Below are 115,343 nucleotides of genomic sequence, written 5' to 3' on the forward strand. Positions count from 1 at the left end.
GGGACCAAGTCTTACGATGAAGCCGTGATCATAAGAGACCGCTTATTTGAGAGATTGGATATCTTCCAAGAGGAACGCGAGAAGGCCGAACGAGAGGCAGAAAAGAAACGCACGCCTCGTTCCGCTTATTGGGAAACCTACGACAGAGCTTCGGTAGCATCCGAGCCTGATCAGTTGGTAGCGGAAGCCGATATCATGTTGGATATCATTCTTGAGATCGCAGATGACCCATCGATACGTCCCCTAACGCCTAGAGAATCGTGGCAGATAGATAAATTACAGGCTTCCAGAGAAGCTATCTTCCGAGTGCTTCAAGAGCAAGGACCTGACAAGAAGAAATACCGCAATCAGCCGCATAAGTATGGACTGACCCTCAAGAAGGCATGTCAGCTAAGAGTTGAGCGTCTGACTGTGTTGAAGCAGCCGAAGACGACTATTTCTAAGATCTGGCTCGCCTATAACCGCTTAATTAAGTTCAACGATGGGAAAGATCTTCTCGTATCCTCAATCAAACCGTCTTTGGTATTTAGACATATCGAAGATTTGCGGCTCTCTGGATTTTCGTCTGTTACCGTATCGAATGACCTTAGCTACCTCAATCTTACTTTCAAGTATGTACACATGCTCGGTTATCTAGAAGCCGATGCAATCAATCCATTCATAGGCCACAGCTTCGAAGCGTTTGACGGCCCAGTTGTCAGACAGTCATTCACACCTTCTCAAATCGAACTTCTACTGAGAGAAGCTAAAGACGATTTGGACTTAACGCAGGCCATCTATGTTGCGTACTATACAGGTGCAAGGATTGATGAGATTTTCACCGCTCGGATTATCCAGCGTGATGATCACATGGCATTCAGTATAAAGGAGAGCGGCGGAAAGACGGCAAGCTCTACCCGTATCATTCCAGTCAGCACTCATTTAAGCACCGCTTTAACTAACCTCGGGATCGGTTTAAAGCACAATACTTACCTTAGCTGGAAATCGAAGACTAGCGCCTCCCTTGGTGCTCGATTTGCCCGACTAAAGAAACTGGTGCTAGAGCGAGAAGGCATTTTAGGTCACGCTGATAAGCTTGTGTTTCACAGCTTTCGCCATGGCTTTATCACCGATCTTTTTCAGAAACTCTATCCCGAGATTATGATTAGTGAACTAACAGGCCACTCCAAAAGCTCAAAAGCGAAGACTGAGAGCGGACGTGTCTATCTGGGAGGCTTCACGGCTAAGCAGATGATTGAGATGGTTGAGGCAATCTCTCCGATCCCTTCCCCGTCGATGTTACGGCATTCCCTTAGAAGCCTCCAGAATCGTCACTGAGAGCGTTCCGTTGATTCTGCCTAGATTGCACCTTGGACGCTAGAAACGCTCTCAGCGGGCTTCCTAGTGGCCTCTGTGGTATCGTATTGACGTATGCACCGAAGATTGCCCCATGGTTCATTCAGAACAAGCTGCTGTTGCACGATTACAATGCTCGTATCGTGCTATCACGAACCCGTGATAAGTAAGACTTACGGTAGTGAGTAGCCTGTAAGTTCTCGCACTGATTGAGTGATTTACGATTGGGGGATGGTGGAGGAGGGATCGAGGTTGAGTACGTTCCCTGCCCTCGGAAGGGGTCTCGACAAAATTGTTGGCACCCCCTCGATCATCACTGGTCCTCAGTTCCCCTTAAGGACCGGCACTGGCCGGCAACTGAGTTCGGACACGGCGTCCACCATGGCCTGCATCAAAGCGTCCTTGTGACGTTCGGCAACCAGGAATCCATCGTGCAGGGGCAGAACCGCTATCTTCTGACGGACAAGCTGAGCAATGACCTTCAAAGCGATCTGACTCTCTTCGTATTGAAGCCGTCTCCAGGCTCCAGAGCATCGGAACTCGGCAATGGGTTTATGAAATTCCCAGAACTTTCGGTCTGCTTCCTTCGCGTCCGCATAAGTCAGGATCGGCTTCTTTGACCGGGACTCTCTACGATCATTCTTTGCCTTCACCCTCAAAGCCGTCGCTGGGCGTCCATTGGCCTCGCTTCCGATCCCGATCAGAAACGCCTTCTTGAGGAGGTCTCTGTCGATGGTTGCATCGCCGATGTCGTAGAGATCGTCAGAAGGGCGTTCCAAGCCGAGCAAGGAATAGCAGATCGAGGGCTGGCAACTCTGGTAATCGATTTCTACCGTCTTCTCTCCTCCGATCGCCAGATACGGCCTCAGATTGGCTTTTAGATTCTGGTAGTGATGTCCAAATATGCGACCGCCTTGTTCATCGGCATCACTGTAGATACGATAGAACATGTCCGACTTAGGAAGCACATGAGAATACCAGCTTCCGGTCTTGGCATTCCGATAAAGGGACTGCTTCTCATAGGCCCAATAATTGGGTAGCTCCAGCTTGATATCAGCTTTACGGAGGAGCGCTGTCAGCTTCGGAATACACTCTTCCAATTGCGTAGCAGGACGACCTAGTCGACGACAATCCTTGCTGATCTCCTCCTTATCATTTTCGAGCCAGACATGTGTCTTGGGTGGCGTCTTACTGACACGGAGATAGCCAAGCTGCTTGGTTGAGTCACTGATCTTCGTGAAGGGGCTTCCGTAGAACACGAGACCGGCACGAACGAGCTTATCTCGGAACCAGTGACGACAATGAACGACGGTGACTCGACCTGTGATATTGCTGCCCTTGTAGATCGAGAAGTACGGCTCCAAGGCATCAGGATCTAGATAGCTAGTCAGCATGTCGATCAAGGTCGTGACTCGATCGTTCGATAGCTTAGCGAGAGAACCCTTTGGTCGGTACTCTTCTTGACCAAGATGGACGTGGAGCCCATTAAATCGTTTGTCTGACACCGATACCGACATGCCATTGATGACGAGCTTCAAGAGATCGAGATAGTCCGACTCCTTGCGAAGCTTCACGTCCGATTGATTGGCATGGGTCGCCTTGAGAGTTCTCCATAGTTCCCTTGAGAACGCATGGAGCCTATCGAGGTAGTCAGGGTCGCCATAGAGATCGGGAGAGAGGAAGATGAGCCTAGACGGAGTATGGAAGGCAGTATGAGAAGGATGAATCAATGGAGTGTCCCTAAAGAGATATAGATAGGCTTCTTTATTTGAGGGGAACGTAATCGAAGTGAGATGACGAGAAACAAAGGAGAGTATGCGTCAGTCGATAATAGAAATCTGTATATCAGAACTGGCTAGGAAATACCAGTCAGAAGTCGTCCGATACGAATTATATCGACTGTTTTCGAGGAACTCTAGACAGCGTACGTATCAAGATCGAAGGTCTATCAAGCCATCTAGGACCGTACCTACCGACCTCCTCTCCCATTACCGGAACTTTTACCCTCTCAATCCCGGTATCAGCACGATGCCTTGGTTCGTGTCTCCAGATCGATGATCAGTCTCGTACTGATGCCGAGGATCGGAACCGATGCTTAGAGCCGAAAATTCGGCCGCATGGTTCGTATCGATGCCGGGATCTATGCAGTGTCAGGATCGATATCAGGAGGATCGATCTATGCCGGTCTCTAATGCCGGTTCCTGATCACGATCTCTAATACGGATCATGAGAGACGGCATCGATGACGATCCTAAGGACGGATCATAGGATCATATCAGTATCGATATTGAGATCGTTCATAGCCTACGGCTATTCAGCTCGGCTAGGCAGCCTCGCTTACACTGTCTCGGGTTCAGCGTAAATCCCACCGCCATACGATTTCTGTGGAATCCGTTGAGGCAGGGCCTCAAGTACCTGGTTACTAATGCTTGTATTGATATCACAATCGCGTGACTAATTCGGGCGGGGAACGACTCGGAGTTCGTTTCAAGTAACTTCCAGATAGAATGCAGAAAACAATCTTAACGTGAACAGTATCCATATAAATACAACGTCTATTGCGTCGATAGACTAATTATTGTTTGGTATAAATACTGTATCCCTACTCCTTACCCATACTCAATTAGAGTCGGAGGAGGCCGATATTGCCGGCGTTAAAGGGACCCTGCTTCTTACTAAAAGCTACTTTATATGACTACGAAACGACTCACGATCCAGACTGCATCAGTCGGACTGAATAATCCCGGAATTATCTCCGCAGTCGCTATTGTCACGGCACATTCTCATACTGGCGGCAAGGATATCCAAGAGATCGTCCTAGTCGAGGATACAACTCTACCTAAGAGCGAACTGAAATCTGTCATTGCCGCCTTAGAGAGTATTCCTGAAGGCTTTCCCGGGCCGATCTCGATCCAAAGCAGTTCTCGCTATCTGGTCTTGGGCTATCTCCAATGGCGGGTTCGGTGGGCGCTCAAAGGCTGGAAGGGCACAGCCAATCGTCCGCTATGGGAACGGCTGTGTGAGGTCGTAGGCAATCGGGATGTGGCGTTCAATTTTGTCCGAACTCGATCCACGAAAGAGTCCAAGGCGGCAGTAACGCTGGCACGGAAGGCTCTCATTGCGTCGAGTGAAGCGGTACATGCATGAGCCGCATCCGAACGACACGACCGATCTCGTGAATTCCGATACCTGTTCTAAGGCCGCCTTAAGAGCTTGGCGCTACCGTCCTCTCAGATCACACGGATGGCACGCAAGCGAATGTTCGGCGACTTCAAAAGAGCTAAAGATGGCAACTTTCTTGTAATTGGCGCACTCACCATGGTGCCGCTGGTATTTGCGATTGGGGGCCTAATCGATCTCTCGCTTCTTTATAGGGACAAGAGACTGATACAATCCGCTGTCGATGCTGCTGCCCTGGCCGCTGCACAACAAGCTACTTTAACGAGCGATCCTACCAAAATTGAATCTATCGCGAGGACTCTTTTCGACGCTAATACGATGTCCCTCAACCGAACGACTGCTTCGATGTCTTACGAGGGAGTTGAGCTTGACGATGACCATTCTCGCAGGGTGACTATTAGCTCATGTGCTAATTACGATCCGTTCTTTCTATCCGACTTCCAAGTGAAATTTGCGGGTATGAAAGGGGCTGAATGTTACAAGTCTGAGAGCGTTGTAGTCATCAGCAACACAACGGTCGAAGTCGCTATGGTGCTGGACACGTCGGGCTCGATGAACGACTCTCCCGCTGCAGGCGGGTCTTCGAAGATCGCGACACTTCGGAAACAGGCTGGAAAGGCCGTAGAAGCCCTCTTTGGGTCAGCCAGCAAAACCGGGGATGACGATCCAGTCCAAGTAGGGGTAGTACCCTTTTCGGGAGCCGTAAACGTTGGTCCGGGCTATCTTAACGCCTGGTGGATGGATCCGAAAGGATTGTCCAGCATCCATCATGAAAACTTTGACTGGGAGTCATACAAGGTTCTTGGTGTGCCTAGAGCCATGAAATCTCCCCTCTATCCCGGCCGCGACGTCTATGTCGACACGCTCAACCCGCTGCGGTACCTCACCCGGCAGGACATCTACGCCCAACTCGCCAAGACCTATCCGAAATACGCGTTCAAGGGATGCGCCGAGGCGCGGGTCTCGCCCTACGGCCTGAACGACACCGCTCCGAGCGAAAAGGACCCCGACTCCCTTTTCGTGCCGTATTTTGCGCCCGACGAGGGCGACAATCTAAAGAAGGGCTGGGTCAACAACTACATAGCCGACTCGAACACTGGAAGCTTTGACAGTCGTACGAAAGATGTCGAAAAGTACTACTCTGCGACCATCACGCCGCTAAATCAGATAGGGGCGAATAACTCTTACAGTCCGAGCTATATCTGCGATTCGAACCCTTTACAGCCGCTGAGCGCGAGCAAGACAGCGACGCTTTCTACAGTAAACGGTTTGGTCGCAACCGGCTCCACAAACGTCGATCAAGGCGTTGGCTGGGGCTGGCGCATTCTGTCGAACCGCGAACCGTTTACAGGTGGTCGCGAGGCGGACGATGAGAACAACATCAAGGCCATGATCGTCATGACTGATGGTGAGAACACCTACTATCAAGACAATCAGAACACGACCAACAAGAACCAAACCGCTTTTGGTTCGTATGGATTCGCTGCGACAGAACGCATTTTCGATTATTCATTGGCCTCAGGGAAATCGAAGAACAACAGTAACTACACGACAGCAATAGATGCGCGCACCTCTATCGTGTGTACAAATGCCAAAAACGACGGGCGGATTGCACTCAAAGACTCCAAAGGAAAAGCTCTAGTCGATGGATCTGGGCCTGTCATGCGTGACGGCGTGATGATCTACACTATTGCATTTGACATTCCATTGACGAGTAAGGCCCGCGTCGACGCGCTTCTGAAGGGGTGCGCTTCCTACAAGCTGACCGATTTGCGCGACACCAAACTTTCCTACGCCCAGAAAGGAAAATACTTCTACAGCGCGAGCAACGAGAAAGAGCTTGAGTCTGCTTTCTCTGACATCATGGCATCGTTATCGAAAATGAGAATCGCACACTAATCTTTCAGGTCGCATCGTCCGTGAAGAGAGGTCCAACATCGTACTATGGCGGTGTGCTGACAGCCGATCGGAAAGCGGTAGAGTTCGAGCCGGACCAGACGTTTATGTCGTCAGTGAAGGCATTGTCTAAGCCTTCGACTCAGACGGCCACACAGAGCCTCACGGAAGCCCCTGACAGCTTCTCTGGCTACACGGGACCTCAACAGCCTACCAAACCCTCGTCAGCGGCCTCATATGACTCTCCTAGGGCATCCGTGGGCAGGATTGGTGAGGACACGAATGCAGTGTCGAAGTCTCCCTCTATGGGATCATTCGGGATCGGCTCTGATAGGGCAGCTACGGCGTCCAGAACGTCAGGAGGGATCGGAAGTGATCGTGCTTCGGATCGGTCGCTAGGCGAAGGCACGGGATCGTGGGGATCGTCTAAGCCGGCGTCGTCAGGATTTGGCGGCATTGGATCGGACACAGCACGCTCTAAGAGCAATTCCGGGTTTGCTGGGAGCAATAAGCCAGCATCATCAGGGATCGGCTCCGATCGTGGTTTCGCTGGAGTGTCGTCAGGTACGGCATCAAAGAGTGCTGGGATCGGCTCCGATCGAAGTGCCAGCGTGTCCAAGGGTACCGGATTTGCGGGCGGATCGTCGCCAGCCAAGTCGTCCTCGGGAGGCATTGGAAGCGACCGGAGTGCCACAAAGCCGGGTTCTGGATTTGCCGGTAGCTCGTCAGGTACGAAGTCTGCGTCGTCAGGAGGAATTGGCTCGGACAGGAGCGCGGATCAGGGGGCTTCCTCAAGTAGCTCCAAGTCGTCGTTAGGCTCGTCATCTAAGTCCGGCGGGATTGGTTCTAGGTAGCGCGACACGTTCTAACCCCTTGAGAAGACCAGTAATTGGAATGTGAATATTGTCCCTGCCGTCTCGATTAAAGGGACGGCAGGGACGATTCCGAAGATCATTTTAAATCGGCGTTCCTCGGTAGTACCTCGTTTGCGAGCGTCTATCTCGATACTCGAATCCAATATCGTCACGATGTTCGTTGATGGATAGGCTGCGCTGGCATCGAATCATATAACAAGCGTGATAAACTATGGATACTGCATTTCACGTTGTGCGTATCATTGATATTCGCTGAGTCGAGGGAATGTAACGATGAGCTTTCCGATGTTTTCTGCTTTGATCGCGAGCCTTATCTATCTGAATGTACCTCCGTCGTTGTCGAACCCGCCTTCAGGTCCTCGCGAGCAACATGATTATCTTAAGCGTGTTGACTGGTTTGGCGACAAGCAGATGTCTCTTGATCTGTGCAATCAAGATGCCAATCAGTCGATCAGCGTTACCATCGCCACTAATGGCTTTCGAGGCACGAAGGTGGAGGGCTGGTACACCGTAGATCCGGGGCGCTGCGCCAATTTATATGTATGGACGTCGGACGAGAAGGCGCACCACTTACTTTTCCGTTCTAATGGCAGCCTCGTAAAGTTCAGCCCGACTGAGTATGAGCTATTCGGATTAAGAGGCACGGGTGGATTGTCGGTGTCGGGTGAAGCTTACTGTGTCAACATGGATGGCGTCACGGATTATCAGTCCAACTTCTTGAACATGGGCCGTGAGACAAGCTGCGAGGGATCGGAAGAGTTGACACCCTTTCCCATAAAGTTAGTCGGAGGCTACGACAGCGCAACCGTCAATATTCCGACCCTTTCTGGCGAAAGCACTAGCGCGAATCGAAGCAACGAATTGTTTCGAGGGTTAATGAGCTTGTTCGGCGCAGAATAATGTGCTCATTCACGCTACAGCTATCGTACGTCCATCAGGCGGAACGAACACGATCCGAACTCGCCTTGAGCCGCATTTCGGGCAACGTAGCCGGTCTCCTAGAAGCTCTAGCGGCATGTCTCTGCCATGGGTCCAGACGACGCTAAGAAGATCGATATCGTGCCTCTCCACACAAGCACGGACGGACTTCAGGCCCTCTCTACGGCCCCATGCGCATCGAACGGTTGCCTTCCATCCCGCATCCAAAGCCTGCCCGATCGTGTTCACATCCATTGTGAATCGCCCCCTATCTCGGCGAACAAAATAGGAACATTCTCTTCACGTCCAGCGACTATCGTGAGACGATCAGGACATGAATCGAGGAGACGCAATTGAGTCAGGTCCAGCCGCACACGGGAAACGAGGCGGAGACGTTCGATGCCGTCGTTGATGAGGTCATCGAAGCCGCTGGAGGGGAATCTAAGGGCGGCCATTCTCGGCCTTGTGAGGGGACAGCACAAAATCGAGTTGGAGAAGGCTAAGACCGTAAGTGCAGTATATGTGAGGCGGAACTTACGACGTTGATGAGGGCCGCGCAGAAGATGCCTGCGTAGGCTTGTGCCTTAGATCGATCACGCCTTGGCGCTGTTCACGTGGGATGTACGACATCAGCATGGGTTGAGCCTCGTTCCTGCATTAGGAATCCGGGCAGGAGCGGAGAGGTTCCAAATCGATGTTTCAATCAGAGCAAGAGCATCAGCGCGAATGCTACCTCAATCGCAATGAGGACCGGCGTCAGTGCATAAGCGATGACCGTTCCCGGTCCGACAGCACGAACGACCTCAAGCGTGTAAATCTGCTTTCGTATGGCAGTGCGGATCCATTCCATACCGGTTGAATGCATTGCAGCGTGAATGGTTAGCGATGCCGACAATTCGAATTAAGAACCACGACGTCGTTCGCCGCAGCTGACACAGACGTTAACAATGTGTGTATCGGATCGTGAGACTTAATCTGAACCTAATCGCGTGGGGAACCGTTGGTGCCGGGCTGGGACAGCAGCTACTGCACGGTACGGAACCAACACAACATGAATGATGATATGAAGACGGCTTGGCTGTCCAGGCTTTCTGAGCAGGCTCATGTGCCAAAGCATGAAGTCGCTCTCTCACGCCAGCAAAGTTCAACACAGGGCGCTAACTTCGTACCTGAGGACGCGTCCCTTGATATTAGATCAATCAAAGACGGCGTGAGTTCTCCAATCTTGGCAAAGTCATTATTCGACTTTACTGTATCTGTTCTGCTCTTGATGTTCATGAGTCCGCTCTATCTCGTCATTGCCTTAGCGGTAAAGCTGACTGATCGTGGGTCTATCTTTTACTCGCACAAGCGGATTGGGCTGGGTGGACACGAATTTGGCTGCCTGAAGTTCAGGACTATGGTCTCGAATGGGGACGAGGTGCTTGCAGCCCACCTAAGAAACGACTCCAAAGCAAGAGCAGAATGGCTGAAAAGTCGGAAGCTTCGATACGATCCACGTGTAACTCCAATCGGGCGTATGCTCCGTAAACTTAGCCTCGATGAGCTTCCGCAGTTGATCAATGTATTACGTGGAGAGATGAGCTTAGTTGGTCCCCGACCGGTTATGAGCGAAGAGTTGGCTTATTACGGCGTTAGGAAGCATCTCTATTTCCAGGTTCGTCCAGGCATTACCGGCCTCTGGCAAGTTAGCGGACGTAGCGATCTCTCCTACAAAGAGCGTGTTGAATACGACTGCGAGTATGTTGAGAACTGGAGCTTCAAACGCGATATCGCTTTGATCCTGCGTACCATTCCGGCTGTCTGTTCGGGGAAGGGCAGCTGCTAACGCAAGGCTGAATGACAAAGCCACGATGTCCTTTACCGTGCAGGTCATCGACCTCGCTTGTGCAGATTGACAATTTCGATGACCTCAGCCGAGGTCGGTCCTGTCTACGATATCGGGACCACCCCCCCATGGCAGTAGCGGGGGGCTCCATGGCTCTGAAATCAAGCGCTGTCAGGCTCATTCAAGATGCCGATCGTGCGGCTCCCCACGGAATAATCTCCGCATAAGTCTCGACCTTGATCGCTTCATCGTAGATTGCTGCCGGGCTGATAGCCGGTAGATCCATCATCGCAAGCGAGGGAGCGTCTACGTCGTTTGGCTTCTCAGCCGACCTAAGGCCGTCGATTAGCTCGCGAAGCTCCTCATTGCGCCGAGTTGAGGCCGTGAGGGACAGGCCTTTCGCTGTTCGTTCGATATCAGCGAAGAGGTCATCATCATCCATATTCAAGCCCGCGTTCCCATCACCTTAGTGAACACTTTGCCTTGATCCGACGTCACGGCAAATGCGGGTCGGTTTTAGGAGCGGCTCATGAACCCGGCATGAATCTCCTGACTGGTTCAGTTTGGGTATGGGCCAGCTACACCAGCGGATCAGGTTCGCAATCAACATATTGAACCATTCGAAATGAACTGCTAGATGGAAACCATCTTAAACAGACCGATAGCTGAGGCTCCATGTTCGTCCGCGCTTATCTCAGGGCATCTACTGACGAACAGGACGCGAACCGGGCTCGTACGGCTCTCCACGCCTTTGCAGAGGAGCGGGGCATACGGATCGCAGCGTACTATGTCGAAAACGAAAGCGGCGCTCGCCTCGATCGTCCCGAACTGTTCCGGCTTTTGGCCGATAGTCACCCTGGCGACGTGCTCCTGATCGAGCAGGTAGACCGTCTCTCGCGTCTCTCGGAAGCGGACTGGCGCGGGCTCAAGGCGGAATTGCTCGCTCGTCAGGTGCGGGTCGTGGCGCTCGATCTCCCGACGTCCTGGGTCATGACGGCTCCCACTGACGAGTTCACGGCTCGTATGTTCGATGCTCTCAACGCCATGATGCTCGATATGCTCGCCGCAATCGCCCGGAAGGATTACGAGGACCGGCGTCGTCGGACTGCCCAGGGACGCCAGAAGGCCGTGGCAGAGGGTCGTTACAAGGGCCGTCCCGAGGACACGAAACGTAATGCAGGTATTGCCGCGATGCTCAAGGCGGGATCGAGTTGGAGCCAGATCCAGGACGCGATTGGATGCTCACGAGCGACGGTGGCAAAGATCGCTAAACGGACCTCAGAGGTGACCGCCTAAGGCGTTGAAGATGAAGCCTACGACGCTAAATCTAAGCGTCGGCGCTTATCAGCGACGTCAATGGAGAGGTCATCACGCTTTGGGAGGGTGTGGTGGCCTCTTCCTTGCGTCTCATGCAAAAAGGCCCCAGCGATGGGAGAAACCAACGCCAGGGCCGATGAGAGACGGCAGGAGTTGGGAGCAACTGCCGTAGGGATAGCTGCGCAAATTGCCTTGTCATAAGCAAGACCCTTGGATGCCTAAACGAAAGGCATAATGCGGGCGTTGCTTTTAAATCACAGAGCAATCGTTTCCGGCTTTGAGGCTAAGGGCGTAGCGCTGCGGATCGAGGTTATGGGGATCGACACGTCGACCTCTACCGGCAAGCTCATGCTCAACGTCCTGGCCTCTGTGGCTCAGTTCGAACGGGAGATGATGCTGGAGAGACAGCGTGAGGGGATCGCTAAGGCGAAGGCTGAAGGGGCGTACAAAGGCCGTAAGCCAACCGCTCGTGCCAAGTCTGATCAGGTTCTGCGGACTCGTGCTGAGAACCCATCCTAAGCATGGCCAAGATCGCTGCCGAGGTGGGCATTGGTGTCGGGTCGGTTCACCGCATCCTTGCTGACGGCTGATGGTGAGACAATCCGATTTGTATCGATTTCCGACAGCGAACCAGATCAGGCAGACGTCCGTATTGAAGGGATGACCGAGACCAATACGCGAGCGGTCTCGGCACCATGATTGTCAGGCTACGTCGGCGAAAAGCATCGCCTCTTCTTCTTCCGCAGCACCCTCATAAAGTTCGATGAGGCTGTCACAGCCGGTCAGTTCCATTGCAGACACGGCATCGATTTCGCCAGCCGCATAAGCAGCAACGGCTTCAGTAAAGCTCACTAATGGCCCCCTATTCACAACCCTATGTGTGCAGAGAGCAATCTATCATTCTTCGAAGTGAATCGTAAGCGAGCATTTGGTTCCAACGACCGTACGTAATATTCGTAGATGGCGAAAGACAGGCCGTAAGACCACCCTTTCAACCTGAGCTAGCATATGGATATTGCGTCCCACATTCATTGCGCAGTTATCTGATTTATATGAGAGCCAGTCATGCCTGCAGATGAGACAGTGAGTCCTCCTGACGCAAGGACAGCGGAAGTTGGATTGGTCCCGGTGCTTATCTCAGTTTCCAAGAGCACACGCGCCCTGACCGGGATCAAGCTGAATCAGCTCGGCTTCTACAACGGACAGGACGAATTGATATTAGCGTTGGATGAGAAAGGGCCGATCAGCGTCTCGAAGTTAGCGGCTGACCTCAGTGTCCGTCCCTCTACCGTCTCCAAGATGCTCGATCGTGTCACGGCCGCAGGATACGTCGAGAGGACCCTCGATAAGCGCGATGCACGGCGCACCATAGTGAAGATCACGCCGGCTGGCCTGGACGCCCGAAGCCGTCTTCTTCTGATGCGAGAGAAGCTGGAAAAGGAGCTGATTTCGTCATTCCCAGGCGACGTTGAGGCCGCGATCCAGGCTTTGGAGGAGGTCGCGGGGACGCTTAGAACCCGGCTCTTGAGGCTGCGTTGAGCGGGACCGATAGGGTTTTAGCCGCCAACCCTCATCGGAAGGCCGAACTTACGACACTCAGCCATCACCACCCGCTTTAGCATCAGCTTGATCAAGTCACCCTCATCATGGAATGCCTGGGCGAGATCGCTGGCCACACGGTCAATTTGAACCACCGCGTCGGCTTCTCTAGCTGCATCGATTGCCGCTCTAACATCGGCTGGCAGTGGCGCTCCCATGACCATTGCTCCTGTTTCCAGCAGTATGATCCAAGCGTGTGATTCTGTCTCCACGGATGTCCTAAGTTACCCAACCGGCAGCACTTTTCGGCTCGCCGTATGTGTCGATCAAGCCGGCACCGTTCCGAAGACCGCAACCTGAGTAGGTTCGAAGTCCTCCCCTGCAACTAGCGACAGAACTTCGACGCAAGGCACATCATGGGAGTGCATACAGGCCGTCGCCATTGCCTCCTCTTTGATCCTGAACGTGGTGTCGTAGATGGCGAACGAGGTTCCAACAGAGTGATAGCTGCGTACGATAAAGTAAGTGAGGCTCATAGCGAAGGTCGACCTACCCAAGCGCTACCATGGCCCGTTCGCTGAATACGCTTATAATCGATAAATAAATTGGTATCTTCACGACATTCTAAGCGTAAACGATCACCAGACTGAACCTCTACTTCCCTGCCATCTACTAAGACCAACGCGCAAGGCTCATCAAGCCAAGTTACCCATCTCTGCAAGCCAATTCTCGCGCGCAAATGGATGGCCCCCGCTCATCTCGATAAGCTCAGACGAGATGATTGAAAGATCTGCAGACAGTTCACAATACGTAGTTTCACGCAGCGCGGTAGCGATCGACCAGCAGCCCTCCCCTCACATACGACTTCGTGAACGCATACCGAAATCTACCATCAAATAAGGCCGGGCCTAGCCAGTCTCACAACGGTCACAGGGTCTAGATGCTGTCCTACCATGTAGCTGAAAACATTGATCTTTGCGCCCCTCTTGTCGTAGAGATTTATAAGGGCAGGTTCTACACCACGAAGTGGACCTGACATGCGGCGGCCGGCCGCAAGCGGCACGGCCTCCCTTGCGGCGCCCGGCCCGATCCGATTCCATGGGAACGAAACGCGAATCACGATGAGACGGCCGTTCCCGATGAATGCACTTGCGCGCCGCATGCGCCACGCGGACTGCGACCCGATCGCGACCGATCTCGCGGGGGCCGAGATCGTCTGCGATCCGACCGGGGTGCTGTTCGCGCCGTCCCAGGACCTTCTCGTCGTCGCCGATCTCCATCTCGAAAAGGGCGCGGCCTTCGCGCGGCGTGGCATGATGTTGCCGCCCTACGATACCGTTGCGACGCTGCAGCTTCTCGGCGCCGCGATCGGTCGCTACGATCCCGCCCGCGTCCTGTGCCTTGGCGACAGCTTCCACGACCGCAACGGCGCGGCCTTCATGCCGGCGCCCTACCGCGAGGCGCTGACGGCCTTGATGACGGGCCGCGAATGGCTCTGGATCAAGGGCAATCACGATCCCGAGCCTCCCGCCTTCGTCGGCGGCGAAACGCTGGAGGAGGCCCGGATCGGGCCCTGGATCTTCCGGCACGAGCCGACGCCGGGTTTTTGCCACGGCGAGGTCGCGGGCCATCTCCATCCCGCCGCCCGCGTCTCGGCCGCGGGACGCTCGGTGCGCGGCGCCTGCTTCGCCACCGACGGCTCGCGCATGATCATGCCCTCGTTCGGTGTGACGACGGGCGGACTGAGCGTCCTCGACCGCGCCTTTCACGGCCTCTTCCGGTTGGAGGAAGCCCATGCGCTCGTGATCGGCACGACGCGCATGTTCCCGATCCGCTTCAGCGCTCTCAGCTGAAGCGGTCCCGCACCGGCGAGCCGCGATCAGTCCCGCCGGAACATCACCCGACCGAGCCAACCGGTGAAGATGGCGAGGGCGACGGCGAAGATGCCGTAGAGAAGGCCGTAGGTCTTGGCCAGGGCGAAGACGCGGTTCTCGAAGCCCGACTTCACGACCCAGAGCGTGCCCGAGCGCTCGGCCACGAAGGCGCCGGTCCGAAACAGGAAGGCCCGCGCCTGGTGCTTGCCGACCGGAAGATTGGCCGGGAGCGACAGTTCCGCGCGAAACAGTGTCGGACTGACGAATTCGACCGTGCCGAACGTCTCATTGTAGAGGCCGCGATCCCCGCGGATGCGGCGCAGCGCGGTGGCGTATTCGTCGCGGTTCGGACCCGGCGGCGACGTCGCGCCGAGCCCGATCCGGAGATTGTCGATGCCGATCGAGATCTTCTCGAGAATGGCCTGCGGGGCGATGTCGGTCAGCCGCTTCGTCGCCGCCAGCGCGTAGGAGACGGGCACGCTGTCGAACCGCTCCGAACCGCGGTTGATCCACAGGCCGAGCACGCGCTCCTTCTCGCGGACGACGACGGGCACCTTCGGACCTTCCAGAGCGACGATGATGTCGTATCCGCCTTGGCGCCGGATGCGGCCGTCCGCGTCGTCCAGCGCGCCGAACACCACGAGCCGCGTTCCGCTGAAGCTCGACGTGATCACGACCGTGTCGGTGGAAAGGCCGATCTCGAAGGATTCCGGCATGTCGATCGGCTCGTTCGCGACCGAAACGGCGGCGGCCGTGGGCGCGACGGTCGGCACGGCGGCCGATGGCGCCTCCTGCGTCGCGCCCGGACCCGACGCGACGAGGACGAAGGCGAGTGCCGCGGCCGCGACGCCCCTCACCGCACCGCCCCGCTCGGCAGGCTGATCGAATAGAGATCGGCGGGGAAGACGATGAGCTCGACGCCGAGCCGCAGGCAGACCGACAGGACCAGCAGCGCCAGCAGCGCGCGCAGCTGCTCGCCGCGCAGCTTGCGCCCCGCCTCCGCGCCGAACTGCGCGCCGACGACGCCGCCGATCATGAGAAGAAAGGCGAGGACGACGTCGACCGTCTGGTTGGTGGCCGCCTGCATGATCGTCGTCGCGGCGGCCGTGAAGATGATCTGGAAGAGCGAGGTGCCGACGACGACGCTCGTCGGCACGCGCAGGAGATAGATCATCGCCGGCACCATGATGAAGCCGCCGCCGACCCCCATCACGGCCGACAGGATGCCGATGAAGAAGCCGAGGCCGAGCACCGGAATGGCCGAGACGTAGAGCTTGGAGCGCTGGAAGCGCACCTTCAGCGGCAGGCGGTGGACCCAGTTGTGCTGCCCGTGCTTGCGCACCTCGCCCGATCCGCCGGCCCCGACGCGCCGCATCGCCTTGATGCTTTCCACCAGCATCAGTCCGCCGATCGTCCCGAGGAAAACGACGTAGAGAAGCGAAACGACGAGATCGAGCTGACCCAGTCGGCGCAGCCATGTGAAGATCAGGACGCCGACGAGCGAGCCGGCAGCGCCGCCCGCCAGCAACATGCCGCCGAGCTTCAGATCGATCGTTCCCCGCTTGTAATGGGCGAGCGCACCGGAGAAGGAGGCTGCGATCACCTGATTGCCGCCGGTCGCCACCGCGACGGCCGGCGGGATGTTGTAGAAGATGAGAAGCGGCGTGATGAGGAAGCCGCCGCCGACGCCGAACATGCCCGACAGGAAGCCGACCGCTGCGCCCATGCCGATGAGCACCAGCATGTTCACGGAGATCTCGGCGATCGGAAGATAAAGGTTCACCGGCCAACTCGGACTGGATCGGCAGCAGGCCCGACGAGGCTTGCGCCGAAGGCGATGGGGTCACGTCACGCCACCGTGCCGGAAATCGGTTTCGAATTCCGCACCGACCGGCAGAAACGGCGCAAATGACGGCGCCGGGAAGAACAACCTCTCCGTCATACGGCAAACGGGCCCGGATCGCGCCGATCCGAGCCCGTTTCTATGTCTCGTTTGCGACGTCGGCCCGTCCGGATCAGCCGTCCTTGCGCTCGAGAAGCGCACGGATGAGGGGTTCGTCGACCGAGCCGGTCGCCTTCAGGCCGGCCTGCTTCTGGAAGGCGGCGATCGCCGTCTTGGTCTTGTCGCCGAGGACGCCGTCCGGCGAACCCGCATCGTAGCCGAGCTTGCCGAGGATCGCCTGGATGTTGCGCACCGCGCGCTTCATGTCGACCGAGGCGGTCGTGTCCGTCTTGTCGGTCCAGCCGGCCGGCAGTTCGACCGTGTTGGCGGCCTCAGGCCGAGGCTTCGGCGACCAGGCCGTCACCTGCTCCTTGGCCTCTTTCAACTGCTCGGGGCTCAGCGACTTGGCGATCTCGTCGCGCTTGGCCTCGGCATCCTTGTCGCCGGTTTGGGCGACGACCGCGAACCATTTGTAGGAGCTGAGGAGATCCTGGTCGGTCCCGGAACCACGGGCGTAGAGGATTCCGAGATTGTACTGGCTGTCGCGCATGCCGAAATCGGCAGCCTTCTCGAACCAGCGCAACGCCGTATCGGGATCGGACACGCCTTCCACGCCGGTCGCGTAGAGGACGGCGAGGTTGTGCATGGCGCGCACGTTGCCCTGATCCGCGGCCAGCAGGTACCAGTCGCGCGCAGCCCCCGTGTCGCGCGTCACGCCATTGCCCTTCTCGAAGAGCGTGCCGAGGCTGTACTGGGCCGGGGCGAAGCCGCGCTTGGCGGCCTGGGCGAACCAGACGACGGCTTCGGCCGGCTTGGGCTCGGCACCCCGGCCTTCCATGAGGCGCAGGCCGATTTCGAACAGGGCCTTGGCGTCGCCGCCTTCCGCGGCGGAGACCAGAGCGGGCGCGCCGATGCCGGCGGGGGCGGCGGGGGCCGAGCCGAGCGCGGCGGCCGGCAGCTTGCCTTCGGCGCGCGCCAGAACGGCAGAGGGCTCCGTCGTCGGCGCGCCGCGACGCGCCGGCACGGCATCGCCGTCGACCGAACCGGTCGAGGCCACGGCCGCCGCGGAGGACGTCGCCGCTTCGGGCGCGGGGCCGGCGACCGGGTCCATCGGGACCATCGGCGCCGCCGCAGCTTCCGTCGAAGCCGCCGCCTCGTCGCCCGTGGCCGTCGCTTCGGCCTCGGGCGGGGAAACGGTGGCCGACGGCTGGGCGGAGGCGGTATCGGACGTCGTTTCGATCGCGGGCACGGGGATCGCGGTGCCTTCGATCGTCAGGGGCGGCGTGGTTTCGGCGACGTCCGTCGAACCCGCCTGGATCGCCTCCTTCAAGGGCAGGGCCGCCAGAGCGGCGATCACGGCGAGGACGGCGAGAAGGATCGGCTTGCGGCGACGCTGGACGAAGGCAGCGACGCGACCTTCGCCGGTCTTGCCGGTCTCGGTCGCCGCAGCCTTGGCTTCGGTCTCGACGGCGGCGGCGGCGGCGCGGGAGGCCCGGCGCGCGGCGGCGACGAGTTCGGCATCGCCGAGCGGCTCGCGCGGGCCGTTGCCCTTGCCGCGCTGCAGCTGCAGACGCTCCAGGAGGGCCCCGATATCGGGCGCGCCCGAGCCGGGCTCAAGCGGACGATTGACCTCCTTGCGGTCGATGATGTCGGCGGCGTCGAGCGACGGCGCGGAAACCGCCTCGCGGACCGAGGGCTTTTCCGCGACCGCCGACGCGCCGACGGTCAGGAAAGCCGGAGCCGCAGCGTCGGCGCGGCCCGAGGGCGCTCCAGCGGCGCGCATCGCAGCCGCGGGCGCTGCCGAGGCCATGGCCGCGGCCTGCGGCTGACGGGCGACCTCGGCCGCGGGCGCAGCCGAGCGCTTGCCGCCGACGTCCTGTTCGATCTGCTCCAGCCGATCGACGATCTTCATCAGCGTGCCGTGCAGGCTTTCGAAGACCTGTCCGGCACGTTCGTCGTTGGCGCGGGACAAGGTTTCGAGCGCCTTCAGATTCTCGGACAGCTGCGCGACGTGCTCGCTCTGGCGGCGATCGCCGGCGGCCTGCATGCGGCGGGCGGTGTCGTCGGCGATCTCGCGCGCGGTCGAGATCAGCGCATCGCGCTGATCGTCCAGCCGCTGCTCGATCGCCGCCAGACGGCGTTCGACCTCGGGATCGGATTCGGCGATCTGCAGGCGCTCGGGACGCTCGAGACTCTCGGCCAGGCGAGCGATCTGCGCTTCGAGAGCCTTCACGACGTCGGCGTCGATCTGGGGCGTCGCGGTTTCCTCGAGACGCGCGGTCAGTCCGGACAGGCGGGCCTCGATGGCGCCCATGTCGATCCGCGGGGTCTCGAGCTCGGCGAAGACGACCTCGAGCCGTTCGGCCAGCGCCGCCATCCGTTCGGCCATGCGGGCGGGCGCCGGATCGTTGGAGATGGTTTCGAGGCGCGAGGACAGTTCCGCGACGCGCTGCGCCAGCATTTCGGTGTCGCCGTCGGTGGACACGCGATCGATGCGGGCGGTCAACATGGCGATCCGCGCTTCGATGCGCTCGATCGGCGCCATGTCGATCGCCGGCTGCTGCATCGACGTCGCCACGATGGCGCGGGAGATTTCGTCGAGACGATCCTCGATCATGACGAACTGCTCGACATCCGGACCCGGAGCCTGCAGCGCGAGCATCTCGACGCCCTGGGCCAGCGTGCGCACCCGCTCGTCGAGCGCGGAGATGCCGAGGCTCCTGGGCAGCTGCGACAGCTGCTGCTCGATATCGCCCATGCGATCGGCGAGGTGCTGGATCGTCTTTTCCATGTCCCGCTGGTCGAGCCGCTCCTCGAGCGCGTCCCAACGCTTCTCGACCGCATCCATCGGCGTCTTGTCCGACAAGGCCTCGATCTGTCCCCGCACGGCTTCGAGCTCGGTTTGCAGCAGACGGGAAATCGTGATCTCGCTCGGCGCGGCCGGCGTCTGGACGTAGCGCTCCTCGAACTCGTCCCAGCGCTTCTCGACCGCCTTGACCTGATCTTCGCTGGCGAGCGAACGCAGCGACTCGCGCAGGCGCTGCAGCTCGTCCTTGATGTCGCGCTTGACCTCGATTTCGGCCTCGGCCTGGAGGCTCGTCTCGCGCGCCATGTCGGTGAAGAGGCTGCGCATCTCCTCCAGTTCGGCCCGCAGCGTGTTCAACGTCGCGCGGTCGGCGCCGTCCTCGGTGAGCTGGGCCAGTCCGCCGGCGACCCGCGCGAGCTCGGGACCGATCCGCTCCTCGCCCTCACGCGCCTCGATCATGGCCCGCAAGCCGTCGAAAGCGAGACGCATCTCCTCGAAGCGAGGATCGACCTTCGGACGCGAATCGCGCCGGATCTCCTCGCGAAGGCGCTGGAGTTCAGCCGCGACCTCGCTGATGGCGGCAAAGCCGCTGCCTTCGGCCTTCAGCGTCTCGGCATCGGAGGCGAAGGATTGTAGAAGGTGCTCCCGCAGGCGGGCGGGAACGGCGCTCGCCGGCGTTCGCGGGGCCATGTCGAGAGGTTCGCGCAGACGCCCTGCCGCCGACCGGTCGCCGTCGTTCGAAGCCTCGCGGTCCAGCATCTGCCGCCGCATGACGATTTCGGAGACCGCATCCGTCAGGGCGGCCCGTCGGGAGATGGGAGAGGGCTCCGATGGCGTTACGATCACCGACGGCGTCGCGACCGGGCCGACCGATTCCGCGCGCATGGCGGGAAGGCGCGACAGACGGTCCTCGAGGGCCTGCAATGTGCGGCTGAGGGTGGCCAGCGGTGAGCCGTCGCGGCTCCCGGATGCCGGCGACTCCTGTGACGGCGATCTCGACTGTAGCATCGTCAAACCTCTTCGACCCCTGCGAAGCGTCCACCCCTCCCGAACAACAAATCGGAAGAAGCAACTCTGACACGAACCGCTTGTCACCACGAGTGGCAGAGCCCGGTCGGCAGCGCGTCGACCCGGTATAGAAAGGCTGGCAGGAGCGAGGCTGGATTTGCGGGCGCATCTTAAAGAGGCGTAAAGGATTGTAAGGTGGACATGCGGCACGATATATCCCGCATGTGAAAGGGCATTGACATCAGGCACTTGTCTCTAGGTCAGCCCCGATGTAATTCCAAAGTTGAGCGCAAAGATGAACCAGCAAACCCCGCCTGAAGACATCGCGGAAGCAGACGTCCCGGTGGATATCGGCTTCCTTCTCGGCACCCAGGTCGATCCGGAAAGTGATAGGGATACCTTCCGAATCGGAGATCTTTCTCGAGAATTCGGCGTGACGCTGCGAACACTTCGCTTCTATGAAGATCGCGGCCTCCTGAGCCCCGAGCGCCGCGGAACCACTCGCCTTTACTCGCGGAGGGACCGGGCGCGCCTGCGCCTCGTGCTGCTGGCAAAGACGCTCGGCTTCTCGTTGACCGAGGCCAAGCAGATCATCGAGATCTACGATCAGCCGAATGGCCCCCGCCGCCAGATGGAGGTGGCCCTCGACCGATTCGAGGAACAGCATCAGGTGCTTCAGGAACAGCGTCGGGAGATCGACGCCTCGATTCGGGCGATGGAAGTTTCGATCGAATTCGTTCGCTCGAAGCTGGCGACGCCGCGCAAGGGCTGACGCGCGCCACCGCGCCCCGACGCCGTGCGGTCATCTGGACGCACGACGGACGCTTCAACGCCCTGCGTCCGCTCGGCGGACTTGCAGACTGACGCGTTTGATCCAAGGGCCGGTGCTCTCGGTGGCGCATCGACGCGTCGCCGGTGTCCCGCGCGACGCGTCGATGCGCCACCATCGGCTCGGCTGACCGGGGACGCGACGCCGACAGCCCTCTGTCGGGCGGACTGACGCTCTCCCTCGATTTTCCCCAACGCCCTCCCCCGCCACCGCTCTCCCCTGCCGATCCCGGCATGGCCCGCTCTTGTGCCGATCCCGGCATCGGCGTATATGCCTTCCCATTGACGTAAACGTCAAAGTTATGATGCGCCACGTCGCATAGGGAGAGATGCGCATGCCGGTCTATCAGGCCCCCGTCGCCGATACGCTCTTCGTCTTGAACGATCTGCTCGGCCTGCAGCGATACGACAATCTTCCCGGATTCTCGGATGCCTCGCCCGACGTCGTCGAGGCGATCCTCGGCGAAGCCGGCCGTCTGGCGTCCGAAGTGCTCCAGCCGCTCAATCAGGTCGGCGACCGCGAAGGCTGCACGCGCCATTCCGATGGCACCGTGACGACGCCGAAGGGCTTCGACGCAGCCTATCGCCACTTCCGCGAGGGCGGTTGGGGCGGATTGTCCGTCTCGCAGGATTTCGGCGGACAGGGACTTCCGCACACGCTGTCGGCCGCGGTCAACGAATACATGTCGGCCGCCAACATGGCCTTCGCCATGTATCCCGGCCTGACCGCCGGCGCGATCGCCGCGATCGTCCAGCATGGCACGGACGAGCAGAAGCAGGCCTACCTGCCCAAGATGGTCGAAGGCGCCTGGACGGGCACCATGAACCTCACCGAGCCCCATTGCGGCACCGATCTCGGGCTTCTTCGCACCAAGGCCGTACCCGCCGAAGACGGCGCCTATCGCATTTCCGGGCAGAAGATCTTCATCTCCGCCGGCGAGCACGATCTCTCCGAGAACATCATCCACCTCGTCCTCGCGCGCATCGAAGGCTCGCCGGAGGGCGTCAAGGGCATCTCGCTCTTCATCGTGCCGAAGTTCGTGCTGACCGACGCCGGCGAACCCGGCGCGCGCAACGGCGTGTCGTGCGGATCCATCGAGGAGAAGATGGGCATCCACGGCAATGCGACCTGCGTGATGAACTACGACGGCGCGACCGGCTACCTCATCGGCGAGAAGGACAAGGGCCTGCGGGCCATGTTCACGATGATGAACGAAGCGCGCCTGGGCGTCGGCATCCAGGGCCTCGCGGTCTCGGAAGCCGCCTATCAGAACGCCGTCGTCTACGCCCGAGAGCGCATCCAGGGCCGCTCGCTCTCCGGCGCGAAGGCGAGCGATCGGGCGGCGGACCCGATCATCGTCCATCCCGACATTCGCCGGATCCTGATGACGATCCGCTCGATCAACGAAGCGGGCCGCGCGCTCGTGCTGTGGACGGCGCTGAAGGGCGACCTCGCCCACCTCGCCGAAGACGAAAAGGAGCGTCAGGCCGCCGACGACTGGATGGGCCTGATGACCCCGGTCATCAAGGGCGTCCTCACCGACAAGGGCTTCGACAACGCCGTCATGGCGCAGCAGGTCTATGGCGGGCACGGCTACATCCAGGAATGGGGCATGGAGCAGTTCGTGCGCGACGCCCGCATCGCCCAGATCTACGAGGGCGCGAACGGCATCCAGGCGCTCGACCTCGTCGGTCGCAAGCTTGCGCTGAACGGCGGTCGGGCGATCCAGGCCTTCTTCGCCGAGGTCAACGCCTTCTGCGAGGAGCATCGCGCCGACGAGGCCATGGCGCCCTTCACCAAGGGCATCCACAAGGGCTCCAAGGATCTCGGCGCGGCCACGATGTGGCTGATGCAGAACGCGATGGCCAAACCCGACAATGCCGGCGCGGGGTCCACCGACTACATGCACCTCTTCGGCCTCGTCGCGCTCGGCTACATGTGGGGCCGGATGGCGAAGGTCGCCCAGGAGAAGCTGAAGGCCGGCGCCAACGGCGATGCTGCCTTCCTCGAGAGGAAGCTCGTCACCGCCCGCTTCTTCATGGAGCGCCTGATGCCGGAGACCTCGGCCCACCTCGCCCGCATCTCGGCGGGCGCCGATTCCATGATGGCGCTGGACGCCGACGCGTTCTGAAACAGGTTCGTCCGTTCCCATGCGGGCGAACCTATGCTCCGATAACTCACTCGCGCGTTCTCGCGGACGCGACAGGCCGTTGCGAGATGGCGCGGCTTCACCATGACGGGAGATGCCTGATGACCGAAGCCTATATCTACGACCACGTCCGTACGCCCCGTGGCCGCGGCAAGAAGGACGGCGCGCTCCACGAGGTTCCCGCGGTGCGCCTCGGCGCCAAGGTTCTGGAGGCCCTGCGCGACCGCAACGGGATCGACACGGCGAAGGTCGACGACATCATCTACGGCTGCGTCGATCCCGTCGGCGAAGCCGGCGCGGTGATCCCCAAGGCGTCCGCCTTCGAGGCCGGCTACGACTTCAAGGCGCCGGGCGTCCAGATCTCGCGCTTCTGCGCGTCGGGCCTCGATGCGGTCAATCTGGGCGCCGCCAAGATCGCCTTCGGCGCCGATGATCTCGTGATCGCGGGCGGCGTGGAATCCATGTCGCGCGTCGGCATGGGCGCGGCGGGCGGCTCCTGGTTCATGGACCCCTCCGTGGGCATTCCCTCCTATTTCATGCCGCAGGGCGTCTCGGCCGATCTCATCGCGACGAAATACGGCTTCTCCCGCGACGACGTCGACGCCTACGCCGTGGAGAGCCAGAAGCGGGCCGCCCGCTCCTGGGAGGAAGGCCGCTTCGCGAGGTCGGTGGTGCCGGTTCTCGACCAGAACGGCATCGTCATCCTCGACCGCGACGAGCACATGCGTCCCTCGACCGATATGCAGTCGCTCGGCAGCCTCAACGCCTCCTTCGCCATGCCCGGCGAGATGGGCGGCTACGACGCGGTCGCCATCCAGGCCCATCCCGAACTCGAGGGCGTCAACCACGTCCACCATGCCGGCAACTCGTCCGGCATCGTCGACGGCGCGGCGGGCGTGCTCCTCGGCTCCAAGGAGGGCGGCGCGATCCTCGGCAAGGCGCCGCGCGCGCGCATCCGCGCTTTCTCCAACATCGGCTCGGATCCCGCGCTGATGCTGACCGGGCCCGTCGACGTGACCGAGAAGCTTCTGGCGCGCGCGGGAATGCAGCTGTCGGACATCGACCTCTTCGAGCTGAACGAGGCCTTCGCGGCGGTCGTCCTGCGCTACATGCAGGCCTTCGACATCCCGCACGACAAGATCAACGTGGCCGGCGGCGCCATCGCCATGGGCCATCCGCTGGGTGCGACCGGCGCGATGATCCTCGGCACGGTGCTCGACGAACTGGAGCGGCTGAACAAGACCACCGCCCTCGTCACGCTGTGCATCGGCGCCGGCATGGGCACCGCGACGATCATCGAGCGGGTCTGAGGCCGTTCGGGAATGGTCGCCCGGTTCTCCCCTGCCAGAGTGGGATCAGCCGGCGGCGCGACGCGCCGGCCGGACGGCATCCGCGCTGCCGGCGGAGATCGGCGGCAGAGCCTCGAAGGCCGGCCGGGCGAAGTAGTAACCCTGGAAGAGACGGATGCCGGCAGCCCGCAGCGTCGTGAACTCGGCCTCCGTCTCGATTCCCTCCGCGAGGATCGTGATGTCGAGTTCGCGCGCGATATGAAGGATCGCGGCGACGATCGCCTGGCGGGCGCGACTGGTGTCCACGCCACGGATCAGCTTCATGTCGATCTTGACGAGGTCCGGCTGGAAATCGGCGAGAAGGCCGAGACCCGCATAGCCGGCGCCGAAATCGTCGATCGCGGTGATGAAGCCCTGGCGGCGGTATTCCGTGATGATCTTCGTGAGATGGCCGGTATCGGCGATCTCCTCGGCCTCGGTGAACTCGAACATGATCGAGGCCTGGGGGAAGCGATGCGTCCTCGCAGCGGCGAGCGTCGCGCGAAGACAGGCGGCCGGCTCGTAAACGGCGTTGGGCATGAAGTTGATCGACAGCTGGACGTCGGAGCCGGTCGGGAACAGCAGGGCGGCCAGTTCGATCGCCTTGACGCGGCAGGCCTGATCGAAGCGGTAGCGTTGATCATCACCGACGCGGGACAGGATCTCGTAGGCGCCTTCTCCGGCCGTGCCGCGAATGAGCGCCTCGTAGCCCCAGACGCGCTCGGCGGCGGTGTCGTAGATCGGCTGGAACGCCATCGAGAAGTTGAAGTCGAGTTCGGTGCCGGAACGGCAGCCCTCGCAGCCCTGTGTCATCGTCGTCAGTCCGTCGGATACTATCGATGACGAACCATGACATCGGAGCGTTGAAATCTTTCTGAACTCTGCGGAGACGGACGCGAAATTCGGTCGACCGGATCGCGGAAAGTACAGTGCCACCTACCGTCGCCTCACGCAGACAGCCACATGACCTCGATACAGTCCGGGAGACAGATACGATGAAGAACTTCACCATCGAGACCGACAGCGACGGCTTCGCCCTCATCACCTGGGACATGCCCGACCGGTCGATGAACGTCTTCACCGAGGAGGTCATGCGCGAGTTGGACGCGCTGGTCGACCAGGTCGTCGGCGACGCCGCCATCAAGGGCGCGGTGATCACGTCGGGCAAGACGGGCAGCTTTTCCGGCGGCGCGGACCTGAAGATGCTGCGGGGGATGTTCGACGCCTACCAGGCGAAGGTCGAGACCGACCGGCCGGCCGCGGTCGCCGAACTCTTCGAGCGCGCCGGAGCCATGTCCTGGATCTACCGCAAGCTGGAGACGTGCGGAAAGCCCTTCGTCGCGGCGATCAACGGCACCTGCATGGGCGGCGCGTTCGAACTGGCCCTCGCCTGCCATGCCCGCGTCGCGGCGAGCGAGGCCAAGATGGGCCTGCCCGAGGTCAAGGTCGGCCTCTTTCCCGGCGCCGGCGGCACCCAGCGCGTTCCCCGCCTCACCGACACGCAGTCCGCGCTCCAGATGCTGCTGAAGGGCGAGACGCTGTCCGCCTCCAAGGCCAAGGCCATGCGGCTCATCGACGAGGCCGTGCCGCTGGCCGATCTCGTCGACAAGGCCAAGGCGATGCTGAGGGCCGGCGTTCCCGCCGTGAAGCCCTTCGACCAGAAGGGCTTCAAGCTGCCGAGCGGTCCCGTCTACTCGGCGCAGGGCGCGCAGCTCTGGCCGGCCGTCGCCTCGCTCTACCGCAAGGAAACCCAGGACAATTATCCCGGCGCGCGCGCCATCGTGAAATGCGTCTACGAAGGGCTTCTCCTGCCCATCGATCAGGCGCTGAAGGTCGAGCAGCGTTATTTCGCCGAGGTCCTCCAGACGACCGAGGCGGCCATGATGATCCGCTCCCTCTTCGTCTCGATGCAGGACCTCGGCAAGGGCGCCCGCCGGCCGAAATCGGTCGGCCCGAAAACGGTCGCCAAGGTCGGCATCATCGGCGCCGGCTTCATGGGCGCGGGAATCGCCTATGTCTCGGCCAAGGCGGGCCTGGAAGTCGTCCTCATCGATCGGGACCAGGCCGCTGCCGACAAGGGCAAGGCCCACAGCCAGGGCATCGTCGAGAAGCTCGTCGGCCAGGGCCGTTCCTCCAAGGAGGATGCGGCCGCCCTTCTCGGCCGCATCCAGGCGACGCCGGACTATGCCGCTCTCGCCGACGTCGATCTCGTCGTCGAGGCGGTCTTCGAGGACAAGGACGTGAAGGCGGATGTCACCAAGAAGGTGGCAGCGGTCCTGAAGCCCGGCGCGATCTATGCCTCCAACACGTCGACCATTCCGATCTCGATGCTGGCGGAGGCTTTCCCCGAGAAGACGCGCTTCATCGGCATCCACTTCTTCTCGCCCGTCGACAAGATGATGCTGACCGAGGTGATCCTCGGCAAGGAGACCGGCGACGAGGCGCTTGCCGTAGCCCTCGACTTCGTGCGCGCGATCAAGAAGACGCCGATCGTCGTCAACGACACCCGGGGCTTCTTCGCCAACCGCTGCGTGTTCCGTTACATCCACGAAGCCTACGACATGCTGATCGAAGGCGTTCCCGCCGCGATGATCGAGAACGCCGCCAAGGCCGCCGGAATGCCCGTCGGTCCCCTCGCCCTCAACGACGAGGTGGCGGTCGATCTCAGCCAGAAGATCCTGAAGGCGACGATCCGCGATCTCGGCGACGCCGCGGTCGACGCCCGGCACTTCGCGCTGGTCAACCGCATGGTGGACGACGAGGGCCGCCTCGGCCGCAAGGCCGGCAAGGGCTTCTACGACTATCCCGCCAAGCCCGCCAAGAAGCACCTCTGGCCGGGTCTGAAGGACCTCTTCGCGCAGAAGCGTCCGGAGGCGGTGAACTACGCCGAGCTGAAGCAGCGCTTCCTCGTGACCATGGCGCTGGAAGCGGCGCGCACGATGGAGGAAGGCGTCGTCACCGATCCGCGCGAGGCCGATGTCGGCTCGATCCTCGGTTTCGGCTACGCGCCCTATACCGGCGGCACGATCTCCTACATCGACGGGATGGGCACCAAGGCCTTCGTCGCGCTCTGCGAAACGCTGGCCGCGTCCTATGGCGAGCATTTCCAGCCGACCCCGCTCCTTCGCGAGATGGCGGCAAGGGGCGAGACCTTCTACGCCCGCTTCGCACCCGCCGACGCGAAGGCGGCGTAAGCGCCGGGAATGAGAACGGCGGAGGAGGCGATCGGCGCCACCTCCGCTTCGCTTAGGGTGATCGCTTCGCAAACCCATGTGAGCCAACCCGGCTGTCGGAAGGATGCGATCCTCTCCTTCGCACGATCAGACCCTGAAGCGACTGCCCTGCCGCATCGTTGATGCCGGCTTGACCGCGAGGTGCTTTCGCGCTGCACTGACCTCATGACCGGAACCACGCGATGAGCGCCCACAGCCTCGACACTCTCGCCATCGCGGGCAAGCTGAAGGCCGCCGGCTTCTCGGATCTCCAGGCCGAGGCGATGACGTTCGTGCTGCGGGATGCGCGCGAGGCAGACGCCTCGACGGCCGCAACGAAGGCCGATCTGCAGGCGATCCGAGTTGAGATCAAGGCCGATCTGCAGGAGATCCGCGCTGAGACCAAAGCCGATCTGCAGGCGATCCGAGCGGAGACCAAGGCCGATCTGCAGGCGATCCGAGCGGAGACCAAGGCCGAATTTCAAGCGGTCCGCGCCGAACTGCAAAATCTCGGAACCGAGCTGCGCGCGGAAATGCAGTCACATCGTCAAGAGACGAAAGCCGACATTCAGGCACTCGATCTGCGCTTGGAAGCCAAGATCGAGGCGGGCAAGGCCGATACGATCAAATGGGTGATTTCCGCCATCGGCTTTCAGACCATCGTCCTTGTCGGAGCGGTGGTTGCCATGTCGAGAATGTTCCAGCCTTAATGGAGAGCATCGTCCCAAGATCGGAGAGGATTTTGGGATAGACCGACGCGTTGAGTCACAGATCGAGGGCGTCGTTGGTGAATCCGAAAGGACGTACGGCGCTCTAAGCCGCGTCGACGCGACGCCATCGAGAATCGCGCGGCGACCTACAACGCTCCGTCGGCCCGCGCCTTCCTGAACTTCCCGAACAGGCCTTTCTTCTCCGGCACCGGCACGCGCCCGCGCGAGGAACTCTTGCCGATCGTGTCGGCCACGCGCGCGCCGCGCTCGCCGAGCGGCTTTTCCGGCAGGTCGGTCGTGTCCAGCGCGGTCTGGTGTTCCATCTCGGCGTTGATCTCCGCACCGATGATGAAGATGAGCGAGGACACCCAGACCCACATCATGAAGCCGATGACCGCGCCCAGAGAGCCGTAGGTCGCGCCGTAATTGGCGAAGTTCTGGAGATACCAGGAGAAGGCGATCGATCCGACCAGCCAGACGACGGAGGTCAGGATCGCACCGAAGATCACCCAGACCCAGCGGGCACGGTTGCGGCTCGGACCGTAGCGGTAGATCAGCGCGATCGAGGCGACGATGAGGACGAAGACGACCGGCCAGCGCATCGCCGCGATCAGCGAGTCCGTGAAGGTGGAGAGCCCGAACACCGCCATGACGGCGGGAACGACGCCGACCGCGACGATGAGGATGATCCCGATGAACACCGCTCCGAGCGTGAAGCAGAAGGCGACGAGGTTCAGCTTGAGGAACGAGCGCTTCTCCTGCTCGCCATAGGCGACGTTCATCGCTTCGAACAGCGTCTTGATCCCGTTGTTCGCGCTCCACAGCGAAAAGGCCAGACCGATGATGAAACCGCGCGAGAGGACCGTGATGTCCTGGGCGGCGAGACGTTCCAGTTGCGACTGGAGAAGCTCCATGCCCGCCTGGGGCAGGAACTGGCCGATAAAGGCGATGTGTTCCGCGATCGAGTTCGGATCCGCCACGAAGCCATAGAGCGAGACGAAGACGGCGAAGGCCGGGAAGAGCGCGAGCAGGAGATAGAACGTCGCCCCTGCCGCGATCAGCATGACGCGGTCTTCGAAGAACGAGAAGTAGAGGCGCTGCCCGATGTCGCGCCAGCCCTTGAAGGGAATCGAGAACGGACCCGTCGCGTCGCGCCCGCGTCCGGGCTCGGCGGCCCGGCGGCGCATTTCCTCGCTGGTGTTCTGTCCGAATCTCGGGCTCATGTCGCTCGTCGTGATCGCATCGGGACATTCATCGGGGCCGACCGTCGAGCCTCGTTCGACACCATAGCGGGCGAGAGGTCTCCTTCGCCACGGCCGGGTGCGTGTTTCTCCACGACAATGCCGCATTTCGGCCTGCGGTTCCGAAGCGCCCGTGGGCCGGTGGTTGCCGTCGACGGTCTCGGACCGGTATGGATGACCGCATTGAGCACGGGAGATCACCATGCCGGCCATCGACTACTACTTCACCTCGATTTCGCCCTTCACCTATCTCGGGCATGAGGAGATCCGCTCCGTCGCCGGTCGCCACAACGCCACGCTGCTGCCCAAGCCCATCGACCTCAAGGTCCTCTGGTCCGTGACGGGCAACCTGCCGCTCGCCCAGCGCCCGGCCCTCCGGCAGGATTACCGCATCATCGACCTGAAGCGCATCGCCGAGCGCCGCGGCCTGCCCATCAACGTTCGCCCCCGGCACTTCCCGGCGGACGGAACCTTCGCGGACCTCGCCACGGTCGCGCTCGTCCAGATGGGGCAAAATCCGCTCGATTTCATGGAAATGGTGTTTTCCGGCGTCTGGGTCCGCAACGAGGACATCGCCGATCGCGTGCAGATCGAGTCCTATCTCGAACGGCTCGGTCTTCCCGCGGCGGACGTCCTCGATCTCGCGCAAGCGCCGGAATCGGCGATCATCCGCAAGGCCAATTCCGATGCGGCTCTCGCGGCCCTCATCCCCGGCAGTCCCGGCTATGTCCTCAACGGAGAGCCCTTCTTCGGGCAGGATCGGATCGACGACCTCGAGCACGCTTTGGACAGCGGCAGGCCTCCGTTCCGCGCGGACTGATCCGGCGGAACAATCCAGCGCGGGAGAGATCCGCTCGGATGGGGAAAAACCGTCCGGGGGCTGGGGACCCCATCTGGACAATCGCCCCGTCTCGCCGTAAGACGAGGCGCTGAAGGTATTTATTCCTTCAATCATCCATTTTGGGACCCTGCGGATGTTCTCCCATGAACGGGTCTGGGCGGCGATCGACGGCTTGGCCGCCCGGCACAAGATGACCGCATCGGGCCTTGCGCGACGCGCCGGCCTCGACCCCACGACCTTCAACAAGTCGAAGCGAACGGCGACGGACGGGCGGCCGCGCTGGCCTTCGACGGAGTCGATCGCCAAGATCGTCGAGGCGACGAGCACCTCGCTCGACGAGTTCACGGCCCTCATGCGCGGCGGCCCGGAGGCCATGTCCGCGCAGCGTCCGGCGCCTCGCGCGGTGGTTCCGCTGATCGGCTTCGCCCAGGCCGGCACCGGCGGCTATTTCGACGACGGCGGCTTTCCCGTCGGGCAAGGCTGGGACGAGATCGCCCTGCCCCAGGCGGCGGGCGAAGAGCCGGTCTACGCGCTGGAGGTTTCCGGCGATTCCATGCTGCCCCTCTATCGCGACGGCGACATCGTCATCGTGGCGCCCGGCGCCTCGGTGCGGCGCGGCGACCGCGTGGTGGTGCGCACGCGCGGCGGCGAGGTGATGGCGAAGGTGCTGCAGCGCAAGACCTCCAAGACCATCGAACTCGTCTCGATCAATCCGGATTATCCCGACCGGCAGTTTCCGATCAGCGACATCGAGTGGATCGCACGCATCCTCTGGGCCAGTCAGTGAACGGGACATCTCCGGACACACACGCGAGACGGGTGAAGCTGTTTCCATGACCCCGACCGAAACCTCCGAGGAAACCCCCTCTCCGGCTCGCCGCATCACACTGATGGTGGCGGGGCTGGCACTCCTCGCGGGAAGCTTCGCCTTCGCCGTGCCGCGCCGCGCCGACATCGCCGCGTCGCTCGCGCCGCCGATGGTGCTCGACGTACCGACCGAGATGCCGGGCATGGAACCACCGGAAGCCGCCGAAACGGGGGAAGCCGCCGAGACGGGGCATGCGGCCGGCGGGATGTCCGCGCCACCCCGGCCGGAGACGGTGTCGCCGGAGGTTCCCGCCGAGACACCGGGCGACATCCCGCCCGCCGCGCCGGAAGCCGCGGCGCTCGATGGGGCGGCGTCGGGCGAGGTTCTGCAGGTCCTGACGCGGCCGATCGCCGTCGACACCTCGACCTTCCAGGTGGGCAAGGCCCGCGTGAAGCTCACCGGAATCGAGGCGCCGCCGGCGGAACGACGCTGCGAGCTGGCAGGCGGCGGAAGCTGGCCTTGCGGCGCCAAGGCGAGAACGGCCCTTCGCGGCTGGCTGCGCGCACGCTCGATCCGTTGCGAGGTGCCGACGAACTTCGCCGACAGCCAGTCGCTGACGGAGAGTTCCTGCACGCTCGACAACAAGGACATCGGCGCTTGGCTCGTCGAGAACGGCTGGGCGAAAGCGGCGGCGGGCAGCCGCTACGAGGAGGCCGAGGCCAAGGCTCGAACGGCGCGCCTCGGTCTCTGGGGCGACGGAAGCTGAGCCTGCCTCCTGCGCAGGCGCGACGTCTGCGCGAAAGATCGCGCCGGACGGCGGGGCATCCGCGGCGGCGGATCTCCCGCCATCCGCGGCCTATGCAGCCTTGTCGCCGAGCGTCCCATCGAGGGCGGACCGGATCAGGGCGCGCGTCTCGGCGATTCCGTAAAGCGAGACGAAGGAGCCGAAACGCGGACCGCGTTCCTGCCCGATCAGCGTCTGGTAGAGCATCTGGAACCAGCTTCCGGACACGCCGGGGCCGCCGTTGGGACCGGTCTTCTTGGCGTCCTGATAACGCTCGATCGGGCGAGCGACGTCGAGGATCGCATCCTGGATCGCATCGGCGTCGGCGGCGGGATCGAGCGCCGCGAGCTTGGCGTCGAGCGCTTCCAGCGCCTGGCGCTCCACCTCGTCCGGCGCGCGGAAGACCTTGGAGGGCTCCACGAAATCCTTGAAATAGCGCAGGGCATAGCCGACCAGCCGGTCGAGCTCGGGGGCCGTTTCCGGCGTCGTTCCCGGCGCATAGCGCGAGATGTAGCCCCAGAGCGTGCCCGTGTCGCCGGCATTGGAGGCGGAGACAAGGTTCAGAAGCATGGCGAAGGGCACCGGCGGTCCCGAGCGCGGCGCCTCTCCGGCATGGATGTGCCAGACCGGATTCTGAAGGAGCTGCTGCGGCGTCTGCTGCGACTGCGCGTCGAGAAAGTTGTAATACTCGTCCACGGCCTTCGGGATGACGTCGAAATGCAGCCGCTTCGCCGCCCGTGGCTTGGCATACATGTAGAAGGACAGGCTTTCCGGCGAGGCATAGGCCAGCCAGTCGTCGATCGTCAGGCCGTTGCCCTTCGACTTCGAGATCTTCTGGCCCTTTTCGTCGAGAAAGAGCTCGTAGTTGAAGCCCTCCGGCGGCGTGCCGCCGAGCGCCCGGCAGATCTTCGAGGACAAGGTGACGGAATCGATCAGGTCCTTGCCCGCCATCTCGTAGTCGACGCCGAGCGCGGTCCACCGCAGCGCCCAGTCGGCCTTCCACTGGCACTTCACCGCGCCGCCGGTGACGGGCGTCTCGATCCGCTCGCCCGTATCGGGGTCGAGATAGGCGATGGTGCCGCGCTCGGGATCGCGATCCACCATCGGCACCTGAAGCACGATCCCGGTCCTCGGATGGATCGGGAGAAACGGCGAATAGGTCGCGCGCCGCTCCGCCCCCAGCGTCGGCAGGATGATCTCCATCACCTCGTCATAGGCGCGGAGCATCTTCAGGAGCGTCTCGTCGAGCCGCCCCGACGTGTAGTAGTCGGTCGCCGAAGCGAAGTCGTAGGAGAAGCCGAAACGGTCGAGGAAGGCGCGCAGCCGCGCATTGTTCGCCGCACCGAACGAGGGATGCTCGTTCGAGAACGGGTCTGGCACGCGGCTCAGCGGCTTGCCGATGAAGCCTGCCATCATCTCCCGGTTCGGCACGTTGTCCGGCACCTTGCGAAGACCGTCGAGATCGTCCGAGAAGCACAGGAGCCGCGTCGGGACCTTGTCGGCGGTGAGGACGCGGAAGGCGTGGCGCACCATGGACGTGCGGGCCACCTCGCCGAAGGTCCCGATATGGGGCAGGCCGGACGGGCCGTAGCCCGTCTCGAACAGGACCTCGCCGTCCTTGGCCTTGGCATCGAGCCGCGCGACGAGCTTGCGGGCCTCTTCGAACGGCCAGGCATTGGAGCTCTGCGCCTCCGCGACGAGTTCGTCGCTGATGGTGATCGAACCGGGACCGGCGGCGCTCATGCAAAACCTCGAGAGATCAATCGGCCCGGATCCACCTCGATCCGGCCATGCCGTTCGTCTATGGCGGCCGTCCTACCGCGTCAACAAAGGCGCGCGGGCGGCTCGACCCGGAGCCTTGCGGCGGCTCAGTAGGCGCTCACCGGAAAATAGCGCAGGAGCAATTCGGAGAACGTGCCCTTGGCGACGATCTGCCCGAGGGCGTAGTCGAAGGCGCGTGCGAGATCGACGTCCTTGCGGGCGAACGCGATGGCGAGCCCTTCCCCGAGGAAGCGGTCGGACAGATAGGGTCCACCGGAAAAGGCGCAGCATCCGTTCGCCGCCTCGCTTTCGAGCCAGAAGGACAGATCGATCCCGTCGCCGAACACGGCATCCACGGCGCCGTTCCTGAGCGCGGTGAGCGCGGTGCTGCGATCGGCGAAGCCGACGCGCTGAACATTGGGAAAGAAGGCCCCGAGCATGGCCGCATGCGCGCTGCCGTCGACCGTCCCGATCTTGCGCCCCGACAGCGCCGGCTCCAGCGGCTCGGTCAAGGGCGCGTCCTTGCGCGTGACGAACCGGGCGGGGTAGCGCAGGTAGCTTTCCGTGAAGGCGAGACGCCGCCGGCTTTCCGGTGAGATCCCGATGCCCGCGATCACGGCCTCCGCGTCGCCCTTCTCGAGAAGGGGAACGAGTTCGGCGAAGGGACGCGCCTCGATCTGGCAGCGATCCACGATGTCGAGCTCCTCGCAGATCGCGCGGGCGAGATCCACGTTGAAGCCGCCGAGCCGACCGCGCGCATCGAGAAAATTGAACGGCGGATAATCCGTGCTGGTCAGAAACCGGATGCGCTCGCGGGGCGCAAGGACGGGCTTCGACAGCCTCTGGCGCTGATCCCAGAAATTGGGCGTCGAGACGGCCTGAGCCGCAACGGGAATCGCTCCAGTTGAAAGCAAGACATAAGATGCAATCAGAAGGTGAATCAAACGGGATCGAACTGCGCGTTTCGGTTCGTGTCTCACGGGTCGTTTCTCGTCGAGGATGTCATGGACGATCGTGCAATTCTTCGCTTCCGGTGAGCCGTGGACTTGATCGCACATCTCGGTCGGCATGCGTGACGAGGCCTCAGCCTTGGGCTACCCGTCGTTTGGCGGAGCTGGACGTCGGCTGGATGCTTCTCACGTTTCGGCGCAGGTTGAAAGCGTCGGGGAGCCGAGCGCGGCTTCCCGGATCCGGGACCTCCTTCGCGACCTCGGCATCGACGAGGCCCATCTCGACGAGGCCAGGACGGAGGCCGCGCGGAACGCGACCGATATCGCGCGGGAGCTCGTCGCCGCCCGTCGTGTCGACGAGGCCGTGCTCCTTCAGGCCATGGCCAAGACGCTCGGGATCGGCTTTCGCGACATATCCGATGCCGAGACGCTTCTCGCGACGCCGGCGCCCAACGCGGCCCAGAACATTCTGCGCACCTGCGGGCCTGAAGGAACGGTGCTGATCTACATCGCGCCGAAGCTGGAGGAACTCGATATCGTGGCACGCCTGCTGGTCCGCCGACCAGCCGCGCGCTCGGCACTGGCGATCACGACGACCGGTGAGATCCGCCGCCGCCGATCTGCCGAGACGGTCGACGAGCGCATATCCAGGGCCAGTCTCAGCCTGTCCGCCGAACGCCTGGACATCTCCGCCCGTCTGACGCTGACCGGCCAGCAGGGCGCCGCGCTCGCCAGTCTCGCCATCGCGGTCGTCCTTTCTGCCCTTCAGGATTGGGACCGACTGCTGCTTTATCTGCACGTCGCCTCGGGGATCGTCTTCTTCGCGCCGACGAGCCTTCGTCTGGCGGCGGCCCTGTCGCCGCCCAAGCGACCCCTTCCGCCGGAGCCGGAAGCCGGCGCGGTCCGCCCGATCTACAGCGTGCTCGTCGCCCTCCGGCAGGAAGACGAGGTCGTCGGCCATCTCGTGCGCTCGCTGGCATCCCTCGATTGGCCGCGATCCAAACTCCAGGTCCTCCTCGTTTGCGAAGCCGACGATCCCGACACGATCGCCGCCGCCCGCACCGCCATCGTCGACGAGCCGGGCTTCGAGATCGTGGTGACCCCGGTCTCGGCACCCCGCACGAAGCCCAAGGCTCTCAACTTCGCACTTCCCCTGGCCACCGGCGAGTTCGTCGTTCTCTACGATGCCGAGGACCGCCCCGATCCGCAGCAATTGGAGCTCGCCTGGCGCACCTTTCGAGCAGGCGACGATCGCCTCGCCTGCCTCCAGGCGGAACTTTCGATCGCGAACGGCCGGCAGGGCTGGCTCCCCGGCCTCTTCGCCCTCGAATACGCGACGCTCTTTCGCGGATTGCTCCCCTGGCTTGCAGCGCATGGTTTCCCGATCCCGCTGGGCGGCACATCCAATCACTTCCGCCGGGACCATCTCGTGGCGGCGGGAGCCTGGGACAGTCACAACGTGACCGAGGATGCCGATCTCGGCATCCGCCTCCATCGCCAGGGCTATCGGATCGGCACCCTGCGCAGCGCGACCGTCGAGGATGCGCCGCGCGACATCGGGGTCTGGTACGAGCAGCGGACGCGGTGGGTGAAGGGCTGGCTCCAGACCTATCTCGTGCACATGCGCGATCCGCGAGCGCTCTACCGCGATCTGGGCTTCAAGAGCTTCGCGATCTTCCAGATCCTCTTCATCGGGATGATCGCCTCGGCGCTCGCGCATCCGATCTTCCTCTACCTGATCGGCATGGCGATCGCGATCCTCGCCTACGGAGAGAGGGACGTTCCCTCGATCGACATTCTTCTCGCCATCGACCTCTTCAATGCCGTGGCCGGCGTGACGGCCTTCCTTCTTCTCGCCATGCGCACGATGCCGGGCCCCGAACGACGATGGCTCCTGCCGAACCTGTCCTGGATCTATGTCTACTGGATGCTCGTCGGAATCAGCACGGCTCGAGCCGTTTGCGAACTCGTTCGACGCCCGCATCACTGGGCAAAGACGCCCCATGCCCCTCCCTTCGTTCCCGACATCGCGGAAACCGACAAGGCTATCGCCCAAGACCCCTCATCGTCGGCCGGCGCCACGTCGCGAACGCTTGGCACGATCGGCGAGCGAGCGGGACGCGCGGTCCCCACGCCCCTCAGACCGACCGCTTCAGCGCCGGCAGCGGAACGTCGTTCGGAAAGGCTTCGATCGCGTCGCGCCCCCGAGCCTTCGCCTCGTAGAGCGCCTGATCGGCCTGCCGGATGAGGACGGCGGATGCCTCCTCGCGTCCGGCATCGAAGAGGCAGGCGACGCCGATGCTCACGGTCACCCGGCCATGTTCGCTGCCGCCGTGGACGATCGACATCTCCCGCACCGCGCGTCGCATCGCATCGGCCCGTTCGAGGGCGCCGGACAGGGTGGTGTTCGGCAGGATGGCCGCGAATTCCTCGCCGCCGTAGCGCGTCACGATATCGCCGGGACGTCGCGCCTCCGTGCGCAGGGCATGGGCGACGCGCTTCAGGCAGTCGTCGCCGGCCTGATGCCCGTAGCCGTCGTTATAGGCCTTGAAGCGATCCACATCGATGAGGACGAGAGCCAGGGGCGCCTGCGTGCGCGCGCAAAGGGCCAACTCGGTCGAGATGGTCTGATTGAACGTCCGGCGGTTCGGAAGCTGCGTGAGGTCGTCGGTCGAGGCCAAGCTCGCCAGCCGCTGGTTGGTGGCCTCGATGTGGTCTTCCATGGCCTTGCGATGGGTGGCGTCGCGGATGGCGAGCACCGCTTCGCCGCGCCCTTCGACGGCACGCCCCGCGACCTCCACCCACACGTCGTATCCATCACAGTGGCGGGCGCGATATCGGGCGGCCTGGAGCGTCTGACCGGCCCTGACGGCGGTCATGATGTCGTCGACGATGGGCCGGTCGTCGGGATGCACGACGTCGCGCATGAGCAAGCCGCCGAGTTCGGTCGGCTTGTAGCCGAGCAGCGGCAGGCTGGCTCCCGAAACGAACGTGTAGCGACCATCCGTGTCGACGCAGGTGATGATGTCGGTCGTGTTGTCGGCGACCAGCCGGTAGCGAGCTTCGCTGACGGCGATCGCCTGCTCGGCCTGCCGTCCCTTGTCGAGGGCGACGGCCATCGTGTCCAACTGAGAAGCCAGTTCCCGAAACTCGGGCGCCTGCCAGGTCTCGATACCGGTCAGCGCGTAGAACTGGCCGGCGCTGATGCGGGCCGCCGTCAGCGCCAGACGGCGGATCGGCCGGACCTGCATTTCGGAGCCGAGCCACGACGCCGCGCCGATCGCCGTGCTGAGCGCCAGCAAGGCGAGCAGGACAGCCGCGAAACTGCGCCAGTTCAGCGCCGACATGACGAGCGCGCGCGACTCGCCGACGAGGAGAACCAGCCCGGACTCACCGGCGGACCGAACCGGCGCGATCCCGTAGATCCGGACGGTTCCATCGACATCCGTCAGTTGCCGGACGCCGCCGGCCGCATTGTCCCGGACGAAGGACGCGGCCGGATGATCCGGCATCGCCGTGCCGAAGGCGACCGGCTTCGGCCAGCGCGCGAGGACGCGGCTGGTTTGCGATTCCAAGAGGAGGATCGATCGCTGGGACTTGCCCGACATTTCGCGGGCGATATCCTGGAGATGGCCGAGATTGAGCGAGGCGTAGATGATGCCGCTCGGCTCGTTTCGCACGCGTGGCAGCGGCATGGCCACGAAGACCGTCGGCCGCCCGGAATTGGCGCCGATGCGAAACTGTCCGACCGCGAAGTCCGTGGGCTCCATGGCGAGGACGCGGCGCCCGAAAACCGGGTCGGTGAAGGTCTCGAGCTTTCCCTCTCGACTGTGACAGGTGATCTCGCCCCGCGCATCGAGCACCCCGATCGTCAGGAACTGCGGATTGGCCGCGCGCATCGACATGAGGAAGGCATGGCAGGAGATCCCGCTTCCCCGGCGCAGTTCCGGAAGCTCGCGGAGAATCTCCAACCTGGCGCGCGCGTCGTCGAAGGCATGCGACACGCGATCCGAAGCAATTTCCGCGGTCTTGCGAACGTCCTTCTCCGCGGTCGCTGTCGCGTCTTCGTAGGAGTAGACGAGCCCGCCGATGACCAGAAGCAGAAAGGGCAGCATCGCGGCGGCGGCCAGGAGCACGAGGCGCGCCTTGATTCCGAGATCTTCGAAACGGGACATAAATCAGACCTAGGGCGCCACGCGATGGCGATGCGCAAAGGATGCCCTTCAAAGGTTGCACAAGCGTTCACCTCTCCCGAAATCGCGATCCGGACGACGTGAAGGCAGGGCAACGGTCGCCATGGGCGACGACGTCAGTCGAGGCGCGGCCCAAGGCCACCGCACTGCTCCGCCAGCCCCGCGAAGTCGCGCAGGACCACGTGCCGCGCACTCGGCAGTGCGATCAGTCCCTTGCGCTCGAACTGGGACATCGTGCGCGACACGGTCTCGATGGTGAGGGCCAGATAGTCCGCGATGTCCTGGCGGCACATGACGAGGTCGATCGCGCCGTCGGAGCGGCGCCGTGCGGCGATCTCGACCAGGAAGGAGGCGACCTTCTCCGCGGCCGTCGCCCTGCCCAAAAGAAGCGCATGGTCGCCGGCCCTGCGAAGAGACTTCAAGGCCATCGCGACGATCAGTGCCGCTCGGTCCTCGTCTGCGCCGGCCGACGCCAGTCCATGCCAGCGATAGGCGATCAGCGTGCAGTCCGACACCGCTTCGGCGGACCGCTCATAGGTCGCGCCCGACTCGAGGCCGAAGACGTCGCCCTCTTCGTGGAAGCCGTCGATCTGCCGTCGGCCGTCGCAGCGATACTTGCAGGTGCGCACGACGCCGCACACGACCTTGAAGAAGAAGCGCGTCGGATCGCCTTCGTCGTAGATTCCGCAGTCCTGCGAGAACTGAAGGACCTGGCCCGCCAGCGCCACGCCGCCGATCCGATCCTTCGTCGTCGACACGTCGAATGACGAGGACGTGGACGCGAAGAAGGTCGGCGAATGGGTCGAGGCAGAGTGCTTCGAAAGAGCGGACATCGGGCTTTCCCCTTGAGAACCGATATCCTTCGAGTAGCAAGAGCGACCGATCCGCGACATTCGGTCAGTCCACTACGGGGTCTTACGGATGGGGCTCGCCGCCATGTCGCCCGACGGATTGCCGGGATTTCGCAGAGGTCGGGACGCGACCGCTTCGCGCACGGCGCCTGCGAGCACGTCGCCGAGCAGCGGTTTTTCCAGAATGGTTCGGACATCGCGCAGCGCGGCGCGACGGCGAAGACGAGCGGAGTTCGTCTGGGTCGTCAGGATCCGCACCGCCAGGATCCCGCGCTCGGCAAGCCGGTCCGCGATGTCCAGGCCGTCGCCTCCGGGCATATGGTGGTCGACGATCAGGCAGGACGCGTGTGCGAGGTCGGGATGATCGAACAGTTCGGCGCCGTCGGCGCACGTGCCGACCAGCCATCCTTCCAGTTCGAGCGCGAACTTGATGGAATCCCGTACGGCGCGGTCGCCATCCGCAACGAGAACGATGTCTCTGGTCTGGACCATGTCCCGCTCCCCGGGGCAAGCGCCCACTGCGGCCGCCACGTCTGCAATCGGTCTACAGGTCTCCAGGCTGCACCGCCTTGATCAAACGCAAACGGACGTTGCACCGGATGGACGCAGACGCCGAAGCCGACGCCGAAGCCACGGGCGATATCGGTGCGCGGTGACGATGCCGTTTCAGAGAATGCGAAATCTCGAGCCGACGCGAGCCCGGGAGGAACGTCCCGGACTCGTCCGGAGCCTCGACGCGCGGCGCTCTACGCCGCTCCGGCCTGTCCGGCGAGCAGAGCCTTGCGCACGAGGTCGGCGAGGCTGGTCGCGCCGAGCTTCGACATGACGTTGGCGCGGTGAACCTCCACCGTGCGGTGGCTGATGCCGAGGTCGTGCGCGATCGTCTTGTTGGCATGCCCTTTCAGGAGTCCGTCGAGAACCTGCCGCTCTCGCGCGGACAATTGGCCGAGATCGCTCGAAGCCGCTTGCGCTTGCGCCGCCGGCTCCCGAACGCCGTTGCGCCGGGCGAGCGCGGCTTCGATCGCGCCGATCAAGGCCTCGTCGGAGAACGGCTTCTCGATGAAGTCCACCGCACCGGCCTTCATGGCTTCGACGGCCAGCGCGACGTCGCCATGGCCGGTGATGATCACGACGGGAAGATGCGGCGCCACGATCGTCAGCCGCCGCTGGAGATCGGTGCCGCTCATGCCAGGCATGCGAACGTCGCTGACCACGCATCCGGGCTGCAGGCCCTCGAGACGGTCGAGGAACGCGAGCGCCGACGCATAGGCGCGGACCGCGAAGCCGGCCGTGGAGAGAAGAAAGACGAGCGAGTGGCGAACGTCGTCATCGTCGTCGATCACATGGACGACCCCCTCGCTCGTCATGGACGTTCACGCGTCATGCATCGACTCCCCATCCATCCCCGTGAAGAGGATCATCCGGAACAGCGTGCCGCCCCCGGCCACGGGCTCGGCCGAAAGGCGACCGCCATGCGCCTCGACGATGGTGCGCGAGATCGACAGCCCGACCCCCAGTCCCCGCGCCTTGGACGTCACGAAGGGCTGGAACAGCCGGGCGGCGATCTCGGGCGCGATGCCGGAGCCGGTGTCGCCGACGGCGACCTCGACGGTGCCGCGATCAAGCCGCCGCGTCGACACGGTGAGGCGTCGGACGGGCGCATTCTCCATCGCCTCGACCGCGTTTCGCACGAGGTTGAGGAGCACCTGCTGGATCTGGACGCGATCGGCCAGCACGGTGTCGGCGGCGGCGTCGAAGGCGTAGGAAATCTCGATGCCGCTGACCCCGGCCCCGACGAGCCCCAGCGCGCAGGCCTCCCGGATCAGGGCCGGGAGGTCCTCCTTCTGCCGGTCCGTTTCCCCGCTCGCCACGAATTCGCGCAGGCGTCGGATGATCTCCCCGCCGCGCAGGATCTGCAGCGCGGCCTGTTCGACGGCCTCGCGCACCAGGTGCAGGCGGTCCGGACTGGCGTTCGCCAGGAGGCGCTTGGCCCCGTTCAGGTAGTTCGCCGTCGCCGTCAGGGGCTGGTTGAGCTCGTGGGCGAGCGTCGTCGCCATCTCGCCGAGGGCCGTCAGACGGGACATGTGGACGAGTTCGTCCTGCAACGCGCCGAGCCGCTTCTGGGATTCCTCGTGCTCGGTGAGGTCCCGGACGAAGCCGGTGAAGTAGCGACGTCCCCCGGCATGCAGCTCGCCGACGGTGAGCTGCAGCGGAAAGGTCGTGCCGTCCCGCCGCCGCCCCTCGACCTTGCGGCCGATCCCGATGATCCGCCGCTCGCCGGAGCTCAGATAGCGCGCGATGTAGCCGTCATGCCGGGCACCGTGCGGGTCGGGCATGAGCGTGCTCACGTTCTGGCCGACGGCCTCGTCGGCCGTGTAACCGAACAGGATCTCCGCCGTGGCACTGATGGATTCGATGACGCCCCCCTCGTCGATGAGCACCATCGCCTCCGGCACCGTATCCAGCACCGATCTCAGCCGGGCCTCGCTGGCCTCGAGACGCGCCTGCGCTCCCATGAAATCGGTCACGTCCCGCGCGACCTTGGCAGCCCCGACGAGCTGGCCGTCGGCGTCGTAGACCGGGGAATCGGTCAGGGAAACGTCGATGACGCGCCCGCTCTTTCGCCGACGCTTGGCGACGTAGAGCTCCACGCTTTTGCCGGTCCGGATGCGATCGAGGATCGTCTCCGACTGGTCCTCGGCGCCATCCGGGAACAGCATGGAGATATGACGTCCGATGGCTTCGGCCGCGGTGTAGCCGAAGATCCGCTCCGCGCCCCGGTTCCAGTCGGTCACGATGCCGTCGAGGGTCTCGCCGATGATCGCATCGCCCACCGACTGAGCGATTATCGCCCAGCGCCCGGCATCGACCTGCGCGGTCCTGCCGTCGACGTCGTCGGGCGAGCCTTGGAACGCGCTCACGCGATGCTCCCGTCCCTCGCCGGACCTCTCGGACCTGCCGTCGAGGCGACGTGGGTCGGCCCGACGCCGGCTTTGACGGACAGGACGCCGTCCGCGAGTTTCGATGATGCCGAACGATGAACCATCACGGACTGTTCGCCTCTCCGAGACATCCGAGGGCCGTCGCTGCCGGACGACGCTTTGCCATGGTCGGCTTCGCATGCCGGCCCTGGCTTACGGCAAGCACCGGACCCGTGCAAGGCGGGCAAGGAACCGGTCGGCCGGACGGACGCGACCGTCGAGAACAACGCAGAGAGCCGGCGCAGCGAAGCGGCGACGTCGGCCGGGCGTGACGCAGAGACGATCCGCGTCGCTACGCGGTTCGATGCCGGACAAGGACCGGCGCCAGGGCGCCGGCCGTCTCAGGCAAGATCCCTTGCCCCGGCCAGCTGGCGTCCTTCGACGACGCGATCCCGCCCGGCCTTCTTCGCCGCGTAGAGCGCCACATCCGCCTCGCCGATCAGATCGCTCGCGGCATGTTGCAGGGAGCCCGAAGGCCGCAGGACCGCCGTGCCGACGCTGACCGTCACGATGCCGTGCTCGCTGAGGAGATGCGGAACGGCAAGCTCGCGGACCGCCTCGACGATCCGGTTGGCACGGTTGCTGGCACCCGCGGCATTGGTGCCCGGCAGAATGACGGCGATCTCCTCTCCGCCGTAGCGTGCGGCGATGTCGGCGGGCCGCCGCATGGCGTCGCGGACGGCTTTCGAGACCCGGCGCAGGCACTCGTCTCCCGCCAGATGACCGTAGGAATCGTTGAAGAGCTTGAAGCGATCGATGTCGATGAACAGAAGGGTGAGATCGACGCCGTCGCGACGGCACCGCGCGATCTCCCGGTCGAGCGATGCATCGAAGCTTCGCCGATTGGCGAGGCCCGTCAGACCGTCCGTCGTCGCGAGTTCCGCCAGGACGCGGTTCGCCTGCTCCAGCTCCATCTCGACGCCCCGCCGGCGTGTGATGTCGCGCGCCGACAGCGTCATCCTGGCACCGTCGTCGTATGACCGGCCGCTCACCTCCACCCAGACGAAATGCCCTGCCTGATGGGCCATGCGATAGCGCACATCGGCGACGGCTCCGCCGGATCGGAGCGTGTCGAGCATCCCGTCCACCGCCGCCCCGTCGTCGGGATGTGCCGTCTCGCGGATCGGGCGCCCTATGAGCTCTTGCGGGTCCCGTCCGACAATGCACTTCGACGCCGGAGAGACGAAGGTGGGAACGCCATCGGCATCGAGGATCGCGATGAGGTCGGCGGTGTTCTCCGCCAGGAGGCGGAAGCGACTCTCGCTGGCCGCGACGGCCTCTTCGGCACGCCGCGCCGCGTCGAGTCGGACCGCCGCCGCGTTCAACGTGCGTCCGAGCGTGCGCAGCTCCGGCGGTTGCCACGCTTCCATCTCGATGCGGGCCTCGTTCTCCCGGCCTTCCAGGCGCTGCGCGAAACGGGTCAGCCGCTCGATCGGCCGGACCTGCGAGATCAGGCCGATCCACCAGACGGCGCCGAGAACCAGGGTCAGGACGGCGACGCCGATGATGCCCATCATCCAGGCGGTGCGCGTCTGAGGCCCCATGATGACGGCCCGGGGTTGCCCGATCGCCAGCATCATCCCGGTTTCGGCGCCACGCAGAGGTACGAAGGCATAGACCCGTTCGATCCCGTCGGGTCCTTCGGCCTCGACGATCCCGCCCGTCGGCTGGGCGGCCATCGCCGCGACGAGCCGACTGCCGACGAGCGTCGTTCCGAACGGCAGCAGAGTTTCGACCTCGCGCGGGATCGGGGGATCATGCGTCATCATGCGGCCGGCGCCGGGATGGACGAGGGTCATCGACAATCCGGCGGCCGACGCGCCCCCCTCGGCCACCTTGGTGAGGCGCTCGAAATTGAGCGAGACGAAGACCACGCCGCGTCGATCGGGCGCCAGCCTGATCGCGACGGCGACGGTCGGCTGGCCCGTCCTGCGATCGATCATGAAGTCGCCGACGACCATGCCCGTCGCCTGCGACGCCAGGGTACGCAGGGCAAGTCCGACGACGGACGGGTCGGTGTTCAGCGACGGACGAAGGCCGGACGAATGGCAGGAGATCGAGCCGCTTTCGTCCAAGACGCCCATCGCCAGGAATTGCGGATTGCCGGCGAGGAGCATCTGCAGCGACGCTTGGCAAGCCTCGCGGTCCGACAGGCCGACGGTGTCCTCGGCCTTTGCCGCGAGCAGCATCGATCGCGCGTTCTCGAAGAGGCCCTCGGGATCCTTGGCGGCCATCGAGGCCGTCCGCATCAGGTCGTCGCTCGCCAGGCGCAGCGTCGTCTCGTAGTTGGCGATCAGGCCATAGACGATGAGGCCGCCCAACGGCAGGACGGCGAGCACGATCAGAATGATCAGGCGCATGCGGGCGCCAACCCCCTGAAGGAAGCTTGTCACGGTCACGATCTGACATGCCTCCCCAGGCTCTGCGCCATGCGACGTGCAGAGAACTGCCCATCCGCATCGAAACTGGAATGCAACCGAGGCTGGACGCCGCTTGCAGGGTCCATCGGAGCGAATCAGCGCATCGAACGCGCTCGAACATGAGGTCACTCGATGCGCTGAGAAAGCGTACTTCTACCTAGAAACTCGCGCGGAAGGGGTCCGTGATGCACGAGTTGCACCACGGATCGCGCGTCGCTTCCGCAAAGGCCTGTGAGAATCCCGGAGAGCACGATCACTCGCTTTCCGGTTGCGTGGCACGACGGCGAGAGGGGGTCCCTCCCCGTCATCATCCCTCCTTCGTGTCACACCACGCGGCTGAAACCGGTGCCTTGTCCGTTCCGGTAGGCGTCGAAGACCTGGGCGACGAGGCGGGCGAAGGGCCGGCCGGTGCGCGAGACGGCCAGGACGCCGCGATCGAACGTGACCAGCCCGTCCGCCAGATAGGGCCGCAGCCGCGCCAGCTCCTCCGCGAAGCGACCGGCCTGCCCCGAAAGATCGACGCGGAAGTCGCACAGCAGGGCCTCGATGATCGCGCCGCGATCCCGGTCGTCGCGGGTGAGCGGCAAGCCCCGCCCGGTGGGAAGCGCGCCTCGCTCGAGCGCGCGTCGATAGGCGGCGATGTCGACCGCGTTCTGCACGAAGCCCTGGAAGAAGCGCGAGATGGAGGACGCGCCGAAGCCGAGGAGGGTCGGCCGGTCGTCGTCGGTGTAGCCCTGGAAGTTGCGGTGCAGGCGGCCGGCGCGCGACGCCACCGCCAGCGGATCGCACATTCGCGCGAAATGATCGACGCCGATCGGCTGATAGCCGCGCGCGCCGAGGCATCGCGCCACGAGCGCCGCCTGCCGCAGCCGTTCCTCGGCGCCCGGCAACGCCTCTGCATCGACGAGCCGCTGGTTCGCGCGGCGTGCCGGGAGGTGGGCATAGCCGTAGCAGGCGATCCGATCGGGCGCGAGATCGGCGACGGCCCGGCAGGTGGCCGCGATCGTCGTCTCGTCCTGGTGCGGCAGGCCGTACATGAGATCGAAATTGATGCCGGAGATGCCGGCCGCCCGCAGAACCGCGACCGCGTCGCGCACCGTCCGTTCCGGCTGAATGCGCCCGATCGCGGCCTGGACCGCCGGATCGAGATCCTGAACACCGAGGCTGACCCGGTCGATGCCGATATCGGCGAGCCCCCGCGCAAGCGAAGCGTCGACGTGCCGGGGGTCGAGTTCGATCGCGTGTTCGCGCAGGGCCCCGAGATCGAAATGCGCCTCCAACGTGGAGACGATGGACGCGATCCCGTTCGCCCCGAGGATCGACGGCGTGCCCCCGCCCCAGGCGATGCGCGCGACGGGCAGCCGCCGGGGGAGGACGGCGGCGGCGAGGCGGATCTCTTCGCGCAGGGCATCGCGATAGGCCTCGACGGGTTCCGCTCGCCGGATCGCCTTCGTGTGGCAGCCGCAATAGTGGCAGATCTCCCGGCAGTACGGGACGTGGAGATAGATCGAGACCGCCTCGCCCGGCGAAACGCGCGCGAGCCAACTCTCGTGGAGTTCGGGGTCGAGATCCCCGCGAAAATCCGCCGCGGTCGGATAAGACGTGTAGCGCGGCGCGGACAGGCCGGCGAACTGCGCCGCCGGACGAGGGCCGGAGACCCGTTCCCCGTCGCCGGGCGCCGCGTCGGATCGCGATGCCCCGATCGAGCGATCGGTGTCCTGAACCAGCCGGATGACGCGGGAGAACCCGTCCGGCGACATGGGTGTGTGAGGCATGGAACGCTCCATCGCAGCCTCCGCGAAATTCTGCGGCGCGGGCGATTGTGAAAGCGCCCGGCGCAGCCTCGCATTGATCAGGATCATCCGCGCATCGAAAAGGGCGCGTTCCTGCCGGAGGCGTGCAAGGCCGATCGATCCGTCCGGCCTCGCGGCTCCGCCGCTCCCGATCCTCGCGGATTGACCTCGATCAATGCACCGCCCCGCCGCCGCCGGCTAGGTCGACGTCACACGACAACCGGGGCGCCGCCCCCGATCGAGGACTGGCGATGGAACTCGCAAACCCGATGGTGCTGATTCCGGTCGCGCTCGCCGCGTTCATGGCGTCGGCCTATGCGCACGACAATGTCTTCGCCTTCCACATGGGGCTCGTCTCGTTCCTCGCCGCCGCCCTGTCGGTCTGGCGCCTGACGACCGCGGCGACGACCGAGACCGCCGCCGCGCCGACGGTCCGGCCGGGCGGGGCGCCCGTCTACATGGACGGGCCGATCCGGTTCGGGATCGTGGCCACCGTCTTCTGGGGCGTCGTCGGCTTTCTCGTCGGCGTCGTCATCGCGCTCCAGCTCACCTGGCCGGACCTCAACGTCGAGCCCTGGTTCAACTTCAGCCGCATGCGGCCGCTGCACACCTCCGCCGTCATCTTCGCCTTCGGCGGCAACGCCCTCATCGCGACGTCCTTCTACATCGTCCAGCGGACGACGGCCGCGCGGCTCTTCGGCGGCAACACGGCCTGGTTCGTGTTCTGGGGCTACCAGCTCTTCATCGTGCTCGCGGCGACCGGCTACCTCATGGGGTCCACGCAGTCGAAGGAGTATGCCGAGCCGGAATGGTACATCGACATCTGGCTGACCGTCGTCTGGGTCGCCTACCTCGTCGTCTTCCTCGGCACGATCGTGCGGCGCAAGGAGCCCCACATCTACGTGGCGAACTGGTTCTTCCTCGCCTTCATCGTGACGATCGCCCTCCTGCACGTCGTGAACAACCTCGCGGTGCCGGTCTCCTTCCTCGGCTCCAAATCCTACCCCGCCTTCTCCGGCGTGCAGGATGCGCTGATCCAGTGGTGGTACGGGCACAACGCGGTCGGCTTCTTCCTCACCGCCGGGTTCCTTGGAATGATGTATTACTTCATTCCCAAGCAGGTGAACCGCCCCGTCTACTCGTACCGCCTGTCGATCGTGCACTTCTGGTCGCTGATCTTCATGTATATCTGGGCCGGTCCGCATCATCTGCACTACACCGCCCTGCCCGATTGGGCGCAGACGCTCGGCATGGTCTTCTCGATCATGCTCTGGATGCCCTCCTGGGGCGGCATGATCAACGGGCTGATGACGCTGTCGGGCGCCTGGGACAAGCTGCGCACCGACCCCATCCTCCGCATGCTCGTGATCGCGGTCGCCTTCTACGGCATGGCCACGTTCGAGGGTCCGATGATGTCGATCAAGGCCGTCAACTCGCTCTCGCACTACACCGACTGGACGATCGGTCACGTCCATTCCGGGGCGCTCGGCTGGAATGGCATGATCACCTTCGGCGCGATCTACTTCCTCGTGCCGCGCCTGTGGCACACGAACGGCCTCTACTCGCTGCGTCTCGTCAACTGGCACTTCTGGCTCGCCACGATCGGCATCGTCCTCTACGCGGCCTCGATGTGGGTGTCGGGCATCATGCAGGGCCTGATGTGGCGCGAATACGATGCCGACGGCTACCTCGTCTATTCCTTCGTCGAGACGGTCGCCGCGCTCCACCCGTTCTACGCCATCCGCGCGACCGGCGGCCTTCTCTACCTCGCCGGCGCCCTTCTGATGGCATTCAACGTCTGGAAGACGATCCGCAGCGCCGCGCCGTCCGAGCAGTTCGTCGGCGTCGTCCAGCCCGCCGAATGAGACCGGCGCCGGGTCCCGAAGACCCGGCCGCCCCCGCCCCACCCCATTCAGAGGCAGGCCCATGCTCGACCCGCTTTCCAAGCTCCTCTTCCGGCACCATCACAGGGTCGAACGGAACGTCACGATCCTTCTCGTCCTGTCCTTCCTCGTCGTCGCGATCGGCGGCATCGTCGAAATCGTGCCGCTCTTCTACATCGACAACACGATCGAGAAGGTCGAGGGCGTCCGCCCCTACTCGCCCTTGGAACTCGCCGGCCGCGACATCTACGTGCGCGAAGGCTGCTACGTCTGCCATTCCCAGCAGATCCGCCCGATGCGCGACGAGGTGGAACGCTACGGACACTATTCGCTGGCGGCGGAGTCCATGTACGACCACCCGTTCCAGTGGGGCTCCAAGCGCACGGGTCCGGACCTCGCCCGGGTCGGCAACCGCTATTCCGACGAGTGGCATGTCCGGCATCTCATGGACCCACGCTCGGTGGTGCCGGAATCCATCATGCCGCGCTACGGCTTCCTGGCGGCGACCGACCTCAAGATCGACGACGTCGCGGGCAAGCTCCGCGCCAATGCGGCGGTCGGCGTGCCCTACACGCCGGAGATGGTCGAGAACGCCGTGACCGATCTCTACGCGCAGCTGGCCGTGCCCACCGCCAAGGCCGGCGATGCCGAGGCGGGCCTGAAGCTGCGCTACGACAAGGTGGCGGTCCGCGACTTCGACGGCGACGCGCAGCGGATCTCCGAGATGGATGCTCTCGTCGCCTACCTCCAGATGCTCGGCACCTCCGTGGACTTCACGAGCTACGAGCCCCTCAGCCACGAGAACCTGAGGTAGCGCCATGAGCTTCTACGACGCGATGCGACACTTCGCAGACAGCTGGGCCCTCCTCGCCCTCACGCTCATCTTCGCGGCCATTCTGGTCTGGGCCTTCCGTCCGGGATCCCAGCTCGGCTACCGCGAACAGGCGGACATTCCCTTCAAATACGACCCGGAAGGCAAGGACCGTGACTGACATCGGCAAAGACGAAGGGTTTCCTCGCGTTGCCGGCTCCGAGCCGCACCGTGGCGAGATCGATGCGGCCACCGGCACGGCGACGACGGGCCACGAATGGGACGGCATCCAGGAGCTGAACACGCCGATGCCGCGCTGGTGGCTCTGCGTGTTCTTCGCCTGCCAGGCCTTCGCGCTGGTCTACATCTTCCTGTTTCCGGCGATCCCGCTTCTGAACTCCGCGACGCCGGGACTTCTCGGCTGGCATTCCCGCTCGGAAGTGGCGGAGGAGATCGAGACCGTCGCGGCCGCGCGGGCCGGCGAGGTCGAGAAGATCCGAAGCCTTCCGATCGAAGAGGTCGCGGCCGACCCGGTCCTGCGCGATCTCGCGATCCGGGGTGGCGAATCCGCGTTCAAGGTCAACTGCGTCCAGTGCCACGGCGCGGACGCGGCCGGCAGCGTCGGCTTCGCCAATCTCAACGACGACGACTGGCTCTGGGGCGGCTCGCTCGACGCGATCGCGCAGACGGTAACGCACGGCGTGCGCTACGCCGGCGACGACGAGACGCGCATCTCCGAAATGCCGGCCTTCGGCAAGGACGGCCTTCTCGATCGCGATCAGATCGCCGCGGTGACCCGGCACGTCCTGTCCCTGTCGAAGGCGAGTCCGCCCGACGCTGCGGGCGCCCAGATCTTCACGGAGAACTGCGCAGCCTGCCACGGCGACGGCGGTGAAGGCAATCGCGAGGTCGGCGCGCCGAGGCTGAGCGACGCGGTCTGGCTCTACTCCAGCGAGCCCGCCGCCATCCGCGCCCAGATCAACGCGCCGCGGCACGGCGCGATGCCGGCCTGGGGACAGAGGCTCGACGCGGCGACGGTCAAGCAGCTGGCGATCTACGTTCACGCCCGAGGCGGCGGCGAGCCCGCGCCGGAGACGACGGCAGCCGTTCTCGATTGACGTCGATCAAGGCGCCGGCCCTGGGAGCAGCCTAGACGGTTCATCAGACGGGCTTGCACACATCGTGAAGCCCGTCCTTTTCCCGGGGAATGTCCATGGCGACCGTCGTCGACACGATCAGCAACGACCCGCGTTCCCGTCGCGAACGCACCGGTGCTGACGGCGGAGCCCCGGGCGACGTCAAGCCGGTCAACGACCGCGAACAACGCTCCGACTACGTGGCGCGGCAGAAGATCTTCCCCTCGAAGGTGCGGGGGCCGTTCCGGACGGCGAAATGGATCATCGTCGCGATCCTGCTCGGCATCTACTGGGCGACGCCCTGGATCCGCTGGGATCGCGGACCGACGGCGCCGGACCAGGCCGTGCTGCTCGATCTTGCCCGCCGCCGCTTCTACTTCTTCGGAATCGAGATCTGGCCGCAGGAATTCTACTACGTCGCCGGGCTTCTCATCATGGCCGCGCTCGGCCTGTTCCTGATCACCTCCGTCGCCGGCCGCGCCTGGTGCGGCTATGCCTGCCCGCAGACCGTCTGGACGGACCTCTTCGTCGCGGTGGAGAACTGGATCGAGGGCGATCGCAATGCGCGGCGCAAGCTCGACGCGGCGCCCTGGACGTTTTCCAAGCTGCGCAAGCGCCTCTCCGTCTGGACGGCTTGGCTTTTCATCGCGGCGGCGACGGGCGGGGCCTGGGTCTTCTACTTCGAGGATGCGCCGACGCTGGCCTTCGACATGGCGTCCGGCACCGCGGCGCCCGTCGCCTACACCACCGTCGCGCTCCTGACGGCGACGACCTTTTGGCTTGCGGGCTTCATGCGCGAGCAGGTCTGCACCTACATGTGCCCCTGGCCGCGCATCCAGGGAACCATGCTCGACGAGCAGTCCCTGATCGTCACCTACAACGAGTGGCGCGGGGAGCCCCGCTCGCGGCACGCCAAGCGGGAGATCGCCGCCGGGCACGACGTCGGCGACTGCGTCGATTGCGACGCCTGCGTGGCAGCCTGCCCGATGGGCATCGACATCCGCAACGGGCAGCAGCTCGAATGCATCACGTGCGCTCTGTGCATCGACGCCTGCGACCGCGTGATGGACAAGCTGGAAAAGCCTCGGGGCCTCGTGTCCTATTCGACGCTCGCCGACGTCCGGCGGCACGCCGAGACGGCGGCCTCGCTCGGGCGGGAGGTCGCGACGGCCGAGCAGACGGGCCCGGCGCTGTCCAAGATCCTGCGGCCGCGCGTGCTTCTCTACTTCACGCTCTGGAGCGCCATCGGCCTCGCCATGATGGTCGCGCTCGCGACGCGCGGCGACACCGCGCTGACCGTTCTTCACGATCGCGCGCCGCTCTTCACCACCCTTTCCAACGGCAGCGTGCGCAACGGCTACCAGTTGAAGCTCGTCAACAAGGCCGGCGTCGCACGGACCCTGGTCATCGGGCTCGACGGTCTCTCCGATGCCGTCCTGTGGACGCCGACCGACGAACGACGCGCCCGAGACACGATCGTCGTGGTGCCGCCGGATATGGTGCTCGACGTCCGCGTCTTCGTCGAGCGTCCCGGCCCGTCGGTCGAGCCGCAGGACTTCGCCTTCACCGTCGTCGATCGCGACGGCACCGAGGCGGCTCGCCGCCCCGCTCATTTCGAAGCCAGGGAAAGACCACGCGGATGATCCGGAAGCAGCAGCCGACCCCGCAGCCCGGCGGAACCTTCGCCTTCGCAGGCCGGCACATGGCCGGCGTCGTCGGCCTCTTCTTCGGCACCATCATCACCGTCAACCTGATCATGGCCTACCTCGCCATCTCCACCTTCCCCGGCCTCAACGCCAAGAACGGTTACGTCGCGAGCCAGACCTACGACCGCCTGCTTCAGGACGCCGCCGCACAGGATGCGAAGGGTTGGACCTCGACGCTCGAAGTGCGGGACGGACGCCTCGCTCTGACGCTCCTCGACGCCGAGAAACGGGACATCGCGGGGCTGGAGGTCAGCGCGCTCGTCGGACGCCCCGCGAGCGCTGCGACCGACCGCGAGTTGTCCCTCCACCCGGCATCCCATGGCTATGAGACCGCCGAAGCGCTTCCCCGCGGGCGCTGGCTGGCGGAGATCGAGGGCCGCCGGAACGGCGAACTCGTCTGGCGCGAGACGCGCTCGCTGACGGCCCGTTGAGGTGACGACCATGCTGTCCGCCGCCACGCTGAACCGCGACGACGTCTCCTTCGAAACGCCGGTCCGCGCCCGGCCCCTCGATCCCATCACCGTCAGGCTCGATTCCGACGGCACGCGCCACGCCGAGTTTCTCGTCTCCGACATGCACTGCGCCGGATGCCTCGCCAAGGTCGAACGCACGGCCTCCGGCGTTCCGGGCGTGCGTCATGCGCGCGCCAATCTCACGACCAAGCGCCTGACCGTCGCCCTCGAGGAAACGGGACGGCCGGAGCCCGTTCTCGACGCCCTCCTCGGTATCGGGCGCGATGCGCGCCCCTTCGATGCCGCCGCTTTCGAGGCCGGAGGCTCGAAGAGCCAGGGCGACCTCATTCGCTGCATGGCGGTGGCCGGCTTCGCCTCGGCCAATGTCATGCTCCTGTCGGTCTCGGTCTGGTCGGGCGCCGAAGGCGCGACGCGCGGTCTCTTCCACTGGCTCTCCGCCGCCATCGCCATTCCCGCCGTGATCTACGCCGGCCGTCCCTTCTTCCGCTCCGCCTGGAAGGCGCTCCGGCACGGCACGACGAACATGGACGTTCCGATCTCCATCGGCGTCGTGGTCGCCACGCTGCTCAGCCTCTACGAGACGGCGATCGACGGACCGCATGCCTGGTTCGACGGCTCGGTGACGCTCCTCTTCTTCCTCCTCGTCGGCCGCGTGCTCGACGAGCGCATGCGCGATGTCGCGAGAAGCAACGCCGCACGGCTCCTGTCGCTGTCGCCGGCCACCGCGACGCTCCTCGGCGCGGACGGCCGCACGTCGCGCCTGCCCGTCGCATCGCTGCGCATCGGCGACACGGTCCGGGTCGTGGCCGGCGAGCGCATACCGGTGGACGGAATCGTGGTCGCCGGGGCCAGCGACGTCGACCGCTCGCTCCTGACCGGCGAGCCTCTCCCCGACGCGGTCGCGGAAGGGGCCATCGTCCATGCCGGCGCCCTGAACCTCACGGGCCTCATCGACGTCGCGGCGACCGCGCCGGCCGGCGACACCCTGCTGGCCGGCATCGTCCGCCTGATGGAAGCGGCGGAACGCTCCAGCGGACGCTTCGTGCGGATCGCGGATCGCGCCGCCCGCCTTTATGCGCCGGTGGTGCACGCGACGGCCTTCCTGACGCTCTGCGGATGGCTCCTCGCCGGCGCCGGCCTCCACGCCGCCATCACGACGGCCGTCGCGGTTCTCATCATCACCTGTCCGTGTGCGCTCGGCCTTGCCGTGCCCGCCGTCCAGGTCACGGCGGCCGGGCGCCTGCTGGCACGGGGCATCCTGTTGAAGGATGGCGCGGCTCTGGAGAAATTGAGCGAGGTCGATACGGTCGTCCTCGACAAGACCGGCACGCTGACCCTTGGACGGCCCCGCCTCGTGCGCGAGCCGGAGGACCCCGATGCCCTGTCCCTCGCCGCCGCTCTGGCGGGCGCGAGCCGGCACCCGCTCTCCCTCGCGCTCGCGGCGGCGGTCCGGGCCCGGGGCATCCGGCCGGCGCCGATCGAGGGCGCGCAGGAGCGCCCCGGCTGCGGCGTCGTCGCCTTCGCCGGAGGACGCGAGGTCCGTCTCGGCCGGCCGCAATGGGTCGCGGACGGGCTGGCGAGCGAGGTGCCGGGTACGGAGGTCTGGCTGCGCCGCGAGGACGGCACGATCAGCCGCTTCGGCTTCTCCGACGATCCGCGCGCGGATGCCGCCGACACCGTGAAGGCCCTTCTCGCGCTCGGGCTCGACGTGCATCTTCTCTCCGGCGATGCCAGCGCGACCGTCGGGCGCATCGCGGGGGAGACCGGCATCGAGCGCTTCGAAGGCGATTGCCTTCCCGGAGGAAAGCTCGCCGCGCTGGAGGAACTCGCCCGCCGTGGCCGGCGCTTGCTGATGGTCGGCGACGGCATGAACGACGCGCCGGCGCTGGCGGCCGCCTTCGTCTCGATGTCGCCGGCCACGGGCGCCGACATCGCTCAGGCCGCCGCCGATCTCGTCTTCACCGGCGATCGGCTGCAGCCGGTGGTCGAGGCGCTCCTCACCGCCCGTGCGGCGCGCGGAAAGATCCTGCAGAACCTCGTTCTAGCCATCGGCTACAACGTGATCGCGGTCCCGATCGCCGTCATGGGCGCCGCGACGCCGCTGATCGCCGCCGTGTCCATGTCGGCATCCTCGATCCTCGTCGTCGGCAATGCGCTGATGCTGCCGCTCGCCCTCTCGCGATGGCGCGGGATCGTCGCCCGGGGCGGCGGCCGGCGCTCCCTCGCCGGAGCCGTGGCATGAGCGCCCTCCTCTACCTCATTCCCGTCGCTCTCGGGCTGGGGCTCGCAAGCCTTGCAGGCTTCCTCTGGTCGCTGAAATCGGGACAGTACGAGGATCTCGAGGGAGCCGGCGCCCGCATTCTCATCGAGGACCTCGATGACGCCGAAAGGCGCGAGGGAAGGACCCGGAATGCGTGAGCTCCTGAAGATCGCCCACCTCATCATGATCGCCATGGCGTCGGGACTGACCCTCTCACAGTATATCGCGTTGCGGGCGAGCGTCGGGCGGGAGACCGAAGCCGGCCTCGACCTCCTGCGCCGGACGCTCTGCGACATCGCGACCTTCACGGTGGTCTTCGTCTGGATCACCGGTGCGATGCTGTTCTGGAGCAGGCTCGGCACGAACGGCCCCGGGGTGAACGCCTGGTTCCACGCCAAGATCGCCTTCGTGCTCCTCTTCACGCTCGCGCACGTCGTGCTGCGCTCCAAGAGCCGTCTCCGGCGCGACGAGGGTGACGGCAAGGCAGTGAGACGGCAATCCGAGCGCTGGGCATCGATCGCCTGGCTGATGTCGCTCCTCGCCATCTGCTTCGCCGTCGTATCCTTCGGATGAGGGACCGGCTCCGGGCTCGTCGCGGCGTCCGACCCGCATGTACGAAGTTTTGCGAGGGTGACAGGCGCTCGGCAACGTAGTCAAAGGCAACCTGGAAGGGCATCGCACCGTCCAGGCCAGCGCGCTTGCAGGATCGGGGGGTCTTGCAGGGTCGGGTGCTCAGAAGATGCGTCGGCTGTTGGGAGCGGCCGAAGGCGTCCACCTGGAGCGGGGGATCGGCCACGAGCGCAGCGAGGGAAAGGCGGGTACATCGCGCTGGACCCTTGCTGCGCTCGGACCGGATCCGGCGGATGGGTGCGAGACAAGCGGGGCGACGATGGAACGCTCCGGCGTGGATCGACCGCGACCGAGGGGCGATCGTCCGAGACCCGACCCTGGAGTCCGAGACCCGGCCGGGGGACGCTGGCGAAGCACGTCTTCATGCCCCTGTTTGCAAGACGCCTCCATCGGTACCCGCCTCGATCGTCGATCGTCGATCGTTGCCACCTCCCCCCTTCCCCCCGCGCGGGAACGCGATGCCGGACGCATCCTGTGCGCCGACAGGATGGTTCATCGGCTTTACCCGGGCCTTCGAGGCGGTCTGCCGACCTCGATGGCCGCCAGACGATGCCGACGCGCTCCGGTTTCCCTTCGGATCGTCGATCCAAAGCGATGATGAGAGATCGTCCAGCTTCAACCCAGGTTCGCATCCTATAGGAGAAGGCGTCGCATCGGATTCACACGGACGGAGAGCATGTCGTGGGAGGTCCGCGAGCGAAGCGCGGCTCGCCCGGCTCCGGCGAGTTCGGCCCGACCAGAAAGGTCCGGCATGTCGCCCCCTCCTCTCGGTTGGGAAGACGTTGCCTCGAAGGCACTGCGATGAGGCGGCGGTCCCGGGTCTCGACGGAGCGCTGGAGACGCGCGCCCTCGGCGATCCCGTCCCTGGCAGACGACCCGCTCCGGCGCCTTGGCGGAACGCCGGGCCCCTGCCGGAACCGACGCCACCGCACCGCCCCCCTCGCTATGGCCCGAGACCGCCTCCCCGTGGCTCAGAACTCGCTCCACTGATCGCCGGCTCGTTTCTCCGCCAAGCCGACCGCGATCGAAGCGCCGCGTCTCGACGTCGACCTTCGAGACGCGTTCGCGATCGAGAGATCCGACCGCGAAATTCGGCATCATCGCACTTTGCTTCAATGGCGGGTGCGGTTGCCGTTCGACACGAGAGCCACCACCGAAGCGTCGGGGCGGTTCGCCAGGGAGAACTTTTCCAGAATGGCGTCGACATCGTCGGAGACGATCCGTCCCCGACGCTGCAGCAGCAGGCGGCCGGCAGCGATCGCGGCGACGGTTTGGCGAATGGCCAGGCCATCGAACGCGTCGTAATGCATGTCGACTTCACTCGCCAATTCCATCACGAGATTCTGGATCGTGGCGAGATCGTCGTCATCGCCGGCGTTCGAGGTCGACATGCCGTTGTCCTTGTTAAAGCCTATGAACTCATAGGCTTAATCGACCGCCGCTTCGATTGTGAAAACACTTAGATCAGTTGAAGTTATCTATAGCCGACACCCGATCCGGGCTTCTGGTGCCGGTTCGATCGAGGGTGAAACCTCGCTCTGCGGATCCGGCGGCCCCGCCGAAGATGACGACAGGGATCGGGCGGGCGGCGCCGACGTCAGGGGCGGAGAAGGCCGGGATCGACGCCGTCGCCCTCCGCCTTGCGGAGCAGGGCGATCGCGGAGGCGGCGTTCTCGACGCGCAGCTTCGCCATCAGGTTGCTGCGATGAACCTCCACGGTGCGCACGCTGAGACCGAGATCGTGGGCGATGGCCTTGCTGGCCTTGCCCTCCGAAACGGCCGTCAGGATCTCCCGTTCGCGGGCGCTGAGCACGGCGAGCCTCTGCCGGGCCTCCGAAAGGCGCTCACGTTGCGAACGCTGGCTTTCGGACAAAGCGAGGCCCTTGCGCACCATGACGAGGAGGCGCTCGTCGGCGAACGGCTTCTCGATGAAGTCCATGGCGCCCGTCTTCATCGCTTCCACCGCCATGGCGACATCGGCATGACCCGTCATGACGAGAAAGGGCAGATAGAGGTCGCGCTCGCGCAGCTGGCGCAAAAGCTCGATGCCGTCGATGCCCGGCATGCGGACATCGCAGAGAATGCACCCGGCCATGCCCGCGACGGTCGTCTCGAGGAAGTCGCGGCCCGAGGCGTAGGTGCGTGCGGGAAGACGATGAGCCCTCAGGAGAAAGCTGACCGAGCGCAGAACGGCATCGTCGTCGTCGATCACATGGACCACGGCTTCATGCGACATCTCGTTCCTCCGTGCCGGCCGGTTCCGGAAGCGTGAAGCTGAAACGGGTTCTGCCGGCCGGGGTGCGGCTGGCTTCGATGCGACCACCATGCGCCTCGACGATCGTCCTGCAGATGGAAAGACCGACCCCCATGCCGTTCGTTTTGGTCGTCACGAAGGGCTGGAAGAGGTTGGCGGCGATTTCCGGCGCGAGGCCCGGCCCGCTGTCCTCGATCGAAATCTCGATGAAACCGCTGCCGGGGGCGCACTGCGCGGCGATCGAGAGTTCACGCACCGGACGATCCGCCATGGCATCGATCGCGTTGCGGACGAGGTTCAGGATGACCTGCTGGATCTGGATGCGGTCGACGAAGACGCGCGCCGTGGGGTCCACCTCGACCCGCAGCGCCACGCCCGCCTCGCGCGATCCGATGAGCGCGAGGGCGCAGGACTCCTCCACCAGCCTTGGCAGCGCCTCTTCCGCGCGCCGTCCTTCCGTCCGCGACACGAAGCTGCGGAGCGAGCGGATGATCTCGCCGGCCCGGATCGCCTGTTCCGCCGCCCCCTGCATCGCTTCGCGCAGAAACAGGCTGTCGACCCCGCTCAGCGGATCGGGCAGATCTTCCGTCACCTTCAACGCGGCGCCCAGATAGATCGAGATGGCGGTCAGGGGCTGATTGAGCTCATGGGCCAAGGCGGACGCCATCTCGCCGAGCGCGCTGAAGCGCGACATGTGAAGAAGCTCGCCCTGGATTTCGCCGATGCGCTTCTCGGCCTCCCGCTTCTCCGTGAGGTCGCGCACGAAGCTCGTGAAGAAGCGGTCCCCTCCGGCCTGCGTCTCGCCGACGGACAGATCCATCGGGAAGGTCGAGCCGTCTCTCCGCCGGCCGAGCATCATGCGACCGACCCCGATCGCCTTGCCCTCGCCGGCGGTCCGGTAGCCGGCGAGGTGGCCGTCATGGGTGGTCCGGTGAGGCTCGGGCATCAGGATGCGCACGTTGCAGCCGATGATATCGGCCGCGCTATAGCCGAACAGGCGCTCGGCGGCAGCGCTGAAGGAATGGATCTTGCCACAACGGTCGGAAACGATCATGGCGTCGGGAACGACTTCAAGAATGGAGCGCAGATGGTCTTCCCCGACCTTGCGCTCATGGATGTCCTCCGTCGAGCCGTACCATCGGATGACGCGCCCCGCCCCGTCGCGGCGGGGATAGGCGCGCGAATGGAACCAGCGGTACTCGCCCGATCGCAGGCGAACCCGATGCTCGATATTGTAGGGGTGACAGTCGCGGACCGCGAACCGCCACGTCTCGATCGAAGGATCGAGATCGTCCGGATGGATCGCCTCCGCCCAGCTGCCGCCGAGGCCCGTCGAGCCCGTGAGGTCGAACCAGCGTTCGGAGACGCGATCGAGCTGTCCGTCGGAGGTCGCGGTCCAGGCCACCTGCGGATTGAGCTCCACGGCGTGGCGATAATTGTCCTCGCTTTCGCGCAGGCGCTCTTCGACCAGCATCCGGCTGCGCTCGGCGATGACGCCCGCCGTCGTCTCGGTGCAGACGCACAGGAGTCCCCCGACCGAGCCGTCGCAGCTGCGCACGGGACTGTGCGAGAAGGCGAAATGCGCCTCCTTCAGGCCTTCGCCGCGCTCCAGCATCAGCCGGATGTCCTGCATGTAGTTGGCGCCTCCCTCGAAGACGCGGTCGACGAGGGGCTTCAAACTGTCGGCCGCCTCGGACCAGATGTCGAGAAACGGGCGGCCGAGGGCCTCGGGATGTTTCGATCCGAGGAGCGGACCATAGGCGTCGTTGTAGACCAGCGTCCGCTCGGGACCCCAGAGGAGGAACATCGGCTGATGGGATTCCAGAATCAGCGCGACCATCGTCGCGGCCGCGTTCGGCCAAGCCTCCCGCGGCCCCAGCGAGGTCGACGTCCAGTCGTGCCGCGCGATCGCTTGGGCCATCCGGCCATGTCCTGACGCACCGGCTGGCGTCGCGGCTGGCTCCTGGCGGAAGGCCGTCAGCGGCATCGAAGGCCCACGCTTTGGTCCGTGCCGGAAACCGCGATCGGCGTTGATCGGCCGGCGGACATCGGGGCGCGGTGCCTTTGCAGGCAGGGCCGCGTCATGCCGCCACCTCGGTTGCCGGTTCGCGCCGGTCGGCGACGCGCAGGAAGGCCTCCACGCAGGACGGATCGAACTGCCGTCCGGACTGCGCCGCGATGTAGTCCGTCGCCTCCTGCACGGACCAGGCGCGCTTGTAGGGACGCGAACTGATCAGGGCGTCGTAGACGTCGGCGACGGCCGCGATCCGTCCGGCGAGAGGAATGCCGGTGCCGGAGATATGATTCGGATAACCCGTTCCGTCCCAGCGCTCGTGGTGGGTCATCGCGATGACCGACGCCAGTTGCAGCAGGTCGCACGAGGAGCCCTCGAGAATGTCGCCTCCGATGCGGGCGTGCTCACGCATGTGCTCCATTTCCGGATCTTCGAGCCGACCGCGCTTCAAAAGGACGTCGTCGCGAATGCCGACCTTTCCGATATCATGCATCGGCGCCGCGAGTTCAATATCGCGGCAGAATTCGGGCGGCTGGTTCATCTCCCGCGCGATGTCGCCGCACATCCGGGCCATTCGGATCGTGTGGGCGGCCGTATCCTCGTCCTTGTAGCCGGCGGCCAGCGTCAGGCGGTGGATGATCTCCTCCTCGCGCCGTCGCAACTCCCCGACGGCGGCATCGACCTCCGCGCGCAGCCAGGCGGCGCGATCGGCGAGCTTGCGCTGCACCTCGCAGAGCCGGGCGAGGTTGCGCACGCGTGTCGTGAACTCCACGGGGTCGATCGGCTTCGTCAGGAACTCCATCGCGCCCGCTTGGAGGGCGGCGAGGCGCAGCTCGGCATGGTGGTCGCCCGTCACGACGACGATCGGCTTGTCGATATTGCCGGGATGGCGCCGAAGTTCGGCGATGAGCTCGATCCCGCTCATGCCCGGCATCTGGTAATCGACGACCGCGAAGTCGAAGTCGATCCGCGGCAGGTCCTCGACCACGGCGAGCGGGTTCGAATAGGAGACCGGCGAACAGAGGCCGGTCTGCTCCACGAGCTTGCCCATGAGCATCAGGCTCGTGCGGTTGTCGTCCACCAAAAGAATTTTCAGCTTCTGATTCATGCCGTTTCCCCCGTGCGGGATCTTCCTGCAGACAGGCGCCGAAGTCCTGCCGAGATCGTCTCGTGCGCGCATCCGTCACGCGGTGACGTGCGCAGTCGTTCCGCGAGTTCGGCGATCGCGCCGTAGCCCACGTTGGAGGCCGCGCCCTTGATCGTGTGCAGAACCCGGTCGGTCAGCACGCCGTCGTTGCGGCGCATGGCATCGGCGAGTTCGGCCAGCAGCAGTCCCGCATCCTCCAGGAACGCGTCCTGCAGTTCGTCGAGCCCCTCCTCGCCGATCGCCGCGATGAGATCGGCGACGCGGGCCTCGTCGACATCCGCCACGTCGCGGGACACGGCCTCGGCCGGGACCTCGGGGGCCCGAGGAACGGCGGCAGCCTCCGGACCCGGGGCGGCGCTTTGCCGGGACGAGGGCCGCGCGCCTTCCTCCGCTGCGTCCGGCGCCCATTTGACGATCAGCGAGCGGAGACGAGCCATCGAAACGGGCTTCGGTTCGAAGTCGCTCATCCCGATCTCCATGCATCGACGCCGATCGGCCTCGGATGCGTTCGCCGTCAAGGCGACGATCGGCGTGGCGCCATTGGGATTGCCGGGCCTGCGGATGCGGCGGGTCGCCTCGACGCCGTCCATGACGGGCATCTGCATGTCCATGAGGACGAGATCGTAGCGCCGTTCGCCGGACATCGAGACGGCCGCCTCGCCATCCTCGGCGAAGACCACCCTCTGCCCGAGGGCCGCCAGCAACCGGCCCGCCACGGCTCGATTGAAGGCGTTGTCCTCCACCACCAGAATGTCGAGCCCAGGCAGGTTCTCCGCATCGCCGGCATCCTCCGGAGCGCCGATCGGCAGGCTCGACGTGCGGAGCGCCGGCACCTCGAACCAGAACCGGCTGCCCATGCCGGGTTCGCTGTCGACGCCGATCGTGCCGCCCATCGCCTCGACGACGCGCTTGCAGATCGCGAGGCCGAGGCCCGTTCCGCCGAAACGGCGCCCGATGGTCCCGTCCACCTGACTGAAGGCCTGGAAGAGGAGATGGCGGGACGTCTCGGGAATTCCGATCCCCGTATCGGACACGACGAAGCGAAGCCGCAGGGCATTCTCGTCGCCGACCTCGCGGATCGCCAGGCGCACGTGACCGTTCTCGGTGAACTTCACCGCGTTGCTGAGAAGGTTGAGGAGGACGCGCCGCAGGCGCGTGGGGTCGCCGAGATAGAAGCCCTCGATGCCGACATCCGTGAACTGCAGCACGTTGCCGCGCTCGCGGGCCCTTCCCTCGACGATGCCGATCGACTGGCGGGCGACGTCGATCGGATCGAAAGCGATCCGCTCGGGCGATTCATCGCCGTGCTCGATCTTGGCAAAATCGAGGATCTCGTTGATGATTTCGAGGAGCGCCGTGCCGGAGGCGCCGATCGCGCGAACGCTGTCGGCGTCCTCGCTGCCGAGATCGGACAGAGAGAGCAGCTCCGCCATGCCGAGGATGGCGTTCAGCGGCGTTCGGATCTCGTGGCCCATCGTGGCCATGAATTCCGATTTCGCCCGATTGCCGGCCTCGGCCGCTTCGAAGGCCGCCGACATCTGGCCCGCCACGATGCGGATCTGCTCGCCGGCCTCCCGTGTCGCGCGCAGCCGGCGCACGAGGCTGACGATGAGGAGAGCGGCCGACACGGCGAGAGCGAGCACGATCCAGGCGGTGATGGTCTGGAGATGCATGACCTCGGCACGCGAATCGGCGCGCGCCGCCGAAAGCGCGCTGTTGGTTCGCAGCAAGAGGTCCTCCGACACGGCCACCAGATCCGCGGTGGAACGCTCGATCGAAGCGATCTGCGACATGTCCGCAAGAGCATCCCGCAGCCGGTCGAACTCGGGTTCAAGACCCTTGATGAGGTCGCGCAACCGGGTCCGGACGACGTCGATGGACGTGTCGACGGAAAAATAGCTGCCGTATTCCGTCGTCTCGAGGATCGACATGCGCGAGTAGAGAATATCGAAGCGAAGGAGGAGGCCGTCCCGGTCGGCCTGCGTCATCCGATCCTGGCGCTCGGCCGCCGCGATCGTCTCCTTCAGCGTCCGCGCCTCCCGGCTCACCTGGTAGACCGCCCAGAGAGCGTCCTCGCGAATGCCGTCGCGCAGATCGGTCTGCCGGATCCAGAGATTGGCGTAGGCCGCGGCCAGAAGGGCGAGAAGCAGGAGCGAACAGGCGATCAGCGCCCAGGTCGCCCGAGCCGACTTGCGAACGATGTCCTCCCCTTTGGCGAGTTCCGGCGTCATGGCAGGATCACGAGCTCCTTGATCTGCCAGACCGAACGGGAGAAGTACTTCTCATTGTACAATTCGAACGACTGGTCGAAGGGATAGATCAGGAAGAGCGGGCCCTTGTCGCGGACCGACATCGGCTTCCCGTCCTTGCGGGTCGCCAGGATCGTGTCGAGATCGGTCGCGTCGCCGACGGGGATTTCGGCCGAATAGTCGTTGAGCGCGACGAGCCTGATGGTCTTGCCGCGCGCGCCGACGCTCGCAAGGACGCTGCGCAGGAACGGCCCGCTGAACGCCGTCTTGCCCTCCGTCCAAGGCGTCGCCATGCGGGCCTCCCGGCCCGCCATCGCTTCGAGGGCGGCCATGTCGAAATCGGCCTCCCGGCCGTTGTTGGTGTTCTCGATCTCGCCCGTGACCTTCAGCACCACGGCGCCCTTCGGCAGGGGAAGGTCGGCCGCGGTCGAGACGCCGGGCAGGAGGATGGCGGCGATCAGAGCCGCTGCTGCTCTATACATCTTGGGTGGATCCATATCGTTTGGCAGGGAAATCAGGTTGCCATTCCATATGCCAAAATACCCTTCTCGCTTGCATAACATCATCTTCGCGATTGTTCATATATGATGCGTATTTATACTGCTCGTATCGACGCAATGCCAAAGGTTGCTCTCGCCGCCTCCCGCCTGTGCCCCGCGAGGCGACGTCGTCCCAGCAGGCCTGCAGATGTTGGTTTTCTATCGATTGGGAACCGGAACTAGCGCTGGGGTTGCCGGCAGACGGGGATACACGCCGATTTTAAGCATTATTACTCACTGACCAATTGTTTTTTCGTTAGCGCTCCTCGCTGCACTTCGTTCAGGCGGACAGATCGTCATGACCGAACGTCGTCATTGCGACTTCGGAAAACAGCGATCCTCCGAGGATGTCCTCCGCTCGCGGCGACGGACGGCATGCCGGTTCTGGGTCGATGGCGGGAGGAAACGACGTGTTTGGATGGACAGATCGCGGAAAGCGGGGGGAAGCGGCGGCCCTTCAGGCGTCGAAACTGCGGGGAACCCTCGGAGCGATCGAACGATCGCAGGCGGTGATCGAGTTCGACGCCGACGGCACGGTGCTCTCGGCCAACGCCAATTTCCTGTCGCTGATGGGTTATCAGGAATCGGAGATCCTCGGCCGCCACCATCGCATCTTCGTGTCGCCCGAGGAGGCCGCCGACGCATCCTATGACAGGTTCTGGTGGGATCTGCGCTCGGGCTCGTCCCTGACGGGAGAGTTCCACCGGATCGGCAAGGGTGGCCGCGATGTCTGGATCCACGGCTCCTACAATCCCGTCATGACGCCGGACGGCCGCTGCGAGCGCGTCGTCAAGGTCGCCTCCGACATCAGCGCCGCCAAGCTCCAGTCCGCCGATTTCGCCGGCCAGATCCAGGCGATCTCCCTATCCCAAGCGGTGATCTCCTTCGACCTCGACGGCACGGTGCTCGACGCGAACGCGCTGTTCCTCGAAGCGCTGGGCTACGAGCGAGCGGACGTGATCGGTCGCAATCACCGGATCTTCGTCGATGCGCAGACGGCGAAAACCCCGGCATACGCGGAGTTCTGGACGCACCTGCGGGAGGGCGCTCACCAGTCCGGCGAGTTCAAGCGCCTGGGCAAGGGCGGCCGCGAGGTCTGGATCCAGGCCAGCTACAATCCGATCCTCGGCACGGACGCAAAGCCCTTCAAGGTCGTGAAGTTCGCCACCGATATCACCGCCGCGAAATTGCGCGCGGCGGATTTCGCGGGCCAGATCGGAGCGATCGGCAAATCTCAGGCGGTCATCGAATTCTCGCTCGACGGACTGGTGATCGACGCCAACGAGAACTTTCTGCACACATTGGGCTATCGTCTCGACGAGATCGTCGGACAGCATCACCGCGTCTTCGTCGCCGAGGACGAGCGGCAGACGATGGCCTACCGGACCTTCTGGCGCGACCTTCAGGCCGGAACCTTCGTCGCGGGCGAGTTCAAGCGGATCGGAAAGAACGGCCGGGAGGTCTGGATCCAGGCCAGCTACAACCCGATCCTCGGTCTCAACGGCAAGCCCTTCAAAGTCGTGAAATACGCGACCGACATCACCCAACAGGTCCAGCAGAGGGAGAAGTTCAACCTCCTCTCCCTCGTTGCGGACGAGACCGACAATTCCGTCGTGATCACCGATCGCGACCAGCGGATCATCTACGTGAACCGCGGTTTCGAGCGGCTGACCGGCTACAGCGCGGCCGAGGTCATGGGGCGCGTTCCCGGAAGCTTCCTCCAGGGACCGAAGACGGATCGCACGACGGTCGATCGCATTCGCGGCCGCCTTCGGCAGGGTGAGGCCTTTTACGAAGAGATCCTGAACTACGACAAGAAGGGCGTGCCCTACTGGATCAGTCTCGCGATCAATCCCGTGCGCGGCCGCGACGGCGCCATCGACCGCTTCATCTCGATCCAGGCCAATGTCACGCAGACGCGACAGCATTCGATGGAATTCAACGTCAAGCTCGACGCGATCGGAACCGCCAACGTCATCGCGGAATGGACGCTCGACGGCAAACCGTTGACCTCCAACCAGTCCGGGCCCGGCGGCGCCGTTTTCCGGACCGAGCTCGGCGCTCTCCTTCAGGACGGCAACGTCGCGCGGATCCTGAAGGAGGGCTCGTTCCGCCAGGAGCTGGCCTGGCCCCGGGAGGACGACGCGCCGATCTGGCTCGACGCCTTCTTCACGATCATCGACGATCTCGAAGGCAAGCCCAACCGCGTTCTCATGTGCGGCGTCGATGTGACGCCCAAGCGCGCCGCGACCGCCCACTCGACCGCCGCCATGGCGGATATGCTGCAGCGGATCACCCGGATCGTCGCCTCGATCAGCGGCTTTGCCCGGGACACGAACCTCCTCGCGCTGAACGCCGGCATCGAGGCGGCCCGCGCCCAGGAAGCCGGACGCGGCTTCGCGATCATCGCCCACGAGATCCGGAGCCTCGCGGAAAAGGCGGGGCTCTCCGTCGGAGAGATCGGAAAGCTCATCGCCGAGGGCAACGCCCATATCGCCTCGCTGTCGGAGACGCCGTCCGACAAGGCTTCGATCCGGAACCAGCCGACTCCCCCCGCCGCCGGCCCGGCTGTCGTGAAGCCCCCGCCCCTGCGCCGGGCCGCCTGAGGCCAGGGCTCGCTCGAGCATCGCGCACGCTTGAGGTCGGCGCTCGGCTGAAGGACGCGCGGGTTCGGCGGAGCGGCCGGGACAGCGTTCGCGCTCGAAGGCCGCTGTCGCCCCAACGCGTTCGTCCGAGGTGACCGCGTCAAGCCGACGCAACGCGGCAGGCGGTGACGGGGACCTCGGCGGCTCACGCCGTCCGCCTTGTTCTCGATCAATGACCGGACGGCCGGACCGGACGATCGTCCTCGATCAAGGCGCGCCCGCGCCACGGGTCGAGGCGCACGGGCGGCGGGACGGTCCGGCGACGGAGCGCCCGTCGATGCGGCCAACCGCGCGAGGACACGTCACGACGGGAGGCGGCATGGGGGATGGACTGGGCTTTATCGGCGGCTTTCTCATCGGAGCGGCCGGCTCGGTGCATTGCATCGGCATCTGCGGCGGGATCGCGGCCTCCCTGTTTCTCGCATCGGGTTATCGAGACGGACCCAAGGCCGCCGCGGTGCAGGCGCTCGGCCTCCAGATCGGGCGCGTGGCGACCTATGTCATCCTCGGCGCGGCGGCAGGCTCGGGCGCAGGCGCCACGGCGGCGCTCTTCGACCTCGCATCGGCGAACGCAGTCCTGCGGAGCCTTTCGGCGGCCAGCCTCGTCCTGTCCGGACTGTCGATCGCCGGGATCGTTCCGGCACCGGGTCGGCTCATTCTCGCAAGGGTCCGGGCGAGTTCGTCCGGCTGCGCCCGCGGCCGATATGCGCCCGTCCCCATCGTGATGGGAATGGCCTGGGGCTTGGCGCCGTGCGGCATGGTCTATTCCGCCCTGCTGACCGCGACCTTCTCCGGCTCGTCCTTCGGCGGTGCCGTCTTCATGCTGGGCTTCGGATCGGCGACGGTTCCCGCGCTGACCCTTGCGCTGTTCGGAACGGCCGCCTCGGCCGCTCGCTGGCGCAACGCGTCGCGGCTTCTCCGGCGGCCCATGGGATGGGGGCTCGTGCTGGTGGGCCTTCTCAGCCTCCTGGAGCCCGCGATGCGGATCGGCGCTCTCTGCAGCGCGTCGCCGGCCTGACCGATGTCCCACCGGCGTAAGAAAGTCGCCTCTCGCCGCTCGTTTGGCCCCTCCATCGCGCCCGCCGCCGAGCACCCGATCCCGTCCGTACGACGAAGCCGGCTCGGCTGCGTCGCTCCACCGCATGCCCGCGCCCTTTCCCGCCGCAGGTTCGACCCTCCTGCGACTTGACCTCGACACGAGGACACGCAAGGGTTGGTGATCCGGAGCAAGAGTTCGGCGGAGCCGGTCAGCGCGACCTCGGCGGCTGGCGTTGCAGGGATCGAGACATGCAGTTGGCGGCGGTGCGCCTGGCGCACGAAAGCGAAGCACGGGCATCCGCGGGTCACGGCATGGTCGAAGCCATTGCGGCCCACGACTGGTCGAAGACGGCTCTCGGACCCTACGGCGAATGGCCGATCGCGGCCGCGACGATGATCGCGATGCTCGTGGAATCGAGCCAGCCGATGTTTCTCCTCTGGGGCGCGGAACGCACGCTCGTCTACAACGACGCCTATGCGCCGCTTCTCGGATTCAAACATCCCCATGCGCTCGGCCTGCCCTTCCTGGACGTCTGGAAGGAAGCCTTGGAAAGCCTGAAGCCGCTCGTCGACGGCGTCTTCGCCGGCGGTTCCCATTACATGGATCACATCGAACTGAAGCTCGACCGCGGCGAGGGGTTGAAGGACGCGTATTTCGCCTTTTCCTATAATCCCGTGCGCAACGGCGACGGCACGGTCGGAGGGCTTCTCTGCGTCTGCACGGAAAAGACGTCGAGCGTTCTGGCGGATCGCCAGCGACTGCGCATGGAGGAACGCCTGCGCGAAAGCGAGGACAATTACCGTCACGCGGTGGAACTCAATCCCCAGGTGTCATGGACGGCCGACCACGACGGACGGATCAGCAATGTCTCGGAGCGATGGCTCGAACTGACGGGACGGACGGGACTGGGCGAGACATGGGCCGACACGCTCCATCCCGACGATTTCGGGCCGACGCTCGAAACCTGGGCCGCAGCGATCAAGACTGGCCATGCCTACGGAATCGAGCATCGCTGCCGACTGCGTTCGGGGGAGTATCGCTGGTTCCAGACGCGTGCCTTTCCCCGGCGCGACGCGGAGGGACGGATCATCCGCTGGTACGGATCGACCGAGGACATCCATGACCGGAAGGTCGGCGAGGAGCGGATCCGCGAGATCCAGGCCGAGCTCCTGCACATGTCGCGTTACACGGCGCTCGGCGAAATGGCGTCGTCTCTGGCGCACGAGCTGAACCAGCCGCTGACGGCCGTCGCGAATTACCTGAGCGGCTGCAAGGTCTTCCTCGACGACCCCGCGCCCGATCTCGGGGCCGTCGGCGAGGCCGTCGGCGAGGCCGCGAACCAGGCGCTCAGGGCGGGCGAGATCATCCGCTCGCTCCGCAGCTTCGTGTCGAGAACCGAGGGACGGCGGCAGAGCGAACGGCTCGGCGAGATCGTGCAGGAGGCCTGCGCCCTCGCCATGATCGGCTCCAAGCATGTCGGCATCGACCTCGATGTCCGCGTCGATCCCGACCTTCACGTCTTCGTCGACCGCATTCAGATCCAGCAGGTGCTTCTCAACCTGATGCGGAACGCCATGGAGGCGATGACGGGCCGCGCCGAGCGGAGGATCCTGATCACGGCGAGCGCCTCCGAATGCAACGCCTTCAAGGAGATCGTCGTCGAGGACAAGGGCGGCGGGATCGACCCGGCCATTTTCGCCAAGCTGTTCCAACCCTTCCAGACGACCAAGCCGAACGGGATGGGCGTCGGACTTTCGATCTGCCGAACCATCGTCGAAGCGCATGGCGGACGCATCACGGCGCAATCGGTCCCGGGTGTCGGCACGACGTTCCGGATCACCTTGCCGAGACTGTAATCCGTCCCCAACGGCGGCTGCGATCCCGTCGCGCGTTGACCGCCGCGCCGCGAGGCGACCGGATCCGGCACGGCGCCGACATCGGCGTCCCGTCGCCGACGGCGCCGACTTGCGCCGCACGGGCGCGGATTGCATCGAGCCGCGGCGGCTCGCTGGAGATGTTGGCGAAGGAAACGTCCGGGCCCGGCGTCTCGCCTTCGCCAGAAAGCTTCGGGAGCTTGGCGCAGTTCTGCTCGTCGTCCGCGAGAACGATCCGGATGGGCTCGGGCGATCTCAGATCGTGTTTTGGCGCTAAGAACCCTGGAGCGGGCGATGGGGATCGAACCCACGACATCCAGCTTGGGAAGCTGGCGTTCTACCGCTGAACTACGCCCGCGCTCAGGATGAGAATTGGTAGTGGAGGTCGGCGCGCCGCGCAAGGGGGAGCCGCGCGAGGGGAACGGAGTGAAGGTCCCGTTCGCCGGCCGCTCCCCTGCCCTCAGGCGAAATGCTTGGAGAGCTTCAGCCCCTGCGCCTGATAGTTCGAGGACAGATCCACGCCGTAGAGGCGCTCGGGAAGCGCGGCCATGCGCTCGTAGACGAGGCGGCCGACGATCTGCCCGTGCTCCAGAATGAAGGGCACTTCGTGGCTGCGCACCTCCAGAACGGCCCGGCTGCCCGTCCCGCCGGCCGGCGAATGGCCGAAGCCCGGGTCGAAAAACCCCGCATAATGCACGCGGAACTCGCCGACGAGCGGATCGAAGGGCGTCATCTCGGCGGCATAGGCGGGCGGTACATGGACCGCTTCGGAGGAGACGAGGATGTAGAACTCGTCGGGATCGAGCACGAGTTCGCCCGCGCCCGTTCGACGGATCGGCTCCCAGAAATCGGCGACGGCATATCCCGCGCGCTTGTCGACGTCGACGACGCCGGTGTGCCGCTTGCCACGATAGCCGACGAGGCCCTGCGCATCCCCGATGAGATCGATGGAGAGGGCGATGCCGCCGTTGGAAATGTTGGCGCCTGCCGTCGCGACGAGCGTTTCCGCCTCGTGCAGCGCGGCAAGCTCGGATTCGCCGAGCAGCGTGCCCCCCGCGCGGAAGCGGATCTGGCTGAGGCGCGAGCCGGGCCGGACCACGATCGGGAAGGTCCGCGGCGAGATTTCCAGATAGAGCGGGCCGGTATAGCCGGCCGGCACCTTGTCGAACTCCTGCGCGCCGTCGGTGATGACGCGGGTGAAGATGTCGAGCCGGCCGGTCGAGGATTTGGGATTGGCCGCGGCGGTGACGCCCGCCGGAAGCGCCAGACGCTCCATCAACGGCACGAGATAGACGCAGCCGGTCTCCAGCACCGCGCCCGGCGTGAGGTCGATCTCGTGCAGCGAGAAGCGCGCCAGCTTTTCGGCGACCGAGGAGCCCGGCCCCGGCAGGAAACTCGCCCGCGCGCGGTAGGCCGTCTGCCCCAGGCGAAGGTCGAGGCTCGCCGGCTGGATCTGGTCGGCGTCGAGCGCCTTGGCCGAGGAGATCGCTCCCGCCGTATACAGCGCCTGGATCTCGCGATCCGGCAGGATGCCCCCCGTCATGCCCGTTCGCCCCTCGACGCCTCACGCCTGCCACCCGGCAGTCCCTCCGAGATAGCCGAGCCGCGTCGAAACGCCAAGAGAGCGGGTGGGCCCGGTGAATTGACCGGCCGAGACCAAAGGCGCTATGAAGAACCTCGTCGTGGTGATTTGGCCGGCCGGCTTGCAGCCACGTTAAACAATTCGCTAAAGGGCCGTTCCCGGACGCATTGGATCGGAGACCGGCTTTGCGGCATCGCGAAGACCCGGCCGTTTTGCGTTGGCCTCCCCCGCGACGGGAGCCTTGGACCAGGAGACGTGTCATGTCGAACAGCAAGACCTCGAATCGCAAGCTGCGGCCCGCGACGCAGATGGTCCACGGCGGCACGATGCGCTCGGGCTTCGGCGAGACCTCCGAGGCGCTCTTCCTGACGCAGGGCTTCGTCTACGACAGCAGTGAAGCCGCCGAGGCGCGTTTTAAGGGCGAAGAGCCCGGCTTCATCTATTCGCGCTACGGCAACCCGACCACCCGCATGTTCGAGGAGCGGATGATCGCGCTCGAGGGCGCCGAGGATGCCCGCGCCACCGCGTCCGGCATGGCCGCCGTCACCGCCGCGCTGCAGTGCCAGGTGAAGGCGGGCGACCACATCGTCTCGTCCCGGGCCCTCTTCGGCTCTTGTCGCTACGTCGTGGAAACCGTGCTGGGCCGGGCCGGCGTCTCCTCGACCTTCGTCGACGGTCGCGACCTCCAGGCGTGGCGCGACGCGGTGCGGCCGGAGACCAAGGTCTTCTTCATGGAAACGCCGACGAACCCGACCCTGGAGGTGATCGACATCGCCGAGGTCGCCAAGATCGCCCATGCGGCCGGCGCAACCCTCGTCATCGACAACGTCTTCGCGACCCCGATGCAGCAGAAGCCGCTGACGCTGGGCGCCGACGTCGTCGTCTATTCCGCGACCAAGCACATCGACGGCCAGGGCCGCTGCCTCGGCGGCGTCATCCTCTCCAACCAGGACTGGATCGACAAGAACCTCGCCGACTTCTTTCGCCACACCGGCCCCTCGCTGTCGCCGTTCAACTCCTGGACCATGCTGAAGGGCCTGGAGACGCTGTCGCTGCGCGTCGCGCGGCAGACGGAAAGCGCCGGCCGCGTCGCGGACCGGCTGGCCGCCTCCGACAAGATCGGCCGCGTCCTTTATCCCGGCCGGGCGGACCATCCCGACGCCGCGGTGATCGCCAAGCAGATGACCGGCGGCTCGACGCTCGTCGCCTTCGATCTCGTCGGTGGCAAGGAAGCGGCCTTCCGCTTCTCCAACGCGCTGGAGGTGATCAAGATCTCCAACAATCTGGGCGACGCCAAGAGCCTCATCACCCATCCCGCGACGACGACGCACAAGAACCTCGCGCCGGAAGTCCGCGCCGAACTCGGCATAAACGACGGGTTGCTTCGTCTCTCCCTCGGCATCGAGGACGTCGAGGATCTGCTCGAGGACATCGAGACCGCGCTCGACCTCGCCTGATGCGCCGGCGCAGGGCTGGAAATGCCGCCTCGCCCCATCGCAGACGCGTCGGGGCGGCAGCGCCGCGGGGCGGGCCTTGGCAAGAGCCCGCCGACCGCCGTCGCGCTGCGTCGCACACCGACATTGACGGGCCTGCTTGCGCTGGGTAAGCCCCTCATCCTCCGGGTGCCGCGGCCTGCGGAGCTCGGAGGATAGGACGATGTACAGCGCCACCACCCGCCACATCACCGTGACCGTGACGCCGAGCTATCTCGATGCGCAGTCCTCGCCCGCGAACGGTCGCTGGGTCTTCGCCTACAAGGTGGAGATCGAGAACGGCAGTCGCGACACGGTTCAGCTGACGCATCGCCATTGGCACATCACCGACGGCCGGGGACAGGTCGAGGAGGTGGAGGGACCGGGCGTCGTCGGCGACACGCCGATCCTGTCGCCCGGGGACAGCTACACCTACACGTCGGGCTGCCCCCTGCCGACGCCCTCCGGCATCATGCAAGGCCATTATCGCATGCAGCTGCCGAACGGGAAGAGCTTCGACGTCGAGATCCCGGCCTTCTCCCTCGACGCCCCCGCCGCTCGCACCCTCAACTGATCCGGACGAGGCCGGATCGGCAAGGAAACGGCATCAATCCTTCAGGAATTCGTTCGGCGCGAAGTCGTAGTGCTCGCCGCAGAACTCGCAGGTGACCGCGATGCGGCCCTCCTCGATGCTGTCCGTGATCTCCTCGGCCGAGAAGTTCGACAGGACGTCCTTGATGCGCTCGCGCGAGCAGGAACAGTCGTCGATCACGGGCGTCGCGGGGAAGACGCGGACGCCGCGCTCGTGGAACAGGCGGAACAGCAGGCGCTCGACGCCGACGTCGGGATCGGCCAGCTCGGAATCGTGCACGGTCTCGACGAGGGCCTTGACCTCCGTCCAGGCGTCGTCGTCCTCGAACGCGGTCTCGTCCTCCGTCCCTTCCGGCGCGTCGCCGCCGGGCAGATCGGGCATGCGCATGCGCTCGGGCGATTCGGGCAGGAACTGCGCGATGAGCCCGCCCGCGCGCCACGTCTCGACGAAGCCGCCGCTGTCCGATCGCCGCGCGATCCGCGCCACGGCCAGACGCACCGTGGTCGGGATCTGCTCGGACTGGCGGAAATACCCCTCCGCGACATCCTCCAGCGAGGCCCCGCCGGTGAGCTCGACGATGCCTTGGTAGCGCTGCATGTGCCCGCCCTGGTCGACGGTCAGCGCCATGGTTCCGCTGCCCAGCAGCGTCTCGGCCGCGGTCGAGCCGGCCGAGGCCGCCGCGACCCGTGCCTCGTCGAAGCGCGCATAGGCCCGCACGCTCGACGGTGTTGTGAAGTCGACGACGAGGAGATCGACCGGGCCGTCGGTCTGCGCCTGGGCGATGAACTTGCCTTCGAACTTCAGCGACGTTCCGAGCAGCACGGTGAGGACGATCATCTCGGCGAGCAGCCGCGAGACGGGCTCGGGATAATCGTGCCGGCCGAGCACCTGGTCGAGCATGGTGCCGAGTTGTACCGCCCGCCCCCGCGCGTCGAGCGCCTCGACGTGGAAGGGAACGACGGCGTCGTCGCCGGCAAAGCCGAAGGCGCCGAGCGACTGCGAGCCGGCGTCCTGCGAAGACGTCGTGGAACTCATGATGCGGATACCTCGCCGAAGCACCAGGCCAGAATCGATTTCTGAGCGTGAAGGCGGTTTTCCGCCTCGTCGAAGACGACCGACTGCGGCCCGTCGATCACCTCGTCGGTCACCTCCTCGCCGCGATGGGCGGGAAGGCAGTGCATGAAGAGCGCCTCAGGCGCGGCTTTCGCCATCAGCCGCCCGTCGACCTGATAGGGCGCGAAGACGTTGTGTCCCCGCGCCTTGTCCTCGCGGCCCATGGAAACCCAGGTGTCGGTGACGACGAGGTCGGCGCCGCCGACGGCCTCCGCGGGATCGAAGGTCGTGAGGATCGAGCCGCCCGCCGCCCGCGCCTTGCCGATGCGCGCCGCATCCGGCTCGGAGCCTTCGGGCGTCGCGATCCGCAGCTCGAAATCGAACCGCGCCGTCGCCTCGATGAAGGAGTTCAGCACGTTGTTGCCGTCGCCGGACCAGGCGACCGTCTTTCCCGCGATCGAGCCGCGCTTCTCCTGGAAAGTCATGAGATCGGCCATGATCTGGCAGGGATGCGTTTCGTCGGTGAGGCCGTTGATCACGGGAACGCTCGCGAATTCGGCCATTTCCAGCAGACGGTCGTGGGTCGTGGTGCGGATCATGATGGCGTCGACATAGCGCGACAGGACGCGCGCGGTGTCGGCGATCGTCTCGGATCGGCCGAGCTGCATCTCGGTGCCCGACAGGAACAGCGTCTCGCCGCCGAGCTGGCGCATGGCGACGTCGAAGGACACCCGCGTTCGCGTCGAGGGCTTGTCGAAGATCATCGCCAGGACCTTGCCGGTCAGCGGCTTCGGTCCGTTGCGGCCGATCGCCTTGCGCTGGATGGCGTCGGCGACGATCGAGTGGAGATCGCCCTTGGCGACCTCGCACAGATCGATGAAGTGCCGCGGCTTGGCGGCTGAGGCTCCGTTGCCTTCCATCGCGGTCAAGCCGACTTCTTGACGGAGGCGAGCGACAGGCTGGCCACGGCCGCCTCGATGCGCGCCACCGCTTCCCGCACTTCGTCGATCGAGATGATCAGGGGCGGCAAGAGACGCACGACGTTGTCGCCGGCCGGCACCGTGAGAACGCCGTGCTCCCGGATCTCGGCGATCAGCGCGGTGTTGGCGACCTTCGCCTTCATGCCGAGGAGCAGCCCCTCGCCGCGCACGTCGGTGACGACGTCGGGATAGCGGTCGACGATCGAGGCGAGGCCCTGCTTGAAGTGCAGCGAGGCGTCGCGGACATGCTGCAGGAAATTCTCCTCCAGGATGACGTCGAGCACGGCATTGCCCACCGCCATGGCGAGCGGATTTCCGCCGAAGGTCGAGCCGTGCGTTCCCGGCGTCATGCCCTTGGCGGCTTCCTCGGTGGCAAGGCACGCGCCCATCGGAAAGCCGCCGCCGATGCCCTTGGCGATCGCCATGATGTCGGGTGCCGCGCCCGAGGCCTCGTGGGCGAAGAGATGGCCGCTGCGCCCGACGCCCGTCTGGACCTCGTCGTAGATGAGAAGGATACCCGTCTCGTCGCAAAGCTCGCGCAGTCCGCGCAGGCATTGCGGCGGCACCGAGCGGATGCCGCCCTCGCCCTGGATCGGCTCGACGAGGATCGCCGCCGTCGCCTCCGTGACCGCCGCCTTCAGGGCCGCGTGGTCGCCGAACGGGACCTGATCGAAGCCCTCCACCTTCGGGCCGAAACCTTCGAGATATTTCGCCTGCCCGCCGGCCGCGATGGTGGCGAGCGTGCGGCCGTGGAAGGCGCCCTCGAAGGTCAGGATGCGGAAGCGCTCGGGCTGGCCGTTGACGTAGTGATAGCGCCGCGCCGTCTTGACGGCGCATTCGATCGCTTCCGCGCCGGAATTGGTGAAGAAGGCCCGGTCGGCGAAGGTGACTGCGGCCAACCGCTCGGCCAGACGGGTCTGGCCGGGAATCTCGTAGAGGTTCGACGTGTGCCAGAGCTTCTCGGCCTGCTCTTTCAGGGCCGCCACGAGATGGGGATGGGCATGGCCGAGCGAGTTCACGGCGACGCCGCCGGCGAGATCGAGATATCGGCTTCCCTCTCGCGTCTCCAGCCAGACGCCCGAACCGCGCTCGAATTCGAGCGGCGCGCGGGCATAGGTGGAATAGAGGGGGGAGGACGACGGGGACTCGACTGACATGGCGACGCTCATTTCCGTGTCGGAAGGGCGGGCGAGCTGATCCTTTCTCAGCTCGCCGCGACGGCAATCGGAACGCCGCCCGCACCCTCACGGCTGCAGGCCGGACGCTCCGGCACTTTCGAACCTCCACCGAACCGAACGGACCATCGGCCGGATCCGGGCGACGATGCGATCGAGCCGACCTGCGCGAACGGCGCTCGCCGGCGGTTCTGTCATCGCCGGTACCCGGGCGTCCTGCTTTCGAGGAAGGTTCGTGCCTATACCATAGGAACGAAAGGAAATGTCAACGCACGGAGCCCCTTGGACGCGCGCCCGAACCCTCCGGGTCGCGGTTTCGTCGTCCCTTCGACCGATACTCCTGGGGAAAAGCACGAATTCGATTCCGACCCACCGGAGCGACTCTTGTCACGGAGTCTCCCGATAGGTTAAATTTTCTTCGACACTAGATTTCGTGCGGCGGACCTAGTCAACCAATAGATGTTGCGATCACTTCCCGGCACTGCGGTTGGGAAGCGATGATGGATTCCGTCTCGCCGTGCGTTCCCGGGATAGGAGCTTTGCATGGGCTGGACCGACGAGAGAGTGGAGCTGCTCAGCAAGCTCTGGAGCGAGGGGCTGAGCGCCAGCCAGATCGCGACCCAACTCGGCGGCGTGACGCGCAATGCGGTGATCGGCAAGGTCCATCGGCTGAAGCTCGAAGGCCGGGCGCGGCCGGCCGCGGGCGCGGTCCTGGGCGCCGACGAGTCGATCAACACGGTGATCGTGGAAGAAGCCGAGGAGGTTGTGGAGGTCGCGGCCGTTCCGGTGAGCCTGCGCCTCGTCGCCGGCCAGCCGGCCGCCCGTCTGTCGCCGCGCATCGAGGGCGCGACGGCCTTGCGGGCCGAGCCCGAGGGCGAGCTCGTCGTCGGCGTGACCGAACGCATGCCGGGCGAGGTCGTGCCGATCTCGCGCAACCTGACGCTCGTTCAGCTGAGCGACCGGACCTGCAAATGGCCGCTCGGCGATCCGCTCTCGGCCGACTTCCGCTTCTGCGGCAACCAGTCGAACGACGCCTCGCCCTACTGCGTGTATCACGCCCGCCTCGCCTTCCAGCCGGTCTCCGAGCGCCGTCGCGTGCGCTGACGTTTCGACGTCACGTTGTCAGAACTGCAAACGGCGCCACGATGGGCGCCGTTTTCATTCGCACGGGAGAGATTGGTCGGGTGAGAGCCGAGCCAGGCCGGCTCGACGCGGCGGCCGCCTCCGGGGAGGCGATGCGCGTCTGGCGCTTCCTCGCCCGTCAGGCGCTCAGCGCATCCGTGCGCGGCGCTGCCGTCTTGGCCGCGGTGAACTGCTCGTCCAGGGCATAGCCCGCGCCCCGCACGGTGCGGATGGGATCCCGCTGGCGGCCGCGGTTGATCGATTTGCGAAGCCGTCCGACATGGACGTCCACGGTCCGCTCGTCGACATAGATGTCCCGTCCCCAGACGCCGTCGAGGAGCTGCTCGCGGGAGAACACCCGGCCCGGCGACTGCATCAGGAATTCCAGCAGCTTGAACTCCGTCGGTCCGAGCCTGATCTCCCGACCGGACCGCCGCACCCGGTGCGTTTCCCGGTCGAGATCGATGTCGCCGGCCGACAGCAGCGTCGAGATCTTCTCGGGCTTGGAGCGGCGCAGCATGGCGCGCACGCGCGCCAGAAGCTCGGGCGTCGAAAAGGGTTTCACGACGTAGTCGTCCGCCCCGACGGAGAGACCGCGCACGCGCTCGGACTCCTCCCCGCGCGCGGTCAGCATGATGATCGGCAGCCGCTCGGTCTCCGGCCGCATGCGCAGGCGCCGGCAGAGCTCCACGCCGGACAGGCCCGGCAGCATCCAGTCGAGGATGAGAAGGTCCGGCACGACCTCCTTCAACCGGAGATCGGCCTCGTCGCCGCGTGCGATCGTGTCGACGATGTAGCCCTCCGCCTCGAGATTGTAGCGAAGGAGGACGCCGAGCGCCTCCTCGTCCTCCACCACGGCGATGCGCGCGTTCAAGGGAGCGGTCCTACTTCACCGGAGACGGCGCGCCGCCATCCCCGACGGTGAGATTCATCGAGGCCGTTCGGTCGTCCTTCGGCCGGTCCGGGTCCATCTGGCGGCCGGTCTTGATGTAGTAGATGGTCTCCGCGATGTTCGTCGCGTGGTCGCCGATACGCTCGATGTTCTTGGCCGAAAACAGGAGATGGGTGCAGGCCGAGATGTTGCGCGGGTCCTCCATCATGTAGGTCAGGAGCTCGCGGAAGATCGAGGTGTACATGGCGTCGATCTCCTCGTCGCCCTCGCGAATGTCCTCCGCGCGCACGTGGTCGCGCTGGGCATAGGCGTCGAGAACCTGCTTCAGCTGCTCCAGCGCCAGTTCCGAAAGATGCTCGATGCCGCGCACGAGCTTGATCGGCTGCTGGTGGTCGTGCACCGCGATCACGCGCTTGGCGATGTTCTTGCCGAGGTCGCCGATCCGCTCCAGATCGTTCGAGATGCGGATCGCGCCGACGATCTCCCGCAGGTCCTGCGCCATAGGCTGGCGCTTGGCGATGGTCATGATCGCCCGCTCGTCGAGTTCGCGCTGCGCGGCATCGAGGATGAGGTCGTCGGCGACCACCGACTGCGCGAGTCCCCAGTCGCTGCGCATCAGCGCCGCGACCGCGCGTTCCACGATCCGCTCGGCCTGCCCGCCCATCTCCGAGATGCGGCGCACGATGGTCTTCAGTTCTTCGTCGTAGGATGTGACGATGTGCTCGTCCATGGCGTCGTTCCTCCTCGTCCGCCCGGGATCAGCCGAAGCGACCGGTGATGTAGTCCTGGGTGCGCTTGTCGTCCGGGTTCTGGAACATCTTCTCCGTCGGCCCGACCTCGGCGATGTTGCCGAGGTGGAACATGGCGGTGATCTGACTGACGCGCGCGGCCTGCTGCATGGAATGGGTCACGATGACGATCGTGAAGTTCTGCTTCAGCTCGTCGATCAGTTCCTCGACCTTGGCGGTCGCGATCGGATCGAGCGCCGAACAGGGCTCGTCCATCAGGATCACCTCTGGCGAGACGGCGATGGCGCGGGCGATGCAGAGCCGCTGCTGCTGCCCCCCGGAAAGGCCCGTGCCGGCCTCGTGCAGGCGATCCTTGACCTCCTCGAAGAGGCCGGCCCGGCGCAGGCTGGAGACGACGATCTCTTCCAGATCGCTCTTGGATCGGGCGAGCCCGTGGATCTTCGGTCCGTAGGACACGTTCTCGAAGATCGACTTCGGAAACGGATTGGGCTTCTGGAAGACCATTCCGACGCGGGCGCGCAGTTCCACGACGTCGATGTCGGGATGGTAGATGTCTTCCCCGTCGAGCGTGATCTTGCCGCCGACGCGCGCGGATTCGACCGTGTCGTTCATGCGGTTGAGGCAGCGCAGGAAGGTCGACTTCCCGCAGCCGGACGGGCCGATCAGCGCCGTCACCTGCTTTTCCACGATGTCGAGATTGACGGCATGCAGGGCCTGCTTGGCACCATAATGCACGGTGACCTTCTCGCCGCGCATCTTGATCTGCTTCTGTGTCGGCACGGCCGGACCTTTGGTGAGTGTCGTTAGGAAGTGTTCCATCATGGTTCGGTCCGTTCTACCAGCGCCGCTCGAAGCGGCGACGCAGCAGGATCGCCGAGACGTTCATCACGGCAAGGAACACGAGGAGCACGATGATCGCGCCCGAGGTGCGTTCGACGAAGGCGCGGTCCGCTTCGATCGACCAGAGATAGATCTGGACCGGCAGCGCGCTGGAGGCATCGAGGGGCGTCGAGGGATAGTCCGCGACGAAGGCCTTCATGCCGATGAGGAGCAGCGGGGCGGTCTCGCCGAGCGCATGGGCGAGGCCGATGATCGTGCCGGTGAGGATGCCGGGCATGGCCAAGGGCAGGACATGCTGGAAGACGGTCTGCATCTTCGAGGCGCCCAGCCCGAGCGCGGCCGAGCGGATCGAGGGGGGCACCGCCTTCAGCGCCGCGCGCGTCGCGATGATGATGGTGGGCAGCGTCATCAGGGTGAGCACCAGACCGCCCACCAGCGAGGCCGAGCGCGGCATGCCGAGATAGCCGATGAAGACGGCGAGGCCGAGGATTCCGTAGACGATCGAGGGCACCGCCGCGAGATTGTTGATGTTCACCTCGATGAGGTCGGTGAACCGGTTCTTCGGCGCGAACTCCTCGAGATAGATCGAGGCGGCGACGCCGAGCGGCAGGGCGAGGACGAGCACCACCAGGATCATCGTCAGCGAGCCGACCACCGCGACGCCGACTCCCGACGTTTCCGCGCGGCTGGACGCGCCATTGGTGAAGAAGCCCCAGTTGAAGTTCTGCTGAAGATGGCCCGAGGCGCGAAGCTGCTCGATCCACTGGAGCTGCGCGTCCTTGATCGGCCGCCGGCTTTCCTCGATCGAGACGTCGAACTGTCCCTTCACGACGCTGTCGACGGCGCCCGACGTGTAGACCCAGACCTCCCGCGTCTCGTTGATCGCGGTCAGGTCGGCCTGCACGACGCGCGAGACCTGGGCCGGCGCGCCGTCGGACAGGAGGCTGCCGGCCAGACGCGTCGCGGCCTTGTCCTGCGGGTCGATGCCGAGAAGCTTGTAGAGCGATTCGCGGGCGAGCTTCTGGTAGGCCAGCGGCCGCGCCAGGATGCGCGGGTCGTCGGCGCGCTGGTTCTTCGGATCGATCACCTGCTCGGAATAGGTGATCGGCAGGCGGATCTCGGTCTGGAAGAAGGACGTGTAGCCCTTCGAGATCACGCTCCAGAGCAGGATCGCGAGAAAGATGAGGCCGATGGCGATGGCGGCGATGCCATAGGCCTGGAACCGGCGTTCGGCGGCGTAGCGCTTCTTGAGGCCGATGTCGCGCCGGGGCACGGCCCGGCCGGGGACGACGGCCCCGTCGACGGTCGCGTCGGTCATTCGTACTGCTCCCGGTATTTACGCACGATGTAGAGCGCGAAGATGTTGAGGCAGAGCGTGATCGCAAAGAGCGTCAGGCCGAGGGCGAAGGCGACGAGGGTCTGCGGCGAGTTGAATTCGAGATCGCCCGTCAGCTGGTTGACGATCTTCACCGTCACCGTCGTCATGGCCTCGAAGGGATTGGCCGTGAGGTTCGGGGCCACGCCCGCCGCCAGCACCACGATCATCGTCTCGCCGATGGCGCGCGAGGCGGTGAGGAGGAGCGCGGAGACGATTCCCGGCAGCGCGGCCGGCAGGATGACCCGCTTGATCGTCTCCGAGCGCGTCGCGCCGAGACCGAGCGAGCCGTCGCGCAGCGTGCCGGGAACCGAGGTGATGATGTCGTCGGACAAGGAGGACACGAAGGGGATCAGCATGATGCCCATGACGAGACCGGCCGTCAGCACGCTCTGGCCCTGGATGAAGCTCGCATAGTCGCCCGTGACGATGCCGTTCAGCGAAGCGGAGAGATCGCGCAGGAACGGGCCGACGGTGACGAGGGCGAAGAAGCCGTAGACGATGGTGGGGATGCCGGCCAGCACCTCCAGCATGGGCTTCACGAAGGAGCGCACGACGCCGTTCGCGTATTCGGCCATGTAGATCGCGGCGAAGAGGCCGATCGGCACGGCGACGAGCATGGCGACGAAGGCGATGTAGAGCGTGCCGGCCAGGAGCGGGATCAGGCCGAACTGTCCCTCCCCGCCCGCGCCGCCGGAGAAGCGGGGGTCCCAGACGGTGCCGAAGAAGAAGCTCGAGGCGGGAACGCGGGAGAAGAAGTCGACGGTCTCGAAGAGCATCGAGGAGACGATGCCGATCGTCGTGAGGATCGCCACCGAGGAAGCGACGACCAGCATCGTCTTGACGACGCCCTCGACACGGTTCCGGGCGCGCAGCCGCACGGCGATCTGGGACAGGCCGAAGACGGCGCCCGCGACGGACAGCGCCAGCACGACGAGGATCGTCACGAGACGGGCGAGGTCCTCCTGCCGGTTCTGCTCGACGGCGATCGCGACCATGTAGTCCTCGGTCGCCGAAGCGATCGCGACGCCCCGGCGCTGCAGGAGCGGGCGCAACTCGGCGACGGGCAAGGTGTTGGCGGCGGCCCTTTCCTCGTCGGGAAGGATGCGCAGTCCCTGGCCGATCGCCGCGATCATCGAGCGGGCGAGCACGGTCTGACCGACCTCCCCGGGATTGGGCATGGAGGCCGCGACGTTGCGCGAGATCACGATCGGCGTCGCGATAAGGCTGACCGCGAGGACGGCCAGTGCGGGAAGGACGGCCCAGGAGAAGACGTAGGAGCCGTGATAGGCGGGGCGGGAGTGCATCTTCTGGCCGGCGGGCACCGCGAGGCGGCGACTCTTGGCGGCCGCCATGTAGGCGGCGGCGAGCCCGATCAGAAGGACGATGGCGACGAGCGCGGGTATCGACACGAGAAAACCTACCAACGGCACGCGGCTCGGCGGGAGCGGCAACCGGCATCGGACGAAGACGGCGAGACCCGCACGTCAGCGGCAAAGCGAAGGCGGGCGCTGGACGCGCCCGCCCCCGTTCGGCGTTTGGCTTACATGGTCTTCCCGGCGTCGAAGTCGGAGCGGTAGGCCTCGCGCTCGGCATCGGGAGCCGGAACGAGACCGTACTGCGCGAGCGGACCCTCGGGACCGATCATATCCTCGGACAGGAAGAAGTCGACATATTCCTTGAGGCCCGGGACGACGCCGATATGGGCCTTCTTCACGTAGAAGAAGAGCGGACGCGACACCGGATACTCGCCCTTGGAGATCGTCTCGACGGTCGGCACGATGTCGTTGATGGTGGCGACCTTCAGTTTGTCCTGGTTCTGCTCGTAGAAGGCGAGGCCGAAGACGCCGACGCCCTGCTTGTTGCTGTCGATGCGGGCGAGCGTCTCGTTGTAGTCGCCGTCGATGTCGACCGCGCCGCCGTCCTTGCGGACCGCATGGCACTGCTCGGCAGCCGCCTTCTCGTCCATGCCGGACGCCTTGTAGGCGTCGAGGGCACCGGTCTCCTTGCAGCCGGCCGCGAGCAGCTTCTCCTCGAAGACTTCGCGCGTGCCGTGCTTCTCGCCCGGAATGTAGGCTTCGATCTTCCAGGCCGGCAGCGAGGCATCGACGTCGGCCCAGGTCTTGGCGGCGTTGTCGACGACCTTGCCGTCCACGACGGTCTTGGCGGCCAGCGCCTTGAAGACGAGCGCGGGCGTCATCTTGAAGTCGGGACCGGCGGCGTCCGTGGCGAAGACGATGCCGTCATAGCCGAACTTCACTTCCTGGATGTCCGACACGCCGGCCGCCTTGCAGGTCTCCTTTTCGGAGTCCTTGATGGCGCGCGACGAGTTCGCGATGTCGATCGTCTCCGGGCCGACGCCCGCGCAGAACTGCTTCAGGCCGGCGCCCGAACCGCCGGATTCCACGACCGGGGTCGGGAAGTCCGGATAGGTCTCGCCGAAGGTCTCGGCGACGATCTGCGCATAGGGCAGGACCGTCGAGGAGCCGGCGATCTGAAGCGCCTCGGCATTCTGCGCATGGGCAGGAGCGGCGACGAAGGCTGCGCCGAGCAGAAGGCCGGCGGCAAAGGAGCGAATGGTCATGACGGGACCTTCCCAAGAGGAGTGACGTTCGAACCGGAACTCTGTGGTGCCGCCCCTTGGGGCCGCCGTGGTTCACCGGGCTTCTCTAGCCCCGTTCGAAGACCGGTCTATGACAGTTCGATTGCCCTTTTATGACAATGCAAATCCTTGATTTCGTTGAGAACGCGAATCGTCACGCCGGCGTAGAGATCGCCGGAAAGCGGGCCGTGAACGTCGATCCCTCACCGACGACCGACTGAATGATCAGGCGGGCCCGGTGACGCACCAGGATGTTGCGCACGATGGAGAGGCCGAGACCCGTGCCGCGCTTGCCGCGGGAGGAGCCGACATCGACGCGGTAGAAGCGTTCGGTCAGGCGCGGCACGTGCTCGGGGGGAATGCCCGGCCCGAAGTCGCGGATCGCGACATCCCGGAAAAGCCGGTCGCGCTCCCGCGTTTCTCCCATCGTGATGACGACCCGGCCGCCGCCGTCCCCGTATTTGCAGGCGTTTTCCACGAGATTGGCGAAGACCTGCACGAGTTCGTCGCGCTCGCCGGCCACCTCGAACGGCCCGCTCGCCGTTTCGCACACGATCTCGATGCCGGTTTCCTCCGCGAGCGGGGCCAGCGCCTCGCAGACCTCCTCGAGGATCTCGCCGAGATCGACGACATGGTCGACCGGCACATGGCGCTTCATCTCGATCCGGGAAAGCGAGAGAAGATCGTCGATCAGGCGCGACATGCGCGCGGCCTGGTCGCGCATGATGTCGAGGAACCGGAGGCGGGCCGTCGCGTCGTCCCGCGCCGGCCCTTGCAAGGTCTCGATGAACCCCATCAGGGAGGCGAGCGGAGTGCGCAACTCGTGACTGGCATTGGCGATGAAGTCGGTCCGCATCTGCTCGATCCGTCGCTCCGCCGTCCGGTCGCGGAAGAGGAGAAGGAAGAAGGACGGCTCGCCGCTCTTGGGAACCGGAACCGGCAGGATGTCGACGCTCCACGACCGCTCCGCCGAGCGCCCCTCGATGAGAGCGGCGAAGCCGATCCTGCCCTCGCGCACGCTCGTCTCGATCGCCGCGATCAGTTCGGGCGAGCGAAACCGGAGCGAGATCGCATCACCGAGGGCCATCGCGCCGAAAACGCGCTCCGACACGCCGTTCTGAAAGCGCAGCAGGAGATTGCGGTCGATCATGAAGGCCGGTTCGGCCATCGCTTCCACGACCGACTTCGCGCCGCTGTCCGGCCAAAGCGGCGCCTGACGCTTGCGGGATCCGACGTCGAGGCGCGGAACGGGCGTGTTTCGCGACAGGGAGAGGCAGCCCAGCAGAAAGACCACCGTGACGACGAGGACGGGGCCGAGCGCGGATCGATGGAAGAGCACGACGGCGCTGGACACGACGAGCGCCAGCACCGCCACGCGAATCAGCGGAAGCTGGCGATGCGTCGCGCGACCCTCGGTGTCATCGTCCTGCGTCATGCGAACACCCGCTTTCGGCTTCGGGCGAAACGCCGGGCCGGCTCGGCCAGTCTCTCGTGAAGCCACGACACCGGCATGTCAGCGCCGAGCGATCAGACGTCGTCCGTCACCCGGGCCCGGACACCGTAGAGATCGAGCGGCTTGGCCTCCTCTCCGAAGCCGGGATCGAAGGCGATGCTGCCCGCATCGCGCGTGTCGGAGGGAACGCTCATCTCGAAAATGAAGGATTCGCTGGATTGCGAGGTCGTGAACCGCTGGCGACCGCAGGCGGTTTCTCCGCCGAAGGGGCAGCGCACGCCGAATTCGCGCTGACTTCCGTCGGGCGAACCCACCGTCACCTCGACCCGAACGGTCTTGCCCGCGAGTTCGCGCACGACGCCCGGCCCGACCGCGACGGCGATCTCCCCGCCTTCGCCCGCCGACGTCATCCGAACCGCCGGCATGTCGCCCGAGCCGGTCACCGCTTCGACGCGCCCGCCGGTCGGGGTCGCGATGGAGGAAAGCTGCGTGCCGTCGAAGAGGGCGATCCATTCGTCTTCGCCGGGCGGCGTTTCCAGGCTCGACGAGGCGGTTCCGGTCGCCTCCGATGCGGGCGTTCCAAAGACCATGCCGTAGACGAGGTAGAAGATGACGAGAAGCGCGGCGAAGACGAGAGCGAGGAGCAGGAGCAGGCGCAGTCGCGAGTTCGTCCGCCGACCCGCGCCGAAGCCGCCGAGCGATCCGCGCGCCGCGGTCTCGCTCCACCGCCGACGCCCTGCCGAAGCATCCGCCTGAGCGGTGGAGGAGGTCTTGAGGAAGGCCGGGCTGTCGTCGGATGCGGACGCCGCCTTGTCCGGGCGACCCCCGTCCTCGCCGTTCGGGCTCGCCTCGTCGCCACGGCGCGACGGCGCCAGATCGGCATCCGCTTCGGGATCGGCTCCGAACGAGGCCGCCTCGTCCTCGGCGAAGCGTCTGTCCTCCGGCCGCTCGAACGTCTCGTCCGTCTCGGGACCGAGATGCTCACGTTCCGCGGCCGCGGCGTAATAGTCCTGCTCCACGAGATTGATCGTTTCGGCCAGCCGGATGCGCTGGGCCTGCGCCGAGGCCTCGTCGACCGGGCGTGCCTCCAGCATGCGCTCGAGCGCCCGCTCGGATGCGGCATAGATCGTCTCGCGAAAGGCGGGGTCGGATGCGTCGCCGGCATCGAGAGCGCGCCGCAAGCTTCTTTCCATCGCGCTCGTCATCGCTTCTCCCGATCCCCCGACATCCGCGGCGACGCGGCGCTTCGGCAACACATTCGTTCCGCACTCCCTCGTTGCTTTAAAGTGTCTGGCGCGAAGGCACCACCGACAAAAAAGATGGGTTGCGGGGACATCGTCGAGCGAAATACCGCGACCGCGCAGGATTTACTTCCCGGCTATGCACCCAATGTCCACGCGACGCCGTAGTCGACCCTCTCGATGGAGACGTCATGCCCGCCGCCGAAGCCAAGCCGACAACCACCCCGATCGCCGACCACGGCGTCATCGGAGACATGCGAACCCTTGCCCTCGTGGCGGTGGACGGCACGATCGACTATTTCTGCCATCCCAACATCGACTCGCCGTCGATCTTCGCCGGCCTGCTCGATGCCGAAAAGGGCGGTTGCTTCCGATTCGGCGTCCGCGACGCGTCGATGCGGCACAAGCAGATCTATCTGCCCGACACCAACATCCTCATCACGCGGTTTCTGGGTGCCAACGGCATCGCAGAGGTCTCCGATTTCATGCCGATCGATGGTTCGGGCCGCATCGTGCGCCGCGCCAAGGCGATCGTCGGCGAGATGGTCTTCGATCTTTCGCTGGCGCCGCGTCCCGACTACGGCCGGATCGTGCCCGATCTCGCGCATATCGAGGGGGGCGTGCGCATCTCCTGGCCCGGCGCCGATCCGCTTTACTTCTACACCTCGGCGCCCGTGACGATCGAAGCCGGCACCGTCACGGCATCCGTCCGGCTGGCGGAGGGCGACACCTGCCACGCCGTGCTCTGTCCCGGCCGAAACGACCAGATCAGCGTCGACGAACGCTACGTGCAGGATGCGTTCACGCAGACGCGCACCTTCTGGCACGACTGGGTGGCGGCGGGCACCTATCCGACCTATCGCCGCGATCTCGTGATCCGCTCGGCGCTCACGCTGAAGCTGCTCACCTCGAAGGAACACGGCTCGATCGCCGCGGCCGGCACCTTCGGTCTTCCCGAGGTTCTCGGCGGAGAGCGCAACTGGGACTACCGCTTCACCTGGGTCCGCGATTCCGCCTTCACCCTCTACGCCTTCTCGCGCCTCGGCTATTTCGACGAGGCCGAGGACTTCACGCACTTTCTGATGGAGCATGCGCTGTCCGGCGGCGAGCCGCACCTCCAGATCATGTACGGAATGGACGGCAGCACCGAGCTGCCCGAGATCTCGCTCGACCATCTGGCCGGCTATGCCGATTCGCGTCCCGTGCGCATCGGCAACGGCGCCTTCGACCAGCGCCAGATGGACATCTACGGCGAGTTCATGGACGCGCTCTACATCGCCTCGCGCGCCCGGGGAAAACCCTCGCACGCCGTGTGGTCGACGATCTCGCGCATCATCGAATGGCTCGCCGACAATTGGGGCCTGCCCGACCACGGCATCTGGGAAAGCCGCGGCGAGCCGCGCGAGTACCTGTCCTCGCGCCTCATGTGCTGGGTCGCGTTCGACCGGGCGCTGCGCATGGCGATCCGCCATTCGCTGCCGGCCCCGATCGAGCGCTGGCGGACCGAACGCGACAAGATCCAGGCGACCCTCCTGGAGGAATTCTGGAACCCCGAGATCGGCGCCTTCACCCAATACAAGGGCGGACGCGGCCTCGACGCCGTCGTCCTCCTCATGCCGCTGGTGAAGTTCATCAATCCGCGCGACCCCCTTTGGATCTCGACGCTCGCCGCCGTGAAGCGGGAGCTCGTCCACGACTGTCTCGTCCACCGCTACGTCAATCTGGAGGAAAATTCCGACGGGCTGGAGGGGGAGGAAGGGTCCTTCACCATCTGCTCCTTCTGGTATGTCGAGGCTCTGGCGCGAAGCGGACAGGTGTCGGAAGCACGCTTCCTCTTCGAGAAGCTCCACTCCTATGCCAACCATCTCGGCCTCTACTCCGAGGAACTGTCGTCGACTGGCGACCATCTCGGCAATTTTCCGCAAGGCTTGACACACTTGTCGCTGATCTCGGCAGCCATTTGGCTCGACCGTGCGTTGAACGGCGACCGCAGCGACCCCGCCTTCCACCAGCATCACCAGACCGAGGACCCCGATGGCGTCTTTTGAGAAACACGACCTGACCGGACAGATCGCGATCGTGACCGGCGCCTCCTCGGGAATCGGGGCCGCCACCGCGATCGAACTCGCCCGCGCCGGCGCCGACGTCGTCGTGAACCACCGCCATTCCGAAGAGGGAGCCGCCCGGACCGTCGCGATGATCGAGGCGCTCGGCCGACGCGCGGTCGCGATCCAGGGTGACGTCTCGCTCGAGGCGGACGTCCTGAGCCTCTTCGACGAGGCCGAAGCGTCGCTGGGAGCCGTCGACATCGTCGTCTCCAATGCCGGCCGCCAGAAGGATGCCAGGATCGGCGACATGACGCTCGACGACTGGAACGCGGTCATCTCGGTCAATCTCACCGGCGGCTTCCTCGTCGGCCGCGAGGCGATCCGGCGCTTCCGGCGCAAGGGCATCCGCCCGGACATCAGCCCGGCCATGGGCAAGCTGATCTTCGATTCCTCCGTCCACCAGGTCATCCCCTGGGCGTTCCACGTCAATTACGCGGCGTCGAAGGGCGGGCTGCATCTCCTCATGCAATCCCTGGCGCAGGAGGTTTCGGCCGAGAGGATCCGTGTCAATGCCGTGGCGCCCGGCGCCATCGCCACGGCGATCAACGCCGAGGAGCGGGAGACGAATGCGGACGGGATGCTGAAGCTCATCCCCTATGGCCGCATCGGGGATCCCGCCGATATCGGTCGCGCCGTCGCGTTCCTGGCGTCCGACGCCTCCGACTACATGGTGGGACAGACGCTCTTCGTCGACGGCGGCATGACCCTCTATCCCGAGTTTCGCGGCAACGGCTGACAGGGACGGGAGGCGAACATGACGAAGGGCCGCCCGTTGCCGGACGACCCTTCGTCGAGACGCGTGCCGTGTACGGCTTAGAGCTGGTCTTCGTCCTCGTCGACCTCGGCCTGCGTCCGGCGCATCGAAGTGAGCTTGGCGAAGACGGCCGCGGCGTCGAGTTCGCCGTCCTCGGAGGCTTCGCGCCCGCGATAGTTCTGCGTCTGCGCCGCCGAGAGCAGGCGCTCCTCCTCCGCGACCTCTTCCGGGCGGGCGATGCCGCGCGAGGCCTTCTCGATCTCCATGTCGAGATCGATCTGCGAGCAGAGACCGAGCGTCACCGGATCCATCGGCGCGAGATTGGCCGAGTTCCAATGCGAGCGCTCGCGGATCTGCTGGATCGTGTTCTTGGTGGTGCCGACGAGACGCGAGATCGCGGGATCGTTGAGTTCGGGATGATTGCGCACGAGCCAGAGAATGGCGTTCGGGCGGTCCTGGCGCTTGGAGACCGGCGTGTAGCGGGGTCCCTTCCGCTTGGCCTCGGGCACGCGGACCTTCGGCAGCGAAAGCTTCAGCCGGTGCTTGTCGTCGTTCTCGCCCTTCAGGATCTCGTCGCGAGTCAGCTGACCGGTGATGATCGGATCCATGCCCTTGATGCCCTGGGCCGATTCGCCGTCCGCGATCGCCTTCACCTCCAACGGGTGAAGCGTGCAGAAGTCCGCGATCTGCTCGAAGGACAGAGACGTGTTGTCGACCAGCCAGACAGCCGTCGCCTTCGGCATCAGAAGTTGCTGGGCCATGAATACGGTCCTCCGGTGCGCCCGCTCCGGAGAGGCAGGCAGGTGAAATTTCACCACGATTTAAGGAATTGCCGAGACTTATAAGGCTTCGGCCGTTCCTTCGCAAGGAAATCGATGCGTCGACCGTTTTGCGTCGCACGGGCTGTGGATGAGACGAAGCCGGCAGGAGGCGCCGCGCCGTCCTGCCGTTCGATCCTCGCCTCGACGGGCGATGCCGTCGTGCCGCGCGCCGAGGCCATCAAGCCGCGTGATGGCGCGTCGTCAGGACGATCTTGCCGATATGGTCGTCATCCATGTGCCGATGCGCGTCGGCCGCGGCCTCGAGCGGATAGACGGTGTCGATCAGCGGCTTCACGGCCCCGGAGACGAGGAGCGGAAAGACTTCCCTCTCGATCTCGCGCGCGATGGCGGCCTTGAAGGCGACGCTGCGCGCCCGGAGCGTCGAGCCGGTCAGCGTCAGGCGCTTCTGCATGATCGGCTGGAGGTCGATCTCGACGGCCTGGCCCTTCAGGAACGCGATCTGAACGATGCGGCCGTCATCGGCCGCGACCGCGAGGTTCTTCGCCGTGTAGGGTCCGCCGACCATGTCCAGCGTGACATCGATGCCATGGCCTTGCGTCAGTTCCATCAGCCGCTCGGCGAAATCGGCGTCGCGATAGTTGATGCAGGCCGCGGCGCCGAGCCGCACCGCCGCCTCGCACTTCGCGCGGCTGCCGGCCGTCGCATAGACCGTGGCGCCCCGATGCGCGGCGAGTTGGATGGCGGTCGTCCCGATGCCGGACGTGCCGCCGTGAACGAGAAAGCGCTCGCCGGCGCGGAGCGCTCCGCGCTGGAAGACGTTGTGCCAGACGGTGAAGAAGGTCTCCGGAATGGCGGCGGCTTCCACGAAGCCGAGACCCTCCGGCACCGGCAGCGCGTTGTCTTCGGCGACGGCCGCATATTCGGCGTAGCCGCCACCGGGCAGAAGCGCCATCACGGGATCGCCGATCGCAAAGCGAGACGCACCCTCTCCCAATTGCGCCACGACGCCCGCGACCTCCAGTCCCGGCCATGCGGGTGCTCCCTTCGGCGGGGGATAGGCGCCGAGGCGCTGCAGGACGTCCGGGCGGTTCACGCCCGCAGCGTGGATCTCCACGAGGATCTGGCCGGGCCCGGCGATGGGCCGCTCGACGCTGGACGGCGTCAGGACATCCGGTCCACCCGGCGATTCGAAGGTGATCGCCGTCATCGTTTCCGTCGAAGTCATGTCGGTGTTCCACTTGATCCCGATGTTTCTCTTCGCAAGGTAGCGAAGATCTGAACGAGTCCAGCCCGCGTCGACACCTTGTTAAGGTTTACGCGCTTTACTCGGGTCATCCAGTTTTCTGGGTAGACGAAGCGGCCTGCCGCTTCCTCTGACGCTTCCCTGTTGAAACTTTCAGGAGCCGCATCGCCGGCTCCTTTTTTTTCGGCCGGAACGCCTCGCCTTGAACTCGAATGCCACCGCGCGCGTTAACCAGTTCGGTGAGACGGCCTTGCCTTCGACACCCACTCCGACGCACGGTCGGGCAACGGTCTCAGCCGTCGGCCCGCGTCGACGGCGTGCCGCGATTCCTCTCGCAAGCTGGTGCGCTCATGACGATACAGAACCTAGAGCCACGCGACGAAGACCGGACTGTCCGCCTGGCGGAGCATCTCGCCTTCTCCCGCTCGTTCCAGCCGCTGTTCAACGAGGGCATGACGCTGGTCGACGAGACCGCGATCTATCTCGACGGCCCCGGCCGCGCCGATGCCAAGGCCCTCTCCCGCGCGGTGTCGACGCTCTATGCGGCGGAATCGATGCGGCTGACGACCCGGCTGATGCAGGTGGCGTCCTGGCTTCTCCTGCAGCGCGCCGCCAACCAGGGCGACATGTCGCGCGCCCAGGTCGAAGCCGAAAAGGTGAAGGTCCGTCTCGAAGGCGTCGGAACGGGCCGCGACTCACCCTATTTCGGTGAGCTGCCGGAAGCCTTTCGGGGGCTCGTCGAACGCGCCTTGAAGCTCGAGCGTCGCATTGCGATGCTCGATCGCGAGATCTACGGCGCCTTCGACCGCGCGGCATCCGACAGCGCCAATCCCGTCGGCGAGCAGATCGACCTCCTGCGCACGGCCTTCCTGGCGCGCTGAGACCGCGAACAACCGATATCATCCCGATCGAGGGCGCCGCGCACGAGCCGGCGCCCTTTTGTTCGTCAGGACGCAACCTTCCTGCGGGGCGGGACGGTCCCCGGCGCGCGGCTCCGACGCGTCGAGACGACCGGACATGAAAAAGCCCGGATCGCTCCGGGCTTTTCGCTGTCGAGACCTATCGACGTCGCCGTCGGCGGTCGTCTTAGATGCCGAGGCCTTCGTAGCGCTTCTTGAAGCGCGACACGCGACCGCCGCGATCCATCAGCTGCTGGTTGCCGCCGGTCCAGGCCGGGTGGCTGGTCGGATCGATGTCGAGGTTCATCGTGTCGCCCTCGGAACCCCAGGTGGAGCGGGTGACGTATTCGGTGCCGTTCGTCATCACGACCTTGATCGTGTGATAATCGGGATGGATGTTGGCCTTCATCGGTCTGTCCGTCTCTCAAGGATGCGCTGTCCCGAAGGTCGCGCCTCCCTGCGGCAGAACCGCAGGAGGGGTGCATTTCGACGGGCGTTCGGGCGCGGGAAGCTTCCAAATTCGAGGGTGAGCCTATACATCAGCGACCCAAGAGGCACAAGGGTCGCCCGAAGCCGCTCTCACGCGTCGAGGCCGGTGCGGTGCAGAACCCGACCGGTCTCGGTGCGAAGGCCCGGCGCGCAACGATCCGGCAGGAGGACGCCGCACCCATGACGATCCCGACAGCGCGCGCCGCGACCAGCGGCCCGGCCTCACAGCGCTCGCGCAGCCTGAAGCCCCTCGCCCGTCTGATTCCCTATATCGGCCGCCAGAAGCCGCTCGTCGCCGGTGCGCTCGTCTTCCTCGCGCTGGCCGCCACGACGACGCTGTCGCTGCCCGTCGCCGTGCGCCGCGTCATCGACCATGGCTTTACCAACGCGGACATGGGCTTCATCGACACCTATTTCAGCATGCTGCTCGTGCTGGCCGGCGTTCTCGCCATCGCGAGTGCCGGCCGCTACTTCTTCGTCATCACGCTCGGCGAGCGAATCGTCGCCGAACTGCGCAAGGACGTGTTCGAGCATGTCGCGCATCTGTCGCCCGCCTTCTTCGACCGGTCGATGTCGGGCGAGATCGTCTCGCGCCTCTCGGCCGACGCGACGCAGATCAAGTCGGCGGTCGGCGCAACCGCTTCGCTCGCCCTGCGCAACCTCATCCTCGCCGTCGGCGCCGTCGCGATGATGGCCTGGACGAGCCCTGGCCTCTCCCTGATCGTGATCGCCGCCATTCCGCTGATCGTGATTCCGCTCGTCGCCTTCGGCCGCTCCGTGCGCCGGCGCTCGCGGGCCGCGCAGGACATGCTGGCGGAGGCCAGCGCCTATGCCAGCGAGGCGATCGGCGCGGTGCGCACGGTCCAGGCCTTCACCAGCGAGCCCGCCGTCGCCGGGCGCTTCGCGAGCGCGGTGGACGACGCCTTCCTCGCCGCCAAGGCCTCGGTCACGTCGCGCGCGCTCCTGACCGGCTTTGCGATCTTCATGATCTTCGGCTCGGTCGTCGCCGTGCTCTGGATCGGTGCCCAGCAGGTGATTTCCGGCACGCTCACGGCCGGCACGCTCAGCCAGTTCCTCCTGTACTCGGTCTTCGCCGCCGGCGCGCTCGGCGCCCTGTCGGAGGTCTGGAGCGAGCTGTCCGCCGCGTCCGGGGCCGCCGAGCGTCTGTCGGAGCTCCTGGGCGAACGTGCCGCCATCGCCTCTCCGGAGCATCCGGTGCCCCTCCCCGTGCCCGCGATCGGCTCGGTGCGCTTCGAGCATGTGGGCTTCGCCTACGAAAGCCAGGGTCACCGGGCGACCGCCCACGATCTCACCTTCGACGTGAAGCCGGGCGAGACGGTCGCGATCGTCGGCCCTTCCGGGGCGGGCAAGTCGACCATCTTCTCTCTCATCGAACGCTTCTACGACCCGACCTCGGGCCGCATCCTCATCGACGGCGTCGATTCACGGGAGGCCGATCTCGCCGCCCTGCGTGGGCGGATCGCGCTCGTGCCGCAGGAGGTCACCGTGTTCGCGGCATCGGCCGCCGAGAACATCGCCTTCGGGCGGCCCGGCGCGAGCCGGGCCGAGATCGAGGCCGCCGCCAAGGCGGCCCTCGCCGACGAGTTCATCGAGCGCCTGTCGAACGGCTATGCCACGCAACTCGGCGAGCGCGGTGTCACGCTCTCCGGCGGGCAGCGCCAGCGCATCGCGATCGCCCGCGCCATCCTGCGCGACGCGCCGATCCTCCTTCTCGACGAAGCGACCTCCGCGCTCGACGCCGAAAGCGAGATCCTCGTCCAGCGGGCCTTGGAAAAGCTCATGCGAAACCGCACGACGATCGTGATCGCACACCGGCTCGCCACCGTCCTGAAGGCCGACCGCATCCTCGTCCTCGACGGCGGACGCATCGTGGAGGACGGCACCCACGCCGCGCTGATCGCCCGCAACGGCCTCTATGCCCGTCTCGCCCGGCTGCAGTTCGACAGCGGCCGGCCCGAGCTCCTCGGCGCCGCCGAGTAGGCGTTCAGCGCTCCGTCAGCTTCAGCTCGATGCGCCGATTGCGGTCGCGCGCCTGGGGCGTGTCGGTCGGATCGATCGGCTGGAATTCGCCGAAGCCCGTCGCGGCCAGCCGGTTCGCCGGCGCGCCCTCGGCGATGAGATAGCGCACCACCGCTGCCGCCCGCGCCGTCGACAACTGCCAATTGTCGGCGAAGCGCCCGGCGGTTCCGGTGATCGGAATGTTGTCGGTGTGCCCGTCGACCCGGATGATCCAGTTGATGTCGGATGGGATCTCGCGGGCGAGCTCGACGATCGCCGCCGCGAGCTTGCGCATCTCCTCGGTGCCCGCAGGCTGCAGGATGTCCGACCCCGATGCGAAGAGCACCTCGGACTGGAAGACGAAGCGGTCGCCGACGATCCGGATGTTCTCGCGGTCGGACAGGATCTCGCGCAGACGGCCGAAGAAGTCCGAGCGGTAGCGCGCAAGTTCCTGGACGCGCTGCGCCAGGGCGACGTTGAGACGGCTCCCGAGATCGGCGATCCGCGTCTGGCTCTCCCGGTCGCGCGCTTCGGAGGCGTTGAGGGCGTCTTCCAGGGCTGCGATCTGCTGGCGCAGCGCCGTCAGCTGCTGGTTCAGAAGCTCGACCTGCGCCACCGCGCGCTGCGAGACCGCCCGTTCGCTTTCCAGCTGACCGCGGAGCGCCCCGGCTTCAGCCGTCGCCGCGGCGGCGCTGCCGGAGCCAGAGTCCAGCGATTGCTGAAGGCGCGAGCGGCTTTCCTCCGCGTCTTGCAGCGAGGCCTGGAGGCTGGCGATCTGATCCTGGTAGTCCTGCCCCGTGCCGCGTTCGAGCGAGAGAAGCTGCGTCAGCTCGTTGATCTGCGAGTTCAGCCGGTCGAGCACTTCGTCCCGTCCCGAAATCTCGCGGCTCAGCAGGAACTGCGCGAGCACGAAGACCGACAGCAGGAACATGATGGCGAGCAGCAGCGTCGAGAGCGCGTCGACGAAGCCCGGCCAGTAGTCGATCGTGCGCTCGGATCGGCGGTTGCGCGAGAGCGCCATGGCTCAGCCGTCCCGCTTCGACGTCGAGATCGCCGTCGAGAGACGCTCCAGGACGCCGCGCATCTCCCTTTGCTCGCCCGCCTGCGTCTCCACGAAGTCGCGCAGGAGCTGCTGCTCGGACCGCATGTGCTGCACGAGGCCCTGGATGCTCTCGGCGAGGCTCGCCATGGCGGCGCTCGTGCGCGGCGAGGCGCCCTGTTCGGCAACGACCTTCGCCAGCCGATCCGCCAGCATGCGCATCTCCTCGCCCCCGGGTCCCGCCGGGATCGATCCCGGGGGCAGGAGCATGTCGGACCCCACGTCGGTCACCGAGGACAGCCAGTTCTCGAGCTCGGTGTAGAACCGGTTCTGCGCCCGGCCGATCTGCAGGTCGAGAAATCCGAGGACGAGCGAGCCTGACAGGCCGAAAAGCGACGAGGAGAAGGCCGTTCCCATGCCGGCCAACGGCGCGGAGAGCCCCGCCTTCAGCGAATCCAGAACGCTCGTGGTGTCGCCGGTGCCGGGATCGAGCGTGCGGATCGTATCGCCGATCGAGCCGATCGTTCCCAGAAGCCCCCAGAAGGTCCCGAGAAGTCCGAGAAAGACGAGAAGGCCCGTCAGATAGCGCGCGATGTCGCGCGTCTCGTCGAGCCGCGTGGCGACCGAATCGAGAACCGCCCGCATCGATTGCGTCGACAGCGCCAGCGAGCGCCTGCGCCCGATCAGAGCGCGCATCGGCGCCAGGAGGACCGGATCGCGCATCCGCTCGAACTCGTCGGAGCCGTTGCGATAGGCGTTGACCCAGCGGACCTCGTGCGCGAGCCGGATGATCTGGATCAGGGCGAGAAGGACGCCGACGACGAGAACGCCGACGATCAGTCCGTTGAGGCCGGGATTGGTGGAAAAGGCGGTGGTGATCTGCCGGCCGAGCACGGCGGCGACGAAGCCGGCCAGCGCCATGAAGACCAGCATCGACCAGAGGAACACCATCGGGCTCGTCAGGTCGTCGGAATCGAAACCACCCGGACGTGTCGTCGGGCCGTCCTGCGGCGAACTGAAACCCTTCATCGTGCCCGCAACGCCTCCACTCGGGCGGCACCCCGCAACGGCGCGCTCCCCGAAGACTAGCTTAGGGGAGCCGGGGGAAAAGGAAAACCGTCCAGGCGCCTGCGATGCTCGTCCGGCTAGGGGCCGGGAGCCAAAGGCGGCGACTGTTGCCCGAACGTGCCAGTCGGCGCCAGCGGCGTGGCGGCGACGCGGCTCAGCTCTTGGGGTTGCGGAACGCGGCGCTGGCGGTCTTCAACTGCTCGACGAGCTGCCGGTGCATGGTCTCGTTGCCACAGGCGACGTCGCCCTGGATATGGTCGAACTTGCCGCCGTCCGCATTGGACAGGAAGCCGCCGGCCTCGCGGATGATGACCGCGCCCGCCGCGATGTCCCACGGCTTGACGTCCCGCTCCCAGAAGCCGTCCAGCCGTCCGGCCGCGACATAGCACATGTCGAGCGCCGCCGCGCCCATGCGCCGGACGCCGGAGGACTCGGTCATCACGTGCCGCATCTCGAAGAGGAAGCGCGCGTGGTCGCCATGTCCCAGAAACGGAATGCCGGTGCCGAAGAGGCCTTCGTGCAGCTTGGTGCGGGCCGCGACGCGGATGCGCCGATCGTTCATGAAGGCGCCGCCGCCCTTTTCGGCCGAGTAGAGCTCGTCCATCGCCGGATTGAAGACGACGCCGGCCACGATCTCGCCGTCGCGTTCGAGCGCGATCGAGACGGCGAAGATCGGAATGCCGTGCAGGAAGTTGGTCGTGCCGTCCAAGGGATCGACGATCCAGCGATGCTGGCTGTCCTTGCCCTCGATCCCGCCGCGCTCTTCCATCAGGAAGCCCCAGTCGGGCCGGGCGCGGGAGAGTTCCTGGAAGACGATGTCCTCGGCCTTGCGGTCGGCGGCGGACACGTAGTCGGCAGGTCCCTTCAGCGAGACCTGCAGGTTCTGCACCTCGCCGAAGTCGCGCGTCAGGGAGCGCCCCGCCTTCATGGCGGCCTGCGTCATGACGTTGAGAATCGCGGAACGGGCCATGGGATGAGCCTTGAAGTCGAAGAAACTGTTGCGGCGGAAACGTCAGTCCGCGCGGCGAACGTAGGTGATTTCGTTGGTGTCCACGACGATGCGCTCGCCGGTGTCGATGAAGGGCGGCACCATCACGCGAACGCCGTTCTCCATCTTGGCCGGCTTGTAGGACGAGGCCGCCGTCTGCCCCTTCACCACCGGATCGGCTTCCACGATGGCGAGCGTCACCTGGTCGGGCAGCTTGATGCCGATCGGGCGTTCTTCGTAGAGCTGCACCGTCACCTTCATGCCGTCCTGCAGGAAGGCCGCGCGGTCGCCGACGAAGTCGGTCTGAAGTTCGAGCTGCTCGTAGGACTCGGTGTCCATGAAGACGAGGTTCTCGCCCTCCGCATAGAGGAAGGTGAAGTCCTTCAGGTCGAGCTTGATGCGCTCGACGGTCTCGGCGGCGCGGAAGCGCTCGTTGAGCTTGGTGCCGTCGATGAGGTTCTTCATCTCGACCTGCGCGAAGGCGCCGCCCTTGCCAGGCTTCACGTGCTGCGTCTTGACCGCGGCCCAAAGGCCGCCCGCGTGCTCGATGACGTCGCCGGGACGGATTTCGTTGCCGTTGATCTTCATCGTGTCGCTCGAATGGAGGAAATGCGCCGGAACCCGGCGTCGATGGAGGGGCTGAAGACCACAAAAGCCCCCGTCGTTCAAGCCTGGGGCCGGCGTGCCCGCCGGCCCCTCAGCTCGCGCGGAAGCGATTGGCGGCTTCGAGGGCTGCCTTCTGGGTGCTTTCGTCGAGGCTGCGGAAGAAGCTCTCCAGCGCGTTGTCGGTGTTGTCCGCGCGCTTGGCGAGGACCGACCATTTCGCCGCCTCGGCCTTGTCGGCGGCGACGCCGATCCCGTCCTTGTAGAGATGGGCGATGCGGTTCATGGCGATGGGATTGCCGCGCCCCGCCGCCCGCAGCAGCCAGCGCGCGCCCTCGCTCGCGTCGGCCGGACCGCCCTTGCCGTTGATCATCCAGATGCCGAGTTCGATCTGCGCGATGTCGTGACCGCCGAGCGCCGCGGCCTGCAGCCACTCGCGGGCCTTGGCGAGATTCGGTGCCGGAACGCCCTTGCCGTAGGCATGGATCTGGCTCATCGCATATTGCGCGTCCGCGACGCCCGCCCGCGCCGCGGTCTCGAAATACGGCCGCGCTTCGGTGAAGCCGCCGACGGGCGAGGCTTGGATCAGCATCTGCGCATAATTGTAGGCGGCCAGCGGAATGCCCGCATCCGCGGCGGTCTTCATGAGGTCCCGCGCCTTGGCGAGGTCCTGGCCGACGACCTTGCCGTCGATCAGGAGCAGCGCGAAGCGGAACTGCCCTTCGGCACTGCCGGCCTTGGCGGCGGCCTCGTACCAGCGCGCCGCGATCGTCTCGTCCTGCCGCACGCCGAGCCCGCGCGAGTAGATCTCGCCGAGCAGCGTCTGCGCGACGGGATCGCCGAGATTGGCGAGCGGTTCGGCGAGCTTGACGGCCGTGACGTAGAGCCCGCGCTGGAACGCGCCATAGGCCCGGTCGGCCGGATGCGCCGTCGGCGTCTCGGCGCCCGGATCGGCCTGAAGGGGTGCGGGAAGAAGCTTGCCCGCGGCAGGCTCCGGCGGCAGGGTCGCAGGCGCCATCGCCCCGGCCGAACTCTGGACGGGCGCCGGCTTCGGGATCGGCACGCGCGACAGCGGCACGTCCTGCGCGACGGCGGCCGTCGAGACGGCGAGCCCGGCGACGAGAGCCGGGAGAAGCCGCCGCGATCTCACGCCGCGACGCCTTCTGCCAGCGTGTCGAAGATGCGATTGGCCCGGGCGACGGCCTCGGCCGGCCCATCCGGGCCCGAAAAGATCGCGCGGGAGAGGCAGATGAACTCCGCGCGCGTCCGCGCGGCTTCTTCCAGCGTCTCCATGGCGGCCCCGCCGAGAAGGATGCAGGGCACCTCCACGATCTCGGCCCACCATTCGGCCATGGCGAGATCGGCGGGATCGGTCGCGTCCGCCGCGTCGCCGCCGAGCCGCCCGAACATCATATAGTCCGGCAGGCGCTCGCCGGCCTCGAGCGCGTCGTGCCGCGTGGTGAAGCCGGACGCTCCGACGATGAGCCGGGGATGATAGCGCTCGATCGCCTCCTCCAGCGCCTCGACGTCGCCATCGGCGAAGTGCAGCCCGTCCGCCTGAACGCGGCCCGCGCAGCGCGTGTCGTCCACGACGATGGCGGCCGCGCCGTAATCCTGCGCCAGCGGCACGAGCCGCTCCGCGAAGGCCTGGAAGGCATCGGCGTCTCGTCCGGTCGGATCGAACAGCACGGTGGAGACATCTCCGCCCGACAGCGCCGCGCGCAGCATTCGCTCGCCCGCCTCGCCGTCCGGCAGGATCGTCGTCGCGAGCACCAGGCGTGGTCGGATGATCTCGGGTGCCGCAGCTGCGGCGGATTTCTTGTTCTGCTTGGCCATGCCTCATTCTAAGGCGAGTTGCGGACCCTGAACAGATGCCGAGCGCGGGTGACGCCGCGCCTCGCATCGCGATCGTCCGCGACGCCGTCGCCGGCTGGCCGATTGCGGCCGCGGCGAGGAGGGCCTATGCCCGTTCGGGCCGGCCGGGAGGGTCGGTTCCGGACCGTTCATGATCACCGATCCCCTCTTCTACCTCGTCGCCGTTCCCGCCGTCATCCTCGTCGGACTCGCCAAGGGCGGCTTCGGCGGCGCGATCTCGATGCTCGGCGTGCCGCTGATGGCGCTCACGATCTCGCCGGTCGCGGCCGCCGGCATCATGCTGCCGATCCTTCTGCTGATGGACATCGTCGGCCTCTTCGCCTGGCGCGGAACCTACGACCGCGCGCTGCTGCGCCTGATCCTTCCCGCCTCCGTCATCGGCGTCGGCCTCGGCTTCCTCACCGCGACCATGGTTTCGGCGAACGGCGTGCGCTTCCTCGTCGGAGCTCTCTGCCTCCTCTTTGCCGCGCACTGGTTCGTCACCGCGCGACACCGCATCGCCCCCAAGGCGCCGGACAAGGCGCGCGGCTTCTTCTGGGGCGTCATTTCCGGCTTCACGAGCTTCGCGACCCATGCCGGCGGCCCGCCGTTCCAGGTCTACGTCATGCCTCTGCGGCTGGAGCCGCCGGTCTATGCCGGCACGACGGTGATCTTCTTCGCGGTCACCAACGCGTTGAAGGTGATCCCCTTCTTCCTTCTCGGGCAATTGTCTCCGGACAATCTCGCGACATCGGCCGTTCTCCTGCCGCTGGCGCCGCTCGCCACGCTGGGCGGCGTCTGGCTGGTGAAGCGCGTCGACCGCGAACGGTTCTATGTCGTGACCACGGCGCTTCTCGTGCCCGTGGGATTGAAGCTCGTCTACGACAGCGTGATCGGGTTTCTCTAGAGACGGGATGCGGAACGCAGGCGCGGTGCTCGAAGTCGCGGTGCTCGAAGGCGCGGTGCTCGAAGTCGCGGTGCTCGAAGGCGCGGTGCTCGAAGGCGACAAGGTCCCGGAGATGGTCCAGATCCGCGGACGGGAGACGAAGCTCGACCGGACACGGTGAAGGCCGACATGCCGCCGAGGATCGCGCCGGGCTCTGCAACGGTCGGCTCCCGGGCGCGGAGAATCCGCGTCCGGGCCTGTTGGAAAGGTGTCAGCGCTGCCCCGTTCGCAGCCGCTCCATCTCGTCCTTGAGCTGAAGTTTCCGCCGCTTCAACTCCCGTATCTCCGCATCGCTCATCGCCGGCTTCGCATGGGCGGACGAGATCTCGTCCTCCAGCGCCGAGTGCCTCTGTTCAAGCGTCGCAAGATGCACGTCCAAGGACATAGTCGCTCCTTTCGATCGTTGGCGCCCCGCCGCTCCGTCCCAATCGCGGTTCGCGGCGCGGACACCGGAGGGTGTCACAAATCATCTGCACTGTCGAACCACGCTCGGGTCCACCTGTTCCACAATCGGGCGCGGGCTGATAATCGATTTCGGGCGCGGAGCGTTCCAGCCAAACGGAACGGCGCGGGCGGACGGACGGGATCCGAAAGGGGCTTCATGGCGGATCAGGAACAGGCGTCGCTGCGATTGCAGGCGGCGCGACTGCGGCAGGAACACACCGATTTCGACGCTGCGATCGACGCCATGGAACGGATGGGCTGCGACCGCCTTCAGATCCAGCGCATGAAGAAGAAGAAGCTCGCCGTGAAGGACCGTCTCCAGGACGTGGAGGACCAGATCATTCCGGATATCAGCGCATGACGACCGCCGCCCCCACGCCGGCCGACGTCGCCATCATCATGGGCAGCCAGTCCGACTGGCCGACCATGCGTCACGCGGCCGAAACGCTGGACGCGCTCGGCGTCGCCTTCGACGCGCGCATCGTCTCTGCCCATCGCACGCCCGAACGGCTCTTCGACTTCGCCCGGGGGGCAAAGGACGAAGGCTTCAAGATCGTCATCGCGGGCGCCGGCGGCGCGGCCCACCTGCCCGGCATGACGGCGGCGCTGACGCCGCTGCCGGTCTTCGGCGTGCCGATCGAATCCAAAGCTTTGTCCGGTCAAGACAGTCTCTTGTCCATCGTGCAGATGCCCGCCGGCATTCCCGTCGGGACGCTCGCGATCGGGCGGGCCGGCGCGGTCAACGCCGCGCTTCTCGCCGCCAGCGTCCTCGCCTTGTCCGATCCATTGCTCGCCGTCCGGCTCGACGACTGGCGGACCCGCCAAAGCGCCGCGGTCGCCGAACGCCCGGTGGACGCGGCGTGAGCGTGCCCGTGCCCGCCGCCCCGTCTCCCCTCGCGATCGGGGCCACGATCGGCATCGTCGGCGGCGGCCAGCTCGGCCGCATGCTGGCCTCGGCTGCGGCGCGTCTCGGCTATGCGACCCTCGTCCTCGATCCCGACGGCGCCTGTCCGGCGGCCCAGGTCGCGACCGCGACGATCAAGGGGCGCTACGACGACACGGCGGCGCTCGCCGAACTCGCCGCGCGCTCCGCCGTCGTGACCTACGAGTTCGAGAACGTCCCCGTCGAGCCGATTCGCGTCGTCGAGGCGAGCGTTCCCGTCTTTCCCCCGCCGAACGCGCTGGAGGTCTCCCAGGATCGCGTCGTCGAGAAGGCGTTCCTGAACGGAATCGGGGTGGCGACGGCACCCTGGCGGGGCGTCGACACGGCGCAGGAGCTCGACCACGCCCTGATCGACCTCGGGGGCGACTGCATCCTCAAGACCCGCCGCTTCGGCTACGACGGCAAGGGACAGGCGACGATCCGGCAGAAGAGCCCCTATGCCGACGCCTTCGAAAGTCTCGGCGGCGCCCCGTCCATCCTTGAGAAGAAGATCCCCTTCCTCTACGAACTCTCGATCATCGCCGCGCGGGGACGCACCGGCGAGATCCGCGCCTACGACGCGGCGGAGAACGTCCATTCTCTCGGCATCCTGAAGCGCTCGACGGTGCCCGGCCGCATTCCGCTCTATGTGGCAGCGGAAGCGGCCGCGATCGCGACGGAGATCCTGGAGCGGCTTGCCTATGTCGGGGTGATCGGCGTCGAGTTCTTCGCGACGCAAAGCGGTCTCCTCGTCAACGAGATCGCCCCGCGGGTCCACAATTCCGGCCATTGGACGGAGGCCGCGTCCGTCACCTCGCAGTTCGAGCAGCACATCCGCGCCGTCGCCGGCCTGCCGCTCGGCGAGACTCAGCGCCATTCCGACTGCGTGATGGAGAATCTCATCGGCTCGGAGGTCGACAAAGCCCTCGACCTGCTCGCCGAACCGAACCTCGTCCTCACCCTCTACGGCAAGAGCGAGGCCCGTCCGGGCCGGAAGATGGGGCATTTCACGCGCCTAGAGCCCCTCGGGGCAGCCTGATCGGCGGGCACGGCCATGTTGACATTTCGCCGTCACATGGTTTATCCCGCACGCAACTGAAGCGCGCCCGACGGCGCGCTTTTCCTTGAGTGGCGAGACGGGAGGCCCCGGTCGCGCGACACCACGACCGACGGTGACTGACATGAAGATCAAGAATTCGCTGAAGACCCTGAAGGCACGCCACCGCGCCAATCGGCTCGTGCGCCGCAAGGGCCGCATCTACATCATCAACAAGGTGGCGCCGCGCTACAAGGCGCGCCAGGGCTGAGCCTTTCCCGTCGCCTCTTCGTGGCGACGATCCAGGATCTCACCGAGAATTCAGTTTGACGGCGCGCTCGCGAGGACTATCGTCCTTGGCATGCGCGCCGTTTCTCGTTTCAGCCTCGCCGCCCTCTGCCTTGCCGCCTCGTGCCTCGCCACGTCCGGCGTCATGGCGCAGGCCTCGCCGACGGATCGGACGCTGGAGCCGCTTCCCGGCTTGGACCTCCCGGGCATCGAGGATCTCCTGCCGGAGGAGTTCCAGCCCCTGCCGGCGCCGCGGGAGCAACAGCCCGCCTCGCCTCCGGCAGCGTCTCCCACGCAGCAAGAGTCTGCGCCCGCATCGGCAGAACGGCTGCCGCCTCCACCGGCGCCCGTCCTGTCGCGTGAGGAGCGGCTGGATCAACTCTTCGCCGACCTCAAGCGCGAATCGAACGCCGCGGCCGCGACGCGGATCTCTCAGCGTATCGAACAGGAATGGGCCGACAGCGGAAGCGCGACGGTCGATCTCCTCGTCGGCTGGGCGGGAGAAGCCATCGCCAAGGACGACAAGCCGGCGGCGCTCGATCTTCTCGGGGAGGCGATCGCCATGAAACCGGATTACGCCGAAAGCTGGAATCGCCGGGCGACCCTCCACTTCCTCGCCGACGATTACGGCAAGTCGATCGCGGACATCGAGCAGACGCTGGCGCGCGAGCCCCGCCATTATGGCGCGCTGATGGGGCTCGGCGCCATCCTCGAAGAAACCGATCGCAAGACGCAGGCCCTGGAGTCCTACACGAGGGCGCTCGAGGTCTACCCTGCCCTCAAATCCGCGCAGGATGCCGTGGGGAGACTGGCGGAGGAACTGGCGGGGCGGGCGATCTGAGGAAGCGATCGGGTATCTTGGAGACGGGACGCGGGCGCGAGGCGCCGTCCCTTCCTCCGACCGACCATCCCTCCTCATCGTGAGACCCGCAGCCGAGCGGTCGAGAGAAGCCGGACCCTCGTCCTTCACGGGGAGATCCGGTTCGAAGGGGGCGCCTGACGCCGCCCCCTGATGCCTCGCCGCGGCGGAGGCCGTCAGACCGCAGACAGTCCGTCCGAACCGATATGCGCGATGCGCAGCATGTTGGTGGAGCCGGGAATGCGGAGCGGAACGCCCGCAATGACGATCACGCGCTCGCCGGCGCGCGAATAGCCTTCCTCGACGGAGATCCGGCAGGCCGTGTCGATCATCGCGTCGATGTCGTAGGCATCCTCGGTGACGACGCAGTGGAGGCCCCAGCAGATCGACAGGCGACGCGCCGTGGAGAGAACCGGCGACAGCGCCAGGATCGGCGTCAGAGGCCGCTCACGGGCCGTGCGAAGCCCCGTCGTGCCTGTCGCCGTATAAGTGACGATAACGGAGACGTTCAAGGTTTCGGCCATCTGTCGAGCGGCGAGCGAAACGGCGTCCGCGCCGGTCGCCTCGGGCTGGGAGCGCTGGGCAAAGATGATGCCGGGATAGATCGGATCCTTCTCGATCTCGACCGCGATCCGATCCATCGTCTGGACAGCCTCGACGGGATAGGCGCCGGCTGCCGATTCGGCCGACAGCATGATCGCATCCGCGCCCTCGTAGACCGCGACGGAGACGTCCGACACCTCGGCGCGCGTCGGAACGGGCGCGGTGATCATGGATTCCAGCATCTGCGTGGCGACGACGACCGGCTTGCCGGCCTTGCGGGCGGCGCGCGTGATCCGCTTCTGGATCGAGGGCACCCGCTCCAGCGGCAGTTCCACGCCGAGATCGCCGCGCGCGACCATGATGGCGTCGGAGAGTTCGATGATCTCGTCGAGACGCTCCACGGCTTGCGGCTTCTCGATCTTCGACATCAGAGCCACGCGTCCGCGTGCGATCTTGCGCGCTTCGGCGAGATCCTCGGGCCGCTGGATGAAGGAGAGCGCCACCCAGTCGACGTCACCGACGGCGAGCACGGCGTCGAGGTCCTTGCGGTCCTTTTCCGTCAACGCGCCGGTCGCGATCGTCGTGTCCGGGAGCGAGACGCCCTTGCGGTTCGAGATCTTGTCGCCCGCGACGACCCTGCAGCGGATGTGGGTCTTGTCGGTCGAGATGCAAACGAGCTGCAGCCGGCCGTCGTCGATCAGCAGGCGATGGCCCACCTCGACGGCTTCGAGGATTTCGGGATGGGGCAGGAAGACGCGCGTCTCGTCGCCATCCGCCGGATCGGCGTCGAGCGTGAACTCCTGCCCGAGCGTCAGCGTCACCGCGCCGGCCGCGAACTTGCCGACGCGCAGCTTCGGGCCCTGGAGATCGGCCAGGATGCCGATCGGACGCCCCATCGAGAGTTCGACCGAGCGGATGCGGCGAACCAGTTCGCGCATCGTGTCGTGGTCGGTGTGGCTCATGTTGATGCGGAAGACGTCCGCGCCGGCTTCATGCAACTTGTGAATCATCGCCTCGTCGGATGAGGCGGGGCCGAGGGTCGCGAGAATCTTGACTCGGCGATTGCGTTTCATGGTGTTCCGGTGCCCCCGCGTGGCGCTTCGGTCAACTGAACCATCCAGCTGCCTTGCTCGCCCGTGTCATACTCGCGAAAGCCGATCTTCTGAAAGCCCCGCTTGAAGCAATCCTTGACCTCGGTGATCTTGAATTCGTTTTCGTCGATGCAGAGGTCGGTCGTTCCGGCCCAGCGTCCCTGCCCCTCTGCGTCTTCTGCGTAGAGGTAGTAATATCGCGAGGATAGCGCTCCCTCGATGATCGACTTGCAGGTCGTGGCGGGAATTCGCCACCAGCCCTCCGTGGTCCAACCCGCCTCGGCGCGATAACCGATGGCGACGCCGACGAGAGACTGCGTGCCGTTGCACACGCGAAAATCGGCACGGGCCTCGGTGGCGGCGAAGGGGGCCGTCGCCAGGAGGCCGGCGAAGGCAAGGGCAGAAAGCGACAGCGGAGCGGGCAAGGCTCTGAACGGTCGGTATGGCATGGACAATCCTTGAGGCTGCGAACCGGGAGAAGGGACGTGGCCGGAGGCGTCGAGTTTCGATCGCCCGCCCCGGCGTGTCAACGACGCAGCCGCACCGCAGCGCCGGGACCGTGCCGGAGACTCAGCCGACCCAGCCCTTCAACTCGCGACGCACGACCGCTTCGATCACGTCCATGCCCTCTTCGCTATCATTGAGGCAAGGAATGTGGCTGAACTTCTGTCCGCCGTTGTGCAGAAAGATTTCGCCTGCCTCGCCCGCGATCTCCTCCAGCGTCTCGAGGCAGTCGGAGACGAAGCCGGGATTGAGGACGGCGACACTCTTCACGCCCTCCTTGGCGAGCGCTTCCATGGTCTTGTCCGTGTAGGGCTGCAGCCATTCCTCGGGTCCGAAGCGAGACTGGAAGGTCGTCATGAAGCGCCCCTTCGGCCAGCCCAGGCGTTCCTCCAGAAGCCGCGAGGTCTTCTGGCAATGGCAGTGATACGGGTCGCCCTTGCGGAAATAGCTCTGCGGAATCCCGTGATACGAGGCCACGACGCGCTCGGGCTCGAAGTCCAGCGTCGACAGGTGCTTCTCGATCGAGCGCGCCAGCGCGTCGATATAGACGGGATCGTCGTGATAGGCGGGCACGGTGCGGACCGCGGGCATCCAGCGCTTGGTCAGCATGTGCTGGAAGAAGGCGTCGTTCACCGTCGCCGTCGTCGAGGCGGCGTATTGCGGATAGAGCGGGTAGACGAGGATGCGGTCGCAGCCCGCCTCCAGCAAGGCGTCGGTCCGCTCGGCGATCGACGGCTTGCCGTAGCGCATGGCCCAGTCGACGACGACCTGCGTCTCCTCCGCCAGACGCAGGCCGAGCTTCTCGCCTTGCGCACGCGTGAAGGTGCGCAGCGGCGACTCGTTGCGTTCGGTGTTCCAGATCGAGGCATAGGCCTTGCCCGACTTGGTCGGACGCGTGTTGAGGACGATGCCGTAGAGGATGGGATACCACGCGGCGCGGGGCCACTCGATCACCCGCTTGTCCGACAGGAATTCCTTGAGATACCGCCGCATCGGCTTGTAGGTCGTGCCGTCGGGCGTACCGAGATTGACGAGCAGCACGCCCACTTTGCGGCTGCGCACCATCGGATGCCCCGTGGGCAGAGGACCGGTGGCGCGGTTGGCGTCGAGCGGCGCATGAACGTTCATCGGGCATCCTTCGGCGGGCGGCGAGGCCGTGCTGGAAGCGCCGGCCTGGAATCATTCCAGCCCGATATAGGCGCTTCCGGACGCTGTTGGAACGCGGGTGAAGGTCGCGCCTTCCAGCCGGCGGTCAGATGCGCGTGAATTCGAACCGGTTGCCGTTGGAGGATGCGCAGGCGAGCCGGTTCGGCTCGACCTGGTTGCAATTGGCCGCGACGCGCTGTCCACGCGCCTTCGACGTGTAGTCGATGCTCACCTGGCCGGGTCCGAGCGTGATGTAGGTGCCCTGCGCGAGCACGGCGCCCGTGTTCGCTTCGACCGAGGAGAAGCGGCCGCCGTTGAAGTTCGCATTGTAGGCGATCGGCCCGCCGACGGAGTTCCACTGTCCGTCGATGCCCCGCGGCGCGACCGGCGCGACCGCCGCGACATCCGCCCGCCGGCCCTCCGTCTGGCAGGCGCCGAGCGAGAGTGCGGCGAGCGAGAGGAGGAGCAGACGGAGGGAGGAACGCATGGGGCACCTTCTGAGGCGGCGAGACGGATCGGCCGGGGCTGCGGCGATCGTCAGGGTACAGAAACACATCGCCGCCGAGAAGACGACGCCGGCCAGAAATGGCTCAGATGGTGTTTCGGCCGGTTTCGGCGGGGATGACGGAATGGATCGAGCTGATCGTCTCGATCGAACGGATGCGCAGATCGCTCGTGAAGCCGAACCAGTACATCGTGGTTCCCATGATCAGCGAGCCGTTGCGCTCGTCGCGGCGTGTCCAATCGCAGCGGCTGGCAGCCTGATCGTCCTCCACGATGATTCCGCGATCCTCGTAGGAGATGTAGGCCGCTCGCCGCATCAGCTCCTCGAGATGCGATTTGGCTTCGGTCTCGCCATTCAAGCGGAACTCGCCCTCCATGCGGTCGTACCAGGGGGCGTCGATGATGCCCGCATTGCTGCGATGCCGCACAACCGCTCCAGGCGCGAAATGTCGAGTGACCGGCCCCGGACGTCCGGACAAAGCGGCATCCATGACCTCCTTCAACACGGCCCTCTTCCGGTCGGCCGCCTCCTCGTGGAGATTGCTCATCCCCGGCTCCTCGTGACGCGACTTATACACCGCCAAACATTAGTGCATCACAGCGGATTGACCAGTCATCCCCTTCGGTTTGCAGCTAAAGTGGGAGGCCTCGGACGAAAAAACGTCGGAATTTCTTTTCCCGCCACCCAAAAAGACGACCTGCTGCGACACGAGGGGCAGCAAGACGTCGAATCGCAGGGCTGACTTCCCAAGAATTGCTCAGCGAACGAGAATATTTCGGAACTGCCAAGGATCCTTACGATCGATGTCGTCGTCGAACAGGCCGGGCCGATCCTGAAGCGGCGTCCAGTCGGTGTAATAGCCCGCAACCTTGCCGAGATACGGACGCTGCACGTCGAGGCACCGCCGGAAATCCATCTCGTCGGCCTCGACGATCCCCGCCTCGGGGTTTTCGAGAGCCCAGACCATCCCGGCCAGGACGGCCGAGGACACCTGCAGGCCGGTGGCGTTCTGATGCGGGGCGAGGCTTCGCGCCTGCTCCACGGTCAATTGCGAACCGTACCAGTAGGCGTTCCGCTCGTGCCCATACAGAAGAACGCCGAGCTCGTCGCCTCCGTCGAGGATCTCGCCTTCCGACAGGACGTGATGCAGCGGCTGTATGCGTCCGGAGGCGCCGAAGAGCTCGTGCAGCGAGATGATCGCGTCGTTGCAGGGATGGTAGGCGTAATTGCAGGTCGGCCGATAGACGACGTCGCCGTGCTTGTCGCGCACGGTGTAGTAGTCGGAAATCGACAGGGCCTCGTTGTGGGTCACGAGCAGGCCGAACTGCGGACCATGCGTCGGACACCAGGTGCGCACGCGTGTGTCGCCGCCCGGCTGCTCCAGGTAGAGGCCGAGTCCGTCGTCCTTCTTGTGTCCGCGCGCGTTCTTCGGCTTCCACGTCTCGTGCGTGCCCCAGCCGAGCTCCGCCGGCTGCATGCCCTCCGAGATGAAGCCTTCGACCGACCAGGTGTTCCAGAAGACGCCGAAGGGTTTCGGGCTGCAGGCCCGCTGCGTGTCGCGCTCGGCGACGTGGACGCCCTTCACGCCGACCTTCTTCATCAGCTTGGCCCAGGCGTTCCGATCGTCGGACTTCGGCTCCTCGATCTCCATCCCGCTGTCGCGCGCGATGTCGAGGAGCGCCTGCTTCACCAGCCAGGACACCATGCCCGGATTAGCGCCGCAGCAGGACACGGCGGTCGTCCCGCCGGGATGGCGCTTGCGCTCCTTCAGGAGCGTTCGGCGCAGAGCGAAGTTGGTGCGCTCGCCGTTCGAGAGCGCATCGTCGAAATAGAAGCCGAGCCAGGGCTCGATCACCGTGTCGATGTAGAGGGCGCCGAGCTTGCGGCAGAGGTGGAGGATGTCGACCGAACCGGCGTCGACCGAGAGATTGACGCAGAAGCCGCGTCCGCCGCCGGCGGTCAGCAACGGCGTCAGGATCTCCTCGTAGTTCTTTTCCGTGAGGGCCGCCTGCACGAAGGCAAAGCCCCGCTCGTCGACGAGACCGCGATGGTCGGCGACCGGGTCGATGACCGTCACGCGCGAGCGATCGAATGTGAAGTGACGCTCGATCAGCGGCAGCGTCCCCCGTCCCACCGATCCAAATCCGATCATGACGATCGGTCCGGTGATGTTGCCATGGACGGGATGGGTTTCGGAGGTCATCAAAGAAGTTCCTTTCGGCGGCGCCATGAAATGGCGCCGCCCTGCACGAAGACGGTCGCTGTCCAGCTACAGCATATCGGGCAGTCGCACTAGGTTTTCCAATGCCCTGACCGCAAGGCTCCCATGACATTGCCAGAAAAGCAGTGTCGCCTTGCTGTCATGGATAACCGCGAACCGTCTGTAGGCGCTTCGGTTTCGGGCGGAGACTCCCGCTCGTGCGACGAAACCTCGCCGCGCGCCGATGGACGGGCCGGCCCGTCGGATCGAAGGCCGGCCTCGTCCGATCCGGAGCGGTCGCGTCACGCCGACAGCTGTTCGAGCTCGTCGATGAAGCCGGAGATCACGGACAGGCCCTTCGACCAGAAGGACGGGTCCGAGGCGTCGAGCCCGAACGGCGCCAGCAGTTCGGAATGATGCTTGGTTCCGCCGGCCTTCAGCATCGCGAAATACTTCTCCTGAAAACCGGCCTCGGAGTTCTGGTAGACCGCATAGAGGGAGTTCACCAGGCAGTCGCCGAACGCGTAGGCATAGACGTAGAAGGGCGAATGGATGAAGTGGGGAACGTAGGTCCAGAAGCTCTCGTAGCCCGGACCGGCATGCTGCGGCCCGAGCGAGCCGGGCTCGAGATTGACGGAGGGACCGAGGCTTTCGGCCTGGACCGAAAGCCAGATCTCGCCGATCCGCTCCGCCGTCAGCTCGCCGCTTCGCCGCTCCTCGTGCAGACGCCGCTCGAAATTGTAGAAGGCGATCTGGCGCACGACCGTGTTGATCATGTCCTCCACTTTGGAGGCGAGAAGCGTGCGCCGCTCCGCGCGCGTCGTGGTGGCGTCGAGCAGCGAGCGGAACGTCAGCATCTCGCCGAAGACCGAAGCCGTTTCGGCCAGCGTCAGCGGCGTCGGCGCCATCAGGGCGCCCTGCGGCCCCGCCAGCACCTGATGCACGCCGTGGCCGAGCTCGTGCGCGAGCGTCATCACGTCCCGCGGTTTGCCGAGATAGTTGAGGAGCACGTAGGGATGGGCGGACGGGACCGTCGGATGGGCGAAGGCGCCGGGTGACTTGCCCGGCCGAACGCCCGCGTCGATCCAGTCGCGTTCGAAGAAGCGCTCGGCGATCGCGGCCATGTCCGGCGAGAAGCCGGCATAGGCCGACAGGACCGTCGCGCGCGCTTCGGCCCAGGAGATGTCGCGGCGCTGGCTGTCGGGCAGCGGCGCGTTGCGGTCCCAGAATTCCAGCCGGTCGAGACCGAGCCACTTCGCCTTCATGGCGTAATAGCGGTGGGAGATCGCGGGATAGGCCTGCGCCACCGCCTCGGCGAGCGCGTCGACCACGGCCGGCTCGACGCGATTGGCCAGATGACGGCTTTCCGCAACGTCGGTGAAGCCCCGCCAGCGGTCCGAAATCTCCTTGTCCTTGGCGAGCGTATTGGTGATCAGCGTGAAGATCCGCAGGTTCTCGCCGAAGGTGCGCGCCAGCGCGGCCGCGGCGGAGCGACGCCGCGCCCGGTTCTCGTCCTGCAGGAGATTGAGCGTTTCCTCGAGCGCGAGTTCCTCGCCGTCGACCTCGAAGCGAAGCGCCGTCATCGTCTCGTCGAACAGCCGGTTCCACGCGCCGTGGCCGGTGATCGACTTCTCGTGGAACAGTTCCTCGACCCGGTCTTCCAGCTGGTGCGGCTTGTCCTTTCGCAGATCGACGATCCACGGACGATAGCGCGACAGCGCCGCGCTCTCGCTCATCGCGCGGTCGATATCGGCATCTTCCAGCCGGTTCAGCTCGAGCGGAAAGAACAGGAGCTTGGACGAGATGTCCGTGATCTTGCCCTGGATGTCGCCATAGAACTTGGCGCGCTCGGGATCGGACGTGTCGCCGGAATAGACGAGACCGGCATAGGAGATGAGGCGTCCGAGGATTTCCTCCAGAGCCTCGAAGGCGACGATGGCCTCGACCAGCCCGCCGCCGCCCGGACGACGCGCTTCCTCGCCGAGCTTGCCGCGCCATCGCTGCTGGAATTCGCTCGCCATGGCGGCGCTGCGATCGAGATCGGCCGCGATCTCCGGCGCGTCCATCGCGGCGTAGAGATCGGACAGGTTCCAGCTCGGCAGATCGGCCGCTTCGAAACGGGCGTTTCCGGCGGTGGTCGAGGACGGGGCGCGAGAGATGGCGATCATAAGGCAGGCTCCGGTTCGATGCGACCGGCCGAACAGGCGACCGGCAAGAGGGCGACACGGCGGGCGAAGACGAGGTCAGAGCTTCGAACGAAAACGTAGCGGAGCGACGCATGAGGACCCGCCGAAGCGAGCAAGACCCCGAATGCGGCCGAGCCCGTGCACCGGTCGCAACCGCAGCGTCGTTCCGCCGCCGAGTGGACCGGGCCGCCGACCCGCCGCGATGTGGCAGACGCTCTTAAGAGTGTGTTCAGCGTGATCGTCAAGCCAATCCTAGAAACCCCGGTGCCATATGGGCCGACGGTTTCGAAGGGCGAGAGGGGCATCGGCCATGACAGCGGATATCCTCGTCGTCGACGACGATCCGGTGCAGTTGCGCCTCGTCGAGGCGCAACTGACGCGAATGGGCCACCGCGCGCGGACGGCGGATGGCGGGGAACGGGCTCTGGAGCTCCTGCGGAGCCCGGCCGGGCCCTCCTTCGCGGCCGTCGTGCTGGATCTTTCCATGCCGGGCATGGGCGGTCTCGACGTACTGGCGGCCCTTCGACGGGAGGGACGCGACGTACCGGTCATCGTGCAGACCGCTCGCGGCGGCGTCGAGACCGTGGTCGAGGCCATGCGGGCCGGCGCCTTCGATTTCGTCGTCAAGCCGGTCTCCCCGGAGAAGCTGCGCGCCACGATCGGCCATGCGCTGAAGCTCTTCGCCTCGCAACGTCCCAAACCGGGTGGAGCCCCCTCGCCGTCCCCCGATTTCGACGCGGAGCCGAGCCCGGCCATGGCGCCGGCCATCACGGTCGCGCGCCGCGCGGCGGGCTCGTCGATCCCCGTCCTCATCGAAGGGGAGACCGGCGTCGGCAAGGAATGGCTGGCGAGCGCCATCCGCGCAGGCGGACCGCGCAGGTCCGCCCCCTTCGTGGCCGTGAACTGCGGCGCGCTTCCCGCGCTCCTCGTGGAGAGCATCCTGTTCGGGCACGAGAAGGGCGCCTTCACCGATGCGACGGAACGGCGGGCCGGCCGCTTCCTCGAAGCCGATGGCGGAACACTCTTCCTCGACGAGGTCGGCGAACTCCCGCCCGACGCCCAGGTGAAACTCCTGCGCGTGCTGCAGACGGGCGAGGTCGATCCGATCGGCGGGCGCGCGCCGAACCGGGTGGACGTGCGCATCCTGTCGGCGACGAACCGGGATCTGGCGGAGGACGTGCGCAACGGTCGCTTTCGAGAGGATCTCTACTATCGCCTGAACGTCCTCTCCATTCGCGTTCCGCCGCTTCGCGAACGGCGATCGGAGATCGATCACCTCGTGGAGGCGATGCTGCAGCGCTTCGCCGCGATCGAAAGGGTGGACGTCGTTCCGCGCCTGTCTCCCGCCGCCCGCAGGCTCCTTCACGCCTACGACTGGCCCGGCAACATCCGACAGTTGGAGAACGTCCTCCATCGCGCGGTCGTCGTGTCGGAGAAATCGCGACTGGAGCCCTCCGACTTTCCGCAGATCCGACCCTTCGTCGATGACGACGAGACCGAGACCGAGACCGAGGCGGAGGCCGAAGACGAGGCGGAGGACACGCTGTCGGCCCCGGCACCCGGCCCCCTCCCCGAAGCCGCGGTCGATCAAGCCGAGTCCTCGACGCGCTGGGCCTTCGACGAGGCCGGCGACATCCGATCGATCGACGCCGTCGAGGCGGAGCTCATTC

Annotated in this window: 98 protein-coding genes, 1 tRNA gene and 1 riboswitch (1 of these 100 cut by a window edge); of the genes, 45 read left to right on the top strand and 54 right to left on the bottom strand. The window is 65.5% G+C overall.

The window, feature by feature from the left end; translation table 11 throughout:
- The first annotated feature begins 24 nt into the window (after positions 1 to 24).
- Positions 25 to 1,317 carry a tyrosine-type recombinase/integrase gene (locus ASG43_RS21925; protein WP_082490529.1) on the top strand — a complete coding sequence of 431 codons (1,293 nt, stop codon included), beginning with the start codon at positions 25 to 27 and terminating at the stop codon, positions 1,315 to 1,317.
- A gap of 341 nt (positions 1,318 to 1,658) precedes the next feature.
- Here the strand turns inward: ASG43_RS21925 and ASG43_RS01795 are convergent, their stop codons facing one another.
- The gene (locus ASG43_RS01795; protein WP_156386336.1) at positions 1,659 to 2,909 is read right to left on the bottom strand and encodes a hypothetical protein; all 1,251 of its coding nucleotides are present in this window, start codon (positions 2,907 to 2,909) and stop codon (positions 1,659 to 1,661) included.
- 1,117 nt (positions 2,910 to 4,026) lie between these two features.
- Here ASG43_RS01795 and ASG43_RS21930 point away from each other — a divergent pair.
- The 4 genes from ASG43_RS21930 (at position 4,027) to ASG43_RS01805 (ending at position 10,032) form a co-directional block, all read left to right on the top strand.
- Positions 4,027 to 4,482 carry an RNase H family protein gene (locus ASG43_RS21930; protein ID WP_082490530.1) on the top strand — a complete coding sequence of 152 codons (456 nt, stop codon included), beginning with the start codon at positions 4,027 to 4,029 and terminating at the stop codon, positions 4,480 to 4,482.
- Between the two features lie 96 nt (positions 4,483 to 4,578).
- Entirely contained in the window at positions 4,579 to 6,414 is a 1,836-nt protein-coding gene (locus ASG43_RS21935) for a pilus assembly protein TadG-related protein (RefSeq protein WP_082490531.1), read from the top strand.
- Between the two features lie 1,145 nt (positions 6,415 to 7,559).
- Positions 7,560 to 8,186 carry a DUF1036 domain-containing protein gene (locus tag ASG43_RS22455; protein WP_156386337.1) on the top strand — a complete coding sequence of 209 codons (627 nt, stop codon included), beginning with the start codon at positions 7,560 to 7,562 and terminating at the stop codon, positions 8,184 to 8,186.
- A gap of 1,069 nt (positions 8,187 to 9,255) precedes the next feature.
- Complete coding sequence (locus tag ASG43_RS01805; RefSeq protein WP_244487949.1) at positions 9,256 to 10,032, top strand: sugar transferase; 777 nt, start codon at positions 9,256 to 9,258, stop codon at positions 10,030 to 10,032.
- Positions 10,033 to 10,213: 181 nt separating this feature from the next.
- On the opposite strand, the gene ASG43_RS01810 is transcribed toward ASG43_RS01805, so the two are convergent.
- Positions 10,214 to 10,480: a hypothetical protein gene (locus ASG43_RS01810; RefSeq protein ID WP_156386338.1), complete on the bottom strand. Its 267-nt coding sequence runs from the start codon at positions 10,478 to 10,480 to the stop codon at positions 10,214 to 10,216.
- Positions 10,481 to 10,707: 227 nt separating this feature from the next.
- Here ASG43_RS01810 and ASG43_RS01815 point away from each other — a divergent pair, with 227 nt between their 5' ends.
- A complete protein-coding gene (locus ASG43_RS01815) occupies positions 10,708 to 11,328 on the top strand; it encodes a recombinase family protein (RefSeq protein WP_056499553.1) in 621 nt (206 codons plus the stop codon).
- A 333-nt stretch (positions 11,329 to 11,661) separates the two neighbouring features.
- Entirely contained in the window at positions 11,662 to 11,868 is a 207-nt protein-coding gene (locus ASG43_RS01820) for a recombinase family protein (RefSeq protein ID WP_348271062.1), read from the top strand.
- A 183-nt stretch (positions 11,869 to 12,051) separates the two neighbouring features.
- Here ASG43_RS01820 and ASG43_RS22460 read toward each other — a convergent pair whose 3' ends face one another.
- Positions 12,052 to 12,201: a hypothetical protein gene (locus ASG43_RS22460; protein WP_156386340.1), complete on the bottom strand. Its 150-nt coding sequence runs from the start codon at positions 12,199 to 12,201 to the stop codon at positions 12,052 to 12,054.
- 276 nt (positions 12,202 to 12,477) lie between these two features.
- Between ASG43_RS22460 and ASG43_RS01825 the strand changes: the two genes are divergently transcribed.
- A complete protein-coding gene (locus ASG43_RS01825; RefSeq protein WP_244487970.1) occupies positions 12,478 to 12,888 on the top strand; it encodes a MarR family transcriptional regulator in 411 nt (136 codons plus the stop codon).
- A gap of 17 nt (positions 12,889 to 12,905) precedes the next feature.
- Here ASG43_RS01825 and ASG43_RS01830 read toward each other — a convergent pair whose 3' ends face one another.
- Entirely contained in the window at positions 12,906 to 13,106 is a 201-nt protein-coding gene (locus tag ASG43_RS01830) for a hypothetical protein (protein WP_156386342.1), read from the bottom strand.
- A gap of 921 nt (positions 13,107 to 14,027) precedes the next feature.
- Between ASG43_RS01830 and pdeM the strand changes: the two genes are divergently transcribed.
- The gene (pdeM, locus tag ASG43_RS01840) at positions 14,028 to 14,741 is read left to right on the top strand and encodes a ligase-associated DNA damage response endonuclease PdeM (protein WP_056500967.1); all 714 of its coding nucleotides are present in this window, start codon (positions 14,028 to 14,030) and stop codon (positions 14,739 to 14,741) included.
- A gap of 26 nt (positions 14,742 to 14,767) precedes the next feature.
- On the opposite strand, the gene ASG43_RS01845 is transcribed toward pdeM, so the two are convergent.
- From ASG43_RS01845 to ASG43_RS01855, 3 genes are all read right to left on the bottom strand, one after another.
- The gene (locus ASG43_RS01845) at positions 14,768 to 15,619 is read right to left on the bottom strand and encodes a TIGR02186 family protein (protein WP_056499565.1); all 852 of its coding nucleotides are present in this window, start codon (positions 15,617 to 15,619) and stop codon (positions 14,768 to 14,770) included.
- On the bottom strand, positions 15,616 to 16,545 hold the full coding sequence (locus ASG43_RS01850; protein ID WP_056499566.1) for a sulfite exporter TauE/SafE family protein: 930 nt from the start codon (positions 16,543 to 16,545) through the stop codon (positions 15,616 to 15,618). Before ASG43_RS01850 ends, ASG43_RS01845 begins: the two co-directional genes overlap by 4 nt.
- 232 nt (positions 16,546 to 16,777) lie before the next feature.
- Positions 16,778 to 20,518, bottom strand: coding sequence for a peptidoglycan-binding protein (locus tag ASG43_RS01855; protein ID WP_156386343.1), 3,741 nt, complete (start codon positions 20,516 to 20,518; stop codon positions 16,778 to 16,780).
- A 295-nt stretch (positions 20,519 to 20,813) separates the two neighbouring features.
- On the opposite strand from ASG43_RS01855, the gene ASG43_RS01860 reads away from it, so the two are divergent.
- The 3 genes from ASG43_RS01860 (at position 20,814) to ASG43_RS01870 (ending at position 24,806) form a co-directional block, all read left to right on the top strand.
- A complete protein-coding gene (locus ASG43_RS01860) occupies positions 20,814 to 21,290 on the top strand; it encodes a MerR family DNA-binding transcriptional regulator (protein WP_056499570.1) in 477 nt (158 codons plus the stop codon).
- Positions 21,291 to 21,681: 391 nt separating this feature from the next.
- Positions 21,682 to 23,478, top strand: a complete 1,797-nt coding sequence (locus tag ASG43_RS01865) for an acyl-CoA dehydrogenase C-terminal domain-containing protein (RefSeq protein ID WP_056500968.1) — start codon at positions 21,682 to 21,684, stop codon at positions 23,476 to 23,478.
- Positions 23,479 to 23,597: 119 nt separating this feature from the next.
- Positions 23,598 to 24,806 carry an acetyl-CoA C-acetyltransferase gene (locus ASG43_RS01870; protein ID WP_056499573.1) on the top strand — a complete coding sequence of 403 codons (1,209 nt, stop codon included), beginning with the start codon at positions 23,598 to 23,600 and terminating at the stop codon, positions 24,804 to 24,806.
- Positions 24,807 to 24,851: 45 nt separating this feature from the next.
- Here ASG43_RS01870 and ASG43_RS01875 read toward each other — a convergent pair whose 3' ends face one another.
- Entirely contained in the window at positions 24,852 to 25,637 is a 786-nt protein-coding gene (locus tag ASG43_RS01875; protein WP_056499575.1) for an EAL domain-containing protein, read from the bottom strand.
- Positions 25,638 to 25,819: 182 nt separating this feature from the next.
- Between ASG43_RS01875 and ASG43_RS01880 the strand changes: the two genes are divergently transcribed.
- Both ASG43_RS01880 and ASG43_RS01885 read left to right on the top strand, forming a co-directional pair.
- On the top strand, positions 25,820 to 28,018 hold the full coding sequence (locus ASG43_RS01880) for an FAD-dependent oxidoreductase (protein ID WP_056499576.1): 2,199 nt from the start codon (positions 25,820 to 25,822) through the stop codon (positions 28,016 to 28,018).
- 221 nt (positions 28,019 to 28,239) lie between these two features.
- Entirely contained in the window at positions 28,240 to 28,746 is a 507-nt protein-coding gene (locus tag ASG43_RS01885; RefSeq protein ID WP_056499578.1) for a coiled-coil domain-containing protein, read from the top strand.
- Positions 28,747 to 28,892: 146 nt separating this feature from the next.
- On the opposite strand, the gene ASG43_RS01890 is transcribed toward ASG43_RS01885, so the two are convergent.
- Positions 28,893 to 29,969, bottom strand: coding sequence for a YihY/virulence factor BrkB family protein (locus ASG43_RS01890; protein WP_056499581.1), 1,077 nt, complete (start codon positions 29,967 to 29,969; stop codon positions 28,893 to 28,895).
- Positions 29,970 to 30,189: 220 nt separating this feature from the next.
- Between ASG43_RS01890 and ASG43_RS01895 the strand changes: the two genes are divergently transcribed.
- From ASG43_RS01895 to ASG43_RS01905, 3 genes are all read left to right on the top strand, one after another.
- On the top strand, positions 30,190 to 30,807 hold the full coding sequence (locus ASG43_RS01895; RefSeq protein ID WP_056499583.1) for a 2-hydroxychromene-2-carboxylate isomerase: 618 nt from the start codon (positions 30,190 to 30,192) through the stop codon (positions 30,805 to 30,807).
- A gap of 154 nt (positions 30,808 to 30,961) precedes the next feature.
- A complete protein-coding gene (locus tag ASG43_RS01900; RefSeq protein WP_056499586.1) occupies positions 30,962 to 31,615 on the top strand; it encodes a helix-turn-helix transcriptional regulator in 654 nt (217 codons plus the stop codon).
- 46 nt (positions 31,616 to 31,661) lie between these two features.
- Positions 31,662 to 32,402: a thermonuclease family protein gene (locus ASG43_RS01905; protein ID WP_156386345.1), complete on the top strand. Its 741-nt coding sequence runs from the start codon at positions 31,662 to 31,664 to the stop codon at positions 32,400 to 32,402.
- A 90-nt stretch (positions 32,403 to 32,492) separates the two neighbouring features.
- On the opposite strand, the gene ASG43_RS01910 is transcribed toward ASG43_RS01905, so the two are convergent.
- On the bottom strand, positions 32,493 to 34,163 hold the full coding sequence (locus tag ASG43_RS01910; protein ID WP_056499590.1) for a lysine--tRNA ligase: 1,671 nt from the start codon (positions 34,161 to 34,163) through the stop codon (positions 32,493 to 32,495).
- 125 nt (positions 34,164 to 34,288) lie between these two features.
- Positions 34,289 to 35,095 (bottom strand): transporter substrate-binding domain-containing protein, encoded by an 807-nt coding sequence (locus ASG43_RS01915; RefSeq protein ID WP_244487950.1) that lies wholly within the window; start codon positions 35,093 to 35,095, stop codon positions 34,289 to 34,291.
- Positions 35,096 to 35,270: 175 nt separating this feature from the next.
- On the opposite strand from ASG43_RS01915, the gene ASG43_RS01920 reads away from it, so the two are divergent.
- A complete protein-coding gene (locus ASG43_RS01920; RefSeq protein WP_056499592.1) occupies positions 35,271 to 37,379 on the top strand; it encodes a glycosyltransferase in 2,109 nt (702 codons plus the stop codon).
- Here ASG43_RS01920 and ASG43_RS01925 read toward each other — a convergent pair.
- The 7 genes from ASG43_RS01925 to hemN all read right to left on the bottom strand — a co-directional run bounded on the left by ASG43_RS01925 (position 37,270) and on the right by hemN (position 47,351).
- On the bottom strand, positions 37,270 to 39,306 hold the full coding sequence (locus ASG43_RS01925) for a diguanylate cyclase (RefSeq protein ID WP_056499594.1): 2,037 nt from the start codon (positions 39,304 to 39,306) through the stop codon (positions 37,270 to 37,272). The genes ASG43_RS01920 and ASG43_RS01925 overlap by 110 nt on opposite strands.
- A gap of 134 nt (positions 39,307 to 39,440) precedes the next feature.
- Positions 39,441 to 40,157: a helix-turn-helix domain-containing protein gene (locus ASG43_RS01930; RefSeq protein WP_056499596.1), complete on the bottom strand. Its 717-nt coding sequence runs from the start codon at positions 40,155 to 40,157 to the stop codon at positions 39,441 to 39,443.
- 72 nt (positions 40,158 to 40,229) lie between these two features.
- Positions 40,230 to 40,706, bottom strand: coding sequence for a response regulator (locus tag ASG43_RS01935; RefSeq protein ID WP_156386347.1), 477 nt, complete (start codon positions 40,704 to 40,706; stop codon positions 40,230 to 40,232).
- 215 nt (positions 40,707 to 40,921) lie between these two features.
- Positions 40,922 to 41,542 carry a response regulator FixJ gene (gene fixJ, locus ASG43_RS01940; RefSeq protein WP_056499599.1) on the bottom strand — a complete coding sequence of 207 codons (621 nt, stop codon included), beginning with the start codon at positions 41,540 to 41,542 and terminating at the stop codon, positions 40,922 to 40,924.
- Positions 41,543 to 41,548: 6 nt separating this feature from the next.
- The gene (locus ASG43_RS01945; RefSeq protein ID WP_056499601.1) at positions 41,549 to 43,096 is read right to left on the bottom strand and encodes a PAS domain-containing sensor histidine kinase; all 1,548 of its coding nucleotides are present in this window, start codon (positions 43,094 to 43,096) and stop codon (positions 41,549 to 41,551) included.
- 401 nt (positions 43,097 to 43,497) lie between these two features.
- Positions 43,498 to 45,516 carry a diguanylate cyclase gene (locus ASG43_RS01950; RefSeq protein WP_056499604.1) on the bottom strand — a complete coding sequence of 673 codons (2,019 nt, stop codon included), beginning with the start codon at positions 45,514 to 45,516 and terminating at the stop codon, positions 43,498 to 43,500.
- 383 nt (positions 45,517 to 45,899) lie between these two features.
- Positions 45,900 to 47,351, bottom strand: coding sequence for an oxygen-independent coproporphyrinogen III oxidase (gene hemN / locus ASG43_RS01955; protein ID WP_244487951.1), 1,452 nt, complete (start codon positions 47,349 to 47,351; stop codon positions 45,900 to 45,902).
- A 269-nt stretch (positions 47,352 to 47,620) separates the two neighbouring features.
- On the opposite strand from hemN, the gene ccoN reads away from it, so the two are divergent.
- The 9 genes from ccoN to ASG43_RS01995 all read left to right on the top strand — a co-directional run bounded on the left by ccoN (position 47,621) and on the right by ASG43_RS01995 (position 56,211).
- Entirely contained in the window at positions 47,621 to 49,234 is a 1,614-nt protein-coding gene (ccoN, locus tag ASG43_RS01960) for a cytochrome-c oxidase, cbb3-type subunit I (protein ID WP_056499606.1), read from the top strand.
- Positions 49,235 to 49,295: 61 nt separating this feature from the next.
- Complete coding sequence (gene ccoO, locus ASG43_RS01965; protein WP_056499609.1) at positions 49,296 to 50,066, top strand: cytochrome-c oxidase, cbb3-type subunit II; 771 nt, start codon at positions 49,296 to 49,298, stop codon at positions 50,064 to 50,066.
- Positions 50,067 to 50,070: 4 nt separating this feature from the next.
- On the top strand, positions 50,071 to 50,244 hold the full coding sequence (locus tag ASG43_RS21945; protein WP_082490536.1) for a cbb3-type cytochrome c oxidase subunit 3: 174 nt from the start codon (positions 50,071 to 50,073) through the stop codon (positions 50,242 to 50,244).
- Entirely contained in the window at positions 50,237 to 51,181 is a 945-nt protein-coding gene (gene ccoP, locus ASG43_RS01970; protein ID WP_348271057.1) for a cytochrome-c oxidase, cbb3-type subunit III, read from the top strand. Before ASG43_RS21945 ends, ccoP begins: the two co-directional genes overlap by 8 nt.
- 95 nt (positions 51,182 to 51,276) lie before the next feature.
- Positions 51,277 to 52,842 (top strand): cytochrome c oxidase accessory protein CcoG, encoded by a 1,566-nt coding sequence (ccoG, locus tag ASG43_RS01975; protein ID WP_082490621.1) that lies wholly within the window; start codon positions 51,277 to 51,279, stop codon positions 52,840 to 52,842.
- On the top strand, positions 52,839 to 53,336 hold the full coding sequence (locus tag ASG43_RS01980) for a FixH family protein (protein WP_056499612.1): 498 nt from the start codon (positions 52,839 to 52,841) through the stop codon (positions 53,334 to 53,336). Before ccoG ends, ASG43_RS01980 begins: the two co-directional genes overlap by 4 nt.
- Before the next feature lie 10 nt (positions 53,337 to 53,346).
- The gene (locus tag ASG43_RS01985) at positions 53,347 to 55,620 is read left to right on the top strand and encodes a heavy metal translocating P-type ATPase (RefSeq protein WP_082490622.1); all 2,274 of its coding nucleotides are present in this window, start codon (positions 53,347 to 53,349) and stop codon (positions 55,618 to 55,620) included.
- Positions 55,617 to 55,796: a cbb3-type cytochrome oxidase assembly protein CcoS gene (gene ccoS / locus ASG43_RS01990; protein ID WP_056499614.1), complete on the top strand. Its 180-nt coding sequence runs from the start codon at positions 55,617 to 55,619 to the stop codon at positions 55,794 to 55,796. Before ASG43_RS01985 ends, ccoS begins: the two co-directional genes overlap by 4 nt.
- A complete protein-coding gene (locus ASG43_RS01995) occupies positions 55,789 to 56,211 on the top strand; it encodes a DUF2214 family protein (RefSeq protein ID WP_056499616.1) in 423 nt (140 codons plus the stop codon). The genes ccoS and ASG43_RS01995 overlap by 8 nt, the downstream gene beginning before the upstream one ends.
- Positions 56,212 to 57,380: 1,169 nt before the next feature.
- Here ASG43_RS01995 and ASG43_RS02000 read toward each other — a convergent pair.
- The 6 genes from ASG43_RS02000 to ASG43_RS02025 form a co-directional block, all read right to left on the bottom strand.
- Positions 57,381 to 57,659 carry a hypothetical protein gene (locus ASG43_RS02000; protein ID WP_056499617.1) on the bottom strand — a complete coding sequence of 93 codons (279 nt, stop codon included), beginning with the start codon at positions 57,657 to 57,659 and terminating at the stop codon, positions 57,381 to 57,383.
- 206 nt (positions 57,660 to 57,865) lie between these two features.
- Complete coding sequence (locus tag ASG43_RS02005; protein WP_056499620.1) at positions 57,866 to 58,504, bottom strand: response regulator; 639 nt, start codon at positions 58,502 to 58,504, stop codon at positions 57,866 to 57,868.
- Positions 58,494 to 60,443: a PAS domain S-box protein gene (locus ASG43_RS02010; protein WP_056499621.1), complete on the bottom strand. Its 1,950-nt coding sequence runs from the start codon at positions 60,441 to 60,443 to the stop codon at positions 58,494 to 58,496. Before ASG43_RS02010 ends, ASG43_RS02005 begins: the two co-directional genes overlap by 11 nt.
- Before the next feature lie 160 nt (positions 60,444 to 60,603).
- Positions 60,604 to 61,644 (bottom strand): HD domain-containing phosphohydrolase, encoded by a 1,041-nt coding sequence (locus ASG43_RS02015; RefSeq protein WP_056499624.1) that lies wholly within the window; start codon positions 61,642 to 61,644, stop codon positions 60,604 to 60,606.
- A complete protein-coding gene (locus ASG43_RS02020; protein ID WP_056499625.1) occupies positions 61,641 to 63,914 on the bottom strand; it encodes an ATP-binding protein in 2,274 nt (757 codons plus the stop codon). Before ASG43_RS02020 ends, ASG43_RS02015 begins: the two co-directional genes overlap by 4 nt.
- Positions 63,911 to 64,414 (bottom strand): molybdopterin-dependent oxidoreductase, encoded by a 504-nt coding sequence (locus ASG43_RS02025; RefSeq protein WP_056499627.1) that lies wholly within the window; start codon positions 64,412 to 64,414, stop codon positions 63,911 to 63,913. The genes ASG43_RS02020 and ASG43_RS02025 overlap by 4 nt, the downstream gene beginning before the upstream one ends.
- 467 nt (positions 64,415 to 64,881) lie before the next feature.
- Here ASG43_RS02025 and ASG43_RS23695 point away from each other — a divergent pair, with 467 nt between their 5' ends.
- The 3 genes from ASG43_RS23695 (at position 64,882) to ASG43_RS02040 (ending at position 70,011) form a co-directional block, all read left to right on the top strand.
- The gene (locus ASG43_RS23695; RefSeq protein WP_056499628.1) at positions 64,882 to 67,077 is read left to right on the top strand and encodes a PAS domain-containing methyl-accepting chemotaxis protein; all 2,196 of its coding nucleotides are present in this window, start codon (positions 64,882 to 64,884) and stop codon (positions 67,075 to 67,077) included.
- Positions 67,078 to 67,435: 358 nt separating this feature from the next.
- A complete protein-coding gene (locus ASG43_RS02035; RefSeq protein ID WP_162244657.1) occupies positions 67,436 to 68,134 on the top strand; it encodes a sulfite exporter TauE/SafE family protein in 699 nt (232 codons plus the stop codon).
- Positions 68,135 to 68,403: 269 nt separating this feature from the next.
- The gene (locus ASG43_RS02040) at positions 68,404 to 70,011 is read left to right on the top strand and encodes an ATP-binding protein (protein ID WP_082490541.1); all 1,608 of its coding nucleotides are present in this window, start codon (positions 68,404 to 68,406) and stop codon (positions 70,009 to 70,011) included.
- Between the two features lie 301 nt (positions 70,012 to 70,312).
- Here ASG43_RS02040 and ASG43_RS02050 read toward each other — a convergent pair.
- Positions 70,313 to 70,387 (bottom strand) — tRNA-Gly (locus tag ASG43_RS02050).
- A 102-nt stretch (positions 70,388 to 70,489) separates the two neighbouring features.
- Positions 70,490 to 71,572 (bottom strand): 2'-deoxycytidine 5'-triphosphate deaminase, encoded by a 1,083-nt coding sequence (locus ASG43_RS02055; protein WP_056499636.1) that lies wholly within the window; start codon positions 71,570 to 71,572, stop codon positions 70,490 to 70,492.
- Between the two features lie 129 nt (positions 71,573 to 71,701).
- A riboswitch (SAM riboswitch) is annotated at positions 71,702 to 71,779 on the top strand.
- Between the two features lie 92 nt (positions 71,780 to 71,871).
- On the opposite strand from ASG43_RS02055, the gene ASG43_RS02060 reads away from it, so the two are divergent.
- Both ASG43_RS02060 and apaG read left to right on the top strand, forming a co-directional pair.
- Positions 71,872 to 73,068: an O-succinylhomoserine sulfhydrylase gene (locus ASG43_RS02060; protein WP_056499638.1), complete on the top strand. Its 1,197-nt coding sequence runs from the start codon at positions 71,872 to 71,874 to the stop codon at positions 73,066 to 73,068.
- Between the two features lie 199 nt (positions 73,069 to 73,267).
- Positions 73,268 to 73,657, top strand: a complete 390-nt coding sequence (apaG, locus tag ASG43_RS02065; RefSeq protein WP_056499640.1) for a Co2+/Mg2+ efflux protein ApaG — start codon at positions 73,268 to 73,270, stop codon at positions 73,655 to 73,657.
- Positions 73,658 to 73,690: 33 nt separating this feature from the next.
- On the opposite strand, the gene ASG43_RS02070 is transcribed toward apaG, so the two are convergent.
- From ASG43_RS02070 to ASG43_RS02080, 3 genes are read right to left on the bottom strand one after another with little or no spacing between them, the layout of a single operon-like run.
- Positions 73,691 to 74,710 (bottom strand): Hsp33 family molecular chaperone, encoded by a 1,020-nt coding sequence (locus ASG43_RS02070; protein ID WP_056499642.1) that lies wholly within the window; start codon positions 74,708 to 74,710, stop codon positions 73,691 to 73,693.
- On the bottom strand, positions 74,707 to 75,648 hold the full coding sequence (gene argF / locus ASG43_RS02075) for an ornithine carbamoyltransferase (protein WP_056499644.1): 942 nt from the start codon (positions 75,646 to 75,648) through the stop codon (positions 74,707 to 74,709). Before argF ends, ASG43_RS02070 begins: the two co-directional genes overlap by 4 nt.
- 5 nt (positions 75,649 to 75,653) lie before the next feature.
- Entirely contained in the window at positions 75,654 to 76,865 is a 1,212-nt protein-coding gene (locus ASG43_RS02080; protein WP_056500984.1) for an aspartate aminotransferase family protein, read from the bottom strand.
- Positions 76,866 to 77,426: 561 nt separating this feature from the next.
- Here ASG43_RS02080 and ASG43_RS02085 point away from each other — a divergent pair.
- On the top strand, positions 77,427 to 77,987 hold the full coding sequence (locus ASG43_RS02085; RefSeq protein ID WP_056499647.1) for a GcrA family cell cycle regulator: 561 nt from the start codon (positions 77,427 to 77,429) through the stop codon (positions 77,985 to 77,987).
- Between the two features lie 157 nt (positions 77,988 to 78,144).
- Here ASG43_RS02085 and phoB read toward each other — a convergent pair whose 3' ends face one another.
- From phoB to ASG43_RS02125, 8 genes are all read right to left on the bottom strand, one after another.
- The gene (gene phoB / locus ASG43_RS02090) at positions 78,145 to 78,879 is read right to left on the bottom strand and encodes a phosphate regulon transcriptional regulator PhoB (protein ID WP_056499649.1); all 735 of its coding nucleotides are present in this window, start codon (positions 78,877 to 78,879) and stop codon (positions 78,145 to 78,147) included.
- A gap of 10 nt (positions 78,880 to 78,889) precedes the next feature.
- Positions 78,890 to 79,627 (bottom strand): phosphate signaling complex protein PhoU, encoded by a 738-nt coding sequence (phoU, locus tag ASG43_RS02095; RefSeq protein WP_056499651.1) that lies wholly within the window; start codon positions 79,625 to 79,627, stop codon positions 78,890 to 78,892.
- Positions 79,628 to 79,655: 28 nt separating this feature from the next.
- Positions 79,656 to 80,465 (bottom strand): phosphate ABC transporter ATP-binding protein PstB, encoded by an 810-nt coding sequence (gene pstB / locus ASG43_RS02100; protein WP_056499652.1) that lies wholly within the window; start codon positions 80,463 to 80,465, stop codon positions 79,656 to 79,658.
- 16 nt (positions 80,466 to 80,481) lie between these two features.
- Positions 80,482 to 81,804: a phosphate ABC transporter permease PstA gene (gene pstA, locus ASG43_RS02105; protein WP_056499654.1), complete on the bottom strand. Its 1,323-nt coding sequence runs from the start codon at positions 81,802 to 81,804 to the stop codon at positions 80,482 to 80,484.
- Positions 81,801 to 83,273, bottom strand: a complete 1,473-nt coding sequence (gene pstC / locus ASG43_RS02110) for a phosphate ABC transporter permease subunit PstC (RefSeq protein ID WP_056499656.1) — start codon at positions 83,271 to 83,273, stop codon at positions 81,801 to 81,803. Before pstC ends, pstA begins: the two co-directional genes overlap by 4 nt.
- A 131-nt stretch (positions 83,274 to 83,404) precedes the next feature.
- Entirely contained in the window at positions 83,405 to 84,445 is a 1,041-nt protein-coding gene (locus ASG43_RS02115; protein WP_056499659.1) for a substrate-binding domain-containing protein, read from the bottom strand.
- A 172-nt stretch (positions 84,446 to 84,617) separates the two neighbouring features.
- Positions 84,618 to 85,898, bottom strand: a complete 1,281-nt coding sequence (locus ASG43_RS02120; RefSeq protein WP_056499661.1) for an ATP-binding protein — start codon at positions 85,896 to 85,898, stop codon at positions 84,618 to 84,620.
- Between the two features lie 92 nt (positions 85,899 to 85,990).
- Positions 85,991 to 87,121: a hypothetical protein gene (locus ASG43_RS02125; protein WP_162244658.1), complete on the bottom strand. Its 1,131-nt coding sequence runs from the start codon at positions 87,119 to 87,121 to the stop codon at positions 85,991 to 85,993.
- Between the two features lie 227 nt (positions 87,122 to 87,348).
- Here ASG43_RS02125 and ASG43_RS02130 point away from each other — a divergent pair, with 227 nt between their 5' ends.
- Together ASG43_RS02130 and ASG43_RS02135 are read left to right on the top strand one after the other, a co-directional pair.
- Positions 87,349 to 89,205 carry a glycoside hydrolase family 15 protein gene (locus ASG43_RS02130; RefSeq protein ID WP_056499665.1) on the top strand — a complete coding sequence of 619 codons (1,857 nt, stop codon included), beginning with the start codon at positions 87,349 to 87,351 and terminating at the stop codon, positions 89,203 to 89,205.
- Positions 89,192 to 90,001, top strand: coding sequence for an SDR family oxidoreductase (locus ASG43_RS02135; protein WP_056499667.1), 810 nt, complete (start codon positions 89,192 to 89,194; stop codon positions 89,999 to 90,001). The genes ASG43_RS02130 and ASG43_RS02135 overlap by 14 nt, the downstream gene beginning before the upstream one ends.
- Positions 90,002 to 90,078: 77 nt before the next feature.
- Here the strand turns inward: ASG43_RS02135 and ASG43_RS02140 are convergent, their stop codons facing one another.
- Together ASG43_RS02140 and ASG43_RS02145 are read right to left on the bottom strand one after the other, a co-directional pair.
- Positions 90,079 to 90,780, bottom strand: coding sequence for a cell cycle transcriptional regulator TrcR (locus ASG43_RS02140; protein WP_056499669.1), 702 nt, complete (start codon positions 90,778 to 90,780; stop codon positions 90,079 to 90,081).
- Positions 90,781 to 91,018: 238 nt separating this feature from the next.
- Positions 91,019 to 92,026, bottom strand: coding sequence for an NAD(P)H-quinone oxidoreductase (locus ASG43_RS02145; RefSeq protein WP_056499671.1), 1,008 nt, complete (start codon positions 92,024 to 92,026; stop codon positions 91,019 to 91,021).
- Positions 92,027 to 92,394: 368 nt separating this feature from the next.
- Here ASG43_RS02145 and ASG43_RS02150 point away from each other — a divergent pair, with 368 nt between their 5' ends.
- Positions 92,395 to 92,925, top strand: a complete 531-nt coding sequence (locus ASG43_RS02150; RefSeq protein WP_082490543.1) for a DUF1465 family protein — start codon at positions 92,395 to 92,397, stop codon at positions 92,923 to 92,925.
- A gap of 205 nt (positions 92,926 to 93,130) precedes the next feature.
- On the opposite strand, the gene rpmE is transcribed toward ASG43_RS02150, so the two are convergent.
- The gene (gene rpmE, locus ASG43_RS02155) at positions 93,131 to 93,352 is read right to left on the bottom strand and encodes a 50S ribosomal protein L31 (protein ID WP_056499673.1); all 222 of its coding nucleotides are present in this window, start codon (positions 93,350 to 93,352) and stop codon (positions 93,131 to 93,133) included.
- A gap of 260 nt (positions 93,353 to 93,612) precedes the next feature.
- Here rpmE and ASG43_RS02160 point away from each other — a divergent pair, with 260 nt between their 5' ends.
- Positions 93,613 to 95,433, top strand: a complete 1,821-nt coding sequence (locus tag ASG43_RS02160; protein ID WP_056500989.1) for an ABC transporter transmembrane domain-containing protein — start codon at positions 93,613 to 93,615, stop codon at positions 95,431 to 95,433.
- Positions 95,434 to 95,437: 4 nt separating this feature from the next.
- Here the strand turns inward: ASG43_RS02160 and ASG43_RS02165 are convergent, their stop codons facing one another.
- The 6 genes from ASG43_RS02165 to ASG43_RS02190 form a co-directional block, all read right to left on the bottom strand.
- Positions 95,438 to 96,472, bottom strand: a complete 1,035-nt coding sequence (locus tag ASG43_RS02165) for a peptidoglycan -binding protein (RefSeq protein ID WP_056499675.1) — start codon at positions 96,470 to 96,472, stop codon at positions 95,438 to 95,440.
- Positions 96,473 to 96,475: 3 nt separating this feature from the next.
- On the bottom strand, positions 96,476 to 97,519 hold the full coding sequence (locus ASG43_RS02170; protein WP_056499677.1) for a MotA/TolQ/ExbB proton channel family protein: 1,044 nt from the start codon (positions 97,517 to 97,519) through the stop codon (positions 96,476 to 96,478).
- Positions 97,520 to 97,712: 193 nt separating this feature from the next.
- Positions 97,713 to 98,528: an inositol monophosphatase family protein gene (locus ASG43_RS02175; RefSeq protein WP_056499679.1), complete on the bottom strand. Its 816-nt coding sequence runs from the start codon at positions 98,526 to 98,528 to the stop codon at positions 97,713 to 97,715.
- A gap of 42 nt (positions 98,529 to 98,570) precedes the next feature.
- Positions 98,571 to 99,134, bottom strand: coding sequence for an elongation factor P (efp, locus tag ASG43_RS02180; RefSeq protein ID WP_056499680.1), 564 nt, complete (start codon positions 99,132 to 99,134; stop codon positions 98,571 to 98,573).
- A 109-nt stretch (positions 99,135 to 99,243) separates the two neighbouring features.
- Positions 99,244 to 100,299, bottom strand: a complete 1,056-nt coding sequence (locus ASG43_RS02185) for an SEL1-like repeat protein (protein WP_056499683.1) — start codon at positions 100,297 to 100,299, stop codon at positions 99,244 to 99,246.
- Positions 100,296 to 100,985, bottom strand: a complete 690-nt coding sequence (locus ASG43_RS02190) for a thiamine phosphate synthase (protein WP_056499684.1) — start codon at positions 100,983 to 100,985, stop codon at positions 100,296 to 100,298. The genes ASG43_RS02185 and ASG43_RS02190 overlap by 4 nt, the downstream gene beginning before the upstream one ends.
- 169 nt (positions 100,986 to 101,154) lie before the next feature.
- Here ASG43_RS02190 and ASG43_RS02195 point away from each other — a divergent pair, with 169 nt between their 5' ends.
- Complete coding sequence (locus ASG43_RS02195) at positions 101,155 to 101,910, top strand: sulfite exporter TauE/SafE family protein (RefSeq protein ID WP_056499686.1); 756 nt, start codon at positions 101,155 to 101,157, stop codon at positions 101,908 to 101,910.
- Between the two features lie 7 nt (positions 101,911 to 101,917).
- Positions 101,918 to 102,070: a hypothetical protein gene (locus tag ASG43_RS22480; RefSeq protein ID WP_156386351.1), complete on the top strand. Its 153-nt coding sequence runs from the start codon at positions 101,918 to 101,920 to the stop codon at positions 102,068 to 102,070.
- A gap of 90 nt (positions 102,071 to 102,160) precedes the next feature.
- Here the strand turns inward: ASG43_RS22480 and ASG43_RS21950 are convergent, their stop codons facing one another.
- On the bottom strand, positions 102,161 to 102,334 hold the full coding sequence (locus tag ASG43_RS21950; RefSeq protein WP_082490544.1) for a DUF465 domain-containing protein: 174 nt from the start codon (positions 102,332 to 102,334) through the stop codon (positions 102,161 to 102,163).
- 216 nt (positions 102,335 to 102,550) lie between these two features.
- On the opposite strand from ASG43_RS21950, the gene ASG43_RS02200 reads away from it, so the two are divergent.
- The 5 genes from ASG43_RS02200 (at position 102,551) to ASG43_RS02220 (ending at position 105,480) form a co-directional block, all read left to right on the top strand.
- Entirely contained in the window at positions 102,551 to 102,754 is a 204-nt protein-coding gene (locus ASG43_RS02200) for a DUF465 domain-containing protein (RefSeq protein ID WP_056499688.1), read from the top strand.
- Entirely contained in the window at positions 102,751 to 103,257 is a 507-nt protein-coding gene (gene purE / locus ASG43_RS02205; RefSeq protein WP_056499691.1) for a 5-(carboxyamino)imidazole ribonucleotide mutase, read from the top strand. The genes ASG43_RS02200 and purE overlap by 4 nt, the downstream gene beginning before the upstream one ends.
- On the top strand, positions 103,254 to 104,354 hold the full coding sequence (locus tag ASG43_RS02210) for a 5-(carboxyamino)imidazole ribonucleotide synthase (protein ID WP_280137183.1): 1,101 nt from the start codon (positions 103,254 to 103,256) through the stop codon (positions 104,352 to 104,354). The genes purE and ASG43_RS02210 overlap by 4 nt, the downstream gene beginning before the upstream one ends.
- 142 nt (positions 104,355 to 104,496) lie before the next feature.
- Complete coding sequence (ykgO, locus tag ASG43_RS02215; RefSeq protein WP_056499694.1) at positions 104,497 to 104,622, top strand: type B 50S ribosomal protein L36; 126 nt, start codon at positions 104,497 to 104,499, stop codon at positions 104,620 to 104,622.
- A 90-nt stretch (positions 104,623 to 104,712) separates the two neighbouring features.
- Positions 104,713 to 105,480, top strand: coding sequence for a tetratricopeptide repeat protein (locus ASG43_RS02220; RefSeq protein ID WP_156386352.1), 768 nt, complete (start codon positions 104,713 to 104,715; stop codon positions 105,478 to 105,480).
- Between the two features lie 194 nt (positions 105,481 to 105,674).
- On the opposite strand, the gene pyk is transcribed toward ASG43_RS02220, so the two are convergent.
- From pyk to ASG43_RS02255, 7 genes are all read right to left on the bottom strand, one after another.
- Positions 105,675 to 107,114, bottom strand: a complete 1,440-nt coding sequence (gene pyk, locus ASG43_RS02225; protein WP_056499695.1) for a pyruvate kinase — start codon at positions 107,112 to 107,114, stop codon at positions 105,675 to 105,677.
- Positions 107,111 to 107,581, bottom strand: coding sequence for a DUF1036 domain-containing protein (locus ASG43_RS02230; RefSeq protein ID WP_056499697.1), 471 nt, complete (start codon positions 107,579 to 107,581; stop codon positions 107,111 to 107,113). The genes pyk and ASG43_RS02230 overlap by 4 nt, the downstream gene beginning before the upstream one ends.
- Before the next feature lie 121 nt (positions 107,582 to 107,702).
- Positions 107,703 to 108,764 (bottom strand): ferrochelatase, encoded by a 1,062-nt coding sequence (gene hemH, locus ASG43_RS02235; protein ID WP_056499698.1) that lies wholly within the window; start codon positions 108,762 to 108,764, stop codon positions 107,703 to 107,705.
- Positions 108,765 to 108,888: 124 nt separating this feature from the next.
- Entirely contained in the window at positions 108,889 to 109,269 is a 381-nt protein-coding gene (locus ASG43_RS02240; RefSeq protein WP_056499700.1) for a hypothetical protein, read from the bottom strand.
- Between the two features lie 103 nt (positions 109,270 to 109,372).
- On the bottom strand, positions 109,373 to 109,834 hold the full coding sequence (locus tag ASG43_RS02245; protein ID WP_056499702.1) for a hypothetical protein: 462 nt from the start codon (positions 109,832 to 109,834) through the stop codon (positions 109,373 to 109,375).
- Between the two features lie 210 nt (positions 109,835 to 110,044).
- Positions 110,045 to 111,490 carry a homospermidine synthase gene (locus ASG43_RS02250; RefSeq protein ID WP_056499704.1) on the bottom strand — a complete coding sequence of 482 codons (1,446 nt, stop codon included), beginning with the start codon at positions 111,488 to 111,490 and terminating at the stop codon, positions 110,045 to 110,047.
- Positions 111,491 to 111,789: 299 nt separating this feature from the next.
- Positions 111,790 to 113,655, bottom strand: coding sequence for a M3 family oligoendopeptidase (locus tag ASG43_RS02255; RefSeq protein ID WP_056499706.1), 1,866 nt, complete (start codon positions 113,653 to 113,655; stop codon positions 111,790 to 111,792).
- A gap of 328 nt (positions 113,656 to 113,983) precedes the next feature.
- Here ASG43_RS02255 and ASG43_RS02260 point away from each other — a divergent pair, with 328 nt between their 5' ends.
- Positions 113,984 to 115,343: the 5' portion of a sigma-54 dependent transcriptional regulator gene (locus ASG43_RS02260; RefSeq protein WP_056499708.1), read on the top strand. 161 nt of this gene lie beyond the right edge of the window; the window shows 1,360 of its 1,521 coding nt (coding positions 1-1,360); it begins with the start codon at positions 113,984 to 113,986; its stop codon lies beyond the right edge, outside the window.

It is taken from the genome of Aureimonas sp. Leaf454 (assembly GCF_001424685.1).
Taxonomy (GTDB): domain Bacteria; phylum Pseudomonadota; class Alphaproteobacteria; order Rhizobiales; family Rhizobiaceae; genus Plantimonas.

Coding starts and splice junctions, on each gene's coding strand:
- ASG43_RS21930 (WP_082490530.1), top strand. CDS start 4,027: ATGACTACGAAACGACTCACGATCCAGACTGCATCAGTCGGACTGAAT.
- ASG43_RS21935 (WP_082490531.1), top strand. CDS start 4,579: ATGGCACGCAAGCGAATGTTCGGCGACTTCAAAAGAGCTAAAGATGGC.
- ASG43_RS22455 (WP_156386337.1), top strand. CDS start 7,560: ATGAGCTTTCCGATGTTTTCTGCTTTGATCGCGAGCCTTATCTATCTG.
- ASG43_RS01805 (WP_244487949.1), top strand. CDS start 9,256: ATGAATGATGATATGAAGACGGCTTGGCTGTCCAGGCTTTCTGAGCAG.
- ASG43_RS01815 (WP_056499553.1), top strand. CDS start 10,708: ATGTTCGTCCGCGCTTATCTCAGGGCATCTACTGACGAACAGGACGCG.
- ASG43_RS01820 (WP_348271062.1), top strand. CDS start 11,662: ATGGGGATCGACACGTCGACCTCTACCGGCAAGCTCATGCTCAACGTC.
- ASG43_RS01830 (WP_156386342.1), bottom strand. CDS start 13,106: ATGGGAGCGCCACTGCCAGCCGATGTTAGAGCGGCAATCGATGCAGCT.
- pdeM (WP_056500967.1), top strand. CDS start 14,028: ATGAATGCACTTGCGCGCCGCATGCGCCACGCGGACTGCGACCCGATC.
- ASG43_RS01855 (WP_156386343.1), bottom strand. CDS start 20,518: ATGCTACAGTCGAGATCGCCGTCACAGGAGTCGCCGGCATCCGGGAGC.
- ASG43_RS01860 (WP_056499570.1), top strand. CDS start 20,814: ATGAACCAGCAAACCCCGCCTGAAGACATCGCGGAAGCAGACGTCCCG.
- ASG43_RS01865 (WP_056500968.1), top strand. CDS start 21,682: ATGCCGGTCTATCAGGCCCCCGTCGCCGATACGCTCTTCGTCTTGAAC.
- ASG43_RS01870 (WP_056499573.1), top strand. CDS start 23,598: ATGACCGAAGCCTATATCTACGACCACGTCCGTACGCCCCGTGGCCGC.
- ASG43_RS01875 (WP_056499575.1), bottom strand. CDS start 25,637: ATGACACAGGGCTGCGAGGGCTGCCGTTCCGGCACCGAACTCGACTTC.
- ASG43_RS01880 (WP_056499576.1), top strand. CDS start 25,820: ATGAAGAACTTCACCATCGAGACCGACAGCGACGGCTTCGCCCTCATC.
- ASG43_RS01885 (WP_056499578.1), top strand. CDS start 28,240: ATGAGCGCCCACAGCCTCGACACTCTCGCCATCGCGGGCAAGCTGAAG.
- ASG43_RS01890 (WP_056499581.1), bottom strand. CDS start 29,969: ATGAGCCCGAGATTCGGACAGAACACCAGCGAGGAAATGCGCCGCCGG.
- ASG43_RS01895 (WP_056499583.1), top strand. CDS start 30,190: ATGCCGGCCATCGACTACTACTTCACCTCGATTTCGCCCTTCACCTAT.
- ASG43_RS01900 (WP_056499586.1), top strand. CDS start 30,962: ATGTTCTCCCATGAACGGGTCTGGGCGGCGATCGACGGCTTGGCCGCC.
- ASG43_RS01905 (WP_156386345.1), top strand. CDS start 31,662: ATGACCCCGACCGAAACCTCCGAGGAAACCCCCTCTCCGGCTCGCCGC.
- ASG43_RS01910 (WP_056499590.1), bottom strand. CDS start 34,163: ATGAGCGCCGCCGGTCCCGGTTCGATCACCATCAGCGACGAACTCGTC.
- ASG43_RS01925 (WP_056499594.1), bottom strand. CDS start 39,306: ATGTCCCGTTTCGAAGATCTCGGAATCAAGGCGCGCCTCGTGCTCCTG.
- ASG43_RS01930 (WP_056499596.1), bottom strand. CDS start 40,157: ATGTCCGCTCTTTCGAAGCACTCTGCCTCGACCCATTCGCCGACCTTC.
- fixJ (WP_056499599.1), bottom strand. CDS start 41,542: ATGACGAGCGAGGGGGTCGTCCATGTGATCGACGACGATGACGACGTT.
- ASG43_RS01950 (WP_056499604.1), bottom strand. CDS start 45,516: ATGCGCCTGATCATTCTGATCGTGCTCGCCGTCCTGCCGTTGGGCGGC.
- hemN (WP_244487951.1), bottom strand. CDS start 47,351: ATGCCTCACACACCCATGTCGCCGGACGGGTTCTCCCGCGTCATCCGG.
- ccoN (WP_056499606.1), top strand. CDS start 47,621: ATGGAACTCGCAAACCCGATGGTGCTGATTCCGGTCGCGCTCGCCGCG.
- ccoO (WP_056499609.1), top strand. CDS start 49,296: ATGCTCGACCCGCTTTCCAAGCTCCTCTTCCGGCACCATCACAGGGTC.
- ASG43_RS21945 (WP_082490536.1), top strand. CDS start 50,071: ATGAGCTTCTACGACGCGATGCGACACTTCGCAGACAGCTGGGCCCTC.
- ccoG (WP_082490621.1), top strand. CDS start 51,277: ATGGCGACCGTCGTCGACACGATCAGCAACGACCCGCGTTCCCGTCGC.
- ASG43_RS01980 (WP_056499612.1), top strand. CDS start 52,839: ATGATCCGGAAGCAGCAGCCGACCCCGCAGCCCGGCGGAACCTTCGCC.
- ASG43_RS01985 (WP_082490622.1), top strand. CDS start 53,347: ATGCTGTCCGCCGCCACGCTGAACCGCGACGACGTCTCCTTCGAAACG.
- ccoS (WP_056499614.1), top strand. CDS start 55,617: ATGAGCGCCCTCCTCTACCTCATTCCCGTCGCTCTCGGGCTGGGGCTC.
- ASG43_RS01995 (WP_056499616.1), top strand. CDS start 55,789: ATGCGTGAGCTCCTGAAGATCGCCCACCTCATCATGATCGCCATGGCG.
- ASG43_RS02000 (WP_056499617.1), bottom strand. CDS start 57,659: ATGTCGACCTCGAACGCCGGCGATGACGACGATCTCGCCACGATCCAG.
- ASG43_RS02005 (WP_056499620.1), bottom strand. CDS start 58,504: ATGTCGCATGAAGCCGTGGTCCATGTGATCGACGACGACGATGCCGTT.
- ASG43_RS02010 (WP_056499621.1), bottom strand. CDS start 60,443: ATGGCCCAAGCGATCGCGCGGCACGACTGGACGTCGACCTCGCTGGGG.
- ASG43_RS02015 (WP_056499624.1), bottom strand. CDS start 61,644: ATGAATCAGAAGCTGAAAATTCTTTTGGTGGACGACAACCGCACGAGC.
- ASG43_RS02020 (WP_056499625.1), bottom strand. CDS start 63,914: ATGACGCCGGAACTCGCCAAAGGGGAGGACATCGTTCGCAAGTCGGCT.
- ASG43_RS02025 (WP_056499627.1), bottom strand. CDS start 64,414: ATGTATAGAGCAGCAGCGGCTCTGATCGCCGCCATCCTCCTGCCCGGC.
- ASG43_RS02035 (WP_162244657.1), top strand. CDS start 67,436: ATGGGGGATGGACTGGGCTTTATCGGCGGCTTTCTCATCGGAGCGGCC.
- ASG43_RS02040 (WP_082490541.1), top strand. CDS start 68,404: ATGCAGTTGGCGGCGGTGCGCCTGGCGCACGAAAGCGAAGCACGGGCA.
- ASG43_RS02055 (WP_056499636.1), bottom strand. CDS start 71,572: ATGACGGGGGGCATCCTGCCGGATCGCGAGATCCAGGCGCTGTATACG.
- ASG43_RS02060 (WP_056499638.1), top strand. CDS start 71,872: ATGTCGAACAGCAAGACCTCGAATCGCAAGCTGCGGCCCGCGACGCAG.
- apaG (WP_056499640.1), top strand. CDS start 73,268: ATGTACAGCGCCACCACCCGCCACATCACCGTGACCGTGACGCCGAGC.
- ASG43_RS02070 (WP_056499642.1), bottom strand. CDS start 74,710: ATGAGTTCCACGACGTCTTCGCAGGACGCCGGCTCGCAGTCGCTCGGC.
- argF (WP_056499644.1), bottom strand. CDS start 75,648: ATGGAAGGCAACGGAGCCTCAGCCGCCAAGCCGCGGCACTTCATCGAT.
- ASG43_RS02080 (WP_056500984.1), bottom strand. CDS start 76,865: ATGTCAGTCGAGTCCCCGTCGTCCTCCCCCCTCTATTCCACCTATGCC.
- ASG43_RS02085 (WP_056499647.1), top strand. CDS start 77,427: ATGGGCTGGACCGACGAGAGAGTGGAGCTGCTCAGCAAGCTCTGGAGC.
- phoU (WP_056499651.1), bottom strand. CDS start 79,627: ATGGACGAGCACATCGTCACATCCTACGACGAAGAACTGAAGACCATC.
- pstB (WP_056499652.1), bottom strand. CDS start 80,465: ATGGAACACTTCCTAACGACACTCACCAAAGGTCCGGCCGTGCCGACA.
- pstA (WP_056499654.1), bottom strand. CDS start 81,804: ATGACCGACGCGACCGTCGACGGGGCCGTCGTCCCCGGCCGGGCCGTG.
- ASG43_RS02115 (WP_056499659.1), bottom strand. CDS start 84,445: ATGACCATTCGCTCCTTTGCCGCCGGCCTTCTGCTCGGCGCAGCCTTC.
- ASG43_RS02120 (WP_056499661.1), bottom strand. CDS start 85,898: ATGACGCAGGACGATGACACCGAGGGTCGCGCGACGCATCGCCAGCTT.
- ASG43_RS02125 (WP_162244658.1), bottom strand. CDS start 87,121: ATGACGAGCGCGATGGAAAGAAGCTTGCGGCGCGCTCTCGATGCCGGC.
- ASG43_RS02130 (WP_056499665.1), top strand. CDS start 87,349: ATGCCCGCCGCCGAAGCCAAGCCGACAACCACCCCGATCGCCGACCAC.
- ASG43_RS02135 (WP_056499667.1), top strand. CDS start 89,192: ATGGCGTCTTTTGAGAAACACGACCTGACCGGACAGATCGCGATCGTG.
- ASG43_RS02140 (WP_056499669.1), bottom strand. CDS start 90,780: ATGGCCCAGCAACTTCTGATGCCGAAGGCGACGGCTGTCTGGCTGGTC.
- ASG43_RS02145 (WP_056499671.1), bottom strand. CDS start 92,026: ATGACTTCGACGGAAACGATGACGGCGATCACCTTCGAATCGCCGGGT.
- ASG43_RS02150 (WP_082490543.1), top strand. CDS start 92,395: ATGACGATACAGAACCTAGAGCCACGCGACGAAGACCGGACTGTCCGC.
- rpmE (WP_056499673.1), bottom strand. CDS start 93,352: ATGAAGGCCAACATCCATCCCGATTATCACACGATCAAGGTCGTGATG.
- ASG43_RS02160 (WP_056500989.1), top strand. CDS start 93,613: ATGACGATCCCGACAGCGCGCGCCGCGACCAGCGGCCCGGCCTCACAG.
- ASG43_RS02165 (WP_056499675.1), bottom strand. CDS start 96,472: ATGGCGCTCTCGCGCAACCGCCGATCCGAGCGCACGATCGACTACTGG.
- ASG43_RS02170 (WP_056499677.1), bottom strand. CDS start 97,519: ATGAAGGGTTTCAGTTCGCCGCAGGACGGCCCGACGACACGTCCGGGT.
- ASG43_RS02175 (WP_056499679.1), bottom strand. CDS start 98,528: ATGGCCCGTTCCGCGATTCTCAACGTCATGACGCAGGCCGCCATGAAG.
- efp (WP_056499680.1), bottom strand. CDS start 99,134: ATGAAGATCAACGGCAACGAAATCCGTCCCGGCGACGTCATCGAGCAC.
- ASG43_RS02190 (WP_056499684.1), bottom strand. CDS start 100,985: ATGGCCAAGCAGAACAAGAAATCCGCCGCAGCTGCGGCACCCGAGATC.
- ASG43_RS02195 (WP_056499686.1), top strand. CDS start 101,155: ATGATCACCGATCCCCTCTTCTACCTCGTCGCCGTTCCCGCCGTCATC.
- ASG43_RS22480 (WP_156386351.1), top strand. CDS start 101,918: ATGCGGAACGCAGGCGCGGTGCTCGAAGTCGCGGTGCTCGAAGGCGCG.
- ASG43_RS21950 (WP_082490544.1), bottom strand. CDS start 102,334: ATGTCCTTGGACGTGCATCTTGCGACGCTTGAACAGAGGCACTCGGCG.
- ASG43_RS02200 (WP_056499688.1), top strand. CDS start 102,551: ATGGCGGATCAGGAACAGGCGTCGCTGCGATTGCAGGCGGCGCGACTG.
- purE (WP_056499691.1), top strand. CDS start 102,751: ATGACGACCGCCGCCCCCACGCCGGCCGACGTCGCCATCATCATGGGC.
- ykgO (WP_056499694.1), top strand. CDS start 104,497: ATGAAGATCAAGAATTCGCTGAAGACCCTGAAGGCACGCCACCGCGCC.
- ASG43_RS02220 (WP_156386352.1), top strand. CDS start 104,713: ATGCGCGCCGTTTCTCGTTTCAGCCTCGCCGCCCTCTGCCTTGCCGCC.
- pyk (WP_056499695.1), bottom strand. CDS start 107,114: ATGAAACGCAATCGCCGAGTCAAGATTCTCGCGACCCTCGGCCCCGCC.
- ASG43_RS02230 (WP_056499697.1), bottom strand. CDS start 107,581: ATGCCATACCGACCGTTCAGAGCCTTGCCCGCTCCGCTGTCGCTTTCT.
- hemH (WP_056499698.1), bottom strand. CDS start 108,764: ATGAACGTTCATGCGCCGCTCGACGCCAACCGCGCCACCGGTCCTCTG.
- ASG43_RS02240 (WP_056499700.1), bottom strand. CDS start 109,269: ATGCGTTCCTCCCTCCGTCTGCTCCTCCTCTCGCTCGCCGCACTCTCG.
- ASG43_RS02245 (WP_056499702.1), bottom strand. CDS start 109,834: ATGAGCAATCTCCACGAGGAGGCGGCCGACCGGAAGAGGGCCGTGTTG.
- ASG43_RS02250 (WP_056499704.1), bottom strand. CDS start 111,490: ATGACCTCCGAAACCCATCCCGTCCATGGCAACATCACCGGACCGATC.
- ASG43_RS02255 (WP_056499706.1), bottom strand. CDS start 113,655: ATGATCGCCATCTCTCGCGCCCCGTCCTCGACCACCGCCGGAAACGCC.